The 115,343-nt window shown below is 63.4% G+C and carries 94 protein-coding genes, 1 tRNA gene and 3 pseudogenes; 29 read left to right on the forward strand and 69 right to left on the reverse strand.

Translation table 11 applies throughout. The features are described from left to right. The coding region (locus Q7U29_RS24195) for a PD-(D/E)XK nuclease family protein (protein ID WP_304745559.1) at nucleotides 1-569 on the forward strand (569 nt) is incomplete at its 5' end. A gap of 20 nt (nucleotides 570-589) precedes the next feature. Here Q7U29_RS24195 and Q7U29_RS24200 read toward each other — a convergent pair. Further along, on the reverse strand, nucleotides 590-1,234 hold the full coding sequence (locus Q7U29_RS24200; protein ID WP_304745561.1) for a hypothetical protein: 645 nt from the start codon (nucleotides 1,232-1,234) through the stop codon (nucleotides 590-592). Between the two features lie 1,025 nt (nucleotides 1,235-2,259). Between Q7U29_RS24200 and Q7U29_RS24205 the strand changes: the two genes are divergently transcribed. The 3 genes from Q7U29_RS24205 to Q7U29_RS24215 are packed head-to-tail and all read left to right on the forward strand — an operon-like array spanning nucleotide 2,260 to nucleotide 8,362. Beyond that, complete coding sequence (locus Q7U29_RS24205; protein ID WP_304745563.1) at nucleotides 2,260-4,818, forward strand: TerB N-terminal domain-containing protein; 2,559 nt, start codon at nucleotides 2,260-2,262, stop codon at nucleotides 4,816-4,818. Continuing rightward, complete coding sequence (locus Q7U29_RS24210) at nucleotides 4,815-6,137, forward strand: ATP-binding protein (protein ID WP_304745565.1); 1,323 nt, start codon at nucleotides 4,815-4,817, stop codon at nucleotides 6,135-6,137. Before Q7U29_RS24205 ends, Q7U29_RS24210 begins: the two co-directional genes overlap by 4 nt. Then, a complete protein-coding gene (locus tag Q7U29_RS24215; RefSeq protein ID WP_304745567.1) occupies nucleotides 6,134-8,362 on the forward strand; it encodes a DEAD/DEAH box helicase in 2,229 nt (742 codons plus the stop codon). The genes Q7U29_RS24210 and Q7U29_RS24215 overlap by 4 nt, the downstream gene beginning before the upstream one ends. A 79-nt stretch (nucleotides 8,363-8,441) precedes the next feature. Here the strand turns inward: Q7U29_RS24215 and Q7U29_RS24220 are convergent, their stop codons facing one another. Further along, nucleotides 8,442-8,777 (reverse strand): hypothetical protein, encoded by a 336-nt coding sequence (locus Q7U29_RS24220; RefSeq protein WP_304745569.1) that lies wholly within the window; start codon nucleotides 8,775-8,777, stop codon nucleotides 8,442-8,444. 493 nt (nucleotides 8,778-9,270) lie between these two features. Between Q7U29_RS24220 and Q7U29_RS24225 the strand changes: the two genes are divergently transcribed. Further along, nucleotides 9,271-10,407 carry a hypothetical protein gene (locus tag Q7U29_RS24225; RefSeq protein WP_304745570.1) on the forward strand — a complete coding sequence of 379 codons (1,137 nt, stop codon included), beginning with the start codon at nucleotides 9,271-9,273 and terminating at the stop codon, nucleotides 10,405-10,407. Between the two features lie 187 nt (nucleotides 10,408-10,594). On the opposite strand, the gene Q7U29_RS24230 is transcribed toward Q7U29_RS24225, so the two are convergent. After that, complete coding sequence (locus tag Q7U29_RS24230; RefSeq protein WP_304745572.1) at nucleotides 10,595-12,148, reverse strand: hypothetical protein; 1,554 nt, start codon at nucleotides 12,146-12,148, stop codon at nucleotides 10,595-10,597. Nucleotides 12,149-12,366: 218 nt separating this feature from the next. After that, entirely contained in the window at nucleotides 12,367-12,783 is a 417-nt protein-coding gene (locus tag Q7U29_RS24235; RefSeq protein ID WP_304745574.1) for a hypothetical protein, read from the reverse strand. Nucleotides 12,784-12,795: 12 nt separating this feature from the next. Between Q7U29_RS24235 and Q7U29_RS24240 the strand changes: the two genes are divergently transcribed. Continuing rightward, nucleotides 12,796-13,296 (forward strand): NADAR family protein, encoded by a 501-nt coding sequence (locus tag Q7U29_RS24240; RefSeq protein ID WP_304745576.1) that lies wholly within the window; start codon nucleotides 12,796-12,798, stop codon nucleotides 13,294-13,296. A 2-nt stretch (nucleotides 13,297-13,298) separates the two neighbouring features. Here the strand turns inward: Q7U29_RS24240 and Q7U29_RS24245 are convergent, their stop codons facing one another. The 14 genes from Q7U29_RS24245 to Q7U29_RS24310 all read right to left on the reverse strand — a co-directional run bounded on the left by Q7U29_RS24245 (nucleotide 13,299) and on the right by Q7U29_RS24310 (nucleotide 37,667). Then, nucleotides 13,299-14,282: a PfkB family carbohydrate kinase gene (locus tag Q7U29_RS24245; RefSeq protein ID WP_304745578.1), complete on the reverse strand. Its 984-nt coding sequence runs from the start codon at nucleotides 14,280-14,282 to the stop codon at nucleotides 13,299-13,301. A 30-nt stretch (nucleotides 14,283-14,312) separates the two neighbouring features. Further along, a complete protein-coding gene (locus Q7U29_RS24250; RefSeq protein WP_304745580.1) occupies nucleotides 14,313-16,298 on the reverse strand; it encodes a hypothetical protein in 1,986 nt (661 codons plus the stop codon). Between the two features lie 108 nt (nucleotides 16,299-16,406). Next, entirely contained in the window at nucleotides 16,407-17,522 is a 1,116-nt protein-coding gene (locus Q7U29_RS24255) for a hypothetical protein (RefSeq protein WP_304745582.1), read from the reverse strand. 6 nt (nucleotides 17,523-17,528) lie between these two features. Continuing rightward, nucleotides 17,529-19,436 carry a hypothetical protein gene (locus Q7U29_RS24260; protein ID WP_304745584.1) on the reverse strand — a complete coding sequence of 636 codons (1,908 nt, stop codon included), beginning with the start codon at nucleotides 19,434-19,436 and terminating at the stop codon, nucleotides 17,529-17,531. Then, nucleotides 19,433-20,551 (reverse strand): hypothetical protein, encoded by a 1,119-nt coding sequence (locus tag Q7U29_RS24265; RefSeq protein ID WP_304745586.1) that lies wholly within the window; start codon nucleotides 20,549-20,551, stop codon nucleotides 19,433-19,435. The genes Q7U29_RS24260 and Q7U29_RS24265 overlap by 4 nt, the downstream gene beginning before the upstream one ends. A gap of 478 nt (nucleotides 20,552-21,029) precedes the next feature. Next, nucleotides 21,030-21,105, reverse strand: a tRNA-Lys gene (locus Q7U29_RS24270). Nucleotides 21,106-21,279: 174 nt separating this feature from the next. Then, a complete protein-coding gene (locus Q7U29_RS24275; RefSeq protein ID WP_304745587.1) occupies nucleotides 21,280-21,885 on the reverse strand; it encodes a Spy/CpxP family protein refolding chaperone in 606 nt (201 codons plus the stop codon). 131 nt (nucleotides 21,886-22,016) lie between these two features. Further along, entirely contained in the window at nucleotides 22,017-23,342 is a 1,326-nt protein-coding gene (locus Q7U29_RS24280) for a TRAP transporter large permease (RefSeq protein WP_304745589.1), read from the reverse strand. Next, nucleotides 23,339-23,914, reverse strand: coding sequence for a TRAP transporter small permease (locus tag Q7U29_RS24285; protein ID WP_304745591.1), 576 nt, complete (start codon nucleotides 23,912-23,914; stop codon nucleotides 23,339-23,341). The genes Q7U29_RS24280 and Q7U29_RS24285 overlap by 4 nt, the downstream gene beginning before the upstream one ends. Before the next feature lie 136 nt (nucleotides 23,915-24,050). After that, nucleotides 24,051-25,052 carry a TRAP transporter substrate-binding protein gene (locus Q7U29_RS24290; RefSeq protein ID WP_304745593.1) on the reverse strand — a complete coding sequence of 334 codons (1,002 nt, stop codon included), beginning with the start codon at nucleotides 25,050-25,052 and terminating at the stop codon, nucleotides 24,051-24,053. 240 nt (nucleotides 25,053-25,292) lie between these two features. Continuing rightward, nucleotides 25,293-27,926 (reverse strand): choice-of-anchor tandem repeat GloVer-containing protein, encoded by a 2,634-nt coding sequence (locus Q7U29_RS24295; RefSeq protein WP_304745595.1) that lies wholly within the window; start codon nucleotides 27,924-27,926, stop codon nucleotides 25,293-25,295. Nucleotides 27,927-27,966: 40 nt separating this feature from the next. Then, complete coding sequence (locus tag Q7U29_RS24300; RefSeq protein ID WP_304745597.1) at nucleotides 27,967-30,165, reverse strand: hypothetical protein; 2,199 nt, start codon at nucleotides 30,163-30,165, stop codon at nucleotides 27,967-27,969. Nucleotides 30,166-30,363: 198 nt separating this feature from the next. Beyond that, on the reverse strand, nucleotides 30,364-35,724 hold the full coding sequence (locus Q7U29_RS24305) for a hypothetical protein (protein WP_304745599.1): 5,361 nt from the start codon (nucleotides 35,722-35,724) through the stop codon (nucleotides 30,364-30,366). 383 nt (nucleotides 35,725-36,107) lie between these two features. Next, nucleotides 36,108-37,667 (reverse strand): 2-isopropylmalate synthase, encoded by a 1,560-nt coding sequence (locus Q7U29_RS24310; RefSeq protein ID WP_304745600.1) that lies wholly within the window; start codon nucleotides 37,665-37,667, stop codon nucleotides 36,108-36,110. A gap of 1,280 nt (nucleotides 37,668-38,947) precedes the next feature. Between Q7U29_RS24310 and Q7U29_RS24315 the strand changes: the two genes are divergently transcribed. The 4 genes from Q7U29_RS24315 to Q7U29_RS24330 all read left to right on the forward strand — a co-directional run bounded on the left by Q7U29_RS24315 (nucleotide 38,948) and on the right by Q7U29_RS24330 (nucleotide 43,167). Beyond that, nucleotides 38,948-40,129 carry a D-alanyl-D-alanine carboxypeptidase/D-alanyl-D-alanine-endopeptidase gene (locus Q7U29_RS24315; RefSeq protein WP_304745602.1) on the forward strand — a complete coding sequence of 394 codons (1,182 nt, stop codon included), beginning with the start codon at nucleotides 38,948-38,950 and terminating at the stop codon, nucleotides 40,127-40,129. A 168-nt stretch (nucleotides 40,130-40,297) separates the two neighbouring features. After that, the gene (locus Q7U29_RS24320; RefSeq protein ID WP_304745604.1) at nucleotides 40,298-40,651 is read left to right on the forward strand and encodes a hypothetical protein; all 354 of its coding nucleotides are present in this window, start codon (nucleotides 40,298-40,300) and stop codon (nucleotides 40,649-40,651) included. Nucleotides 40,652-40,968: 317 nt separating this feature from the next. After that, the gene (locus tag Q7U29_RS24325) at nucleotides 40,969-41,985 is read left to right on the forward strand and encodes a hypothetical protein (protein WP_304745774.1); all 1,017 of its coding nucleotides are present in this window, start codon (nucleotides 40,969-40,971) and stop codon (nucleotides 41,983-41,985) included. A gap of 180 nt (nucleotides 41,986-42,165) precedes the next feature. Continuing rightward, nucleotides 42,166-43,167, forward strand: a complete 1,002-nt coding sequence (locus tag Q7U29_RS24330) for an N-acetylmuramoyl-L-alanine amidase (RefSeq protein ID WP_370691822.1) — start codon at nucleotides 42,166-42,168, stop codon at nucleotides 43,165-43,167. Between the two features lie 229 nt (nucleotides 43,168-43,396). Here the strand turns inward: Q7U29_RS24330 and Q7U29_RS24335 are convergent. From Q7U29_RS24335 to Q7U29_RS24345, 3 genes and pseudogenes are all read right to left on the reverse strand, one after another. Next, nucleotides 43,397-43,813 (reverse strand): annotated as a pseudogene (locus Q7U29_RS24335) (serine hydrolase); the annotation flags it as partial. Nucleotides 43,814-43,827: 14 nt separating this feature from the next. After that, complete coding sequence (locus tag Q7U29_RS24340; protein WP_304745606.1) at nucleotides 43,828-44,415, reverse strand: HdeD family acid-resistance protein; 588 nt, start codon at nucleotides 44,413-44,415, stop codon at nucleotides 43,828-43,830. A gap of 113 nt (nucleotides 44,416-44,528) precedes the next feature. Next, nucleotides 44,529-46,679: a methyl-accepting chemotaxis protein gene (locus Q7U29_RS24345; RefSeq protein WP_304745608.1), complete on the reverse strand. Its 2,151-nt coding sequence runs from the start codon at nucleotides 46,677-46,679 to the stop codon at nucleotides 44,529-44,531. 323 nt (nucleotides 46,680-47,002) lie between these two features. Here Q7U29_RS24345 and Q7U29_RS24350 point away from each other — a divergent pair, with 323 nt between their 5' ends. Continuing rightward, on the forward strand, nucleotides 47,003-48,442 hold the full coding sequence (locus tag Q7U29_RS24350; RefSeq protein WP_304745610.1) for a DUF1254 domain-containing protein: 1,440 nt from the start codon (nucleotides 47,003-47,005) through the stop codon (nucleotides 48,440-48,442). A gap of 195 nt (nucleotides 48,443-48,637) precedes the next feature. Here Q7U29_RS24350 and Q7U29_RS24355 read toward each other — a convergent pair whose 3' ends face one another. Then, on the reverse strand, nucleotides 48,638-49,549 hold the full coding sequence (locus Q7U29_RS24355; protein WP_304745612.1) for a polyphosphate kinase 2 family protein: 912 nt from the start codon (nucleotides 49,547-49,549) through the stop codon (nucleotides 48,638-48,640). 152 nt (nucleotides 49,550-49,701) lie between these two features. On the opposite strand from Q7U29_RS24355, the gene Q7U29_RS24360 reads away from it, so the two are divergent. Beyond that, complete coding sequence (locus tag Q7U29_RS24360) at nucleotides 49,702-50,790, forward strand: Tat pathway signal protein (RefSeq protein ID WP_304745614.1); 1,089 nt, start codon at nucleotides 49,702-49,704, stop codon at nucleotides 50,788-50,790. A gap of 9 nt (nucleotides 50,791-50,799) precedes the next feature. Here the strand turns inward: Q7U29_RS24360 and Q7U29_RS24365 are convergent, their stop codons facing one another. The 5 genes from Q7U29_RS24365 to Q7U29_RS24385 all read right to left on the reverse strand — a co-directional run bounded on the left by Q7U29_RS24365 (nucleotide 50,800) and on the right by Q7U29_RS24385 (nucleotide 55,477). Continuing rightward, complete coding sequence (locus tag Q7U29_RS24365) at nucleotides 50,800-51,837, reverse strand: low specificity L-threonine aldolase (protein WP_304745616.1); 1,038 nt, start codon at nucleotides 51,835-51,837, stop codon at nucleotides 50,800-50,802. Between the two features lie 24 nt (nucleotides 51,838-51,861). Then, complete coding sequence (locus Q7U29_RS24370) at nucleotides 51,862-52,581, reverse strand: NUDIX hydrolase (protein ID WP_304745617.1); 720 nt, start codon at nucleotides 52,579-52,581, stop codon at nucleotides 51,862-51,864. Nucleotides 52,582-52,590: 9 nt separating this feature from the next. Then, a complete protein-coding gene (locus Q7U29_RS24375; RefSeq protein ID WP_304745619.1) occupies nucleotides 52,591-53,619 on the reverse strand; it encodes an ABC transporter substrate-binding protein in 1,029 nt (342 codons plus the stop codon). Nucleotides 53,620-53,861: 242 nt separating this feature from the next. Next, entirely contained in the window at nucleotides 53,862-54,650 is a 789-nt protein-coding gene (locus tag Q7U29_RS24380) for an ABC transporter permease (protein ID WP_304745621.1), read from the reverse strand. Next, on the reverse strand, nucleotides 54,650-55,477 hold the full coding sequence (locus tag Q7U29_RS24385; RefSeq protein WP_304745623.1) for an ABC transporter ATP-binding protein: 828 nt from the start codon (nucleotides 55,475-55,477) through the stop codon (nucleotides 54,650-54,652). Before Q7U29_RS24385 ends, Q7U29_RS24380 begins: the two co-directional genes overlap by 1 nt. A 116-nt stretch (nucleotides 55,478-55,593) precedes the next feature. Between Q7U29_RS24385 and Q7U29_RS24390 the strand changes: the two genes are divergently transcribed. Then, complete coding sequence (locus Q7U29_RS24390) at nucleotides 55,594-56,391, forward strand: ATP-binding cassette domain-containing protein (RefSeq protein ID WP_304745625.1); 798 nt, start codon at nucleotides 55,594-55,596, stop codon at nucleotides 56,389-56,391. Further along, entirely contained in the window at nucleotides 56,388-57,944 is a 1,557-nt protein-coding gene (locus tag Q7U29_RS24395; protein ID WP_304745627.1) for an ABC transporter permease/substrate-binding protein, read from the forward strand. The genes Q7U29_RS24390 and Q7U29_RS24395 overlap by 4 nt, the downstream gene beginning before the upstream one ends. Nucleotides 57,945-58,079: 135 nt before the next feature. Here Q7U29_RS24395 and Q7U29_RS24400 read toward each other — a convergent pair whose 3' ends face one another. The 8 genes from Q7U29_RS24400 to Q7U29_RS24435 all read right to left on the reverse strand — a co-directional run bounded on the left by Q7U29_RS24400 (nucleotide 58,080) and on the right by Q7U29_RS24435 (nucleotide 65,667). After that, the gene (locus Q7U29_RS24400; RefSeq protein WP_304745629.1) at nucleotides 58,080-58,757 is read right to left on the reverse strand and encodes an OmpA family protein; all 678 of its coding nucleotides are present in this window, start codon (nucleotides 58,755-58,757) and stop codon (nucleotides 58,080-58,082) included. Beyond that, entirely contained in the window at nucleotides 58,757-59,176 is a 420-nt protein-coding gene (locus tag Q7U29_RS24405; RefSeq protein WP_304745631.1) for a hypothetical protein, read from the reverse strand. Before Q7U29_RS24405 ends, Q7U29_RS24400 begins: the two co-directional genes overlap by 1 nt. Nucleotides 59,177-59,428: 252 nt before the next feature. Then, on the reverse strand, nucleotides 59,429-60,361 hold the full coding sequence (locus Q7U29_RS24410; RefSeq protein WP_304745633.1) for an aspartyl/asparaginyl beta-hydroxylase domain-containing protein: 933 nt from the start codon (nucleotides 60,359-60,361) through the stop codon (nucleotides 59,429-59,431). 120 nt (nucleotides 60,362-60,481) lie between these two features. Beyond that, nucleotides 60,482-62,227, reverse strand: a complete 1,746-nt coding sequence (locus tag Q7U29_RS24415; RefSeq protein ID WP_304745635.1) for a sulfatase-like hydrolase/transferase — start codon at nucleotides 62,225-62,227, stop codon at nucleotides 60,482-60,484. 11 nt (nucleotides 62,228-62,238) lie between these two features. Then, nucleotides 62,239-63,948 (reverse strand): sulfatase-like hydrolase/transferase, encoded by a 1,710-nt coding sequence (locus Q7U29_RS24420; protein ID WP_304745637.1) that lies wholly within the window; start codon nucleotides 63,946-63,948, stop codon nucleotides 62,239-62,241. 238 nt (nucleotides 63,949-64,186) lie between these two features. Beyond that, a complete protein-coding gene (locus tag Q7U29_RS24425; RefSeq protein ID WP_304745639.1) occupies nucleotides 64,187-64,429 on the reverse strand; it encodes a hypothetical protein in 243 nt (80 codons plus the stop codon). 123 nt (nucleotides 64,430-64,552) lie between these two features. Next, nucleotides 64,553-64,918 (reverse strand): PRC-barrel domain-containing protein, encoded by a 366-nt coding sequence (locus Q7U29_RS24430; protein WP_304745641.1) that lies wholly within the window; start codon nucleotides 64,916-64,918, stop codon nucleotides 64,553-64,555. An 86-nt stretch (nucleotides 64,919-65,004) separates the two neighbouring features. Continuing rightward, a complete protein-coding gene (locus Q7U29_RS24435; RefSeq protein WP_304745643.1) occupies nucleotides 65,005-65,667 on the reverse strand; it encodes a TetR/AcrR family transcriptional regulator in 663 nt (220 codons plus the stop codon). A 184-nt stretch (nucleotides 65,668-65,851) separates the two neighbouring features. Here Q7U29_RS24435 and Q7U29_RS24440 point away from each other — a divergent pair, with 184 nt between their 5' ends. Then, nucleotides 65,852-66,475: a hypothetical protein gene (locus tag Q7U29_RS24440; protein ID WP_304745778.1), complete on the forward strand. Its 624-nt coding sequence runs from the start codon at nucleotides 65,852-65,854 to the stop codon at nucleotides 66,473-66,475. Nucleotides 66,476-66,491: 16 nt separating this feature from the next. On the opposite strand, the gene Q7U29_RS24445 is transcribed toward Q7U29_RS24440, so the two are convergent. Beyond that, the gene (locus Q7U29_RS24445) at nucleotides 66,492-67,343 is read right to left on the reverse strand and encodes an SDR family oxidoreductase (RefSeq protein ID WP_304745645.1); all 852 of its coding nucleotides are present in this window, start codon (nucleotides 67,341-67,343) and stop codon (nucleotides 66,492-66,494) included. A gap of 592 nt (nucleotides 67,344-67,935) precedes the next feature. On the opposite strand from Q7U29_RS24445, the gene Q7U29_RS24450 reads away from it, so the two are divergent. After that, nucleotides 67,936-68,469 (forward strand): hypothetical protein, encoded by a 534-nt coding sequence (locus Q7U29_RS24450; RefSeq protein ID WP_304745647.1) that lies wholly within the window; start codon nucleotides 67,936-67,938, stop codon nucleotides 68,467-68,469. A 157-nt stretch (nucleotides 68,470-68,626) separates the two neighbouring features. After that, nucleotides 68,627-69,025 carry a DUF3775 domain-containing protein gene (locus Q7U29_RS24455; protein WP_304745648.1) on the forward strand — a complete coding sequence of 133 codons (399 nt, stop codon included), beginning with the start codon at nucleotides 68,627-68,629 and terminating at the stop codon, nucleotides 69,023-69,025. Nucleotides 69,026-69,038: 13 nt separating this feature from the next. On the opposite strand, the gene Q7U29_RS24460 is transcribed toward Q7U29_RS24455, so the two are convergent. From Q7U29_RS24460 to Q7U29_RS24470, 3 genes are read right to left on the reverse strand one after another with little or no spacing between them, the layout of a single operon-like run. Then, the gene (locus Q7U29_RS24460; protein WP_304745650.1) at nucleotides 69,039-69,425 is read right to left on the reverse strand and encodes a response regulator; all 387 of its coding nucleotides are present in this window, start codon (nucleotides 69,423-69,425) and stop codon (nucleotides 69,039-69,041) included. Beyond that, nucleotides 69,418-70,644: an HWE histidine kinase domain-containing protein gene (locus tag Q7U29_RS24465; RefSeq protein WP_304745652.1), complete on the reverse strand. Its 1,227-nt coding sequence runs from the start codon at nucleotides 70,642-70,644 to the stop codon at nucleotides 69,418-69,420. Before Q7U29_RS24465 ends, Q7U29_RS24460 begins: the two co-directional genes overlap by 8 nt. Further along, nucleotides 70,610-71,017, reverse strand: a complete 408-nt coding sequence (locus tag Q7U29_RS24470; protein WP_304745654.1) for a BA14K family protein — start codon at nucleotides 71,015-71,017, stop codon at nucleotides 70,610-70,612. The genes Q7U29_RS24465 and Q7U29_RS24470 overlap by 35 nt, the downstream gene beginning before the upstream one ends. Nucleotides 71,018-71,217: 200 nt before the next feature. On the opposite strand from Q7U29_RS24470, the gene Q7U29_RS24475 reads away from it, so the two are divergent. Next, nucleotides 71,218-72,003 (forward strand): sensor histidine kinase, encoded by a 786-nt coding sequence (locus tag Q7U29_RS24475; protein ID WP_304745657.1) that lies wholly within the window; start codon nucleotides 71,218-71,220, stop codon nucleotides 72,001-72,003. A gap of 16 nt (nucleotides 72,004-72,019) precedes the next feature. On the opposite strand, the gene Q7U29_RS24480 is transcribed toward Q7U29_RS24475, so the two are convergent. After that, nucleotides 72,020-73,453 (reverse strand): PLP-dependent aminotransferase family protein, encoded by a 1,434-nt coding sequence (locus tag Q7U29_RS24480; RefSeq protein ID WP_304745659.1) that lies wholly within the window; start codon nucleotides 73,451-73,453, stop codon nucleotides 72,020-72,022. An 82-nt stretch (nucleotides 73,454-73,535) separates the two neighbouring features. Here Q7U29_RS24480 and Q7U29_RS24485 point away from each other — a divergent pair, with 82 nt between their 5' ends. Continuing rightward, entirely contained in the window at nucleotides 73,536-74,417 is an 882-nt protein-coding gene (locus tag Q7U29_RS24485; protein WP_304745661.1) for a DMT family transporter, read from the forward strand. Between the two features lie 125 nt (nucleotides 74,418-74,542). Next, the gene (locus Q7U29_RS24490) at nucleotides 74,543-75,637 is read left to right on the forward strand and encodes a DUF2336 domain-containing protein (RefSeq protein WP_304745663.1); all 1,095 of its coding nucleotides are present in this window, start codon (nucleotides 74,543-74,545) and stop codon (nucleotides 75,635-75,637) included. A gap of 90 nt (nucleotides 75,638-75,727) precedes the next feature. Here Q7U29_RS24490 and adh read toward each other — a convergent pair whose 3' ends face one another. From adh to Q7U29_RS24505, 3 genes and pseudogenes are all read right to left on the reverse strand, one after another. Further along, entirely contained in the window at nucleotides 75,728-77,245 is a 1,518-nt protein-coding gene (adh, locus tag Q7U29_RS24495; protein WP_304745664.1) for an aldehyde dehydrogenase, read from the reverse strand. Between the two features lie 138 nt (nucleotides 77,246-77,383). Then, nucleotides 77,384-78,352 (reverse strand): GAF domain-containing protein, encoded by a 969-nt coding sequence (locus Q7U29_RS24500; RefSeq protein WP_304745666.1) that lies wholly within the window; start codon nucleotides 78,350-78,352, stop codon nucleotides 77,384-77,386. Nucleotides 78,353-78,558: 206 nt separating this feature from the next. Continuing rightward, nucleotides 78,559-78,837, reverse strand: a pseudogene (locus Q7U29_RS24505) (methyl-accepting chemotaxis protein); the annotation flags it as partial. On the opposite strand from Q7U29_RS24505, the gene Q7U29_RS24510 reads away from it, so the two are divergent. Continuing rightward, nucleotides 78,824-78,946: a hypothetical protein gene (locus Q7U29_RS24510; RefSeq protein WP_304745668.1), complete on the forward strand. Its 123-nt coding sequence runs from the start codon at nucleotides 78,824-78,826 to the stop codon at nucleotides 78,944-78,946. The pseudogene Q7U29_RS24505 and the gene Q7U29_RS24510 sit on opposite strands and share 14 nt — an antisense overlap. Nucleotides 78,947-79,156: 210 nt before the next feature. On the opposite strand, the gene ilvC is transcribed toward Q7U29_RS24510, so the two are convergent. From ilvC to miaA, 7 genes are all read right to left on the reverse strand, one after another. Further along, on the reverse strand, nucleotides 79,157-80,176 hold the full coding sequence (gene ilvC, locus Q7U29_RS24515) for a ketol-acid reductoisomerase (protein ID WP_304745670.1): 1,020 nt from the start codon (nucleotides 80,174-80,176) through the stop codon (nucleotides 79,157-79,159). Between the two features lie 144 nt (nucleotides 80,177-80,320). Next, complete coding sequence (locus Q7U29_RS24520; protein WP_304745671.1) at nucleotides 80,321-80,923, reverse strand: LysE family translocator; 603 nt, start codon at nucleotides 80,921-80,923, stop codon at nucleotides 80,321-80,323. Nucleotide 80,924: 1 nt separating this feature from the next. After that, entirely contained in the window at nucleotides 80,925-81,620 is a 696-nt protein-coding gene (locus Q7U29_RS24525) for a class I SAM-dependent methyltransferase (RefSeq protein ID WP_304745673.1), read from the reverse strand. A gap of 4 nt (nucleotides 81,621-81,624) precedes the next feature. Further along, on the reverse strand, nucleotides 81,625-82,167 hold the full coding sequence (ilvN, locus tag Q7U29_RS24530; protein ID WP_304745675.1) for an acetolactate synthase small subunit: 543 nt from the start codon (nucleotides 82,165-82,167) through the stop codon (nucleotides 81,625-81,627). A 123-nt stretch (nucleotides 82,168-82,290) separates the two neighbouring features. Continuing rightward, nucleotides 82,291-83,274, reverse strand: a complete 984-nt coding sequence (locus tag Q7U29_RS24535) for a threonine dehydratase (protein ID WP_304745677.1) — start codon at nucleotides 83,272-83,274, stop codon at nucleotides 82,291-82,293. 13 nt (nucleotides 83,275-83,287) lie between these two features. Then, entirely contained in the window at nucleotides 83,288-85,063 is a 1,776-nt protein-coding gene (locus Q7U29_RS24540) for an acetolactate synthase 3 large subunit (protein ID WP_304745679.1), read from the reverse strand. A 408-nt stretch (nucleotides 85,064-85,471) separates the two neighbouring features. Continuing rightward, a complete protein-coding gene (gene miaA / locus Q7U29_RS24545) occupies nucleotides 85,472-86,428 on the reverse strand; it encodes a tRNA (adenosine(37)-N6)-dimethylallyltransferase MiaA (RefSeq protein ID WP_304745681.1) in 957 nt (318 codons plus the stop codon). Here miaA and serB point away from each other — a divergent pair. Next, complete coding sequence (gene serB / locus Q7U29_RS24550) at nucleotides 86,406-87,299, forward strand: phosphoserine phosphatase SerB (protein WP_304745683.1); 894 nt, start codon at nucleotides 86,406-86,408, stop codon at nucleotides 87,297-87,299. The genes miaA and serB overlap by 23 nt on opposite strands. A gap of 198 nt (nucleotides 87,300-87,497) precedes the next feature. On the opposite strand, the gene Q7U29_RS24555 is transcribed toward serB, so the two are convergent. The 11 genes from Q7U29_RS24555 to Q7U29_RS24605 all read right to left on the reverse strand — a co-directional run bounded on the left by Q7U29_RS24555 (nucleotide 87,498) and on the right by Q7U29_RS24605 (nucleotide 97,629). Continuing rightward, nucleotides 87,498-89,018, reverse strand: coding sequence for a Do family serine endopeptidase (locus Q7U29_RS24555; protein WP_304745685.1), 1,521 nt, complete (start codon nucleotides 89,016-89,018; stop codon nucleotides 87,498-87,500). A gap of 162 nt (nucleotides 89,019-89,180) precedes the next feature. Then, on the reverse strand, nucleotides 89,181-89,381 hold the full coding sequence (locus Q7U29_RS24560) for a DUF2065 domain-containing protein (RefSeq protein WP_304745687.1): 201 nt from the start codon (nucleotides 89,379-89,381) through the stop codon (nucleotides 89,181-89,183). 103 nt (nucleotides 89,382-89,484) lie between these two features. Continuing rightward, a complete protein-coding gene (gene hflC, locus Q7U29_RS24565; RefSeq protein ID WP_304745689.1) occupies nucleotides 89,485-90,393 on the reverse strand; it encodes a protease modulator HflC in 909 nt (302 codons plus the stop codon). Then, nucleotides 90,390-91,550 (reverse strand): FtsH protease activity modulator HflK, encoded by a 1,161-nt coding sequence (hflK, locus tag Q7U29_RS24570; protein WP_304745691.1) that lies wholly within the window; start codon nucleotides 91,548-91,550, stop codon nucleotides 90,390-90,392. Before hflK ends, hflC begins: the two co-directional genes overlap by 4 nt. 156 nt (nucleotides 91,551-91,706) lie before the next feature. Continuing rightward, nucleotides 91,707-92,237 (reverse strand): dihydrofolate reductase, encoded by a 531-nt coding sequence (locus Q7U29_RS24575; protein ID WP_304745694.1) that lies wholly within the window; start codon nucleotides 92,235-92,237, stop codon nucleotides 91,707-91,709. After that, nucleotides 92,234-93,028: a thymidylate synthase gene (locus Q7U29_RS24580; RefSeq protein WP_304745696.1), complete on the reverse strand. Its 795-nt coding sequence runs from the start codon at nucleotides 93,026-93,028 to the stop codon at nucleotides 92,234-92,236. Before Q7U29_RS24580 ends, Q7U29_RS24575 begins: the two co-directional genes overlap by 4 nt. Before the next feature lie 173 nt (nucleotides 93,029-93,201). Continuing rightward, nucleotides 93,202-93,726 carry a Spy/CpxP family protein refolding chaperone gene (locus Q7U29_RS24585; RefSeq protein ID WP_304745698.1) on the reverse strand — a complete coding sequence of 175 codons (525 nt, stop codon included), beginning with the start codon at nucleotides 93,724-93,726 and terminating at the stop codon, nucleotides 93,202-93,204. Between the two features lie 100 nt (nucleotides 93,727-93,826). Further along, the gene (locus Q7U29_RS24590) at nucleotides 93,827-94,810 is read right to left on the reverse strand and encodes a tripartite tricarboxylate transporter substrate-binding protein (protein WP_304745700.1); all 984 of its coding nucleotides are present in this window, start codon (nucleotides 94,808-94,810) and stop codon (nucleotides 93,827-93,829) included. Nucleotides 94,811-94,934: 124 nt separating this feature from the next. Continuing rightward, the gene (locus tag Q7U29_RS24595) at nucleotides 94,935-96,500 is read right to left on the reverse strand and encodes a tripartite tricarboxylate transporter permease (RefSeq protein WP_304745702.1); all 1,566 of its coding nucleotides are present in this window, start codon (nucleotides 96,498-96,500) and stop codon (nucleotides 94,935-94,937) included. Between the two features lie 7 nt (nucleotides 96,501-96,507). After that, the gene (locus tag Q7U29_RS24600) at nucleotides 96,508-97,008 is read right to left on the reverse strand and encodes a tripartite tricarboxylate transporter TctB family protein (protein WP_304745704.1); all 501 of its coding nucleotides are present in this window, start codon (nucleotides 97,006-97,008) and stop codon (nucleotides 96,508-96,510) included. 87 nt (nucleotides 97,009-97,095) lie between these two features. Next, nucleotides 97,096-97,629: a chromate transporter gene (locus Q7U29_RS24605; protein ID WP_304745706.1), complete on the reverse strand. Its 534-nt coding sequence runs from the start codon at nucleotides 97,627-97,629 to the stop codon at nucleotides 97,096-97,098. Nucleotides 97,630-98,087: 458 nt separating this feature from the next. Between Q7U29_RS24605 and Q7U29_RS24610 the strand changes: the two genes are divergently transcribed. The 4 genes from Q7U29_RS24610 to Q7U29_RS24625 all read left to right on the forward strand — a co-directional run bounded on the left by Q7U29_RS24610 (nucleotide 98,088) and on the right by Q7U29_RS24625 (nucleotide 100,823). Next, the gene (locus tag Q7U29_RS24610) at nucleotides 98,088-98,597 is read left to right on the forward strand and encodes an SspB family protein (protein WP_304745708.1); all 510 of its coding nucleotides are present in this window, start codon (nucleotides 98,088-98,090) and stop codon (nucleotides 98,595-98,597) included. A gap of 32 nt (nucleotides 98,598-98,629) precedes the next feature. Then, complete coding sequence (gene fumC / locus Q7U29_RS24615; protein ID WP_304745709.1) at nucleotides 98,630-100,048, forward strand: class II fumarate hydratase; 1,419 nt, start codon at nucleotides 98,630-98,632, stop codon at nucleotides 100,046-100,048. Between the two features lie 338 nt (nucleotides 100,049-100,386). Then, entirely contained in the window at nucleotides 100,387-100,575 is a 189-nt protein-coding gene (locus Q7U29_RS24620; RefSeq protein ID WP_304745780.1) for a DUF4169 family protein, read from the forward strand. Beyond that, nucleotides 100,572-100,823, forward strand: coding sequence for a ribbon-helix-helix domain-containing protein (locus Q7U29_RS24625; RefSeq protein ID WP_304745711.1), 252 nt, complete (start codon nucleotides 100,572-100,574; stop codon nucleotides 100,821-100,823). The genes Q7U29_RS24620 and Q7U29_RS24625 overlap by 4 nt, the downstream gene beginning before the upstream one ends. 65 nt (nucleotides 100,824-100,888) lie before the next feature. On the opposite strand, the pseudogene Q7U29_RS24630 reads toward Q7U29_RS24625, so the two are convergent. Then, a pseudogene (locus Q7U29_RS24630) lies at nucleotides 100,889-101,086 on the reverse strand (hypothetical protein); the annotation flags it as partial. Nucleotides 101,087-101,398: 312 nt separating this feature from the next. Between Q7U29_RS24630 and Q7U29_RS24635 the strand changes: the two are divergent. After that, nucleotides 101,399-101,674 (forward strand): FeoA family protein, encoded by a 276-nt coding sequence (locus Q7U29_RS24635; RefSeq protein WP_304745713.1) that lies wholly within the window; start codon nucleotides 101,399-101,401, stop codon nucleotides 101,672-101,674. Nucleotides 101,675-101,693: 19 nt separating this feature from the next. Beyond that, nucleotides 101,694-103,568, forward strand: a complete 1,875-nt coding sequence (locus tag Q7U29_RS24640) for a ferrous iron transporter B (protein WP_304745715.1) — start codon at nucleotides 101,694-101,696, stop codon at nucleotides 103,566-103,568. A 30-nt stretch (nucleotides 103,569-103,598) separates the two neighbouring features. Here Q7U29_RS24640 and Q7U29_RS24645 read toward each other — a convergent pair whose 3' ends face one another. From Q7U29_RS24645 to Q7U29_RS24665, 5 genes are all read right to left on the reverse strand, one after another. Further along, nucleotides 103,599-104,714, reverse strand: a complete 1,116-nt coding sequence (locus Q7U29_RS24645) for a Zn-dependent alcohol dehydrogenase (RefSeq protein ID WP_304745717.1) — start codon at nucleotides 104,712-104,714, stop codon at nucleotides 103,599-103,601. 76 nt (nucleotides 104,715-104,790) lie between these two features. Continuing rightward, complete coding sequence (locus Q7U29_RS24650) at nucleotides 104,791-105,021, reverse strand: hypothetical protein (protein WP_304745718.1); 231 nt, start codon at nucleotides 105,019-105,021, stop codon at nucleotides 104,791-104,793. A 34-nt stretch (nucleotides 105,022-105,055) separates the two neighbouring features. Further along, complete coding sequence (locus Q7U29_RS24655) at nucleotides 105,056-106,180, reverse strand: DUF2336 domain-containing protein (RefSeq protein ID WP_304745720.1); 1,125 nt, start codon at nucleotides 106,178-106,180, stop codon at nucleotides 105,056-105,058. A 259-nt stretch (nucleotides 106,181-106,439) separates the two neighbouring features. Continuing rightward, complete coding sequence (locus tag Q7U29_RS24660; RefSeq protein WP_304745721.1) at nucleotides 106,440-110,180, reverse strand: AsmA-like C-terminal region-containing protein; 3,741 nt, start codon at nucleotides 110,178-110,180, stop codon at nucleotides 106,440-106,442. 161 nt (nucleotides 110,181-110,341) lie between these two features. Continuing rightward, nucleotides 110,342-111,574, reverse strand: a complete 1,233-nt coding sequence (locus Q7U29_RS24665) for a cytochrome P450 (protein WP_304745723.1) — start codon at nucleotides 111,572-111,574, stop codon at nucleotides 110,342-110,344. Nucleotides 111,575-111,714: 140 nt separating this feature from the next. On the opposite strand from Q7U29_RS24665, the gene Q7U29_RS24670 reads away from it, so the two are divergent. Next, nucleotides 111,715-112,326, forward strand: coding sequence for a TetR/AcrR family transcriptional regulator (locus Q7U29_RS24670; RefSeq protein ID WP_304745725.1), 612 nt, complete (start codon nucleotides 111,715-111,717; stop codon nucleotides 112,324-112,326). 16 nt (nucleotides 112,327-112,342) lie between these two features. On the opposite strand, the gene Q7U29_RS24675 is transcribed toward Q7U29_RS24670, so the two are convergent. Together Q7U29_RS24675 and Q7U29_RS24680 are read right to left on the reverse strand one after the other, a co-directional pair. Then, nucleotides 112,343-113,629, reverse strand: coding sequence for an MFS transporter (locus Q7U29_RS24675; protein WP_304745727.1), 1,287 nt, complete (start codon nucleotides 113,627-113,629; stop codon nucleotides 112,343-112,345). 209 nt (nucleotides 113,630-113,838) lie between these two features. Further along, nucleotides 113,839-115,257 (reverse strand): FAD-binding oxidoreductase, encoded by a 1,419-nt coding sequence (locus Q7U29_RS24680; RefSeq protein WP_304745729.1) that lies wholly within the window; start codon nucleotides 115,255-115,257, stop codon nucleotides 113,839-113,841. Nucleotides 115,258-115,343 lie beyond the last annotated feature (86 nt).

The raw sequence follows: 115,343 nt of genomic DNA on the forward strand, positions 1-115,343 counted from the left end.
CCCCCCACGACGATGACCGCGCGGAGGTTCTTGAGCCGACCGCCCGCAGTATCGACGACGCCTTCGAATTCGTCCAAGCGCCCGGTGGCGGGCGGCTGCGCGGTATCGTGCTGCACAAGCTGATGGAGGAGTTTCTCACCGGAGAATTGGACGACGGCGATCCAGCCCAGGTCGAAGAACGCGCCGATACGCTGTTGCGCGAATTGACCGGCCTGGGCGGAGAGGCCCCTTCATCTCATCCCGACCCTGCCGAAATGGCCCGCACCGCGGCGCGCACGCTCAAGTTCAAGGAAATCGCCGCGCTGAGACCGCATCTCGTTTCCGAGGTGCCAATCTGGTCGAATTCGCGAGACCGGATATTGACCGCCGGCCGCGCCGACGCGGTGGCCGTACAAGAGAACGTCCTACTCGCCGTGCTGGACTGGAAGAGCGACGTGTCGCCCAGCCGGGAAGACCGATCCGGCCATATCGCGCAATTGACCGACTACGTTACGTTGATCGGAGCCCCGAAGGGCGCCATCGTCTATATGAGCCTCGGCGAGGTCGTCTGGATCGAGGGTCGGCGGTAGGGAAGCCGACTGCGTCGCGATCAATCCTTCAGCGCAACGGACATCGTCGAGGAGTAGAGAACCCTCGGCGACGGCCCCCGCCAAACGAACTCTCCTTCCTCGAGAAAAAACTGGGTGGTCCCTTCGAAGATTTCCTCATGCAATGGAACCGCCGCGTCGGGATTGTGGTAAATCTCGATCTCGTCCGCCCACCGTTCAGCGTAATCCGAATCTTCGATGTTCATTTCGAACGGGATCTCGTCAAAGGCACCGGGCGCCGGATCGTTGAAGCCGCCTTTACGCCGAAGCTTGACGTCCGGGTCGCCGAATCCGGCCAAAACGCCCATCCTGTTGAATTTCGCCATCGTCCCGGCGTTCGAGAACAGAATCGCCGACACGTGCCGGGTGTCGGCCTGCCCGAAAAAGTTGGTGGGTACGACCTTTCCGCCGACCACGTGCTCCCTGGCCTTCCGTTCGACCCCGTGCTTGCTTCCGTCCTTTCCGTACCAGATGTCGACCCCGATGCCGTACAGATAGAGCGGAAGCGCCGTATGCGACCAGATCATCGAGCCCGGTGAATGGAAGTCGGCAATCGCGATTACGAAGGGATGACCGGAAACATCGCTGCGCTCCCAGTACCGTTTCTTCAGCTTGGAGCGAAGCGGCGAGCCGAATTTCTGCGGCATTTCGTTTTCGATATACCGCCAGAAATCCTCTGGCGGACCGGGCGGCGCCGATCATGATGCCTTGGATGTCAGCGCCGAGGTCGCGGCTGGCGCCTTCATCGTCAGCGAACGCGACGACTGTCCCTTCTCCGTTGGAGACCAGGTCCGCCTAATCGCTGGCCAGCAGCGTCCCGAAATAAGGTCCGGTGATCTCGGCACGGTATGCGAGATTGAAGACTATCCAATCATGATGGGGCCCGCACCGCGCATCCGAGTCCAGTTTGGAACCATAAGACGGCTTGGGAGGTCCCGACCCAATTCGAGTTGGCAAGCTGACGGGATCCGCCTTGTCACGATGGTACTCGCACCGAATTCTCGGCGACTGCCCTGCGGTTGCTAACGAAACGAGCCGCCAAGCCGGCGAAACTTTGAACGCAGAAGCCAGGATGCTCTACGTAAACCTGGAACAACCGCGGATTGAGGTTTGGCCGGTTGCCGGAACAATCGGCACGGGGCGTCACATCGATCCACCGATATTTCGGGGACCAGTCTCGCAGTCCCAAGGCCGAAAACGACCAAACCGCATACTGCGGGAATGCTTCATCCTACTGCGAAAGCACAGAGTTTGCTTGGGAATCTGCTCCCGGCGAGCCGTAAAACGCCCTAGCGGAAGGTCACACGATAACGTAGGCTTTTGCAACTTCTGGGGTAGGAGGCTGCAGCAGCCGATAGAGTATCGGAGCGCGGCCTCCGGGGGAGCGCCCATGCGCGTCCGAATGTATAGCGTAGGGCAGATTGTCGGCCTGCTTGTCGTGCCCTTTTCGGCCGCCGCTGCAGCGGCCCAAACACCTGTCTCCCCTCCGGTTCACGCCGGCCCAACCCCCCAAGCGATTGTTCGCGCCGCCAGGCCGGACGCCGTGGCCGCGCCGTCGGATCAAATTGTGCCCATCCGTACGGCTCGTCCCGCCAAATCCCCGGTCCCACGAACTCGGCCCCCCGCTCAGACTTCCCCGATAACCCCGGAGTGGACAAACTACCAATCAAGGTTGGCGAAACTTCCGGCCGAACAAAGCAACGGCTCTGCGCCGCAGGCTCCGTGGTGGGCTTCGCAAGGCCGCCAAGAACAAACGGTCGGCGGCGATCGGCCCAAATCGAAGCTCGTTCCGGTGGATCCCCCTTCGACCGCGCCCCCTTTAGCGCGTCAACCAAACCACTCAGCGCCACCCGCCGAATTGACACAGGCCGACGGTCATTCCCCTGCCGTCAAATCGATGGGACCGGCAGAAGCAACGAGGCCCGAGCCAAGCAATCTGCTCGGGTTTGCAATCTTATCGATCATCACTTTCACAGTGCTCGCGTTGAAGGGCTTGTCCCTTCGACGACGTAAGGTCCGGATCAACAATGATTATCGTCAGGAGCCGTTCCCGGGAAAATCATCCGCTCCACCAGCGGCGCCTCCTGCCGACATCATCGCGATTCAACCCGTGGCGGACTTGTCCTGCGTTCGTGCCGATGGTGATGCTGCGTGGATCCCGTTTGGAATGGCCGCAGCCGTCGGCCGAAGAAAGATTGCAGGCCCGGCGTATGTAGGCTCCCGGCTTCCGACGTCGAACTCATCCTCCGACCACGACAATTGTCTCATCGATCCTTCGCTGCCGGTGGGCGGCAGTGCGGACACTGTCGGCCAGCAGATGAACTATTGGCCCAGTTATGGATCGATGAACCCGGGCTCGCGGCTCGCGTTTCTCAATTGGATGGCATCTCTGCGAAACGCACCGGATACGTACATCGGATATGTCTTCGTATATTTCTATGCGCTGGAACGCCGGGCAATCCTGGAGAGATCCGAGGAAGATTGGGCTGTTATCGAACGCGAACTGGTCCGGCTCCTTGAAATCTATGGCGGAAACCGGTCCTTTCACCGTTACGGAACGGAGCTGCTGTCGGCAATCCAACTGCTCGAACTGGGAAGCGACCGCGACGCGGTTCCCGTCTACGAGGCCGCCGGCGGCGACATTCCGGCAAGCGTGAAGATCGCGATCGGCCGGCGCCTGCGGGATAATCTGCCGATCGAGCCACAATGGCTGCTGTCCTGGACCATGTCCCATCCCGAAACCAGGGTGAAGACGCCGGCGCGCCGCGCCTTCACCCAACTGAAATCCATGTTCGAAGAAGAGTGCCAACGGCGCTTCCCGCGCGGGCTAGTTCTCGACAGTCGCAACCTGCCCCGTGCCGAAATATTGTACCGGTCGGCAAGCGGCACGTTCGTCTCGGATCTGACGGACGCCTTCGGTTCGCTGCCCGATGCGTCCGGCTGCAGCGACGCGCTCGCGCTCGGCCGAAACATCCTCGACGACTGCACCGAGCAGCTCGACCGTTACAGCAGACGTGTAGCAAAGGCACCCGAGCATGGGGGTTCACTACATGCGATCGCGTTGTTGCCACCCGCGCAGAGGACACTTGCCATCAAGGATCTGCCGAATAATCCTTTGACTTGGTTGTACGAACACGTGCTGGCGGAGGAAATCGTTCCTGCCGCGCAACTTTTTGACCGAGTAAATGCGGCCCAGCCTGGAAACATAACATCGGCAAAGCTGCGGGAGCTTGCCGAAACTCTGGGAAAGTTCGGGCTGGGCGTCGTTCCCGGTCCTGGATTCTCGTTCGGCGCCGATCACGAGTCTATCCTTCTCTTCGAACTTGATGCGCCAACGGAAACCTTGGAGGCCGCCTCGGCTCATTATCGTAGCGCGCTTCTCACCGTCGCTCTCGGCATTCTCGTCGGCAAGGCCGACGGCGGCCTGCAACCGGCCGAGCGGCTGTCGCTCGAAGGAATGGTTGCCAATGCAAACGGCGTAACCGAAAACGAGCGCCGCCGGCTGAGCGCCGACCTCCGATGGCTGGAATTACGCCCAGTTGCGCTGGCAAGCCTTCGACGCAAGCTCGCGGCAGTCCCGCACGAAGAGCGCGCCCAGATCGCCGATCTGCTGGTCGGGCTCGCTTCGGCCGGCGGCTCGCATGAACGAACCGAAGTCGCGCTGCTCGAGCGAATTTACCGTCAACTGAACCTAGATCCTGAGCGGCTCTACGCGGGCCTTCACAAGGCGACGGCCGCCAACCAGGACGACGAACCGGTGCGATTGCCCGGTGAAGTCCAACCGACAGGCTATGCCATCCCGCGCGCCCCGACGGCGCCACCGGCAGCAAGTAACGATCAACCTCGGGCGCGGGCTGTTCCCGCGGCGCCCAAGCCGGTCGATCGAAGGGCCGCAATCCGCGCGGAAACGGAGGCGGCGGCGGCAATCCTTGCGGACGTGTTCGGCGCACACGAAACCGACGATGTTCCGACGGTTACTCCCGGAAACCAGTTAGACGCTCTGGAGCCGCGCCTCGCAAACCTTCTGCAGGCTTTGCTGGAACGAGAAAGTTGGCCGCGGGCGGATTTCGATCGGCTGGCGCGCGAGCTGTCGTTGACACCAGGCGCGGCGCTTGAGAATTTGAACTCCTGGGGGTTCGACCGGTACGACGACCTCCTCCTCGAGGATGGCGATCCGATCATCGTCAATCGCGATATTGTTGCAGGGCAGTTCTCCGAGGCGGCTGAATGACAAAGCAACCCGTCATCAAATCGAAGGACCGGGAAACCATCCTCAACGCGCTGCGCTCCGGCGTCGTTCCTCGAATCGGACTTCAGCATATCCAGGTCGGCCGCAAGCGCGAGATCGAGGCTCTTCTTTCCGACGTTGATCGTGTCGCGGCCGCCGGCGGCGCGCTGCGCTTCGTCATAGGTGAATACGGTGCCGGCAAGACCTTCTTCCTGTTCCTGGTAAGGCAGCTCGCCCTGGCCAAGAATCTCGTCGTCATGCAGGCGGACCTATCGCCGGACAAGCGCCTGCACTCGACCACCGGTCATGCACGCGCCCTCTATGCGGAACTTGCGCAAAACACCGCGACGCGAACCTCGCCGGATGGCGGCGCGTTACGCAATATACTGGAAAGGTTCATCGGCAAGGCCGCCGACGAAGCAAAGGCCAAAGGCGTTGCTACGGCGGACGAGATAAGGACGAAGCTCGAGGACGTCAGGCAGATGGCGGGCGGATACGAATTCGCGTCGGTCGTCACCGCCTACGCGCGCGGCTATGAGGAAGGATCGGACGAGATGCAGTCCGCCGCGCTCCGATGGCTGCGGGGCGAGTACGTCAACAAGACTGCCGCGCGGCAGGAGCTCGATGTCCGGACGATCATCGACGACGGAAACGTCTACGATAATCTGAAGCTCATGGGGCGGTTCGTCCGTCACGCCGGCTATTCGGGACTTTTTGTCTGCCTCGACGAACTTGTCACCTTGTACAAATTGCAGAGCGCGCAATCCCGAAAGATGAATTTCGATCAGATCCTTCGGATCATAAACGACGTGCTCCAGGGCTCGGCCGAAGGCATCGGCTTCGCTCTCGGAGGAACACCGGACTTCCTGCTCGATACCCGACGCGGGCTCTACGCCGACGGAGCTATTCAATCGAGGCTGGCCGAGAATACCTTCGCGAAGGGAGGCTTCGCCGACTACTCTGGGCCCGTCATCCGGCTCCAGAACCTCACCCCAGATGAACTTCTCGTCCTGTTCGAGCGGCTAAGAGCCTTGTTTGCCGGGGGCGACCCGGCGAAATTCCTCGTGCCCGACGAGGCGCTGGACGCTTTCGCCACCCATTGCCGCGAACGCATCGGAGACAGCTACTTCCGGACCCCCCGAAACAGCGTGAAGGCGTTCGTCGACCTTCTCTCGATCCTCGAGCAGAATCCGAAGGCCGATTGGCGCTCGTTGATCGGCGAGGCCGAGATCGTCGAGGATCGCGGTGCCTCCGCGGATGCGATCGATCCCGGCATGCCGCTGGACGTTTCGGACAACGAGTTGAGCCGGCTCCAGTTGTGACCGCCACGACCTCGTCGCAATTCGACCGCCTCGCCGAACCCGTCAAACGTTGGGTGTGGGCGCAAGGCTGGACCGAATTGCGCGACGTTCAGGAGCGCGCGATCCCGGCGGTGATGGACGGAGGCGACGTGATCCTCGCCGCAAGGACCGCGGCGGGAAAGACCGAAGCAGTGTTCCTTCCGTTAATTTCGAGAATTCTGTCGCGGCCCACGGATGCACCGCAAGGATTCTCCATCGTCTATGTCAGTCCGTTGAAGGCCCTGATCAACGACCAGTTCCGGCGTCTCGAATCGCTTCTCGATACATGCCAAATACCGCTTCACCGCTGGCACGGCGACGTTTCGTCGGATGCACGCAGGCGGGCCATCGAACGTCCCGCCGGCATCGTGCTGATCACGCCGGAATCGCTGGAGGCGACGCTGGTCCGGCGCGGCCGACAGGTCGACCACCTTTTCGGACGCCTGGACGCCTTCGTCATCGACGAACTCCATGCTTTCATCGGGACCGAGCGTGGCAGGCAACTCCAGTCGATCCTGAACCGCGTGGAAGTTGCTACCCGCCGCGACCGCATAGACCGGATAGGTCTTTCGGCGACGCTAGGGGTCATGGCGTTGGCGGCCGAAGAGCTCCGGCCGGGTGCCGGCGGCGATGTCAACATCATCGAAAGCCAGGAGGGGTCGCAGGACATCCTTCTCCAGGTACGCGGCTATCGCCGACGCAGGCCGCCGATCGAAGAAGGCAAGAAGGTTCCTCCACCATCGAGCGCTGACGCCGAGATGGCTCTGCACATGTTCGGCGTGCTGCGCGGAAAGCGGAATCTGCTGTTCGGAGGCTCGCGGCGGAACGTGGAAATCTTCACGGACCGCCTGCGGGAGATAGCGGAGACGCAGCGCCTCCCGAACGAATTTTTCGCCCACCACGGAAACCTCGCCAAGTCCGAACGCGAACTGGTCGAAGCCAGGCTTCGTGACGACCCGAGGCCCACGACCGCGGTCGCGACATCGACGCTGGAGCTCGGCATCGATATCGGCGACGTCGAAAGCGTAGCCCAGGTCGGACCGGGGTGGTCCGTCGCGTCGCTCCGGCAGCGGCTCGGAAGATCGGGCCGCCGCGCCGGCAAGCCGGCGGTGTTGCGGATGTACATCCCCGAGGAGGAGTTCGGCGGCGGACTGCACCCGTCCGACAAGCTGCGCCTGGATCTCGTGCAGGCCGTCGCCATGGTCGATCTGCTCATGCAGAAATGGTGCGAGCCTCCGCGCCCGTCGGGCCTGCACTTGTCGACCCTCCTGCAGCAGACGCTTGCGATAATCTGCGAGTTCGGAGCCTTGCAACCGGCCTCCGCGTGGAAGGTACTTTGCGAACGCGGGCCGTTCCGTTCCGTCGACCAGGCGTTCTACGCAGAACTGCTCAAGGCGATGGCCCGCCCCGAGACCGCGCTGCTCGAGATGGGCTCGGACCGGACGTTGATGCTCGGCAAGACCGGCGAACGGGTTACGACCGGTCACGATTTCTACGCCGTGTTTACGACGACGGAGGAGTTCCGCGTCGTCGCCGAAGGCAAGACCATCGGTACCATTCCCATCGACCAGACGTTGGCGCCGGGGCAGACTATCATTTTCAGCGGACGCAGATGGAAAATCTTGTCGATCGACACCAAGGCCCGGCTGCTCGAAGTTAAGGCGACTAATGCCGCCCTTCCCCCGCGTTTTGGAGGGGATTTCTCCGGCGTGCACGATTGTGTCGCCGAAGCCATGCGATCGACGCTCGCCTCGAACGAGGTGCCCGTCTTTCTGGATGCAGTCGCGCGCGAGCTGTTGGGCGAGGGTCGATCGGCGTTCATCGATCTCGGCCTTGACCGGATTGCAACGCTGCAAAGTGGAAGGGACTGCGCTCTTTTTCCTTGGGTCGGCTCGACCAAACTCGACACCTTCGCCTTGGCGCTCATGAGTCGCGGCTTCGAAGCGAGCGCGAGCGGCCATATCATCGAGGTCGCCAACTGCGACTCGTCGGACATCTCGACGACACTGAGGGAAATCGCAGCGTCTCCACCTCCTGACGGAAGCGATCTCGCCGAACATGCTGCGAAACTCCATCGGGAGAAATACGATCATTTCCTTCCGGATGAGCTCTTGAAGGCGGCCTTGGCAAAGGAGAGGCTGGATCCTGAATCTGTCCCGAGCGTCGCGCGACGAATTCTCAATCCCGCAGACTGGGCTGATGAGTGACACCATGAGGACCGCGAAGCGCATGGGTTTCCCGCGCTCAGATCATCATGCCGACCCTCCCGCGTCTTCGCCCGACTTATCAGCTTTGTCTGGCGTGTTCGAAGCGACGAATGCGGAAATCTGCAACCTTGTTCGATTCTACGAAGACTCCGATTTCCCGGCGCAACGCTCCTTTGGCCGGATCCGCCGAAAGCCAATTCTGGCTCGTCACGGCCAGACTGTCATCGTCCCAGGCCAGCACCTTGGCGTGGAGGCGAGGCTGATAGGTCGGCTTGATGCCGACTCCTTGGCGAGCAAATTCGATTGCAAGATCTGCCGCATCGACGCCGGACAGTACCCCGGTCGGCCGGCCATAGTAGAGTTCCGCTCTGACCTGCGTCGACTTCGCCGCCGAAAGTGCCGGGATGATGACCATCGGACGACCCGCGAGACCTATGCGATGACTTGTCACAAAAATGCGGCACTGCGCCTGGTCGCGCGCCTCGAGGACGAGTGCGCCATTCGGACTTCAAGCCCGGCCCTCCGTGGGGGAGACGCACTGAATGCGGAAGTCTTCTGAATCGCCTGCCCCACCGGGCTCAGGCTGAAAAACCCGATCTGCTCAACCGCGCCTTGGTCCGCAGCGGATCACCACCGCACGCCGCTATTGCCTGGTCCGTTGCCTCTTCAAGCTGGCCCGCGTCGGCCTGTGGATTTGGCGCGGCGCTCTGCGACAATGACCGATTCCGAGTTGCCGGGCCTTGTAATGTTCTCATTATGTTCTTATAAGGTCAAGGCACTAAAACCACCCGTTTTCGTCGCGTTGGCGTGTCGTCCAAGCCCGCACCGACGCGACTGTGGTACCTTGCGACGTTGCACTGAGTCTGCGTACGGAGTCTGCCTTTTCAATGTTTGATACGGGAGATTTGATGCCTGAATCGAAGGCGAAGACCGTCACCACGCGCGGCCATTGGGCCTATGTTAGTGACGATCGGCTGATCGACCTTGATCTTGAGATCGACAATCCGGAAACGCTCGAAGGCCTAGTGAGGCAGGTGCCGGCCAACTACGCAGACGCGCATGTTGAATTCAAATATGACCTTCGCGGCATGGAAATCCCCGAATTCACCTGTGTGCATGGCAGCCATCAGCACAAGGCCGGCTTCGTAATGAATGTCGACGGCGCCCGGTTCATGGTGGGGTGGATCTGCGCCAAGACAATCTACAATGAGGACTTTGACCAATACACCGCAGACTTCGAGGCTGCCATCGGTCGTCGCGATGCGCTGCGACGTGTGCGAGAGATTCGAAGTGCGATTACACAGTTCTCCACTTGGCTCGACCGCATTTCTTCATCGAACGTGTTGCAAGAATTTTCCACTGTTAGCGAGCGCTTGCGGAGTCACATGTCTTGGGTGTTCGAAATGGTGCAATCGGCCAACGGCAGGGCGATTGAGGGCGTCGCAATGCCCAGGCACCTGTGCCTGGCGCCCACGGATATCCTCGCCGAATTTGATCGGCTGATGAACGCGACTGCGGTAGTCACGATGTCGCTGACCGGCGACGCTCAACGGGTTGCTGCGTCCATAGGTTCGATCAGAACAGAAATCGACGGCCTGATACGCCGAGCGGAATTGATTTTGGCAAAACTATCTGATCTGGAACTTTTCTTTCAGCCAGCTACGCTGCATGCAATTTGCCAGCACGCAGAGAAAGCGGTCCCAAGACGGAAGCGTCATTTCGCCGGCCTGATGAAGTTGTCAACGCGCGACGTATTTGTCGAAATGCCAAAGGATTTTGTCATGCCGAGTGTTCGGCCGGTTGAAGCCCTGCGAGCTGCGATTGCCGGAGCTGTCCCCGTACCCGCCGCGCGAGAGCCAACCATCGTCACCGTTTCAGGCGAGACTTACGTCGTCAACACGCGTCAAAAGTCAGAATCGGTTTGGGTTGCCTCGGGAAACTTTAGAGGTGTGCAGCACCGTACTGAAGACCGGACTGAAGGCGCCGCCGTCAAACAATGGGAGGATTGGGCCGCATACAAGAGCGGCTCGCGAGGAAGATACTGATGATTTTCTCCCGCGCGTGGCTGCGATTTTGCGGCCATTGGCGCACCAAGACACGCAGGCCGCAATTCACAGACTGATAGACGGTGACGCCGAGTTCAAGACCTTCGCCGAATCTTGCGTCTTTCCGGATCACCCGTTCCGCGGCCCAACAAACCCACCTAAGGACGGGAGACGCGATGGTACCGATTCAGCGGATCCGAGCCTCTCGATCCAGCGTCAGGCTCCGCGGATCGAGAAGCAGCGCTATTCCATGAGCTTCCCCTTGGTCGTACCCGTATTCCTGAAGGTCCACGACCTTTGGACGAACGTCGAGCGCCTCGAAACGTGCCGATCGGTATCGCCAAACGGGGTCGTCCGTGTGCTCGAAGATTATTCTTACGCTGTAAGTCAAGCTCGTTCCCCCGAGCGAGCATGTGCGAAAAAGTAGCGCCTCGAGCGACTGTGCTTGATTCCCGTCCGCAAGGCTTTGGAATTCCAAACGCGCCACCGGCTTGGGACTAAGAAGCATTTCGACTGCAATCTGCGCTTCATCAGCCGTCCAGATTTCGTCGAAATTGAAGCCATCTCCCGCACCCACGCCGGCCTTCAACAAGAGCATCTGCCAGCCGTCCAGGAATTTCGAGATTGCGGGCAGTTGATCAACGTACGGGCCGCTGAGAAGATCGCCGAACGGGAGTGAGACTGCCGGAAAGCGTGCGGTTCCCGATATTGTAAGCTCGGCCCGACCACCTGCCATCGATGACAGCGCTCGCGCGAGCTCCGCGTGCTGTTCGAGTGAACGCCGAACGTCGTCCAGCCTATGTAGCGTCTCAAACTTCGCCTCGCTGCGCCTCAGACGGATGAGAAAATCAGGATGCCGGATCAAGAGCTCCGGCCCATCCACGGCGCCGATCGGCGGTCCTACGAACATCTCGGCGTCGAAGCGAGCGGCCTGTCCGAATCCCATCGCCTTAATCGATATGACACAGGGGCCAAGAGTCGGGGGTGTAAGTACCAAGTCGTCCAGATCGTCGAACAAGGCCCCCTGATATGGCAGCCTTATGCCAAATCGCGAGTCGAATACGCGAAACTGCACCGGTTTGAGCGGAGTAAGGCCGAGCAGTACGTTGTTCAGGTGCTGCGGGCCTTCGATGAGCGCGATAGCTTCGGCTTCGAATCGTCCCAGCTCATAGCCGAGTTCCGCGAGCTGTCTTTGCTTTTCAATTGTGTATGCCGCCGAGTCTTCCTTGCAGATGAACTTTAGAGCTTCCAGCAACCCCTCGGAGGTCGGCTCGAAGCGGGTTCCAAGCTTCTCGTAATCGTAGCTGATGTTCGTCTTGTTTATGTCGTGCGCCTCGTTGGCTTCAGCCAGGCGCAGTCTCTTCAGAACCCGGGCAAGCTCGTCACCTATGAGGTGCACCAGATAGCCAGACTGCAACTTCCCTTCGTGGTTCATTCTGAAGGCAACAATAACTGAAGGGTGCGGATCCTTCGCGAGCCGGTCTACCGAAGATAAGCTCAGCCGAACTCTGCTATGCGTTCGTCGAAGAGTCGATTTCAATTGAACACGAACAGCTTTGGCTTGACGCTGATCCAGCGAGATTGCGCTCCCGAAGTGGTCTGCCGGGAATTCGACAATAAAATCCCAGCCCATTACGTCGACCGTGCTCTTGTTGCACACTAAGCCCGCCTGCGCACATAGTAGCTGGAACTGCTGCTCGCCGATAAGACCGATTTGCTCGGATTCCAGGTCACGCTCCATTCAAGACTCCACGTTCCGATCAGGACCTGGTCGAGGTCAGACCGCTATCGATCCGGCTTCCACCGGTTCTGACGATGCGCTTTTCGCCAGTCAATGCAACTCCAGACGGCAGTGGCTCTCGCGGGCTTTAGGCTAAAGACATCGCATCGGCGATTTCCTTGGCGGCGCAACGACCGGCCTCTGCCGGGACCTCGCACGGCGACCACCTGATTCTACGTTCAGTCGCGAGAAACTAGATCACCGAGGTCGTGCAGCAACGTCAGCAGCTTATTGAGTCGTTCGGGTGAACCGTCCCATACGCCTGAAACCGCCTTGGCGAGCTGATCGTTCCCGCTATTTACCTGCTCCGCACCGTCGATCTTCAGACGCTTTTTTGCATAATTGCATATTATTTGCAAAGTAGGAGTTAGCCTCGGTGGCCTGCGGCTCATCGCGCGATGGACGCTAGATTGGTTCACGTTGACAAGCTTTGCTAACGCCGAATTACTTATTTTTAGCTTATTCTTAAGTTTTTCGACGCAAGCGACTGCCTCGACCGCTCCCTCCTCGGGGCTGACGGGCCGTCCAACAATACTTTTAATTTCAGCTTTTCTGCGCGTCACGTTTATGCAATAATGCAAAAAGTAAGTCTTCACAAGGGGTCTGTCATGAAGGAAATCCGCTTTTATCGTGCAAGCGAGAAGCCATATGGCGTGTTCAGCAATCTCTACAGGCGGCCGATCACGTTCGAGGGGCGCATCTACCCGACCTCCGAACACGCCTACCAAGCCGGGAAAGCGCGCAAGGATGACGTGCGCGAGTGGCTTATGGCCGCCCCCTCACCGGCGTTGCTCGCGATGGCAGCGCATGGCCTCTACCAGTGGGACATCGCTCCGGACTGGTCGAGAATCAAGTTCGACCGCATGAGAGGCGTCCTCATGGCAAAATTTACCGAACACCCCGATTTGGCGGCCATACTTCTCGACACGAAGGATGCCGTACTGATCGAGACGGCAACCGTCGACAACGCAGTAAATAGGCTTTGGGGAGAAGTGCCCGGCAAGGGCGGCAAGAATATGCTCGGGATTCTCTTGATGGAAGTTCGCGAGCATCTTTCTCTAAGCAACAACAAGCGGCGACGCAAGATCGCCATGCAGGCCGCTGAATAGGTTCAATAGCGGTTACAGCTTCCGAGCGTGGTCACGTACGAGGTGGATGCCTCGTCGAGGCCTCGGTCGAGCATCTCGCGGACGTGGCTCCCACCCGCCGCCAGGAAAAGTCCGCGGGCGCCGGTAAAACCGCAATTCAGTGCTGCCAGGCGCTGTCCGACTTCGACTCCGTCGAAGACATCGTCAACCTTCCAGCTTCCCTCCCGATACCAGCGCTTCAAAATGAGATCCAGCAGACCGGTCGTCACCATGTCTCCCGATCCGCATGTGTCGACGACCCGCGGTGCGAAGCTGGAAGGAAAGTGACGTCGGACGCTTCTGTTGGAAACCGTCAGTCCGAGCGCACCGTGGGTTCTGATAACTATGGATTCCGGATTGAGGTTGCAGTCCGCGATGCTTTTCCCTGAAGTCTCGTCGGACAGCTTGATCACGGTGGCGCAGCGCACGGCTCTATCGAACATCTCATCGTCAGCGGATGCCGGCTCGAAGAAGACCAACGCACCCGCTCGCTTGGCCTCTTCCATCGCAAGCACGATCGATTCCGAAACACGGTCGGCGTAAAAAACCGACACGGATTTCAACGTGTCCGCGGCCTGGCAAACGTGGTCGCGATCGATCGAGCGCCATTTTGGAAAACGGACGAACGTCTGGGGACACGTCGAAGTGAACCGGTGAGTCGCATTCGCTGTATCGACTATTTCGACGATGACCGGAGAACTTCCCGTATGCGCTCTTGAGACGAAGCGCGTCTCGCACCCGGCCTTCTCGAACTCGTCGAACAGGAAACGACCGTGGTCGTCGTCGCCGAGATTGACGACCGGGAAGACCGGATGACCCAGCATTGCCAGCGATAGAAGGACATTCCCGCACGATCCGCCAAGGGCTTCCGTCGGAGCGGCATAGTCGTCCCAATAGATCCGGTCGACGGCTGTCAGACCGGTGCCTGCGACGGCAGGGCGTGCCGACCGCGGTGTGGGTTCTTTCAATCTCAATTGGACCATAACATGAACATTCTATCAGAGCCGCCGCAGCACGGATACGTCCAATCGCGCGCGGCCCGCCCCCGTAAGGCGCATGCCGCCGAGTATCCTTAACAGACCGTCAGGACCCGAAACGTCGCCTGGCAGAAGATTCCAACAGGAAATCTCGCGTTCGCACACCCGGTCCACGCTCAATCCGAAGTCTCCACCAAGCAGATCGTAGTCATTGCCATGACGATCACCGCTGTCGCCGATCGCGAGCATCTGAAGATGGCCTTCGGCCATCTTGGTTCGGACTGCATCCAGGACACGCGGCTTGGCCGCCCACGCCGGGCATATGTCGATCGAGTGACCGGAGCGGACCATTTTCAGCTCCGAACGTGATCCCACTATCGCGCGCAGCCTGCGTAACCCGTCAGCCGACGACGCAAGCTTGTCTATGGCTATCGTGATCTGAAAGGGATTCTCCTTAGGAAGCCATCCATCCAGGAACATCCCGCTTTCGGCCCGGATGCTATCGAAAGCGTCCAATATCGCGGCATCAGGCTTCAGGGAAGTTTTCCGGATGTCGACGGATAGCGGAGCGATGTGCGCTCCGTTGTAATAACCAACCAGCACCCGCTCGCAATGCTCCGCCGAAAGGCAATCCCGCAATTCCTCGCCGACCGACCCCCCTCGGCCTGTCGCAAGCGCGATCGCGACGCCACCATCCAGAAGTGTGCGAACGCCGTCTAGGACGGGACCAGTGGGCGGCTTGCCTCTTTTGTCCGTCGCAACCATCGTACCGTCGTAGTCGAGGATGAGGGCGCCGAACTCCGCAACTCGCAGACGTTCGATAAACTCGTCCCGGCGCGCGCTCCACGGCGCGGCCGTTCTGTTCGGCTCGTCAGATCTTTGCTCCGAACGACGCTTGCGGCGCGTGGCCGCATCCTCGTCCTTGATCGCGAGAATCAAATCCTGGCTTTCGAAAATCCTGCGTCCGAAATCGGCGACGCCGGGTTTTCCGGGATCGATGCCCATCGCCGCTCCCAAACCTTCGACGACGCCGAACGAGCTCAGAACCGCATCAAAAAGCGTATGGCGGCCGGCTGCGCCGAAGCCAAGATTCATCCGTGGTATCAACGATGGAATACACGATTCGATCGACTCCCAGAAGGGCCGGCTGCGATCACAGGTCAACGAAAGCACGACGGTGTGCTCCCCATGCCGATCAAGCCAGACATGCCGACCGTGCGCAAAGTTGCGGAAGTCTGTCCGCTGTACCCTGCAGAGGCCCGCTTCCCAACAACTGGTTTCGATCATGACGGCCGCGGCGGTCAGAGCGGGATCATGCAGGATAAGGAGCGTATCGCGCCCGGTATCCCAAGCGCGGGCGATCGTCTCGATGGTGCGAGTTCGTGCCGAAGACGATAGGAGGTCTTCGGATCTCATCTGCACTCGGTCGCTTCTTTCCGCGATGCCGTGTCCAGCGACCTGATCGCTCGCTAGAAGAAGCGAAGTCACGGTCGAAGTCAGCGAGTGCGTCGCCAGAAATCCGTCCTTCGGCTCGGTGACGGGGACGATGTGAAGTCTGGCGCCATCCGCGCCCATTTCGGCGACCAGGCTTTTGCTACGTGCGGTGACGACATCGATGCGCCGGGCGTGTTCCTTGACCGCAGTCTGGAAGGCGGCGCGGATGTCCGCGTTCTCGCCGCTCGCGGTGAAGAGCCAGACCCCCCACTTCGGCAACACCGGGTCGAGCGCGAACGCCATCGGCGTCGTCACTGCCGTCGCGGAATGGAGCAGCCACGTCCTGCAAGAAGACAGGAACTCGGCGGCAACGGCAGAGCCTCCGCTTCCGACGGCGGCTACGGGATACTCAGCGGCGCGCTCGAGGGCCTCGGCCAAGAGGCCTGTATCATTGCCACAAGCCGCCGAGACGGTATTCCGCAGCCCGTCCAACTTCGAAGCAAAAACTGAGGTCATTAGTTTGCCGATGCTTTTTGGTCGATGGCGCTCTTGAGAATGAGTTGCCTCGGCCATCGACGGCGTCCTGTTGACGGCGCGCAAGTTACTGAAGGTATCGACATTTGCTGAGTTGTCTCCGGCCCGCCACGGCGGACAGGTCGAAAATCGGTGACGTCCACTGCTCTAGTTTGCCACTTTTTCGGATCCGACATCGTAGCTCCCATAAACAGGTCCGTGAAGCCATACATGAACGGCCAGATCCGGCAGGGGCGAGGATTCCTTCATGCCGATAAGGTCAAATTCATACCGCAACGTCTCGACGTACTGAACTGACAGGTCATGTTCTATGGCGGCCATCATTGCCCCGACCGCGGTGACCTTGCTGCCGAAAGGAGAAAGAATGATCTGGGGGAAGAAGACGTCCTCCACGGTTCGATCGTATCTCTCCTTGAGGGTTGAAATCGTCCGATAGCAATCGAGCGGATTTCGTTCCGACACGTAGATCAGATCTCGCGCGTCGACCTCCCATTCATTCAGGAGCTGCGATTGATATTCGGCTAGGAGTTCGTCCGCCCGCCTGGGATTCCGCGCAGGAAAGGGTACGACGGGGCATACTTTATACACGCTATCGAGCGTATTTCTTATCTTACGCAGTGTTTCGACCCGCCCTCGCCCGAGCTGAGGCAGCCAGATCCGCGCAACCGGAAGCGCGTCGTAGCTTCCGGAAGGACCAGAGTATCCTCGAACAAACTGCACTTGCGCCGACGGCTCTCCGACGATGCGGTCATCAAGTTCCGGATTCGAGACGACCATCAGGTGAAGGCTTACGGTGGGTCGTGCCTCGGCGTATTCGAGCAGTAGCCTGGCCAACGGAAAGCCAACCCCCGTCGACAGAGCGCTCATGTCGAGCACAATGTCGGTGACGCCTTCGGGCCAACCGTAGCCATCTATCGCTGATCGAACCCCGTGACCGCCAATGGGAGCGCGGTCATCTGCGGAAAAAATCTGAACATGCGCAACCGTCGCGTCGGCAATGATGCTTTTGAGCTGTGCCTCGTTGTCGTCGGCGAGCTTTTGAAGGGCGATGGCGGGATCGCCGCGGTCCTCACGAATGAAGAGACCGTGCACACGCTTTCCCATCGCGGCGGACAGTTGATGTGCAATTCTTCTGGCTCTCGGATCGAACCCGGCGCCTGCTACGAGAACACAGCAGCGGGACGATTGAGAAAAATAATCATCGATGAACTGATCCACGCCATCGTCAAAATGGGTAACGCAATTCTCCCAGTGTCGGCGCATGACCGTCTAGACCTTTTCCTCGACCTGACTGAGATCTGAAACTCGACGCTCCAGGAATCCTCCGCGATTGAGCGTGAGACCGCTCGCGAGGCAAACGGGACCTGACAACTCTAGAAGGCACCAGATCTTGCCTCCTTGACCGTAGTCGCGGATGGCGACAATCGCCCCGTAAGCGATCGCGAACTTGAGGATGAGCGCGAGTTCGCTTTCGCTTGCGAGCAGATCCTTCATCTCCGTTTCGAGAACAGCGACGGCGTTCGCGCCAGCTCCCAACGGAGCATTCGGCTCAGCGGACACTGCGCGACAATCGGTTACGATCCGCTCGATGAGGGCGCGCACTTTGCGCGCAAAAGGAAATCCCCAAGAATCTATCATTTGTACCGACTTGTCGCGAAGTGCGCCCTGCTGCTGCGCAGGTGTCAGCGCGGGATCCTGATTTCTAATCGCCTTGGTCTCCATCCGCTCGACGAGCGCTCCGGCCAACTGAAGAAAGACTTCGGCATTCTCATTGCTGGCATCGCAGAGATCATCCAGTCCGAAGTGAAATGGTCGATTGAACAGTTGGTTGAGGAAGAGGCGAGCGGCATCGGCGATGGTGCTCTTGACCCTCAACGGCTGGCGCGGCTCGGGATCGTCGGCGAAGAGATTCCCTGTCTGTCCGGACGTCCGGATCGCGTATCGATGCAGGAGCACGCGGGTCATTACGAGTTGGACTTCTTCGCCAAGATCGAGCGATTTCGCTCCCTTGACATAGCGCTCGACAGCTTGCTGGATTTTCCTTCGTCTATCGGGCGAAATCTGCAATTTTCGTTGTTCGCGATCGATAAGCGCGTGCAATTCGCTCAACTGGCTCGCCGAAAGCCTGGGCGGCTCCTCGCCCAGCAGATCCTTGAACCGATTGTAGTTCCGGTCGCGAAGCGGTTGAACGTGACGGAGATACCTATCGGCCATGTCGGCAGCCATCTTGCGGAACTGACGACGCTCATCGAGTCGGACACTGTCGGACTGCATGAAGATGTCGAGATAGTCGCGCTCGACCTTCAAGCCGGGCAACGCATCCGCGTCGGCTGATCTGAAGGCAGCATTCGGTGAGAGCGCGTCCATTCGCATCATCATCCAGCGCGCGAAACGGATCTCGCGGCGTGCAAGGGCGCGAAAAAGTGCCTCGAACTGGTCTGGATGCAGGGTGTGGACGTCATCCAGTATCGTCAGAGGCCGCAGCCGACAGGGGCTGCCGTCCCAATCGATCTCGATTTCCTTAATTGCCTCGAAAGGCTGATAAGGCTCGCGCGCCTCTTCCGCGATATGATCCAGAGAGGGTGGAAGAAGACTTGCTCCGATGGAATAAATAGCGCGCTCCACGCTGCGGGCGCGGGCCACGACGTTCTCTGCGTCTGATCCGCCGATCTGTTCGAGCTGCGCCCCTGCCCCCTCGCGCGGGATGAACTTGATTTCGTTAAGACGCCGCCGGCGGTTTGACGTCAGGTTTCGAACCAGCGCAAGGATAGTCCGGGCCTGGATCAGGCCCGAGACAAGCTTGGTCTTGACCGCGGGCTCGTAGGGAAGCTCCCAAAAGTCCCGGTATTCCGACTCCATCGGAATTCTGACGGCTGCAATTTTGGGGCGCTCGTTCTCCGTGAAGCCACAGCTCGCCAGAACGGAGGCAAGTGATCGGTTGTTCTCGCTGCTTTGGTCGCGAAGGATCGCCTCGACGAGGCGAAACTCGACGAGGCTCGCCATCATGGTCTTGCCGCTTCCCGGCGTTCCGATCACCCGAACCGGATGATCGAACAAGAGCGAGCGCTTCTTGTGCTTGGCCACGAAGGTCGTCAACGGCTCCGGACTGACGATCGCAAGAAATGCGGAATCGTCTCGTATGTACTCCGTCGCGCGCCTCAGAAAGGGATTGGTCATTGCAGAGACCCATGTCTGTCGCGTCGATAGAACAGAGACCGCATCTTTCCTGTCGTTTCGGCCCACAATAACGGGACGCTGTTGTTCGGTGTGTTGTGCTCGAGCACTATGGGGAGAGCGCAATTGGCATATCCGAGCTTCATGTCACTCTGTCCCGCTTCGCGGCAGTGCTTCTCAGCTCGTGTGAATATCTCGTGATCGTAGTACTTGTCACCGAGATCGAGCATTGCCCCATCAATGGGCCGCGCAAGAGGCAAGGAGTCCGGCAGCAGAAGGCTCTCTGTAACCTTGTAGTCGGAGCAGGTCCATTCGCTCCATTCCGCTTTGGCGAGTTCCAGCCGCTCCACCAGGGCCAGCCGGGCCTGAGCGCTTGAAATGTAGTGGTGGATATGCAGCTCGTAGTTTTCCGCGATTGGAAACTCGTCGTCCAATTCGTCGCGCGCAGAACGAATCAGATCGTTGAACTTCTTCAGTTTTCCCTTCCACGCGCCGTCGATGTTGCGAATGAACGTTGTGCCGGAAGCGGTGAAATCGTCGATCAGGTATACACAATCGAATTTCTCGCAAGGCGTCATGCCTTGGACTTGCCTGAGGTTCTTGCTGAGATCGAGCCATTTCTCTTTGTCGACGTTCATCATCGGAACGACCTGCTCGGTCGAAATTCGGCCGGCATTCGCGCGGCGAAGCATATCGATGCGACTCCCGTCGCTCATTCCGACGAATAAGGTCTTGCGCAGGCACCGCTTGAACGCGTCCGCACCGCTTTTGTCAGCCCATACTTCATAGGGTTTGATTCCGAGTTGAAGGGCGACCATTCGCCGGACATGTGGCGTGACGACCTCGGGCAAGAAGGTTTCGACCAGGCATTGCATTTCGGGCAGCGAGATATAGACAAGGCGTCGCTTGATGAAATCGTATGCGGCGGATCGGTCTTCCGGAGCGAATTGCTTGAGCCAAAAGGCCAGACTTTCAAGAAAGCGCACGCCTGCCCGGAAATACGAGTATCCGTCGTACTTCACCGCGGACATCATTCGTAGCCAGGCATATTCGTGAGTTGCTACCGCCTGATCGTCCTCTGGCCAGCCCATCACTTCAGCTAGGAGACTCAGAGCCATCCTGTCGTTCAAATGAGCCTCTTCTGTAAGAGCTTCGTCTCTGAAACCGCCGAATCAGCGCTGGCACGGTGCCAGTTCGCAACTCGTTATACTGGTGGCGGAGAACCGAGCAACCGATGGTGGATAGCCGAATGGCTTAGTAAGGGATCGGTCCGGTCCGGGCCGCTCAGTCTGCCCTCATGGCTTATAAGCGAGACCAGTCTTGAACGGTGTTGGCCTTCCGCTTGGCCCGTCACGCCCCCGGTATGTCCCTTTGAAAGGCACGATCCCGGTCAGAGTTGGCGATCGCACATTGGGTGTGCGTTGCCGTTAGATCGGCGCGCCTTGCGCAGCGGATACCGTGTCACATTGAAAGCTGCCGCTGACAACCAACTTCGTGACCCCAGTGTGACCCGAGCGGTCGGGCGATCTTTCGCTCCTAGACAGCCACCGGCCCGAGGTCAGAAAGGGCTGATTTTACTGGGTTTCTTGAAGGGCATGGTGGGCGCACCAGGGCTCGAACCTGGGACCCGATGATTAAGAGTCATCTGCTCTACCAACTGAGCTATGCGCCCGGAACTGGCCCGGAAAAGCCTTCACAAGAGGGCGTCGTTTAGCAAAGCGATTCCCCGATGTCCAGCAACGTGGCGGGGTATTCCCCGGCTCATCTCGACGCAATGGAAAGGCAGAAAAGCCGCCGGAATCCGGCGGCTTTTGAGGTATTTCGGTCGATTGAGGCCGGGCCGCCGCTAGAGCCGCTCGGGGCCGCCCCGGTCGCCGCGATCCCTGCCCGGACCGCCGTCCCGATCGTAGCGATCCCGCTCAAAACCGCGGTCACGGGCGCCGTCGTCGCGGTCCATGCCGCGGTGGTATCCGTGATGGCGCCAGCCGCCGCGGCCGGACCGGCCTTCCATATGGGTCAGGACGGAGAGGCGGCGCTTCTGGCCGTCGTCGAGGGTCTTGTAGAGCGGATCCGCCGCGTCAGCGATGCGCTTCATCGCCGCCGCGGTGGTCGCCATGTTCTCGGCGCGGTCGCGCAGGCGCGTCACCGGATCCGGTCTCTGGGCATCCCCGGAATCGTCGCGCCGCGCGTTCATCCGCGCATTGGCGCGGTCGATCCGCAACTTCGCAAAGTCCCGCACCGCGGCCTCGACCGGCGGCCACAGCTTTTCCTGCTCGGCGTTGAGCTTCAGGCCGGCCTTGACCGCAGCGATACGCGCGTCGGCGAAGGCTGCCCGGTCCTCCGGGTTGATCCGCTCGTGGTGGTGGGACCATGAGCGGTGATGCTGGGCATAGACCGCGGTGGAACCGGCGATGGCGAGCACCGCGACCGCGGCGATGGCGAACTTCTTCATGCGAACCTCCTTGGAACGGTTGGCCTGAAGATGAGCGCGCCCGGCCTGCCAATCAACTTACAGTTTGGACAGAGTGACCACTCTTACCAAGATGTAATCTGCAGTTGCCAAGCGCTTGCAGGTGGTCTCCATCACAGCATGCCGAGCGTGCGCGGCAGCCACAGCGAGATTTCCGGTATGTAGGTGACGGCGACGAGGAACATCAGCATGGTCAGGAGCCACGGCCACACCGCGATGGTCAGTTCGGTAATGCCCATCTTGGCGATGCCGGAGGCGACGTAGAGATTGAGCCCGACCGGCGGATGGCACATGCCGACTTCCATGTTGACCACCATCAGGATGCCGAGATGCACCGGATGAATCCCGAGCTTGACCGCCACCGGAAACAGGATCGGCGCCATGATCAGAACGATCGAGGAGGCCTCCATCACATTCCCGGCGATCAGCAGCAACACGTTGACGATCAGCAGGAACATGATCCAGTCGACGCCGACCGAGGTGATCCAGTTGGCGATCTGCTGCGGAATGTTCTCGTTCGCCATCAGGAACGAGAACAGCACCGCATTGGTGATGATGTAGAGGATCATCGCGCTCATATTGGCCGAGCCGAGCAGCACCCTGGGCACGTCCCTCAGCCCCATGTCCTTGTAGACGAACACGGCGATGATGAAGGCGTAGACCGCGCTGATCGCCGCGGCTTCGGTCGGCGTGAACAGCCCGGCATAGATGCCGCCGAGCACGATCAGGATCAGCAGCAACCCCCACATGCACTTCTGGAACGCCACCAGGCGTTCGGTCCAGCTCGCGCGCGGCAGTCGTGGATAGTCGTATTTCCAGGCTCGATAGAAGGTAGTGACGCCCAACAGCATCGCCAGCATCAGTCCGGGAATGACGCCGGCCATGAACATCTGCCCGACCGAGGCCGACGACACGCGGGCGCCCGATGGATCCAGCGCGACGCTGCCGCCGGTCGCCACGCAATAGATCACCATCACGATCGACGGCGGGATCAGGATGCCGAGCGCGCCCGAGGTGGTGATGACCCCGGCGCCGAAACGCTTGGGGAAACCCTGCTTCACCATCGCCGGCATCATGATCGAGCCGATCGCGATCACGGTGGCGGGCGAGGATCCCGACACCGCGGCGAACAGCGCGCAGGCCATCACGCCCGCGAGCCCGAGCCCGCCGTACCAGTGCCCGACCATCGAGGTGGCAAAATTGATCATGCGGCGCGCGACGCCGCCATGGGTCAGGAAGTTGCCGGCGAGGATGAAGAACGGGATCGCCATGATCTCGAAATTGTCGATGCCGGTGAACAGCTTCAGGGCCACCGACTCGGTCGGCACATTGGTCATCGTGTAGATGAAGGTCAGCACCGTCATGCCGAGGGCGATGGAGATCGGCATGCCCGTCAGCATCAGCGCGACCAGCAGCCCGAAAATAATTAGGCTGCTCATCGGGTGACCTCCGCGACGCCGATGCCGGGCGCTTCGACGTCGATACCCTCGACATAGGCGTGGTCGTGATGCGGCAGGTCGCCGGTGCGCCAGAAATTGAACGCGACCTGGAGGAAGCGGAAGCACATCAGATAGGAGCCGAGCGGGATACAGAGATAGATCATCCAGCTCGGAATCTCGAGATCGGGCGAGACCTGGTCGGTAAACATCAGCCCGAACACGAACTTGGCGCCCATGGTGCCGATCACCGCGGTGAAGAAGGCGCCGCAGAACAGCCCGAACAGAACGACCGTCTTCCGCCACGGCGGATTCAGCAGGTTGACCACGACGTCGACGCCGACATGGATACCGGTGCGCACGCCGTAGGCCGCGCCGAACTTCGCCACCCACACGAACATATAGATGCACAGTTCCTGCGCCCAGGACATGTGGATGGGAAACAGCAACGGATAAAGCAGGGGAACGCCGATGAGATAGCGGTGCATCACGGCGAGAAAGATGATGAAGGTCGCGAGCCCCATCAGCGTCGTGATCAATATCTCCTCAAGACGATCGAGGATGCGAAGAAACATGAACTCCCCCCGTGCGGACCATCCCCGGAACCAAGGCGGATGATTCTCGTGCAATCGCTCCTGCGGCCAGCGGCTGCATTATCCCCCGGACATGAAGAGGCTTCCGTGCCGAGGCACGGAAGCCCCTGATGTCGCCTTAGTTGGTCGCGCCCCTCGTCTCCTTGAGGAATTCGTCGATCACCGTCTGGCCGACGCGCTTTGCCACATCCTGGTAGACCGGCTCCAGCGCCTTGCGCATCGCCGCATCCTGCTCCGGCGTCAGCGTGATGATTTCGCTCTTGCCGGTCTTCTTGATCTCCGCCAGCGCGTCATCGTTTTCCTTCTGCGACTGGCCGTTGCCGTAGGCGGTGGCTTCCTTCATCGCCTTGTCGAGCTGAGGCTTGATGTCGGCGGGAATGCCGTCCCAGAACTTCTTGTTCACCACCACGATGTAGCCGATGTAGCCGTGGTTGGTGACCGTGATGTGCTTCTGCACTTCATGCATTTTCTGGGTGTAGATATTCGACCAGGTGTTTTCCTGACCATCCACCACGCCGGTCTGCAGCGCCTGATAGACTTCCGAGAACGCCATCACCTGCGGAATCGCGCCGAGCGTGCGGAACTGGGCCTCGAGCACCTTCGATGACTGGATGCGGAATTTCAGGCCCTTGTAGTCGGCGGGCGTGAGCAGCTTCTTGTTGGCGCTCATCATCTTGAAACCATTGTCCCAATAGGCGAGACCGGTCATGCCCTTGGCGTCGAGCAGCTTGAGCAGCTTGGTGCCGAGCGGACCGTCGGTGACTTTGCGCAGCGTCTTGATGTCCGGCAGGATATAGGGAAGATCGAACACCTCGAATTCCTTGACCCCGATCGGGCCGAACTTGGCGTTCGACGGCGCCAGCATCTGCACCGCGCCGAGCTGCAGCGCTTCCAGCTCTTCCTTGTCCTTGTAGAGCTGCGAGTTCGGGTAGACCTCGACTTTGACCTTGCCGCCGGTGTATTTCTCGGCCAGTTCCTTGAATTTCTCGGAAGCCAGCCCCTTCGGCGTGTTCGGCGCGACGACGTGGCTGAACTTGATGACGATCGGCGCTTGCGCCGATGCCGGACCGATCAGGGCTAATGCTGCGACTGACGCAGCCGTCAAAATCAGTTTATGCATGTTTCCTCCCGCATGATTTTTACGAAGCGCGCGCTGGCGCGGCTCCTCAGCTCGTATGCCAGTCGCACCAATACAGAGAAGCCGGCCGAAATGCCATTGCCCGTTAGCAGTGGTCGCCGAAATCCGTTGCTGCAATGCAATAACGCGGCGCCGAGGGCGCCGCGTTCAGATATATTCTCGTTTCCCCCGGCTCAACCCGACTAGCGGGCTCCTCCCTTGTCGTCATCGCAGGGATCGACCTCACGCATAAAGCGAAGGCGCGAGCACGTTCTGGGCCTGAACCGGAGTTCCCGGGTCACTGACCAGCGTGCCGCCGTGTCCGTCGGACGACAGGGCGAAATCCCCCGCGGTGTACTGGCCGAGCAGGGTCAGCGAAGCGACATGCGTGCCGCCCGACACCGTCAGCGTGCCGCCGGTGTTGCCGGCATTGGCGACGTAGGCCAGCGTGGTGCTTTCACCGAAGATGATGTCGCCGAGACCCAGGCGGTCGCCATCCTCCCATCCGGAGATCTCGCCGCTGAACGCATCGGCTTCGTCGAGCATCAGCGTGCCCTCTGCGCCGGCGAATAGGACGTCGTGCAGGGTGCCGCCGGTATGGACATAGCTGAGCCCACCGCTGTCGATGGTGGTGTCGCTGGCGCTGCCGCCGGCGCCGACATGCTGCACGCCCGACTGGATCGTCGTGCCGGTCGCCGTGCCCCAGACGTATTGGTTACCACCATTGATCGTGGTGTCGACCGCGCTGCCCCATGTGATCTGGACGCCGCCGGCGTTCACCGCCGTGTCAGTGGCGGTGCCGTTGACATAGATATTCTGCTCGCCGCCGCCATTGACGATCGTGCTGGTGGCGCTGCCGTAGACGGACTGCAGGCCGCCGTCGCCGATGGTGGTCTGCTCGGCCGAACCGTAGACGGCCTGATCGCCACCCGCGATCAACGCCGCGTTCGACACGCCGCCGAGATGGACGATCTGCTCACCGTCGTTGCTGATCCTGGTTTCGAAGCAGGTGCCACCGAAACCGACGTGCTGCGTACCCGACGATATCGTTGCGCGGGTCGCGGTGCCCCACACATATTGGGTGCCGCCGTTTATTGTGGTGTCGATGGCCCTGCCCCAGTCTACCTGAATGCCGCCACCTTCCAGCGTCGTTCCGGTGACCAGGCCCGTCGCGTAGACGTTTTGGCGGCCAACACCGCTGACGGTCATCTTGTCAGCGTTGCCGTGAACCTGCTGGATCACGTTTGTATCGACGCGCAGATCGACTACCGATGGGATTTTGAAGACGGTCCCGCCGCCGGATGGAGTCTGATTTGCGTAAAACAAATCGATAGAGCCGCTGCGGAGCGCCGTGCCGAACAAGTTGCCAGCGGCATCGACGATCAGGCCCTTGGGGTGTTCGCCATAGGGAAAGTTTTTATAGAAATAGGAGAATTGATTGGTTTCGAGGTCTGCCAGCGGGATCGGCGCAGAGTAGCCGCCGTTGCTGTTTTTGAGAATCTTGAACACCGAACCGGCAAAAGTGCCGAAGTGCCCCGGCGTACTATACGGGGGCGGGGTATAGGGCCTGCCATAGGCCGTTGTACCGAACAAGTTCCCGTCTGCATCGATAATCAAGCGGCCGTCGGGCGCGGTCCCGGTGGAGAGGCTGTTGAAACTCGTGATGGTGGTGGGCATGCTGGCATAAACGCCGGCGTTCTTCACGATGGTGAACACGGTGCCGCCACCGAACTCCCCGCCTCCCGATGTGGTGCCGAACAGATGGCCGGCGGTGTCGAGGGTCAGACCTGCCATCGGCGCCCGTCCGTTGTAGCCGGCAAAATTTACCAGCGTGGTCGGCGCGCCGGCGTAGCCGGTTGCGGTATTTGCGATCTCGAACACCGTGCCGAAACCGTACGTCCCACCTCCCGATGTCGTGCCGAACAGGTTTCCCGCGCCGTCGACGGTCAGATCGGCGTAGGGTTTCGCACCATTGCTGCCGTCGAAATGGACCAGTGTAGTGGGAGTGCTCGCGTATCCATTTACTGTCTTTGCAATCTCAAACACCGTCCCTAGGCCGTATGTGCCACCTGTCGTCGTCGTGCCGAACAGGTTGCCGGCGACGTCGGCGATCAGAGTGCCGCGAGGTGCTGAACCATTGATGCCGTCGAACGTCACGAGTGTGGACGGCATGCTGGCGTATCCGTTGGCGGTTTTCGCAATCTCGAACACCGTGCCGACGCCGTGCGCGCCCCCGGCAGCCGTGGTACCGAACAGATTGCCCTCGGCGTCCAGTATGAGACCGCCAATCGGGTTTGCGCCGTTGCCGCCATTGAAGCTGACCAGCGTCGTCGGAGACGTGGCGTAACCGCTGGCGGTCTTCTCGATCTTGAACACCGCTCCGAAGCCGTAGGCCCCGCCTTCGGATGTCGTGCCGAACAGGTTCCCGTCGGAATCGGCCGCCAGAATTCCTTCAGGCAGCTTTCCGGCAGGCGAGCCGCCTGGGAGGTCGACAAGCGTCTCCAAATCATTGTCCAGAATGACAATGTTTGCGCTACCCCCCTCGCTGGACGGCGCGACCACGGCCTGATCCACGCTGTTCACGACATCACTAATTCTCAGATGGATCGAATCGGGCGCTTCGGATCGGATGTCGTCTACCATGACTATAGAAACGCTCACCGAACTTTGCCCGGCCGGGATCGTTCCAAACGAACTCCATTGCGTTCCAACGAAGGGTCCCCAAAAGTCCTCGAGATGCCTGGCGGTGCCATCGGTGAAAACGCGAAAGGACAAATCTCCCAACACGCCGCCGATCCGCTCGACCGTCAACGTGATTCCGCCTCTTTCGACCACCTGAGCCGACCGCGAATCTATCTCAAATCTCACCGTCTGCATGGGTCGGCTCTCCCGGAATTAAACGCTGACAGCGTCGGGTTCACGCAGCAAGCGCGGGAGCGAGCATGTTCTGCACCGCAACACCGGGATCGCTGACCAGCGTGCCGCCGTTACCATCGGACGACAGCGCAAAATCCGCCGCGGTGTACTGGCCGAGCAGTTCGAGTGTCGACACATGGACACCATCGGACACGGTCAGCGTGCCGCCGGTGTTGCGGGGGTTGGCCGCATAGGCCACCGTGGTAGAACCTTCGCTGAAGGCGATGTCGCCGAGGCCGAGGTGGTCGCCGTCCTGCCAACCAGAAATCGTTCCGCTGAAGGCGTCTGCCTCGTCGAGCCTCAGTGTCGCGTTCGGGCCGGCGAACGTCACGCCATGGGCCGCACCGCCCGCGATGACATACTCCACCCCGCCGCTGTCGATCGTGGTACCGATGGCGGTGCCGCCGGCGCCGACATATTGTGCACCCCACACGATGGTCGTGCCGGTGGCGGTGCCCCAGACATACTGGCTGCCGCCGCTGATGGTGGTGCCGATCGCCATGCCCCAGTCGATCTGGACAGCGCCAAAACTCAGCGTCGCGCCGGTAGACGTGCCGCCCGCATGGATGCTTTGCTCGCCGCCGTTGTTGACGATGGTGCCGGTCGCGCTGCCATACACCGACTGCAGGCCGCCATTGCCGACCGTCGCCTGTTCCGCGGAGCCGTAGACGACCTGCTCACCGCCCACAATGAGCGCGCCAATCGCGATACCGCCGTCATAGACGACCTGCTCGCCAGCGCCGTTGATGATCGTGCCGTTGGCGGTCGCGCCTGCTCCGACATATTGCGCGCCCGTGTTGATCGTCGTCGTGGTCGCCGTGCCCCAGACATACTGGCTGCCGCCGGCGATCAGGGTGTCGACCGCCGTTCCCCAGTCGATCTGGGTCGCGCCGGCGTACAAGGTGGTGCCGGTGGCGGTCGCGTTGGCGTAGACGGTCTGCCGGCCAGCACCGGAAATGGTGGTGTGGGCGGCCGTGCCGTAAAGATACTGGGCGCCGGCACCGTAGATATAGACATCGCTCGCCGCACCGTAGACGGTCTGGCTGCCACTGATGATCGACGTGCCGCTGGCGAACCCGCCGGCATAGACAATCTGTTCGCCAAATCTGATCGTCGTGCTGAAGGCGTATCCTCCGGCGCCGACATATTGAATGGGCGTCACATTGGACCAAAGCTGTCTTTCGACGGATGTATCGATCGCCGTGCCCCACACGAATTGCGTGCCGCCCAACGTCGTATTGCTGGCGCTGCCCCAGATAATCTGGGTACCGGTTTCAGAAACATCCGTGTCGAGCGCCTGGCCGCCGACGTACACGCGCTGTTCTCCGTACACCCGCACGTCGGAGGCTGTTCCGAAAACGTATTGGTCATAGGTGAAACCGCCGGATGCGGCCTTGAATACGTATTGTGCGGAGCCGGAATTTCCGGCTGCGTCAGTGGCGGCGACCGTGAAGCTATCGATGATCGCCGAGCGCAACAGGCCGATGAAGCTCCAGGTCCCGTCCGGACCCGCCGTGGTCGCGAATGAAGTGCCATTTTCGAGCCTAAGCTGAATCTGGGTACCTGCGGCAACCCCATCGACCGTGCCGAAAACGCTTACCGTCGCGGCCGTTTCCGTTACGATGTCGGTGACCGTCAGAACCGGCGGCTTGGTGTCGAGCGTCACGGCGAAAACGTTCGAAGTGCTCGGACGGTCAGCCAACCGCACGGTGAGGTTATTGACGCCCTCAATCAACATCGTGTCGTACGAGGTCCAGGTCTGGCTGTTTGGATACACCACGGCCGTTCCGACCTGGGTATCCCCGCTATAAACCAACAATAGCAGCGCACTATCTGGCTGCCCGGGAGAGATTGTCCCCGACAGGAACACGTTCGCATCATTGGTCAGGCCGTCATGCTTGCTCACGCCGGTGTCCACGTCAAAGCTGGTGATCGACAAAGTCGGCGCCGCCTGCACCGCGGCCACTGGCCCGGCGCCGTCGGATCCCTGCATTGTCGTCGTGCCCTGAACGATCAGCGTCCCGCTCAAGGGCGGGACCGCGGGGAAATTCCCGGCGGGCACCTCACGAATACTTGCCCCGGCAGGATATCGCGGCCCGGTGCCGATGAAACCGCCACCGATCGTGGGGGCCAAGGGCTCCGCGTCCAGAATCGCGCCGCTTGCACCTGTGAGGGTAGCCGGTGGCGTCAAAATCGACATTTGCGCTGCCCCTTGCTGTGCTCCGCCAAACGTGCACGGCAACGAACCGCGCAGCTGGCGCAACGACAATGTACTGTTATCAATTATGTTAATAGTGATCGAACCTAACATATCGATGACGGAACGCAACCTGGAGCGCGGGGCGGCCTCCTTCAGCCGTCCCGCGGATCGTCCCCGCCGTGCTCGCGGCGATGTGCCTCACGCGGCAAGCGCCGGCGCGAGCACGTTCTGTTGGGCCACGCCGGGATCGCTGATCATGGTGCCGCCGTAACCATTGGACGACAGCGCAAAATCCGCCGCGGTGTACTGGCCAAGCAGTTCCAGCGTTGCCACATGTGTACCGTCCGACACCGTCAGCAAGCCGCCGGTGTTGCCGGCATTGGCGACGTAAGCCAGCGTCGTGCTTTCGCCGAAGGCGATATCGCCGAGAGCGATGCGGTCGCCGTCGTCCCATCCGGAGATTTCTCCGCTGAACGCATCCGTCTCGTCGAGCACCAGTGCGCCGCCCGCACTGCCGAACGTCACGTCGTGCAGGGCACCGCCGGCGTGGACATAGCCGATGCCCCCGCTGTCGATGGTGGTGTCGCTGACGCTGCCGCCGGCGCCGACGTGCTGCGCGCCCGACTGGATCGTCGTGCCGCTCGCCGTGCCCCAGACATACTGGTTGCCGCTGAGGATCATGGTATCGACCGCGTTGCCCCAGGTGATCTGAACGCCGCCATTCAACGTCGTGCCGGTGGCGACGCCGTTGACGTGGACGCTTTGCTCGCCGCCGGCTTCCACCATCGTGCCGGTGGCGCTGCCATAGACGGACTGCAGGCCGCCATCGCCGATCGTCGTCTGGTCGGCCGACCCGTAGACGGTCTGGTCGCCCGCGACGATCGCCCCGTTCGAGACGCCGCCGCCATGGACGATCTGCTCGCCGCCACCGTTGACGATCGCGGCGTCAGCGGTGCCGCCGTTTCCGACCTGCTGCAGGCCCGAGACGACCGTCGTGCCGGTCGCCGTGCCCCAGACATATTGAGTGCCGCCATTGACGATGGTGCCGGAGACGACGCCCCAATCGATCTGGGTGCCGCCTGCGTTTACCGTCGTGCCGCTGGCCGTACCGCCGGCGTAGACGGCTTGCGTGCCGCCATCGCCGATCGTCGTCTGGTCGGCCGAACCGTAGATGGCCTGGTCGCCCGCCACGATCGCCCCGTTCGACACGCCGCCGGTATGGACGATCTGCAGGCCGCCGGATGCGATCGCGGTTTCGCTGGCCGCAGCACCCGGCCCGACGATCTGCTGTCCGGAAACCGCCGAGCCGGTCGCCGTGCCCCAGACATAGTGGGTGCCGCCCTGGGCGACCGTGGTGTCGGTGCCGTTTCCGTAGGCGATCAGCGTCGCGCCGCTTTCCACCATGGCTTCGGAGAAGTTCGACGCGTCGAGGACGGTCCAGACGCCGCCTTGAACCACGAGCTTCTCGACATTGGTCGCGCCGCCGAGCCCACCGCTCCCGGTACCCGAGAGCTCGAGCGTATCGTCGCCGTCACCGCCGTCGATCGATGCCGGAACGCCGCTCCAGGTCGAGACCTCGATCACATCGTCATCGGCTCCGCCTTCGACGGTGTCGCCGGCACCGGCCTCGATGCGGTCGTTGCCTTCGCCGCCACGCAGCGTGTCGACGCCGCTGCCGCCCATGATGTGGTCATCGCCGGCTCCGCCATCGACCACGTCGTCGCCGCCTTCGCCGCTCAGCGTGTCGTTGTCGGCGCCGCCGTCGATCTGGTCGCTGCCGAGGCCGGCGTAGATCACGTCATTGCCAACGCCACCGCCAAGGATATCGTTGCCGCCGGTATAGCCCGAGATATACATCTGGTCGTCGCCGTCGCCGGCATCGATCGCGAAGCCGCTGTCGGCGGTCGAGAGCACGAGGTCATCGCCGGTGCCGAGCAGGATCGTGCCCTGCACCGTCGTGCCGGTGTACAGGTACATCGTGTCGTTGCCGGCGCCCATGTCGATGGCCGAACCACCGGTCGCGGTGAACGAACCCATGCTTTGCAGATGGTCGTTTCCGCCGCCCATCGACACGCCGCCGACAATCCGGCCGGTGCTGCCGTTGATGATCTCATCGGCGTAATCGCCGACGAGCTTGATCGCCTCGTTGCCACGCAGGTCGAACTTGGCGACCTCCTCGGGCGTCAGGGTCACGCCTTCGGGACCATGGCCGTCACCCTTGATCAGGCCGTCATTGTTGATGAAGGTCGTGCCCAGCGCGTTGCTGTTGCTGGAATTGTCGACCTGGATGGCGCGACCGTAGCCATAGATCTCGGCGTTCGCACCATAGTTCAGGATGGTGCCACCGCCGATCGCGATGCCCTCCGACACGTTCGGCTCGCCATCATGCCTGCCGTTGGCGCCGAGGCCGGCAATGCGGCCATAGTTCAGCACCTGCACCAGGCCGTCGACGTCGATGGCATCGCCGTCCGAATCGGACAGTGCGGCCGAGCGGCCTTCCATGGTGCCATGGTTGGTCACAAACACCTTTTCCGCTTCCGAGTCGCCATTGTCGATGTTCACCGCCGAGCCGTTGCGGCCGATCATCGTCCCCGCATTGTAGACGGTGACGGCGTTGTCGCCGGTCACAGCGTGACGCGCACCTTCCATCCAGCCGGTGGCGTAGTTGTTGACCTTGCCGCCGGTGCTGCTCTGGTAGTCGATCAAATCGCCGCCGCCGGCGAAGCCGGGCGCGGTGGTGATGGTGCCGTGGTTGTCGACGACCGTGTCCTGGCCGGGCCGGATCACGTCGGTATTGGAGCCGGTCTGGCGGATCGTGCCGCCCTCGAGATTATTGATCACGATATCGGCGCCGCCGGCCGCGAGGCTCTGGAAGTCGATCACTCGGCCGCTGGATTCCATCATGCCGGCATTGTTGATCGTGACGGTCGCATCCGCGGCCGCCCCGAATTGCGGACTGAGGGGGCCGCGCACCACGCCACCGGCCTGGTTGTTCAAGGTGAAGGATCCGGCCGCATTGGCGGTAGTGTTGAAGACGCGGCTCGATGCCTGGATCAGGCCCGCATTGTCTACCACCGCGTCACCGCCGCCGGTCCAGATCATGGTGGTGGCGTTGATGAGCGCGCCGCCGGCTTCGATGGTCAGTTCGTCATCATTGTTGAGCGTGACCGTGCTCGTGACGGTGGCGCCGTCCTCGATCGTCACCGAGCTATAGTCGCTGGCAGCGACGGACCAGGTTCCTTCCTGCGCCACGAGATTCTCGAAACCGGTCGTGGCGAGGAGTGCAGCCGCGCCAGCACCCGACAAATTGACCGTATCGTTGTCCGCGCCGCCGTCGAGCGGGCCCGTGACGGTCGCGCCGGTAACGAGATTGAGACTGTCGTCGCCGGCGCCCATCAGGATTGCGCCGGTGACGGTGCCGCTGTTGGTCAACGTATCGCTGCCATCGCCCATCGCGACGCTGCCGGTGACGATGCCGCTGTTGGTGACGGTGTCGGCAAACGTACCGGCGATCGAGATCGCCTCACCATTGCCGCCCTGGATCGTGCCCTCGTTGGTGATGGTGGTGGCGCCGAACGCGCTGCCGCCGTTGCTGTCGTCGATGGTGATGGCGCGCTGATCGCTGACGATGAGGCCGAAGTTGCTGATTGCGCCGCCACCGACCGCAAGCGCCTCGTTAAGGCCATTCGCGACGCCGGTGAGTCCGACGGCTTTGATGATCCCATTTTCATGATTATAGATATGGACCAAGCCATCGACATCAATGCCGTCGCCATCGCTGCCGTTCACGGCAGTGCCCGTGATCGTGCCGAAATTCATGACATCCGTCGTGGTCGAGCTAGCGGTATCCATATTGATGCCCGCGCCGGCTCTGCCTGTGATCGTTGCGTTCCCGCTACCCTCGCCTGCGACCATTTGCCCATTGCGAACAAAGATCGGCTGGTCGCCGGTGACGCCATGGCGAGCGCCGTTGATGACGCCGCCGGCAAGATTGTTGACGACGCCGCCGGTGTGCGCCGACTGGAAGTCGATGGCATCGTTGCCGGTCGAAGACGCCGAGCCGTTATGGCTGACGATCTGGCCGGAATTGTTGATGGTGGCGTTGGTGCCCGCACGGATCGCGTCGGCGTCGGCGGCCTGGATCACGCCGCTCGCCGCATTGGTGATCACGGTCTGGACGTTGACGGACGCGATGTCGTCCAGATCAAGCGTCTGCCCCGCATCGCCGGCAATGCCGGTGGACGAGATCGTCCCCTCATTGTCGAGCGTGAAAGTGCCATTGGCGCCCGAGCCGAGATTGGAGATCTTGATGGCGTCCTTGACCGCGGTGATGGTCGCGCCCGCTCCGTTGTGTACGGCGAAGCTGCCGCTGGCCGACCCGCTGGTATAGACGGCGCGGCTGGTGCCGGTGATGGTGCCGAGATTGTCGAGAGCCGAGCCCGGCGTCGTGCTGCCACCGACCCAGGTGACCGGCGTCGAGCCGGACAGCGTCACGCCGCTCAGGATGGTGGCCTGATCGTTGTTGGCGAGCGTGATGGCGGCCGAGGAATTGCTCGACACCACGGTGCCGTCGTCATTGGTGATGGTGCCGGTCGCATTCGCCGTGCCGATGGTGACCGGGGCGCTGGCATTGGTCGCGGTGGTGAGCGCCAGGGTGAAGCTTTCATTGGCCTCGCCGGCGGTATCGCCGGAGATGGTGATGGTGACGGTCGCCGAGCTGGCGCCGGCGGCGATAGAGCCGCTGAAGGTCGACGCCGGCAGCGTGCCGCCGTAGTCGGCCGCGCTGGTGGCGCCGGCGGCAAACGTGCCGGAGAAGCTCACCGCGCCGGTGGTGCCCCCGCTGCGCAGGACGGTGAAGGTCAGGGTGCGAGTGCCGCTGTCGCCCTCGGCGACGGACACGCTTGCCGGGGAGAACGAGATCTCCTGCCCCGCCGGCGCCGTCACGCTGAAGGCGGTGGTCGGGAACGGCGCGTTCGGCGCCGGGCCGTCGGTGCTCTGGTTGCCGCTGCCGTTCTGGGTCTGCCAGTTGGCGGGGTTGTTGAGCGCCGCAAGATAGGCCGCGAAGCTGCCCTGGCCGGACCGCGCGCCGTTGTAGCCCATGATGTCGAGGCTGCCGGTGAAGCTCACCGCGGTCTGGCCGGCAACCAGGCCGGTTCCCGACAGGGTGCCATCGGACGACGAATAGCCGACGGTGGAGATCGCGGCGAGGAAGGTCGGCGAGGCGGCCGGGCCGACATAGGCGTAGACGACCTCGCCGTCGTTGGACAACCCGGTATTGTTGGAATTCGTAAAGCTCACCGTGCCGGCGCTGGCGCCGAACGTGCCGCTACCAATGTTATTGATGTTAATTACGGTGCCCGCCGATATCGCCGAGGTCGCGGTCCAGGCCATGGTGCTCTCGGCTTTGCCGCCGGAGGCAAAGCTGGAACCGTTCCAGTTGCTGTCGGTGAAATTGATGACGGTGCCCTGCGCGATGTCGGCCAGAGCGACAAACGACAGATTGTCGTCGCCATCGCCATTGAAGCCGGTGAAAGCGATCGATCCAGCGGTAAGTGCCATGTCAATTTCTCCAATAACGGGCATGATTCCAGCGCGCACGGAGAGCGATGACGCTCAACCATGTCGACGCCGAAATTGGGAAGTGCGAGGGTTTCGGACGCAACGAGTGGTTAACGATGCGTATGCGCACAATGTTACAGGATGTTATCTAATATGTGATACCTGATAGCCGGATCGTTCGGCGCAGTTCCGCTGGCGGCATGGTGAAGTTGTGAAGCGCGGGCGTCACCACAACAGCGAGCTTCGCTGCGCTCGTCCCTCGGGTGCGTTCGTCCCATCGACGCTGTCGCTGCACCGCATCTCAATCTTGATCGCAAGACGAAAACGCGGCGCCGAGACGCCGCGTTATCGTATGGGTCGGTCCTTGCGTCCCTTCGAGGCGCTCAGCTCGCCGCCGCCGCCGGCCGGTCGCGCTGGTGCTTCATGACGATCTTGTTCAGCGCCCCGAGATAGGCTTTGGCCGAGGCCACCAGGGTATCCGGATCGGACGCCTTCGAGGTCATCGAGCGGCCCTCATGGGCGAGCCGCACCGAGACCTCGGCCTGCGCGTCGGTTCCTTCGGTGACGGCGTGGACCTGATAGAGTTCCAGCTTGGCCTCGTGCGGCACCAGCAGCTTGATGCAGTTGAACACCGCATCGACCGGACCGTTGCCCTCGGCCTCCTCGATCTTGATCACGCCGTCGATGCTGAGCTTCATGGTGGCGCGCTGCGGACCATGGGTGCCCGCGATCACCGTCAGCGAGGTCAGCTTGATGTGGTCATGCGCGTTGGCGATTTCCTGGTCGACCAGCGCCTCGATGTCCTCGTCGTAGATGTCCTTCTTGCGGTCGGCCAGCGCCTTCATGCGCACGAACGCGTCTTCCAGCTGGTTGGCGCCGAGCTTGTAGCCCATCTCCTCCAGCCTGTGGACGAAGGCGTGGCGGCCGGAATGCTTGCCCAGCACCAGCGAGGATTTTTTCAGGCCGATCATTTCCGGCTTCATGATCTCGTAGGTCGAAGCGTCCTTCAAGACGCCGTCCTGATGGATACCGCTCTCATGCGAAAACGCGTTACGGCCGACGATGGCCTTGTTGTACTGCACCGGGAACGAGGTCGCGGCCGACACCAGTTTCGAGGCCCGGGTCAGCATGGTGGTGTCGATCTTGTTCCACCACGGAAACACGTCGTTGCGGACGTTGATCGCCATCACGACTTCTTCCAGCGCGGCGTTGCCGGCGCGCTCGCCGATGCCGTTGACGGTGCACTCGATCTGTCGCGCGCCGCCGGCGATACCGGCCAGCGAATTCGCCACCGCCATGCCGAGATCGTTATGGCAATGCACCGAAAATACCGCCTTGTCGGAGTTCGGCACCCGCTCGATCAGCGTCCGCATGAAGTGACCATACTCTTCCGGCGTGGTGTAACCGACGGTGTCGGGAATATTGACCGTGGTGGCGCCGGCCTTGATCACGGCCTCGACGATCCGGCAGAGATAGTCCATCTCGCTGCGGGTGGCGTCTTCGGCCGACCATTCGACGTCGTCGATCTGGTTGCGCGCGCGGGTGACGTTGGCGATCGAGAGTTCCATCACCTGCTCCGGCGTCATGTTCAGCTTGACGCGCATGTGCAGCGGCGAGGTCGCGATCACGGTGTGGACGCGGCCGCGTCGGGCGAATTTCACGGCTTCGGCGCATCGGTCGATGTCCTTCGGGTTGGCGCGCGACAGGCCGGCGATCACGGAGTTCTTGGACCGGCGGGCGATCTCGCTGACCGCCTGGAAATCGCCTTCCGAGGTGATGGGGAAGCCGGCCTCGATGACGTCGACGCCCATATCGTCGAGCATCTCGGCGATCTCGATCTTCTCCTCGAAGGTCATGGTGGCGCCGGGGCACTGTTCGCCGTCGCGCAGGGTGGTGTCGAATATGATGACGCGGTCCTTGTCGGACTTGGGAGCGGTGGTCATTCGGAAATTCCTTTAGCTGGTGCGCTGCTGGTCGAGCGCGGAAGGGATCTGGTGATCTCGCGCGAACCCCTGAGTGCCCAGGCGCAAACCGCCCAGACGGCCCTCAGGGGCCGATAAGAAGCAGAAGCCCGCCAAGAAGCAGGGTGGGCAGTGACGCAGCCGGAATCGCCTGGGGACGGACGGCATGCGCCGCTCCCCCCTGAACTCCGTACAAACAGCTGCGAATCAGCATTGCCAGACCCTTGAGAAGCGCAATCCTCGGCCAAAACCCTTGACGGTTCGTTGCCGGGACGGCGTTCCGAGGCTGTTTCTAGACGAGAAATACCGGCCGCCGCAATGCCAAAAGTTAGTCAGGTGAGCTGACCTAGTTTGGGTCCTCCCCTCTTTGCGTCCTCCCCCTGGAGGCCCTCCAAGGGGATGGGTAAGCGGAAGGCGCTCCGACCTCTCAGCGTCATTGCGAGCGCAGCGAAGCAATCCATTGCCTCAGCGAGAAAGAAAGATGGATTGCTTCGCTGCGCTCGCAATGACGGTGATGCATACGGGTCCACAAACACGTTCGCGCCCGCGGCGCGATGCGCCCGAGGCTTTGCTGTCGTTGGGCCCCCGGGAATTCCGAGGGCGCAGGGAAGACCGGGTGCGCGCTGCACCCGCGGTCTCATGTGCAAACTCGTGCAACAAAAAACGCACATGAGCATACAGGTTCAGCGGGGAACACCCGGCCTTCCCTGCGCAATGGCTTTACGGCTTATCTCGCGCTCACCCCGGAGTAGTGCGCTGTCTAGTCTCCGTCGCCCGGCGGAAACCGGCGCCTTTGGCCCGGTCGGGCCATCAGCGCCTCCGCCAGACTTGACGCCAGCATCGGGCGTCGGGTCCACACGATTTTGCCGTACGCTGCAATGCCGTCCGTCTGCCCGCCGTATGGTCGCTCACGGAGTTGATCCCGCCCTGCAACCACCTGCGCGCCCGACGCTGCCGCGTCCACCGCATCCCGCCCCGCGTCTCTGACGATCCGGATACGCCCCTCGAGTGGGACGAGACAGCCGTGTATATGCACTGATTTGCGATTTCTGAAAAGCAGAATATTTTTGCAACAGGGGCTTGACATGTTTTCCGATAACCAGAAGTCGCTTGCCCGTCGGGTGGTCACACGAAGTCACACTCCCCGGCGCAAGTCCGAAAAGTGCCATAAGCAGAAATTCCGCGCTCGGACCGACTTAACGCTTGAGTATCGCCAGCATAGGTCCGAAGTTTGCCGGCGCTGCGCCCACGCAGGAGTCGCCATGTGGTCTCGCTCGCTCGCCCTCGCTTTGCTCCTGCTACCCGCCCCGGCCCTGGCCGGCGTCAAGGAGAACGTCGCGGCCCTCGCTCCGCAAGGGCTTGTGCTCGTGATGGACGCCAGGGACAACGAGTTGGTGGCCCAGAACACCGATGAGCCTTTCGTCCCGGCCTCCGTCACCAAAATCGTGACGGCCTGGCTGGCGATGGAGGTCCTTGGCGGCGACTACCGCTTCAAGACCCGCTTCTACCTCGACGACAAGCGGGTGCTCTACGTGCGCGGAGGCGGCGATCCTTTCCTGATATCGGAGGAACTGGCGCCGCTCGCGACAAAGCTGGTCGCGGCGGTCGGCAAGAAGCCGATCACCGGCATCGTGCTGGACGCGAGCTACTACCCTTCGAACCTCCGCATCCCCGGCATCGAAGACACCGACGAAGCCTACAATGCGCTGAACTCCGCGCTGGCTGTGAATTTCAACACCGTCTACGCGGTGCGCCGTGGCGACAAGGTGCGCTCCGCCGAGAAGCAGACTCCGATCACCCCGCTCGCTATCAGCCAGTTCCGGCTGCGGCGCCCTGACGGAAGCAGCCGCATCAGCCTGAGCCAGGACCCCATGGTGAGCCTGCAATATGCCGGCGAGCTGATCGCGGCGTTCATCGGGCGGGCCGGCGGCAGGGTGAAGGGCAAGATCTCTACCGGACCCGTACCCGAGGGACTGGAGCCGGTCTACGTTCACCGACAATCGCGCACCCTTTCGGATATCCTCGTCGAGCTGCTCCGCGTATCGAACAACTACATCGCCAACCAGGTGTTCCTGGAGATCGGCGGACACCGCCTGGGCGGGCCAGTCAGCCTCGAGAAGTCGCTCCAGGTCGCGAACGAGATGCTCGCCGCGCACGGTCTCGCCGCGGCCATCCATCTCGAGGAGGGCTCGGGCATCAGCCGCAACAACCACCTTACCGCCCGCGGCCTCGCTAAAGTGCTCGAGCTCTTCGCGCCCCACGCTGACCTGCTCCGCGGCCGTGACGGCGGCACGAACAAGACCGGCACCATGGAGGGGGTCCGCACGCTCGCGGGCTATGCCGACACCTCAGGCCACGGACGGGTGCGTTTCGTGATCTCGCTCACGAGTAATGACGACGAGATGCGCTTCCGGCTGCTCCGGACTATCCAGTCCGGGCTGTAGCGGCTGTTTCGCCAAAGGCGCCGATGTTTCGCGGCAGTCACTTGATCAACGCCGGCTCGCAATGCGAACAGCGATCCCGAGCGTCGGATTCCCACGTTGCCCGCGAGGACATAATCGGTAATCCTGCGTCGAGCGCCCAATGACTGAAGGGGCGCGACGGAGCATGACATGATCCTGGAATTTGTGACGTTCAAGACGCCCGCCGACTGGGACCGCGCGCGGGTGCTCGAAGATTCCAAGCATACGATTTCGAAGTGGGTGGCGAACCGCGACCTTCTGCGCAAGCACTTCGCGTTGGGAGTTGGCACGGACGAGGGCACCAGCGCCGGAATCTACATTTGGCCGTCGGTGGAGGCCGCCAGGAAGGCGCACAACGACGAATGGCGCGAGGCGGTCAAGACGCGTTCCGGCGGCTATCCCACGATCCAGTACTTCGACTTGTTTCTGCTGATCGACAACGAGCACCGTCAGGTCACCGAATGGGCGGCCGACGGCAAGGCGCGGGAACTCGACGCCGCCTGATCGGCGAGACGATCGCCCGCGCTTCGATACCTGAGCCGAACCGAGGCCGCCTCGATCGCCGAGCGTCGGATTTGGGGTCATGCGTCTCGCCAAGCGGTGCGTTTTCCGTTTACGGTCCAGCGAGTCGCATCCGGTGAAGCTCGGAGCGTTCGGGGACTGACATGGGAATGAAACGACATGGCGCCGCGCGAGCGACCACCCTTGCGGTCGGACTCTTGTTCACACCACCGGCCGCCATCGCCGTCGATGGGATCGTCACGACGATCGCGGCGCTGGTCTCGGCCGAGGTCGGCTATACCGGCTTCATCTCCCCCGCCATGGCTCAGCCGGGCGCACTCACGAAGGCGCAATCGGATGCGCTCGCGGCATATGATCATGCACTGAACGGCTTCAAAGCGATCCTGCGCCAGCGGCGCGCGCAGATCGATTCGAAACAGCCGCTGCCCAATCTGCCGGGACAAGCGCTCTACCTTGCGCGCAACAGCACGATGAGCGCCTACAAGGACCTCACCGACGTTCTTCCATCCCGAATCGGAAGGCCCAATAAACTGGGAATCCCGCCGGCGTATTTCGATGCCGCCCTCGAACCGCTGCTCGATGAGTACGTCAGGCTTTTCGAGGTGATGCAGGCGCCGCCCGCCAACGCGCAAAAATCGGATACGCCGTTCAAGGACGTCGTCGATCTCGGAAGGGTCATTGCGCGCGCCAAGGGTCTCGGAGATGCGGATGCCGAAGCAGCAGGCCGCATCAGCCTGGGACTGTTCTTTGCCGAGACCAACGGCAACCAGACCATCGGGAATGCGCGCTCGAACAAATACAAGGGGAGCCTGCAGACAGGCCCGCCTGAAGCTGAAAACGGCCGAAGGAAGTGGGCCGCGCTGAAACCATCGATCGCATCGCTCGATCCCGGCCTGAACCTTCGCGACGACAGGGAGGAGGCACGGCTCGGCAATCTGGACCGTCGCTACAACCACTGGACCTCGGTACGGGACGCGCTGATGAACGCCCACGCCGATATTTTCCCGCAGGTCCCGGCGATCGTGAAGAGGCTGCCCGATCCGATCGATCAAATGAAGCTCTTCGAGCTGATCCAGATCATTCCCAGTCCGACCAAATCCGCGCTCCGGTCCGGCAACCCCATGAGCTACAGAGTTTCCGACCCTGTCATCATGGGATATCTGCGCAACAACAGCATGTTCGCCTATGGACGAGCCGACAGGGCAAGGACATCCGCGACCTTCCGCGAAATTCTCGATGCAATGTGGCTGTTCAACGCCAAATTCGAAAAGGCGCTTTCGATATTCGACGAGATCAAGGCACGGTCAAAGGGTTGAAATGGCAGGCCTCCATCGGACATAATGACCCTTGAACGTCTTGCGTCGCCATGCCGTCACGGGGCTCGAAGCGGACCACGCCGGGGGAAGCAGGAATTGCCGTCACCAGGGAGAAAATCCGCCGGCTCAGGCCTTGCCGTCCGGCCCCGTCGCCGCACCATCATCGCGGCGATAGCCGCAATGGTCCTGCTGCCGATCGAGGCCAGCGACGCGGGCTGGCTGTCGGATGTCTTCAAGGGGTCGTCAAAGGCCGACAAGAACCCCAGGCAAGCCGCCTCGCCAAACAACGCCACCGTGGCGAAGCGCGCGGCCCCGGCGAAACGGGTTACCCCGGCAGGGCGCGCTACCCCGACGGGGCGTGCCACCCTGGCGGGGCCTGCTACCCTGGCGGGGCCTGCCGTCTCACCAAAGCCCCGCAATGTCAGACTTGCCGCGCTGGGGCCGGTCTCGTTGAGCCCTTCCGCTTTCAAACCGGCAGGACCCACCTGCGATCCCGCGAAATTCCGGATCGTCGTGGATGTCGGACATACCGCCGAATCGGGAGGCGCGAACAGCGCGCGCAACGTCGCCGAGTTTCTCTACAATCATCGGCTGGCGCGGCGGATCGAGCAGACATTGAAGGCGGACGGCTTTACCGAGACCCGGTTGCTGCTGACCGAGGGCAAGGCCAGGCACAGCCTGGTCAAGCGCGTTGCCGCGGCCAACGCTCTGCAAGCCAATCTCTTCCTGTCGATCCACCACGATTCCGTACCCGACAAATTCCTCGAGGATTGGGAATTCGAGGGCAAGAAGAGGTATTACAGCGACCGCTTCAGGGGCTATTCCGTGTTCGTCTCGCGCAAAAATCCGGACTTCAAGACGAGCCTCGCCTTCGCCGAACTGGTAGCCAAGGAAATCAAGGCCTTCGGCCTGCCCTATGCCGAGCAATACAGCCAGCCGATCATGGGCCGGCACCGGCACCCGCTGCTGAACAAGGAAACCGGCGTCTACAGCTACGACGAACTCGTCGTGCTGCGAAAAACCCGGATGCCCGCCGTCCTGCTGGAGGCGGGCTCCATCATCAACCGGGACGAGGAACTCGCGATGGACTCGCGGGAACGCCAGGATATCATCAGCACGGGTGTCACGGCAGCGGTGAAGCAATTCTGCGACCGGCGATGGGCCATCCTCGGTCCGCTCTGACGCCGGGGCGAGTGCTCCAGCGAGCCGGACCTCATCCTGAGGAGCATCGCGGAGCGATGCGTCTCGAAGGATGGCAGCAGGTAATGTGCCAGATGGTTCGAGACGCGCGCCGGGCGGCGCAAGGGCGCCGCCAACGCGCTCCTCACCATGAGGGACGGGGGTGCGCCGGGCCACGCATCGGTCCGCTCTGACGCCGGGACGCGGCGTCAGTCATCCTCGCCGATGCGCCTCATTTCACCATCGCGCCATAGACGATGTCCTGGACCTGCTCGCGGTAGTATTTCCGCAATTCGCCGGGCGCCGCGGTTCCGACCACCACGACAAGGCGCTCCTTCGGATCGCAGAAGAACTGCGTGCCGTAGGCGCCGTTCCAGGAAAACTCGCCGGGGTTGCCGGGAACCGCCGACAGACCCTCGCTGGTACGGACGGCCACGCCGAGGCCGAAAGTAAAGCCGCCGCGATGCGGCTCCACATTGGCCACGTTATTCTTGATCTCCGGCCCGAGGTGGTTGGAGATCATGTGATGCACTGTCTTCGGACCAAGCACGCGCTGGCCGTCGAGCTCGCCGCCGTTGAGCAGCATTTGGCCGAAGCGCAGATAGTCACCGACGGTGGCAAAGGCGCAGGCGCCGCCGACATCATCCTGCTCACTCGCTCACATCAGGGATGGCTGTGCTTCTTCAGCCGAAACGCCAGCGCGACGAACGTCACTCCCAGGACCACCGAATAGATGCCGATGACCCAGACCAGCGCGAGCGCGCCGGCGCCGGGGGCCAGCATCATGGCGACACCGAACAGCACCGAGATGACGCCACCGAGGATCAGCAGCCACTCGTTGTCGATCTCCTTGCGCAGCTGGATCGCGCCGATGATCTGCAGCACCCCGGTCGCGATCGCCCATCCGGCGATGAAGAACAGCAGCACGAGCGCGCTGACACCCGGCATCAGGAAGGTCAGGAGCCCGGCGGCGATCCCGAGCAGACCGACCAAAGCCAGCCACCAGCGCGGCGCCGGTGCGCCGCCGGTAACGGCGGCCATGATCGCAAGCACGCCGTCCACCAGCGCGAAGGCGCCGTAGAACAGGATCAACGTCAACAGCGTCAGGCCGGGCCAGACAAAGGCGAGCACGCCGAAAATGATCGCGGCGATGCCGCGCAACAACAGCAGCCACCAGTTTTTCGCCAGGGCATGCACCATGGCCGACCCGAGGCCGGTTCCGGATTGTCGATCAGTTTGTACCGTGGTCATCGGACACTCCTCTCGAATGATTGGAAGGGCGCTTGTCCAACGTATTCCACAATCGCTCAAATGCAACCCGTGGCCTCGTTGCGCTGCCTCATGCCGGTGCCGATGCGTTTGCGTCAGGCCGCCCTCACCGTGTCGAGGAACTTGCCGACTTCGAGCTTGAGGCGGTTGCTGTCGCCGGCAAGCGACTGTGCCGCCGACAATACCTGCGACGAGGCCGACCCGGTTTCGCCGGCGCCGCGCTGCACGTCGGTAATGTTGGAACTGACTTGCTGGGTGCCCTGGGCGGCCTGCTGGACGTTGCGGGAAATCTCCTGCGTCGCCGCGCCCTGTTCTTCGACCGCGGCTGCAATGGTCGACGATATTTCCGACAGCCGTTCGATCGTGCCGCTTATTTCCTTGATGGCGTTGACGGATTCCTGCGTGGCGGCCTGGATGCCGGCGATCTGCTGGCCGATCTCGCCGGTGGCCTTTGCGGTCTGCTCGGCCAGGGCTTTCACCTCGGACGCAACGACCGCGAAGCCGCGGCCGGCGTCGCCGGCACGGGCTGCCTCGATCGTGGCATTCAGGGCCAGCAGATTGGTTTGTCCGGCAATGGTATTGATGAGTTCGACCACATCGCCAATCCGGCTTGCAGCCCTCGACAACTCGCTGACGCGATCGTTGGTGGTGCGGGCCTGGTCGACCGCCTCGCCCGCCATCCGCGCCGATTCCTGCACCTGACGGCTGATCTCGTTGACGGACGACGACAGTTCCTCGGTCGCGGAAGCCACCGACTGAACGTTGGTGGAGGCTTCCTCGGATGCCGCGGCGACGGCGGTGGCGACCTGCATGGAGCGATCCGCGGTCGTCGTCAGCGTGCCGGCCGAGGCTTCCAGTTCCGTTGCCGCCGACGATACGGTTTCGATGATCTCGCCGACCGCACCCTCGAAGCCGTCAGCGAGACTGACCATGTCGGAACGGCGCTGGACTGCCGCGCGTTTCTCCGTGGCTTTCAGTTCCTCGCGGTCGAAGCGAACGATGGCCTGCACCGTCTGCAGATTGCGCAGCGCCACGCCGATCTCGTCGTCACGCTCGACCGGAATCTGGCTATCGAGTTTTCCCTGTGTGATGTTCAGCATCGCGCCGTTGAGGCGTCCGATCGGCCGGACGATGGCCCGGATCGTTTGCCTGCCGAGCAGCCCGCCCAGCAGCAGGCCCGTGATCAGGAGAGCGGCAGAGATTGCGATCACAATGGAGTATTGGCGCTCGGCGGCGTCGTATTCCGCCCTGGCTTCCTTGACCTGGATCGCCACCAGTTTATCCAGATCCTGCTTGGCCAGTGCGAACAACTCGCTGGCTTTACCTGCCAGAAGCGCGCTCGCTTCGTCATACTTGCGATCCGCGAGCAGCGCGAGCGCGGGCCTGATGGCGTTCTCGACATAACTCTTCCGCTTCGACGTGAAGCTGTCGGCGGCGACCCTCTCTTCGGGAGTAAGATTGGTGGCCATATATGCGTTCCAGGTCCTGGAGATGGCCTCGATGTTTCCGGTGATCCTGCCGGCGATGTCGCCCACCGGCTTGCCGGCGCGGCCATTGGTGACGGCGTCGTACTGCGCCACGGTATTGTCCTTCATGCGGTCATTGATGTCGAACATCTGCGTCAGCGGCACCGCGCGGTCCTGGTAGATCGACTTCATCCGTGCATTGCTGTCCCGCGTCGCGAGAATGCCGGCAAGCCCGATGGTCAGCATGAAGAGCGCGAGGGTCCCCACCAGCGTCATCAATCTCGCATTCAGGGAGCCGGTGAAGAATGCGAGAAAGTCCAGCGGCGAGCGCCGGCGAATGATACCGGCGTCGACCCGGTAGCCTTGCGCCTTGTTCGCACGCAGCAGCGCGTACACATGTTCGGCTTCCTGCCGCTGCTCGGCGGGCAATTTGGTCCGGATCGAGGTGTAGCCGGTGACCTGCCCATTCTCCCGGATTGGAGAAGCGGTCGCCAGCACCCAATAGAAATCGCCGTTCTTGCGGCGGTTCTTTACCGCGCCGACCCACGGCTTGCCGGCCTGCAAGGTATCCCACAAATTCTGGAAAGCTTCCGGCGGCATGTCCGGGTGACGGATGATGTTGTGCGGCTGACCCATCAGCTCCGCTTCGGCAAAGCCCGAAGCCAGAACAAACTCTTCGTTGAAATAGGTCAGTCTTCCCTTGGTGTCCGTCCGCGAAACGATCAGCGTGGCGTCGGTGATGGGATATTCGACGCTGGTGACTGGGAGATTGCTGCGCATCGCCGTGCTCCGTGAGTCATAAAAAAAATCTATGAGATCAATAAGGCGGTACCGGTCCGCGCCGCCCGGCCACCAAAATTCCAGTTTGAGGTAAAAAACATCTTTATTGATGGTCGTAGTACTACTTATGAAGCTCAGAACATCTATTTGCGAGTGCGAACGAATCTCAGTTGCGGGCACCCCTTGAGGTTGAACAGTAAGGCACCGACTATTCGCATCGACACCCGGCGGTTCCGGGGGCAAGATGCAACCGTCAGTTACCTGCTTCGAAAGACCCTGCATCTCACGCGTGAAATAGTGTTTGAACTCGAAAGGAAATTATTATGCAATTGACCAGGAGATCGCTGGTATCCGCCGCGCTGGCCTGCGGTTTTGCGGCCTGCGCCGCAGCGCCGCTGACAGCAAATGCGCAGTCAACGACGTCCGCCGAGGCCCAGCAGATTGCGACGGACGCTTACATCTATGGATATTCGCTCATCACCACGGAGGTCACGCGCGTTCAAATGAGCAACGTGCCCAAGGTTGAGGGATTCACCAGCCCGACCGGGCAATTCGTCAACGTTCCACGCTATCCGCCGGTCGACTATCGCGGCGTTTCCGCGCCGAATGCGGACACGCTGTATTCGGTCACTTGGCTCGATCTGCACGAACCGCAGGTCTTCAGCCATCCAGACATGGGCAGCCGCTTCTATCTGTTCGAGATTACCGACCTGTGGATGTCGGATTCCGAGTCATCGCCGAGCAAGCGGACGGCCGATGGAAAGGCTGCCAACTATCTGTTTACCGGCCCCGGCTGGAAGGGCGAGGTGCCGTCGGGCATGAAGCACTTCCCGGTCGCGACGCGCTATATGGTCATTCTCGGCCGCACCTACGCCGATGGAACGGACGAGGATTACAAGACCGTCAATGCGCTGCAGGCGCAGTACAAGATCACGCCGCTCTCCGCTTGGGGAAAGCCCTACAATCCCGTGGCGCCGCCTGTGAACCCGAATCCGGGATTCAGCATGACCGACAAGCCACAGGCCGTCATTCTCGCAATGGGGACGGAGGGCTACTTCAACCTGATGGCTAAGCTGATGGGCGGAGCCGCCCCACCCGCAGCGGGCGACGCGCCGATGGTCGCAGCCATGGCGAGGATTGGCGTAGTTCCCGGCAAACCATTTGAGATGGCCAAACTCGATCCGGCTGTACAGGCTGCATTGAAGGACATACCGCAAGCCGCTCTGAAGAAGATCGAGGCCAACAAGGATCGCATGGGCGAGGTCGTGAATGGCTGGGTGGTTTCCAAGGGGCTTGGCACCTACGGCCCCGCGGATTACCTCAAACGCGCCACGGTAGCGGCCTTCGGTTGGCCCGCAAACCAGGAGCGTGATGCCGTCTACCCATATACCGAAATTGATTCTGCGGGCCAAAAACTGACCGGTGCCAACAAGTACACGTTGACGTTTGCCAAGGACGCGACGCCGCCGGTCAACGGTTTCTGGTCGATCACCATGTACATGATCGACGGGGGCTGGTGGTTTGTTCCCAATGCGCTCAACAAATTCACGGTCAGCCCGCGCGACAATCCGAAGCCCAACGCCGACGGGTCGCTTACGCTCTACTTCCAGAACGAGTCGCCGGGCAAGGACAAGGAAGCCAATTGGCTGCCGGCCCCGAAAGGGGACTTTCTGCCGATGATGCGGATGTACTGGCCCAAGGATACATCACCCTCGATCATCAACGGTTCGTGGAAGCCTCCGTCAGTCGTCAAGGTGAACTGACCATCTGACAAGCGCGGGCACGAGTCCCGGATTCGTGCCGGCATGAATTCCATCCGCAGTGTCGCGGAGCTGGAATCATGCCGGACGGATTTGCCTCCCATGCATGTCTCGCAGTGATCTGGCGGGACACCATCGGCAGCGCCGGCGGGCTAACCGCCCTTTCCCCTCGCTTCGCAACCTTCGAAACCTCCTTCCTCAATCCTTTCCCTCTTCCAGCAGCGCCTTGCGCACCTCCTTGAACTCCTGCAGCGAGGCCTTGTCGGCGCGCGGGAATTTCAGGTCGAGCTTTTCAAGTGCGGTAAGGATGGCCGAGCCGATTACCACCCGCGCGAACCATTTGTGGTCCGCCGGCACCACGTGCCACGGCGCCAGCGGCGTCGAGGTATGCCGCACGATGTCCTGATATACCGCCATGTATCTCGGCCACAGCGCGCGCTCGGTGATGTCGCCCATCGAGAATTTCCAGTTCTTGGCGGGCTGGTCCAGCCGCTCCAGAAAACGCTCGCGCTGTTCTTCCTTCGAGAGGTTGAGGAAGAATTTCAGCACCACCGTGCCGTTGCGCGCCAGATAACGCTCGAACGCGGTGATGTCCTCGAACCGCTCGTGGAAGATATTCTTGGTGACCAGCCTGGGCGGAAGCTTCTGCTTGTCCAGCAGCTCCGGATGCACCCGCGTCACCAGGCATTCCTCGTAATAGGAGCGATTGAAGATGCCGATGCGGCCCCGCTCCGGCAGCGCAATCGTGCTGCGCCACATGAAATCATGATCGAGTTCGTGAGAGGTCGGCTGCTTGAACGAATGGACGTCGCAGCCCTGCGGGTTGATGCCCTCGAATATGCTCTTGATCGCGCTGTCCTTGCCCGAGGCGTCCATGCCCTGGAAGATCAGCAGCAGCGACCAGCGGTCCTGGGCGTACAGCTTTTCCTGAAAATCGTTCAGCCGCTGCCGGTTGGCCTCGAGAATCTTGCCGGCCTTGTCCTTGTCGAGACCGCCCTTCTCATTGGTCTTGTGCGACTTCAGATGGAACTTGCCGGACCCGTCGTAACGAAACGGCGCCACGAACGGTTTCAGCTCATCGCTGAGGGACTGCGAGGACTTGTTGTTCATGGCTTCGGAAACTCCGGTTGGCTGGTCGGTGCGAACGGTACATGGCGCGCCTGTGCGACGCCAGACCCCGGCTCCGAACCGCCGTTGATGTGCGTCAAGGCACGCTTGGCGAACCGCGCTAACCCTCTGGCCTGGATATGCGAGGCGCAGCCGTGCTGAACAGACGAGAGCTGATGGGATTCGCGCTCGGCCTCGGCGCCGGAGCAGCGTTCTGGCCGACGCCCTCGGATGCTGCTTCCATGACGTACGACCAAGCCGTGCGATCGACATGGAGGCCGCTGCAGGCGACCCCGCGGGACCGCGAGCTGGTGCGCTATGCGAGCCTTGCCGCCAATAGTCACAACACGCAGCCCTGGATTTTTTCTGCCGCCGGCAACGAAGTAACTATCGCGCCGGATTTCGGCCGGAGATGTCCGGCGGTCGATCCCGACGATCATCATATCTTCGCCAGCCTGGGCTGCGCGGCCGAAAACCTCTCGCACGCCGCGGCGGCCCTGGGACTGCACGCGACGCCGGCGCTGGTCGACGACAAGGTCATCATCGGTCTCGAGCCGGCAGCTCCCGGCCGCTCGCCGCTGTTCGAAGCCATCGGCGCCCGGCAAAGCACCCGCGCCAAATATGACGGCCGATCCGTTTCGAGCGAAGCTCTCCGGCTGCTCGAAGCCGCCGGCCGCGAGCCCGGCACCTCGATGATCATCATCACCGACCGGTCCAGGATATCGACCGTGACCGACTATGTGTTGCAGGGAAACTCGGTGCAGATGCGCGACCGGGCATTCATGGATGAGCTCAAGAGCTGGCTGCGTTTCAGCGAGGCGGATGCCGTTGCCACCATGGACGGCCTGTTCTCACGTTCGTCCGGCAACCCCGCGGTGCCGGCGTGGCTGGCAAGGCCGCTCCTGAGAATGCTTTTTGCCGAAGCCGGCGAGAACAAGAAGTATCACGAGCATATTGAAAGCTCGGCGGGTGTCGCCGTGTTCGTCTCGGAAGCCAATGACAGGGCGCATTGGGTGGCCGCAGGCCGCGCCTGCCAACGCTTCGGCCTTCAGGCCACCGCGCTCGGACTGAAATACGCCTTCATCAATCAGCCGGTCGAAGTACCCGCGTTACGCAGCCAGTTCGCATCCTTCCTGGGCATCGGCGGTCGACGAGCCGATATCGTCGTGCGGTTCGGAACGGGACCCGAACTGCCAAAATCCCTGCGGCGGCCTCCGGAGCAGATCATGCGCGAGGCCGGATGAGGATTGCCGCTAGGCCGACGCGATCCGGCGCAGATCGGCGGCAAGATCATCGACGCGCTGGGGTTCGGCGTCCCAGGCGAACATGAAGCGGGCACCGCCGCCGATGAAGGTATAGAACCGCCAGCCGCGGTCGCGCAGCGCCGTCATCCGTTCGTCCACCATCCGAACGAACACCGCATTGGCCTGCACCGGAAACATGATCTCGAGCCCGGGCAACCCGGCGATCTGCTCCTGCAGGCGCCTGGCGCAGGCATTGCCATACTCGGCGTTGCGCAGCCAGGCCCCGGTCTCCAGCATGCCGACCCAGGGCGCCGACAGAAACCGCATCTTCGAGGCCAGCTGGCCGGCCTGCTTGCATCGGTAGTCGAAGTCTTCCGCCAGCTTGCGGTTGAAGAACAGGATGGCCTCGCCGGCAGCCATGCCGTTCTTGGTGCCGCCGAAGCAGAGCACGTCGACGCCGGCGCGCCAGGTCAAGTCGGCGGGGCTGCAGCCGAGACTGGCGCAGGCATTTGCGAAACGCGCGCCGCCCATGTGCAGACTGAGACCCAATTCGCGGCACACCGCCGAGATCGCCCGCAGCTCGTCCAGGCTATAGACCTGCCCGGTCTCGGTCGGCTGCGTCACCGTCACCACGCGGGGTTTCGGAAAATGGATATCGCTGCGGGCGGTTGCGATGGCGCGGATCGCCTCCGGCACCAGCTTGCCGCCGGCCGACGGCGCCACCAGCAGCTTCGAGCCGTTGGAAAAGAATTCCGGCGCGCCGCACTCATCGGTTTCGACATGCGCCGCGTCGGAGCAGATCACGCTGTGGTAGGACTGGCACAGCGATGCCAGCGCCAGTGAATTGGCTGCCGTGCCGTTGAAGACAAAGAACACCTCGCAATCGGTCTCGAACAGCGCGCGAAAGGCATCCGATGCCTTGGCGGTCCAGAGGTCGTCGCCATAGGCGGGCGCGTGGCCATGATTGGCATCGGCCATCGCCGCCCAGGCCTCCGGGCAGATTCCGGAATAATTGTCGCTGGCGAATTGCTGGGGTTCGCTGCTCATGCCGCATTGCCTCTTTCAATGAAGTCAGTCGCCGTAGATGGGGTATGGCGAGAATTGCGCTTCAATAAAGGCGGTGACGAAGCGCGGCATCGCCGCGGTGAGGTCGCCGACATCGCGCACCAGATGGATGGCGCAGAGTTCGGGCTCCTGCTGCCGGGCGAGGTTGGCCTCGATCCGCGCGCGCAGCGCTTCGCCCGGGGTATCGACGTTGAGGATCCGGATCATCGCGACTGACCTGCCGGAGACCACGCAATCCCAATGCGGATCGGCGCAGTAGTCGGCCGCGGACAGCCCGGTTTCCTCGGCGACTTCCCGCGCCACGCTGCCGGCCATGTCGACCGCGCCTTCGCTGATGTCGTCGAGATCGGGCGTTCCCGACGGAAAATAGATGCGCCCGGCATTGGCGGTGTGCTGGCCCATCTCGCCGAGCACGAAGGCGCCGTCGTTGCAGCGCAATGCGCCCATCCCGAAACCATTGAAGATATCACGGTCCGGAAAACCCCAGTCGCGCCAGGCCAGGAAAGAGGCAAAATCGGTCTCGAAATAACCGGCGCGAAAGCCTGCCGCGGTGAAGACGGGATGGCGCGCCAGCAGGATCCGGCCGTTCCAGATCTGCGGCTTCTCGCGTTGCTTGCCGGCGAAATGCGCCGATATCTCGGCGCCCCGCTCGGTCGCGAACGGCCACGACCAGGGCTGCACATCCAGTTCGAGCGTGGTGACCCGGTGAATAGCGATGGGCGTCATCGATGACGCCTACTTCGCACCGGTCCCCGTCGTCTTCTTCGCCTGTTCGACGAACCTGTTGGTGAAAGTCTTACTGAGGTCGATATTGGCCTTGGCAACCTCGGGCGAACTCTCGCTGAACACCGCGAGCACCGCGTCGGCGCCCTTGGGATCCATCAAGCCGGTTTTCGAATACATCGGAATCGTGTTCTTCAGCGCGGCGAGATAGAGTTCCTTGTTCTTGCCGACGATTTCCGGCGGCATCTTCGCCATGATTTCCTCCGGCGAATGCGAATGAATCCAGTCCAGCGTGTTGACGATCGCATTGGTGAGGCCCTGCGCCTCCTTCTCGTGCGATTTGACCCAGGCCGTCGTCGAGTAGAGCGAGCCGCCCGGATATTCGCCGCCGAACACGTCGAGCGTATCCTTCTGGGTGCGGGTATCGGAAAGGATGCGCAGATCCGGATAGCTGCCCTGCAGCACCGTGACCGAAGGATCGAGCATCACGGCCGCATCGATCTGGCCCTGCTGCATCGCCGCCACCGCGGTGGCGCCGAGGCCGACGCCGATCACGGCGACATCAGAGGCGGCGACGCCGTTTTTCTTCAAGAGGTACTTCAGGAAGAAGTCGGTCGAGGAACCCGGCGCACTGACGCCGACCTTCTTGCCGGCGAGATCCTTGATCGATTTGACCTTGTCGTTATGCGAGGGGGCTACCACCAGCACCAGCCCCGGATAACGATCGTAGACGACGAAGGACTGCAGTTCCTGCTTCTTGGCGGCGAGGTTGACGCAGTGGTCGAAATAGCCGGAAACCACGTCGGCGCTGCCACCGAGCACCGCCTTCAGCGCATCCGAACCGCCCTTGAGGTCGACCAGTTCGACGGCCAGGCCGGCCTTTTCGTACTCGCCAAGCTGTTTTGCCAGCACGGTCGGCAAATAGCACAGGCAGGCGCCGCCGCCGATCGCAACGGTGACCTTGGTTTGCGCCACCGCAAGGCCGGATGTCAGCACCAGCGCGACAACGGCTCCGGCCAGCCTGCCCAACATCTTCCGCATGATATCCTCCGTGCATTCATCGGTTGCGCGCACGATAGAGCAGTGCGCATCGCTTGAGAAGCTTGTTATGCCGCCTCCACGTCATTGCGAGCGCGGCGAAGCAATCCATTTCTCAGCAAAAAGAAAGAATGGATTGCTTCGTCGAATGGATTGCTTCGTCGCATCCGCCTTCGCCCGAAGGCGGGCTTCGGCGGACAAGAGTGCTCCTCGCAATGACGCTGAGAAAGCCCTGCACACGTCCTTCAGCCGTGGCCTGCGGCGCCGTCCGGCCGCCAGACCAGCAACCGCCGCTCGACGAAGGTCACCAGCAGATCAATCAGAATGACGAAAGCGGACAGCACGAACATGCCCGCGAAAACCGCGGCGACGTCGAAGATCCCTTCGGCCTGCTGGATCAGGTAGCCGAGCCCCGCCGCCGAGCCCAGATATTCGCCGACCACGGCGCCGACCACGGCAAAGCCGACCGAGGTGTGGAGGGAGGAGAACATCCACGACAGCGCCGACGGCCAGTAGACATGCCGGGTCAATTGCCGTTCGCTCATGCCGAGCATGCGGCCATTGGCGAGCACGGTCGGGCTGACCTCCTTGACGCCCTGGTAGACGTTGAAGAACACGATGAAGAACACCAGGGTGACCCCGAGTGCGACCTTGGACCAGATGCCGAGCCCGAGCCACAGCGCAAAGATCGGCGCCAGCACCACGCGCGGCAGCGCGTTGGCCATCTTGATATAGGGATCGAAAACCGCCGCCACCCGCGGCTGGCGCGCGAACCAGAAGCCGACCACGATGCCGGCCACCGAGCCGATCGTAAAGGCGAGCACCGACTCCAGCAGCGTGATCAGGAGATGCTTCCAGATCACGCCCCGCACGAACCAGTCGACGATCTGGCTGGCGACATCCACCGGGTTGGAGAAGAAGAACGGCGGCAGCAGGACGCGGCCGAAGATCGGCACGGTGGTGAGGAACTGCCACAGCGCGAGGGCGACCACGGCAACCATCAACTGGCACAGCAGCAGAACGGGCCGGCTCATCATGCGACCTCCGCCGGCGCCTGCGACGACTGCGCATAGCCCTTCATCACCTCGTCCTTCAGCACGCTCCAGATCTCCTTGTGCAGCGCGTGAAACTCCTTTTCCATGCGGACCTCTGAAATGTCGCGCGGGCGGGCGAGCGGCACCCGCCAGTCGCCGATGATGCGCGCGCCCGGCCCCGCCGACATGATCACGACGCGGTCAGCCAGCGCGATCGCCTCCTCCAGATCGTGGGTCACGAACAGCACCGCCTTGCGGTCGGCGTTCCATAGTTCCAGCAACAGATTGCCCATGATCTGCCGGGTCTGGGCGTCGAGCGGCCCGAACGGCTCGTCCATCAGCAGGATCTTGGGATCACGGATCAGCACCTGGGCGAGGCCGACGCGCTTGCGCTGGCCGCCCGACAGCATGTGCGGATAGCGGCCCGCGAAGGCGCCGAGGCCGACCGAGGTCAGCCAGCCCTGTGCGCGCTCCAGCGCCTGGGCGCGCGGCGCGCCCTTGATCTCGAGCCCGATGGCGACGTTGTCGATCGCGGTCTTCCAGGGGAACAGGGCATCGGCCTGAAACAGGTAGCCGGCGTCCTTGTTGAGCCCGGTCAGCGGCTGGTCGAAGATGCGGATTGCGCCCGAGGCTGGCTTGAGCAGCCCGGCAGCGACGTTGAGCAGGGTCGACTTTCCGCAGCCGGTGGGCCCGACAATGGCGACGAACTCGCCATGCTCGACCGAAAGACTGGCCTGCTCGACCGCGGTATAGACCCTGTTATCGGCCAGCCGGAACGCCACTGTCGCGTCATCCAGCGCGACCGCCGTCGGCTTTGTGGTATCCACCGTGTCCCCTCCAGGTTTGCATGATGCCTTAGCGTCTGCGAAGGATAAGTTCAACGCGGCACGGCGGCGTGGTAGGCCTTCACCTCGTAAGGAACCTCGCCTTGGGTCGCAGCTGAATGCAGACACCCCTGATCGCCTTCGCACATGTCGGCAAGAGCTTTGCCGGCGGCCGCGGCGCGCAACCGGTTCGGGCGGTGGACGATGTCTCGCTCGCGGTCGCCGAGGGTGAATTTCTCGCCATTGTCGGCGGCTCCGGCTCCGGCAAGACCACGCTGCTGCGGCTGGCGAACCGGCTGATCGAGGCCGACCACGGCACGATCACGGTCGAGGGCGAGGACGTCCGCAGCGTCGATCCGATCCAGCTGCGCCGCCGCATCGGCTATGTGTTCCAGAGCGGTGGACTGTTCCCGCATTTCAGCGTGGCCGGCAATATCGGGGTCACGCCGAAACTGATCGGCACGCCGCCGCACGACATTGCGGCGCGGGTGGACGAATTGCTCGATCTGGTGCGGCTCGACCGCACGCTGTACCGCGACCGCTTTCCGCATGAATTGTCGGGCGGGCAGCGCCAGCGCGTCGGCGTCGCCCGCGCGCTGGCGGCAAAGCCGCGCATCGTGCTGATGGACGAGCCGTTCGGCGCGCTCGATCCCCTCACCCGCGACGCGCTCGGCGACGATTATCGCGACCTGCACCGCAAGCTCAAGCTGACCACGGTCATGATCACCCATGACATGACCGAAGCGATCCTGCTGGCCGACCGCATCGCGGTGATGCGCGGCGGAAAATTGCTGGCGCAGGGCACGCCGGCGCAGCTTTCGCGCAGCGGTGACGCTTACGTCGGCGAATTGCTGCGCACGCCGCGAAGGCAGGCCGAGCGGCTCAACGAATTGCTGCCGCGGGATGATTCGGCATGAGCTTGTTCTCCGATCCACGCTGGGGCGAGGCGCTTGCCCATCTGCCGGATTATCTCGGCAATCATGTCCGCGTCTCCGTCACCGCGCTGGCACTCGGGCTCGCTGTCAGCCTGCCCCTCGCGATTGCGGTACGCCATCGTCCGGTGCCGCGCGGCGCGCTGCTCGGTCTCGCCAGCATCGTGCAAACCGTGCCGGGGCTGGCGCTGTTGGCGCTGTTCTATCCGCTGCTGCTGGCGCTCGCGGCACTGTCGCTGTCGTGGTTCGGCGTTGGCTTTTCCGCCTTCGGATTCTTGCCGGCCGTGCTGGCGCTGGCGCTGTATTCGATGCTGCCGGTGCTGCGCAACACCATCACCGGCCTTGGCGGCGTCGATCCCGCGATAACAGAGGCCGCCCAGGGCGTCGGCATGACGCCGCGGCAGTCGCTGTTCCAGGTCGAGCTGCCGCTGGCGCTGCCGGTGATGATGGCGGGCATCCGCACCGCGGCGGTCTGGGTGATCGGCACCGCGACGCTGTCGACCCCGATCGGGCAGACCAGCCTCGGCAACTACATCTTCGCGGGGCTGCAGACCCAGAACTGGGTGTTCGTGCTGTTCGGCTGCCTTGCCGCCGCGGTGCTGGCGCTTGCGGTCGATCAACTGCTGGCGCTGATCGAGGCGGGTATCCGCCACCGCAGCCGGCTGCGCGCGCTGGCGGGCGGCATCGGCATCGCGGCGCTGGTGGCGGCTACGCTGGTGCCGTCGGTGGCGCGTTCGCCGACGAGCGTTGTCGTCGGCGCCAAAACCTTTGCCGAGCAGTATGTGCTGTCGGCGTTGATGGCGCAGCGGCTGCGCGCGGCGGGGTTTTCCGCCAGTTCGCGCGAGGGCCTCGGCTCCAACGTGATCTTCGAGGCGCTGGCGGCAGGCGATATCGACGTCTATGTCGACTATTCCGGCACGTTGTGGGCCAACCAGTTTCACCGTACCGACATCAAGCCGCGCGGGGAACTGCTGGCCGAGTTGAAAGCCACGCTGGCGCGGCAGAACGTCACGCTGCTGGGCGAACTCGGTTTTGAGAACGCCTATGCGCTGGTGATGCCGCGCAAGCGCGCCGAGGAAAAGGGCATTCGCTCGATCTCCGATCTCGCCGCGCATGCCGCAACGATGTCGATGGCAGCGGATTACGAATTCTTCTCGCGGCCGGAATGGGCGGGCCTGCAGAAGGCCTATGGGCTGAAATTTCGCACGCAGCGCCAGATGCAGCCGGATTTCATGTATGCCGCGGCCGCCTCCGGCGAGGTCGACATCATCGCCGGCTATACCAGCGACGGGCTGATCGCCAAATACGACCTGGTGGTGCTGGGCGATAGCAAACACGCGATCCCGCCCTACGACGCCATCATCCTGCTGGCGCCGAAGCGCGCCAAGGACGAGGCGCTGCGCGCGGCGCTGGCGCCGTTGCTGGGCCGGATCGACATCGCCACCATGCGAGAGGCCAATCTGCGCGCCGCCGGCGGCGACGGCGCATCGTCGCCCGATGCGGTGGCGCGCTGGCTGTGGGACAAGGTCGGGAAGTAGGTAGGGATCGTGGGGTGGGCAAAGGCAACGGGTGCGCGAATGCGCGCGCGATGGCGTGGCCACCATTTTCGCAGCCGACAAGAGATGGTGGGCACGGCGCAAGCGCGCCTTTGTCCACCCTACGCAGTCACGCAGCTAACGCTTGGGCTTATGGGTCCCTGCTTTCGCGGGAGCGGCGGCGGCAGGCGCGACGGCGGGAGCGTTGGGATCAATCGTGGTTCCAACAGTCATGAGGTGGACCCGCTGGTTGGCAGGCGACGCAGGGCGGGCGCTGTCCAGCAACTGCTCCTCGCCGAGACCGAGCGACTGCAGCCGCTTCGGGTTGATCTTGAAGGTGTTGATCAGCACTTCACGGATCACGTCGGCCCGCCGCTGGCTCAGCGACAGGTTGATGTCGCGCCGGCCGGTCGAGACGGTGTGCCCGACGATCAGGAATTTATATCCGAGCAGCGAGGGATGGGTGAGCGTATCGGCGATCCGTCCCAGCACCCGGTAAGACTCCGGCCGAACCACGGCAGCGTCGGCATCGAACTGAATGTCGGCCACCAGCTGCGGCAGCTTGAGCAAATGCGGGGCGACCAGCGGCCGCTTGAGCGACTGCGTATCGGCCCTTGATTTGACGCGCTCGGTGGCCTGATGCCGCAGGGCGACGACGTCCAGATCCGGCGCGGTTTCGAGGCCGGCCAGCCGCTTGACCCAGTCTTCCGAGCTGCTGGCCGCCGGTGCCTGGGCCTGCGCTGGCCACACCGCACAGCCGAGCAGCGCGACCACCAGCAACCCGATACGGCCCAGGCATTGGCTTGTCCGTCGCATCAGCGATACCCCGCTTCGGTGACGGACTTGTTGCAATTGATGCCGATGCCGCGTGGCCCGGCGATCAGGCACTCCAGGGCCCTGGTGCGATCGGCCTTGTCAGTGACCCCGCACAATTTGACGATGTCGCGCTCGCAGAGCTTGAAGACGGCGGCGCGCGCGGCGACCCGCTTCTGGATCGCTGCGAACGCCATGCCGTAGTCGCTCTTGCACTGCGGCGACAGCACATCCTGGTTGCGCGACAGGCAGTCCTTCATGCGCGTGGGGTCGAGATTGACGCCGCGGCAATTGGCCTCGATATCCTTGGCGCAGCTGGCCCCCAGCAGGGCCGCCGAGTCCTCGAATTTCATGGTCTCCGCCAGCGCCGGGGAGCAGGCGGCGACGGCGAGCAACAGCAATATCGGTCGAATCCAGTTCATGGGCTCATCTCATAGGATGGTGGCGCCCACGGTCAAGCCTCGCCGCGGGAAAATGACAGGGATGGAGGCGTCACCACGACGCAGGCGCCGGAGGGCCGAATGCTCCCAATTCGTCATGCCCGGGCTTGTCCCGGGCATCCACGTCTTCGCTCCGGTTTAGCAAGAAAGGCGTGGATGGCCGGGCGTAGGCGAGCGCAAGCGACACCGTCCTTCGGACGGCTATGCCCGGCCATGACGAAAAAGGGAGTCGCCTCAAGCGAAGGCCGTCGCCAGGAAGGCGGCGAGGATGCCGCCGATCAGGAGAAATTTCACCGCGTAATAGACGCGCTTGTTCCAGGCCTTCATCCGCTTGCCCACCAGCCGCACCTGATAGACGGAGCCGAAGACCCGGTTCAGCCAGCCGATGTGCTCGCCATCCTCGTTCTGGGTGGCACTCTCGTTGATGATGTGCTTGGAGACCCAGCGATTGACCGCGGTCATGGCGCGGGTGCGCAGCGGTCGTTCGACATCGCAGAACAGGATGATGCGGTCGTCGCTGGTGGTGTTCTCGGCGTAGTGCAGATAGGTCTCGTCGAACAGCAGACCCTTGCCCTCGTGCCAGTAGTGCGGTTCGCCGTCGATCACGATCCGGCATTCGCCGGGCGATTTCGGCACGACCAGTCCCATGTGATAACGCAGCGAGCCGGCATAGGGGTCGCGGTGCTGCACCAGTTTGCCGCCGGGCGGCAGGGTGGCGAACATCGCGCCCTTGATGTTGGGAATGGAGTTCAGGAGTTCGACGGTCTTCGGGCAATTGGCCAGCGCCGACGGCAGCGCCGCGCCGTACCATTTCAGGTAAAACCGCTTCCATCCGGTGCGGAAGAACGAATTGAAACCCCAGTCGTTGTACTTGTCCGCGGCCTTGATCTGGCCCTGTGCGAACAGCACCATCGCCTCGTCGCGGATCGGCTCCCAGTTGTCGCGCAGAACTTTGAGTTCCGGGATCGAATCCTCGTCCAGGATGGGCCGGTTCGGCACCGCCGAGAACAGGTACATCAGCACATTGTAGGGCGCCATGATGGTGGAATGGTCGGTGAGCTGCCGCCAGAACCCAAGCCGTACCTTGCCGCGAAAGTGCACGGCCAGCGCCGAGCCAATGAAAGCCCAGAGCACGAGAAACTGCGGCGCGAACAGACGCATCACCATGGCGAAAAACCCGGAAAAAGAAGCCTTCCAATGCTCCAACGGTAGCAGGTTTGCCCCGCCACGCTCAAGGCCGCCGGCCACCCTGTCCGCTGGAACTCCGCCGGCAAATTGGGCCTCGCCCTACAGTCCCCGCACCAGGCCGGCGTCGATCAGCAGCCGGTTGAAGCGGCGGGCTTCCGCGCCGCCCCTGCAGGCATAGAACTGGCCTTTGCAGCGCAACATGATCTTTTTCTGTTCCGCGAAGGACGGATCGAGCGGGACGCCGGCGGCGTCCTGGACCACGATCGGGATATAGGCCGCATCGAGCGTTTCGAGCGCCGACGACAGATCGGGGGGTGAGAAGTTGATGCCGTCGAGCGCATAGTAGGTCGAGAAGTAGCGCGGATCCGCCGCCATCAGGCGCTGCGCCAGCACCTTTCGGTCGATGCCGGGCTCAAGCAGTTTCTGCGAGATGGCCGGCTGGTGGTCGCCGAAACGCAGCACCATGAACGACTGGTCCGGATAGTCGCGCGCCAGCCGGGCAGTGAAATCGGCGTAGTCCTTCGCCGTCATAACCTGGCGGCGAATGTATTCATCGGTCTCCGCGGTGTTGCCCGGCGGCGTCCAGTCCGGCGTCAGATCGGGCCGGTAGACGCTGGTCCACGGGAAATGATTGGCGGTTAGGTACACGAACATGAAGACCGGCGACTGCGACGGCTGCTGGGCAGCAAACACTTTCAGGGCCTGGTCGAAGTAGAATTTGTCGGTCTGCATGTCCTCGTTGACGCCCATATCCGCCATGTCGATGAAATGGCCGACGCCGGCGCCCTTCTGGAAGGCGCGCGCGCCGAGGAAATTCCCATAGGTCGGATAGAGCGAGAAGGTCTTGTAACCGCAGCGCTTCAGCGCCTGCGGCAGTCCGCGCGCGACCCGGCCGGCGGCGATTCGGGTGACGTAGAATTTCAGATCGCCGAACGATCGCGCCGACATCCCGCTCAGCACGTTGAACTCGGTGTACCAGGTCGGACCGCCGGTCGCCTCGGCGATCATGGTGCGCCTGTTACCGTCGATCGACTTGAAGAAGTCGGTGTATCCCTCGGGCACCTTGACGCCGGGGGCGGCGGTGACATCGAAGCTCGACTCGTCGAGCAGCATGATGATGTGCGGCCGCTTCACCGTGGTGTCGCAATCCTCGCCCGGCGGCAGCGCCGGACGGCCGGCGGCGTGGGCTCGCGGGGTCAGGCCGCGCGCAGCCGGATCGGCCTCGATCCATCCCGTCGAGGTCAGCCGCGACACCGCCACCACGCCGGAGCGCGCGAGGTTGGAGATATGATTGACGCCCTGGAACGGCTCCCATGGCTGCTCGGGCGCCGACACCGACATCACCGACATCAACAGGGTTGTTGCGGCAAGCACCGCCAGCGAAAGACGACGGCCCACGCGAAAAGGATCGCAGCGCCAGACCAGCCACAATACCGGGACGGCGAGAACCGCCGCCACAATCAATTGCGTCCGCAACGGCGGAAACACCGAAAGCAGGAACGAGAAGGTGTCGCGATCGACGATCAGGAAATCGAGGAAGGTCAGCGACAGCTGCAGAATGTCGAACTTGAAGCGCGACATCACGATCAGCAGCACCACCAAAGCCAGCGCCAGCGCCGCCGAAACGCCCGGTCGCGGCAGCACCAGCAGGAACAGGCAATTGAAGAAGATCCACGCCAGCACCGACAGCGTGATCGCAAAGGGTCCGTATTCCCAGGCCAGCAGGACAGCCAACGCCGCAAGATGAAGTGCTGCAAGCACGCCAACGCCGACATGGAACCGGACGCCGCGCACGGCAGCGCCGGTCGGGCCCGCTCCGGTTTCGGTTTCGGCGGAGGCCGGCATGTCCACCTCCCCTAGAGGTTCTTCACGAAACCGGCGTCGATCAGGAGCCGGTTGAAGCGGCGGGCTTCCGCGCCGCTCTTGCAGGCATAGAATACACCCTTGCAGCGCATCATGATGTTCTTCTGTTCCTCGAACGAGGGATCGAGCGGAATTCCCGCGGCTTCCTGGATCACCAGCGGCAGATAGGGCGCGTCGATGGTTTCCATCACCGCCGGGCTCTTCACCGGTTCGAAATTGAGGGTGTCGATCGCATAATAGGTGGCGAAATAACGCGGGTCGTAACTCTCGAATTTCTTGCCGACGCCGGCCTCGTCGAGGCCGGGATCGAGGATATTCGAGGAGAATTCCGGCTGATGATCGCCATAGCGCACGATCAGGAACGGCTGCGCCGGAAATTTCTTTTTCAACCCCGCCACGAATGCCGAATAGTCGTCGGCGCTCATGGTCTGCCGGCGCAGATACTCATCGACTTTCGGCTCATTGCCGGGCCGCGACCAGGACGGCGTCAGTTCGGGGCGAAACCGCTTCTCCCAGGGGAAGTGATTGGCGGCGAGGTAGACGAAGATGAACTGCGGCTTCGCCGGCGCTTCCTGCGACAACAGGTTCAGCGCCTTGTCGTAAAAGAAGCGGTCGGGCTCGACGCCCCTGGCGCCGAGATCGCGCGCGTCGAGGAAGTTCTGGATCCCGGTGGTGGTGTGGAATTGCCGCGCGCTCATGAACGCGCCATGGGCCGGATAGAGCGACGTCGTGCTGTAGCCGCAGCGGCGCAGCGCCAGCGGCAGTCCGCGCTCGACGCGGCCCGCGGCGATGCGGGTCACGAAATAGGAAAACCGGCCGAACGAGCGCGACGATAGCCCGGCCAGCACATTGTATTCGGTGAACCAGCTCGCCCCGCCGCTGCTCTCGGCCATGAAGGTGCGCGACTTGCCGTCGGACGATTTGAAGTGACTGCCATAGCCCGCGGGAACCTTGATGCCCCTGGCCTGCCGAATGTCGAAACTCGACTCGTCATGGATCATGATGATGTGGGGCCGCCGCCCCGTCGGCGCGCAGGATTCCTCCAGCGGCACCTTGAGGCGCCCGGCGGCAACGGCGTCGGATTCCATGAAGCCGTAATTGAAGAAATCCGACACCGCGGTGACGCCGGAGCGGGAGAATTTCGACAAATAGCCGTCGTCGTAATAGCCGCGCCAGGGCTGCTCGGGCCACGCATAGGAATATCCCACCAGCGCGGCCAGGCAGGCCAGCTTGCAGGCCAGCGCCGGCAGCCGGCGAATCCGGAACGGGTCCAGCCACCACAGCGCGTACATCAACGGGAGGATGACGGCAGCCGCGCCGACCACGGACCAGCGCAGATTGGGGAAGATCGTAAACAGGAACGCCGCGCTGTCGCGGTCGATCACCATGACGTCGATGAAATTCGCGGTCATCTGCACGATGCCGTGCTTGAGCTGCGACAGCAGGATCAGCACCACCACCAGGGTCAGCGACAGCGCGCCCGACAGCGCCGGACGCCGCAGCAACGCGATCCAGAAGCAGTTCAGCAGACCCCAGGACAGCAGGAAACCGAGCCGCGCCCCGAAGTCGTTTTCGGTCTGCAGCATCAGGCCGATCGCCGCCAGATGGGGGGCCGCCACGGCAAGCAGCCGCCAGAACCCTACCGAGGCAAGGCCTGCGGCGGCGACGGTGGCGACGGGACCTGGATTTGGCGCGGGCGCCATGGACGGGACGCAACTATACCCGGCACTGCCTTTGAGCCTTGGCTGGCGATGACCAGGAGACGGACGTCGCATCCGGAGCCTGCGACGTGTCATAAAAATGTAGGGGAAACGTCATGAACGCGCAATGAATTTACCGGCGGCGTGAATGAGCAATCTTTGCACATGGACCGCCGGGGTCAGGACGCGGGTGTCAGCGACGTGGCTACCCTCCCGCGGAGGGGAGAAGCCCCGCCCCGCCCTATTGCTTGCAGGGGGCCGGCGTCTTCGCGGCGGCTTCGGCTTCCGTCCGGGTCTTGTAGACCGCGTCGCTGGCGACGGTGATGTTCAGGGTATCGGTATGCGGCAATTTGTCGACCACCGTGCAATTCCGGGTCAGCGCGTTGAGCACGACATAAAATGCCGGGTTGGTCCTGTCCATCTGGGCAAAGCCTGGGCGGCTCAGCGTCAGCAGCAGGACGACGCACATCAGGCTTCGGGTCATCGTTACCTCCGTTTCATGTTCCCCGGGCGGGCGGCTCGGCCGGTTCCGACCGGATACGACGTCACGCACATCGAAAAAGGCCCCGGCGGTTGCCGGGGCCCTTGGCTGATGGCCGCTGACGGTTCAGGCGACGAACGGAACGCCGTAATAGTCGTTCACCGCGCGGGTGCGGGATGTGTCCGACCAGTTCCAGCTGTTGTCGTTGCCGTATCGGGGCGCGCCTTCGAGCTGCTTCTGCGTGATGCCCGTGACGTAGCCTCCCAGATTGGTGTCGTATTTCAACGACTGCCAGGGCAGCGGATAGTGATCATCGCCGATGCCCAGGAAACCGCCGAAGCTCAACACCGCGTAGGAAACCTTGCCGCTGATCTTGTCGATCATGACACGCTCGATGGTTCCGATTTTCTCGCTGTCGGCGCCGTAAACGGCGGTTCCTTCGACCTTGTCGCTGCCGATCAGATTTCCTGTCTCTCTGGATTCAATTGCCATCTCTCGTCCTCCTCTATGGTGTCGACGAAAAACGGCTGCGCCAAAAATTTGTTCCGGGAACATTCAAAGCGGAGATGACGGGAACATCAATGCTTCGCGATGCCCTCGATGAACAGATCGAGGATCGCCTCGGCGGTCAGAGCGGCCTCTTCCTCTGCGATGCCCCAGCGCGGAAAGTGCCCATCGATGTTCATGCGGGCAAAGCCGTAGACCAGAGCGCGGCCGGCAATCTGGACCCGTTTCAGGTCGCCGCTGCGCAGTTGGCCCAACGCATACGCATCGGCCAGTGTGCGCTCAGTGAAATCGATCACTTCGGCATTGTCCCGCGACAGGTCGCTCGCCTTGTCATGGACAAAATAGCGGCCGCTCGAGATGATCTCGAAATGCGCCGGGTTGCGCATCGCCCAGCGCAGATAGGCCAGACCCAGCGCGCGAAACCGCGCCAGCGGGTCAGCCTCCGGCACTTCAGCCAGCGCGGCTGATATCTCGGCCCGGAAGCGCTGCTGCGCTTCGCCGGCCACCGCCGTCATCAGGGCGTCGCGGCTCGGGAAATGCCGGAACGGCGCTCCCGGCGACACCCCGGCGCGGCGCGCCGCCTCGCGCACGCTGACCGCTGCCGCGCCACCCTCGCCGGCCAGCTGCAGCGCGGCCTCGATCAGCACGCGCCTGAGGTCGCCGTGGTGATAAGGCTTCGGCGGCGCTGCCGGATCTTTGGCTGCCCGGCGTTTTGGCGCGGCGGTGGCGGGCATGGCTATGGCCTAACCAAAAATCTTGAAAACAACCCCATGAACAGAATGCCTAGTCGTACCCCAGCCTGATTCCATCAACATCTAGCATCACCCGATCGTGAATGTAAGCACTGCATACACGGATTGACGGCTGACCCGAGCCAAATGTAACCAGTGATTACATTATCCTCGGGAGCAAGCCATGATGCCATCTCATCGCCAAAACTGGTTCGAAGGCTGGCGGCTGTTCGCCGTGCTCACCCTGGTGCTCGTGGCCTTGAGTGCCGGGGTCGCGGGCATGCGGGGCTTCGAGGTCGACGGCGTCCGCATGGTGATCCGCTTCACTGCGCGCACCTCGCTGCTGTTCTTCTGCCTCGCCTTCAGCGCCGCGGCGCTGGCGAAGCTGTGGCCCAATGCCTGGACGCGGTGGCAGCGCCGCAACCGGCGTTATCTCGGCGTGACCTTCGCGGCGTCGCACGGCATCCACGCCGCCGCCATCGCCTGCTTTGCCCTGATGGATCCGGTCGGCTACGCCGCCGCCACCAACGCCGCGTCCTATATCTTCGGCGGCATCGGCTATGCCTTCATCATCGCGATGGCCGCGACCTCGTTCGACCGCACCGCGGCGGCGATCGGCCCGCGCGCCTTTCGCATCCTGCATCTCACCGGCGGCTATTATCTGCTGTTTCAGTTCACGGTGTCGTTCGGCAAGCGGATTCCCGACATGCCGCCGTACGCGATGTTCCTGATTCCGCTGCTGGCGGTGTTCGCGCTGCGGATGATCGCGATGACATCGGCGCGGACGCCGCGCACGGTGCGGGCGAGCTAGCGGCCAATGCCTTGCCTCACGCCTTCGGCATCAACCCGAGACGCTTGGCGATGATCCGGTCGATCATGCGCTTCGGCAGCACGGAGCCGATCAGCTGCTGCACCGGATCCGGCGTGATCTGGTAGCGCACTTTCGGGCTCGCCGACGTCAGGGCGTCGGCGATTACTTCCGCGATCTTCTCCGCCGGCAATCCGGTCTCGCCGAGTTGCAGCATGAATTTGCGGATTCGCTGCAGCGCCGGGAAGTACGGCGAGTTCTGGTAGACGGAAATGTCAGTCTCCTCGGCCTTGCTCCAGATCGGGGTCTTTACCGGACCGGGGGCGACGATGATGACGTCGATGCCGAACAGCATCAGTTCGCGGCGCAGGCTTTCCGACAGCCCCTCGACCGCGTGCTTCGACGCCACATAGGGCGCGGTCAGCGGTGCGCCGACCTTGCCGGAGACCGAGCTGATCATCACGATCCGCCCCTTCGGTCCCGTCAGCGACGGATCGGATCCGAGCAGCGGACCGAACGCCTGCGTGGCGATGACAGGCCCGATGACGTTGACTTCCATCTGGCGGCGGAATTCGTCGGCCGCGAGTTCCAGCAGCGGCCCCGCGACCGCGATGCCGGCATTGTTGACGAGGCCACTGAGCGTTTTGCCATTCAGCGCGGCGCGAACCTCGCGCGCCGATGCCAGCACCCCGGCCTCGTCGGTGACGTCGAACAGCAGCGGCGTGAAATTGGCGCCGAACTCACTTTTGAGACGCTCGGCGTCGGCCTGCTTGCGCACGCTGCCGAACACGCGAAAGCCGCGGTCGAGCAGCAGTTTTGACGTAGCCCAGCCGATGCCGGTGGAGGCCCCGGTGATGACGACGGATTGCATGGTTCCCTCCTGGTCGAGGGAACCTTGTAGTACGCATCTGGCGCAACGCAACCGGCTGACGATGCTGGCTTTTCGCCTTTTCAGCACAATCGGGTGACGGGCCCGGGACGCGCCAACTCAAAAATCGGGCGGAATGGACGGAATTGATGTGGATCATGGTTCCGGGTTCCGAACATGACAAACTTGGTTTTATCACCGCCCGGACCTTGGCAATCGCCGGTGACTGAGAGCCCGCGCTCCCGCCCGATCATGGGGGGCATCATGTCGCAAATTCAGCCCATCGGGGCGTGTCCCGCCCCGTTCCGCTGCCGTTTCGGAATGACGACGAACGAGCCTAACGGCCGCGAGTTCTGCGTGTTTGAGTTTCCAGGGTGCGAGGGGTGCCCGAATGCCCCGCATACCATGAAGACGGTCGGGGATTCAGAAGACCCGTTGAAAGCCGCGGCGTGGCGGGCATGGCTGGCGCTTGGCTTGCGTGCACGGTTCTAGTCTTCCTCACAACCGGGCGTGGCGCCGGTTCGATTTTGATCCGAAGCGCGCAACCAACTGACGGCCAGTTCGTTACCGGTCACCCCAACGGAGGAAATCCCCCATGCGCGTGTTCGTTCTCGCCGCGATGTTGCTCGCTTCGTCGACCCTCTGTTCATTCGCCCAGGAGCCGGGAAAAGCGCCGGCCGCAGCGCCACAAGCCGGAGCCCCGGCCCAGACCGATCAGAACGCCCCGCCAACGCCGGATCAAAAAGCCGGCCGCGAGCAACAGAAGTCCGATAACCGCGAGATGGGTCCGGACTGGAAGATGCGCCGCAGCGACGGCGACCGCATGGGTCGCGATGATCGCGAGACCGGCCACGGCGGCATGATGCATCGTGGCGACGGCGACCGCATGGGCCGCGATGACCGCGAGACCGGCCACGGCGGCATGATGCGTCGTGGCGACGGCGACCGCATGGGCTACGATCGCGACAAGGATCGTGGACGATATCACGAGCGCGGCGAGCGCTACTGGGACGATGCCGACCGGGAAAGGACCTACCGGGGATATGCCGACGCAGACCGGCCGCGGCGCCGCGTAAAAATCTGCGTCGAGTACGACAATGGCGAAGAATATTGCCGCTACAGGCAGTAGTGGCGCCGGCAAGCGACCCTTGCAGCGGGCGCGGACGGATCAGCGGGCGACTGAAACCACCCGCGCCCGCGACCTCACTGATTTGATTTCGCGCAAGGCGCTCGTTGCAGGAAGCCGTTAGCTCAAACATCACGCCTGCCATCTGGAGCCACCTGCGATGCGAAAAATTCCGAGCCTGTCGATCTCGCCGGAGAAAGTGTTCTTCATCATCGCCAAGTCACGCCAGTCCGACGGCAAAGCTGATCAGCCGGATCTGACCGCCGATACGGGCGACGACATGCCTGAGGATCACGGCAACAGCACCGATCGTTCCGAGCTTTCCGGCTTCATTCGCGGCTTGAACGTCGACGAGCAGATTGAACTCGTCGCCCTGATGTGGCTCGGCCGCGGTGACGGCGATCTCGACAGCTGGCGCGATCTGCACGCCGAGGCCTCACGTGCCCACAACAACCGTACGGCATCCTACCTGATCGGGACGCCCATGCTGGCGGACTATCTGGAGGAGGCGCTGACGCAGTTCGGCAAGTCATTTGAGGACTTCGAAGAACACCTTTGATCGTCACGTCCAGCTACCCTCTTGGCGACGACGACTGCTGGTCCTGGAGACGCACGAGTACCGCGATCAGGTCCTCTTGCCTGAAGGGCTTTTTCAGCATCGGCCGGTCGGCATAGCCATCGCGCAACCCGTGACCGGTGTTTCCGGTCACGTAGAAAAAAGGTACGCCGCGCGCGGCAAGCGCCTCCGCCACCGGATGGCTGTCTCTGCCATTCAAATTCATATCCAGCATGGCGACGTCGAAGGCTTGCGCGGCAATCAGGGCGAGGGCCTCGTCGACCGTCGCCGCAGAGCTGAGCGACTTGCACCCAAGGTCGGTCAGTATGTCTTCGATCATCATGACAAGCAGCATTTCATCCTCGACGACGAGAACCTGCCGACAGGAAAGCAGTCTATCCATCACGGGCAGTTCCGGGCAGCGGGATGCTCATGGTGCAGACGAGGCCGTCCGGCCGGTAGTCGAGATGCGCGTTTCCTGCGAGCTCATGGGCCAGACCACGCTCGATCACCCGCGATCCGAACCCCTTATGTGCGGGCGGCGTGACCATGGGACCGTCTTTCTCCTGCCATTTCAGGAGCAGCCGGCTGCCAGCCGGCGTCGTCTCGATGGTCCACTCGATCAGGATTGATCCCGCCGCGTTGGCCAATGCACCGTATTTCACGGCGTTCGTTGCGAGCTCGTTGAACGCAATGCCGAGGGCCAGGGCGGCCTTTGGCGGGAAACGGATGTTCTCGCCCGTGATCGCAATCCGGTCCGTCCGACCGCCCGCGGCCACGAATGGTTCCACGGCATCGTGAACGATGTCGTACAGCCCGGCACTTTCCCACTTTTCGCGGGTCAGCAGGTCGTGCGACCGCGAGAACGCAAACAGACGGGATTCGATGGAGTCCCGGATGGTCGCGGGATCGGAGGAGGTTCGCAACGTCTGGCGGACAATCGATTGCACCGTCGAAAGGGTATTCTTGACGCGATGGTTCAGTTCGTCGATCAGCATCCTCAGCTGGACTTCATTCTCCTTTTGTCTGGTGAGATCGACCATCGAGGCAAAATACTGAACGATGTCGCCGTCCTCGTCGCGAACCGGGCTGATGAAGACCACGGACCAGAATTCGCTTCCATCCTTGCGGCGATAAAGAAGTTCTGCCCCGCCATTCGACGCCCCCTCGAATTCGGTCTTGATCCGCGCCAGCGCCTCGGCGTCGGCGCTGTGGGCCAGCAGAAAATTGAAACTCTTGCCGAGAACCTCTTCGCGCCGGTAGCCGGTTAGAGAGAGAAAGCTGTCATTGGCAAAGATGATCGGGTTGTCGGGTTCCGTCGCATCCGTAAACACCATCGCCATTCGGGTTGTCTCGGCGGCAACGACAAACGGACCGAGGTCCTTCCGAAAGCCTTCGACTTCGGCCTCGGCGCCTTTCTGATGGTCAGACCTGGTTGTTATTTCCGACATGCCACCGGTCGATCTGCTGACAGACGCTGTCATGACCACGTCGTCCCGAACCAAACGCAACAGCTCACGGCGGTCGGCGGACTTGGCCCCTGCGACACGCCGGGGCGACACTTGCTCAATCAACCATTGCCCGCCATCAAGGGCAAGGATGCCGATAACCGTCGTAGCCAAGATAGGTCCCGGAATACGGGTCATAGGACCTGTAGCGCTGCGCACAATAAGCCACGGCGCCGCCACCGACATAGGGCGGCGGTGCGACGACGTAGGCCGGACCGTAATAGCCGGGGTATCCATAGTAGCCGGGGTGCCCGTAATAGCCGTAGGGCTGCGCTGCGCCAATCATCGCCCCGCCGATCAGCGCGCCAGCGATGCCAAGCCCAATGGCAGGGCCATAGCCGCGACGATATCGCACCGTCTCCACCAAAGGTTCCACCGTGCTTTGCAGCATCCGCGGCGATCCGATCGGCGCCGCTGCCGCAGGTGCGACGGTCCAAAGTGTCGCAACTGCCAGCGCGGCAAGAACAACGCCAGACGATTTCGTCATTTCAACAACTCCCGGAAATTGGCCAGGGGCAAGCCCTGCTCAGAGCATTGTCAGACGGCGGCAGCCCGGTGGTATTGACCTAGCTCAACAACCCCTGACAGTGACGATAATGCGACATAAGCGCCCGGAATCGCCGCATTGCCAATGAAACGGCCGCAATTGATCTGAGCGGTAGACGACATAGGGTGCTATAGTCGCGGATGCTCGAAACCGATCTTCACGAAGACCAGCACCGTTTTCACGGCGGCGCAGCACCCCCGCAGGACTTTCTCGCGGCGGAGAATGTCAGCCTTCGGCTGCTGCTGGCGCAGGCGGAAATCAACGCCCAGGAATTGCTCGACCAGGCCGGCATCGACGCCCGCGAGCGCGCAGCGTCCGACAAGCTGCAGAAGCTGATCCTGGAAGAACTGCACCACCGCATCAAGAACACGCTGGCGACGGTCAGCGCCATTGCCTCGCAGAGCCTGCGCAACGTGGCCGGCGCCGAGCACGCGCAGCACGCCATCGAAGGCCGGCTGCTGGCGCTGGGACGGGCGCACGATTTGCTGCTGCAGGCGCGATGGAGCAGCGCCGATCTCGAAAAAATCGTGCGTGGCGCCACCGAAGCCTTCGACGATCCGGATGCGGTGAAATTCTCGATTGCGGGACCGCCTATCCGGATCGCCTCGGGCGCCGTGATTGCCATTGCGATGACGCTGAACGAACTCTGCACCAACACCACCAAGTTCGGCGCCCTGTCGATCCCGAACGGCCGCGTCGACATTGCATGGACCGTCGACGAAACCGCGCAGCGGCTGCGCCTGACCTGGACCGAAAGAAACGGGCCCGCGGTGCAGCCGCCTGCCCGGCAGAGCTTCGGCACCCGCCTGATCGAGACCCTCGGCAGGCAACTCAGGGGCGATGTCAAATTGACCTATGAACCCACCGGCTTCGTCTACGCGTTCGACGTGCCGCTGGCATCGGTGACGCCGGCAGCCGCCGGATAGAACAGCGGAATTCCCGTCAGGCAACAGCCGATTTTGGCCGTCGCGCGATCGCCTTTCGCAGCGCCTCGAATATTCTGATATCCCCGGACTGCGCGACATTGAACCGCAGGAAGCTGGTTGCCGATTGCGACAGGCTGAACGCGTTGCCGGGGGCGAGAACGATGTTCTCGGCCAGTGCCTCCCTGGCCACATCCGCCGCATCGATACCGTCAGGCAGCCGGCTCCATAGAAACATGCCGGCCTGAGGCTCGAGCCACGGTTCGATGCCGAGAGATTTCAGCCTTGTGTTCACCTCGCCCATGGCACGGGACAGGCGGAGGCGCAGCCCTTCCATGTGTTTGCGGTAGCTGCCATCCCGCAAGACATTGAGAACCAGTTCTGCGGCGAGGCGACCGCCACCGAAGGAGGTGGCGATCTTCAGGTCGATCAGTCCCTCAATCCAGTCGGGGCGTGCGGCAATGAATCCGCAGCGCGCCGACGCGGACAATGTCTTGGAGAAGCTGCCGATATGGACCACCCGATCGAGGCCGTCGAAGGCCGCCAGCCGGGGCGCCAGCGTGTGCTCGAAATCGGCGAAGATATCGTCCTCGATAATGGTCAGGCCGAACTGTTCGGCCAGCTTCAAGACCCGGTGCGCCGTCACTGGCGATAGCGTGGCCCCGGTCGGGTTGTGGATGGCCGAGTTGGTGATGTAGAGCCGCGGCCTGTGCTCATGCAGCGCCTGGGCGAAGCGCGCCATATCCGGCCCCGCCGGCGTATAGGGCACGCTGACGATGCGGGCGCGATGGGCGCGCAGCAGCGCATGGAAATTGAAATAGCAGGGATCGTCCACCAGTACGGTGTCATCCGGCTCGAGCAGGAACCGGCATAACAGATCGATCGCCTGCGTCCCCGACTCCGTGAGGATGATCTGGTCCGGCGAAGCTTCGATGCCGCGGTCGCCCATTCGCCGGGCGATCAGCTGGCGCAAGGGCGGCAGTCCGAGCGGGGCGCCGTAGTCGGCCAAAACAGGACCATTGGCCCGCGACAGCGTTCGAAGGGCGCGGCGCATGCCGTCTTCCGGCAACCAGGACGGCGGCAGCCAGCCGCAACCCGGTTTCAGATCGCTATCTCCTGATGCCAGCGATTGGCGCGAGACCCAGAACGGATCGATCGCCCGATCCAGTTTCGGCCCGATCTCCGACAGCGCCAGAGGCGCCGCCTGGCTGGCCACGTAGAACCCGGATCCGGGGCGCGACTGGATCACCCCTTCGGCGACCAGCCGCTCATAGGCCTCGACCACCGTGGACATCGACACCTGCATGGTGCCGGCAAAGGACCGGATCGACGGCAGTTTATCGCCTGACGTCAGGCTGCGGCCGGCAATGCGCTGCCGTATCGCGGCCATGACGGCTGACAGGCGCGTCCCGCTTTTTGCTGCTTCGCTCATCCGTATTGAACCTGATACCATAACAGTTTCCCCAAACCGTATCGGACTGTCTCTGGGATTTCCAGCCGCCACCCTTGATAAGGTCGATCACTGGGGTTTTCAGATGGACCGGATGGCGAGCGGATGGATCAATGGATTCATCGGGATGGTGATCTTCAGCGGATCGCTCCCGGCCACGCGCGTTGCGGTGATCCAGTTCGACCCGGTCTTTCTGACGGTCGCGCGCGCCGCGATCGCCGGCGTGCTGGCGCTCGGCCTGCTGTTACTGTTCAGGGAAAAGCGCCCCTCGCGCGGCGATCTCGTCTCGCTCGTGATCGTCGCCCTCGGCGTCGTGGTCGGCTTTCCCTTGCTGACGGCACTGGCGCTGCAGCACATCAGCTCGGCGCACTCCATCGTCTTCATCGGACTGCTGCCTCTATCGACGGCGATCTTCGGCGTGCTGCGCGGCGGCGAGCGGCCGAAGCCCGCATTCTGGATATTCTCCGCGCTCGGCAGCGCATTGGTGGCCGGCTTCGCACTGATGCAGGGGCTGACGGCGTCCGCTACCGGCGATGCCTTGATGCTGGCCGCCATCATCGTCTGCGGGCTCGGCTATGCCGAGGGCGCGAAGCTTTCCCGCACGCTCGGCGGCTGGCAGGTGATCTCCTGGGCGCTCGTGCTGTCGCTGCCAGCGATGATCGCGCTGCTGATTTACTGCATGCCGCCGAGCTTTTCCGGCATCGCGTGGCCGGCCTGGCTTGGCCTCGCCTATGTCTCGCTGTTCAGTATGTTGATCGGTTTCGTCTTCTGGTATCGCGGCCTTGCCCAGGGCGGCATCGCCGCCGTCGGCCAATTGCAATTGCTGCAACCCTTCTTCGGTCTGGCGCTGGCGGCCACGCTGCTGCATGAACCCGTGACCTGGATGATGCTGGTCGTCACCCTCGCCGTCATCCTGTGCGTGGTGGGCGCGCGAAAATTCGCCAGCCAGGATCGAGCGGCAGGCTGATGGTACGTCCCGCCGGCGGCCGCGCCCTGTATTTCTACGGAGTTCCAACTTAACGCTGATGTAGGGCCGCGGCGGCCATTGTGCGGTTTCCATTCCTGCAACACCAACAGATCGCTCCGGAAACGATGGCGCTACAGGCGGATCAATCCATCATCGCCGAACTCGAGGACGCCGTCAGAACCGGCTCGCCCGCGGAGCGGGTCGAAACGCTTCGACAGGTGACCAACCTGTTCCTGAATGATGGCGCGCGCCTCAACGAGGATCAGGTCAAGGTCTTTGACGACGTCATGTGCCTGCTGATCGCCCGTGTCGAAAGCCGCGCCAGGGCCGATTTCGGCAAGCGCCTGGCGCCGGTTGCGTTCGCGCCGCCGGGAGTGATTCAGCACCTGGCATGGGATGACGAAATCGCCGTGGCTGGCGACGTGCTGGCGCAGTCCACCCGCCTCAAGACCAGCACGCTGGTGGAGATCGCGCGCAAGAAGGGGCAGGACCACCTGCTGGCGATCTCGGGCCGCAGCAATCTGCCCGAAGCCGTCACCGACGTGATCATCGATCGCGGCGAGCACAAGGTCATCAAGAAGCTCGCCACCAATGCGAGCGCGCGCATTTCCGAGGCCGGCTACACCGGCATCGTGGCGCGGGCCGGCGGCGATGACGAACTCACCGAGATCCTCGGGCTGCGCATCGACCTTCCGATCAAGTTCCTGCGCGACCTGTTGCGGCGCGCCAGTGGCGCAGTGCGCGCCAAGCTGGCGGCGATCGCGTCGCCGGAACTGCGGGAGGAGATCAAGCGGGTGCTGCAATCGATCCTCGGCGAAGACGACGAGGATAATTCGTCGACGCGGGATTTCGGTCCCACCGAGAAGTTCATCAAGCTGAAGAAGGAACTGAACGAGCTCGACGACGCCGCCGTCTTCCTGTTCGCCGAAGCCGGAAAATTCGATGAGGTGATCGTCTCTCTCGCCGTTCTCAACGACGCGCCGACCGAAATGATGGCGCGGCTGCTGGAGGGGCCCCGCGCCGACCTGATCCTGATTCCCTGCCGGTCAGCCCGCCTGAACTGGCCGAGCGTCGAGAGCATCCTTCGCAACCGGCCGATGCCGGCGCCGATCAACGCCCAGACGCTGGCGCTGGCGCAGCGCGACTACCGCAAACTGTCGATGGAAACCGCGCAGCGCACGGTGCGCTTCTGGCAGCTGCACAACAAGATCGAGAAGTAGCGTGGCCGAAGCCCTGCCTTCCAGAACCCTCCACAAGGAAAATGACCGACGCGGACACAAGCGACCGCGTCGGCCAGTCCGGGGAGACGATCAGAAGAAGCCGAGCTTCCTGGCGCTGTAGCTGACGAGCAAATTCTTCGTCTGCTGGTAATGGTCGAGCATCATCTTGTGGTTTTCGCGTCCGATGCCGGACTGCTTGTAACCGCCGAACGCCGCATGCGCGGGATAGGCGTGGTAGCAGTTTGTCCACACCCGGCCGGCCTGGATGGCGCGGCCGAAGCGGTAGGCGCGATTGGCGTCGCGCGTCCATACGCCTGCGCCAAGGCCGTAATGGGTATCGTTGGCGATTGCGAGCGCCTCCTCGTCATCCTTGAAAGTGGTGACGGAGACAACCGGCCCGAAGATCTCCTCCTGGAATATCCGCATCTTGTTGTGACCGCGGAAAACCGTCGGCTTGACGTAATAGCCGCCGGCGAGATCGCCCGGCAGTTCGTTGCGCGAGCCACCCGTCAGCACCTCGGCGCCCTCCCGCCGGCCTATATCGAAATACGACAGGATCTTCTCGAGCTGCTCCGAGGAGGCCTGCGCGCCGAGCATGGTAGCCGGATCGAGCGGGTCGCCCTGGACGATCGCCTGCACGCGCTTGAGCGCCCGCTCCATGAAGCGGTCGTAGATCGACTCGTGGATCAGCGCTCTGCTCGGGCAGGTGCAGACTTCGCCCTGGTTGAACGCGAACATCACGAAACCTTCGATCGCCTTGTCCAGAAAATCGTCGTCCTCCGCCGTCACGTCGCTGAAGAAGATGTTGGGCGATTTGCCGCCGAGTTCGAGCGTCACCGGAATCAGGTTCTGGCTGGCATACTGCATGATCAGCCGGCCCGTGCTGGTTTCGCCCGTGAAGGCAATCTTGGCGATCCGCTGGCTCGAGGCGAGCGGCTTGCCGGCCTCAAGACCGAAACCGCTCACGATGTTGAGGACGCCGGCCGGCAGCAGATCGCCGATCAGGTCCGCCCAGACCAGGATCGAAGCCGGAGTCTGCTCGGCCGGTTTCAGCACCACGCAGTTGCCCGCGGCAATCGCGGGAGCCAGCTTCCAGCATGCCATCAGCAGCGGAAAGTTCCAGGGAATGATCTGGCCGACCACGCCGAGCGGTTCGTGGAAGTGATAGGCGACCGTATCGTGGTCGATCTCGGAGAGGCTGCCCTCCTGTCCTCGAATGGCGCCGGCGAAGTAGCGGATATGATCGATCGCGAGCGGCACGTCGGCCGCGGTGGTCTCGCGAATGGGCTTGCCGTTGTCCCAGGTTTCCGCCAGCGCGAGCAGGTCGAGATTTTCCTCCATGCGATCGGCGATCTTGTTGAGAATGATCGCGCGTTCCGCGACGCTGGTGCGACCCCATGCCTCCCGGGCCGCATGGGCGGCGTCGAGCGCCGCCTCGACATCGCCGGCGTCCGAGCGGGCCACTTCGCAAAGCAGGCGGCCATTCACGGGAGAGAAGTTTTCGAAGTACCTGCCGGCACGCGGCTCGACCCACTTGCCGCCGATGAAGTTGCCGTAGCGCTTTTCGAAAGGAATCTTGGTGGTGCGCGAAAATTCTACCTTGTTCACGGTCATCCTCCTGCAAAGAGCGGCGCTTGATGCGGCGCTTTGACTGAGGCATGTCGGACCAGGGCCTTGTTGTCAGCCCCTCGAAACCGGATCGCCGGCGCAACTGTCTCAGTCCTGAGACGGTCGAAGGGATAAATCTCAGTGGGCGCGCTGAAGGTCGAGGCGCTGCAGCTTCCGGTACAGCGTAGCGCGGCTCATGCCCAGCGCTCCCGCCGCGGCTGTGACATTGCCGTCCGTGCGCGCAAGCGCCCGCTGCAACACCCCGCGCTCGGCGGCGGCAAGGTTCTCCGATCCCCGGCTAGAGGGGCCGAGAAGATCGGCTGCGGGCGGCGATTTCCGCAGGCATGCCTGCGAAATCCCGAGTGCCTGACGGGCCGCGCGGGTGGCTCCGATGACGAGATCATCCGCGTCGACTGCAATCAGGGCTCTTGCCGCCTTGTCGGCGACGGGAACATCGAGAATGCGCGCCTGCGGGTAGGCCAGACGAAAATATTCGGCCTCGATCCGCGATGCCGCATCGCTCACCGCCACCGCAATGAGATTGACGAATCCCTCGGTCAGATCGGCCCGGCAGGACGACACGTCGAGCGCGGCGATGAGATGTCCTTCATGGTCGAAAATCGGGGCGGTGGTGCAACTCAGCAGGGTGTTGCGCGTGTGAAAATGCTGGTCGCGGTGGATGGTCATGGTGCGTTGCTCGGCCAGGCACGTACCGATGCCGTTGGTGCCTTCGCGCTCCTCGCTCCAGATTGCGCCCGGCCACAGCCCCCAGGAACAGAACGTCGCATCGTCGCCAGGCGCACCGCGCCGTTCGACAGGGACACCTTGCCGGTCGGCCAGCAGCACGCAACAGCCGACGCCCCCGACCGCAAGGTAGAGCCTGTCGAGACTCGGCTGGGCGGCCTGGACGAGGGGCTCGATCTGTTGCCGAGCCCTCCGAAGTTCGGAATCGGTCAGCCGGTCAGGCGCTTTCCTTTCGGCCGGATCGAGCCCGTGCAGGCTGGAGGACCTACGCCAGGAGGCGATCAGCGCGGATTTGGCTGCGCCGTTCGAAGCAATGGCAGCCTGGATGCGATCGGCGTGACAGGCAGTTGAATTTGCCGGCATTTGCTCCTCCCGAATTCGGATTCACGCTTGTCGGTCTTGTCGATCTTGCGATCCGCCAACTTCACGGCCGGCAAGGTATTCCGGGACGCCGCCGCCTTGTCAATTCGTCGGAAGACCAAGACCCGGCGGCGCCGTCGATGACGGCGCGACCTGAACACCGGGTTGGCAAGGCAAATTGCGACGGCGAAGCCGGCGTAATCGATCGCTCAGGCCGCGCGCACCGTATCCAGGAACCTGCCGACCTCCTGCTTGAGGCGGTTGCTTTCGAACGAAAGCGACTGCGCCGACGTCAGAACCTGCGACGATGCCGACCCGGTCTCGCTGGCGCCGCGTTGCACGTCGGTGATGTTCGACGAAACCTGCTGGGTGCCTTGAGCCGCCTGCTGGACGTTACGGGCGACTTCCTGGGTGGCGGCGCCCTGCTCCTCGACCGCGGATGCGATGGTCGACGAGATCTCCGAAATCTGGCCGATGCCGGCGCCGATCAATGAACAATCGCTGGCGCTGGCGCAGCGCGACTACCGCAAGCTGTCGATGGAAACCGCGCAGCGGACGATGCGCTTCTGGCAGCTGCACAACAAGATAGAGAAGTAGGGGCTGCGGGACCTGCGTGTACGCTCCCTCAACGTCGTCCCGGCGAACGCCGGGACCCATACCGCGTGATCTCTCGATGAAGAGATGCTGTTGGACGACCTTGTCGCAACCACGAACGACCGGGATTATGGGTCCCGGCGTTCGCCGGGACGACGATAGATCCGGGATCTGCAGCGCACCGCAAGTGCGCTGCAGATCCTGATAGCCACCTCAGTTCTTGGTCTTGTCGACCAGCGCGCCCTTCTTGATCCACGGCATCATGTCGCGGAGCTTGGCGCCGACTTCCTCGATCGGGTGCTGCGCCAGCTTGGCGCGGGTGGCCTTGAACGAGGTCTGGTTGACCTTGTTCTCCAGCATCCAGTCGCGGGCGAACTTGCCGCCCTGGATGTCCGCCAGCACGCGCTTCATCTCGGCCTTTGTCTCGGCGGTGACGATACGCGGGCCGGTGACGTATTCGCCGTATTCGGCGGTGTTGGAGATCGAGTAGTTCATGTTGGCGATGCCGCCTTCATAGATCAGGTCGACGATCAGCTTCACTTCGTGCAGGCACTCGAAATACGCCATCTCGGGCGCATAGCCGGCTTCCACCAGGGTCTCGTAGCCGCCCTTGATCAGCTCGACCAGGCCGCCGCACAGCACCACCTGCTCGCCGAACAGATCGGTTTCGCATTCTTCCCTGAACGAGGTCTCGATGATGCCGGCACGGCCACCGCCGATTGCCGAGGCGTAGCTGAGGCCGAGGTCGTGGGCGTTGCCCGAAACGTCCTTGGCGATCGCGATCAGGCAGGGCACGCCGCCGCCGCGCTGGTATTCCGAGCGCACGGTATGGCCCGGGCCCTTCGGCGCGATCATCAGCACGTCGAGATCGGCGCGCGGATCGAGCAGGTTGAAGTGGACGTTGAGGCCGTGCGCGAACACCAGGGCGGCGCCCTTCTTCATGTTGTCGTGCATGTGCTCGCGATAGATGTCACCCTGCAATTCGTCGGGGGTCAGCATCATCATCAGGTCGGCCCATTTGGCGGCTTCGGCGACTTCCATCACCTTGAAGCCGGCGGCTTCCGCCTTCTGGGCGGAGGCCGATCCCTTGCGCAGCGCGATCGCGACGTCCTTGACGCCGGAATCCTTCAGGTTCAGCGCATGGGCGTGGCCCTGGCTGCCATAGCCGACGATGCAGACCTTCTTGCCCTTGATCAGGTTCAGGTCGGCGTCGCGATCGTAATAAACACGCATGGTCGTTCCCTCATAGGTGGCCAGATCGGCCGGTTAATCAGGCTTTTAGGTGGTCAGGACCGCCGGTCGCCCGCGAATTTCCGGGGTTGTCTAGAGCATTTTCCCCCTCAGGGGAAATCCGTTTCTGCATGGCCCGGTGCGGCATCATGCGTCCATGAACACCGGGTAGAGCGAGGCCAGCAGCAATAGCGCCATGACGATGTTGAAGGCCCGCACCGCCCGGGGCGAGGTCAGGATCGGCCGCAGCCCGCTGCCGAACAGCGCCCAGGCCGAACAGGACAATGTTCCCAGGAGCAGGCTGAGCAGGACCTGGATGACGATATTCCAGGGAAAGCCGGCAATGCCGGCATAGGCGGTGATGGTGCCGATCACCATCACCCAGCCCTTGACGTTGATCCACTGGAACATGGCCGCGCCCCAGAACGTCATCGGCCCGCGCGCATTGTCCTGGTCCGGTGTGGTCGGTCCGGACATCGCGATATGGACGGCGAGATAAATCAGATAGGCGACCCCGGCATATTTGAGGATCGCCTGCAGCACCGGATAGGTGATGAAGATGGTGCCGAGGCCAAGGCCCACGGCCCCGATCATGAAGGCAAAGCCGATGGTGATGCCCGCGACATGCGGCAGCGTGCGGCGGAAGCCATAGGTCAGCCCCGACGACAGCAGCATGATGTTGTTCGGCCCCGGCGTGAAGAACATCACGGTGGCGAAAATCACGAAGGCGATCAGCAGCGACTGCGACACGCTAGCCCTGCTCGCCGGGTTTCGGCTTGCGCAGCAGATAGGTGCCGTGCAGCGGCGCGTGGTAATCGGCCGACACCAGCGTGAAGCCGACGTCGGTCAGCATGCGCTCGATCACCCAGCCGAAGGTGGAATATTCGTCGCGCATGTGGGTGACGACGCTGTCGCGATCGAACTCGTGGTTCTTGATGCTGAAATCGGCCCATGCCTCGACGTCGCGGTCGACGCCGTCGGGCATGCTGACGAACACGATGTCGCGCAGGTAGAAATTCGCGCCCGGTTTCAGCGCGGCATAGATTCGCGCCAGCGCCACCGCTTTCCAGAAATCGGGCAGGTGATGCAGCGCGAATTCGCTGACGATCAGATCATATGAATTGGGCTGGTAGGCAAAACTCAGCAGGCCCGCGGGCTGGGTCCGGAGCGCGACCTTGCGGTCGCTGGCCTGGATTTTGGCCAGCGCCAGCATCGCCGGCGAAATGTCGATGGCATCGACGTCGGCGCCCATCAGCGCCGCCTCGACCGCCAGCACGCCGTTGCCGCAGCCGATATCGGCCACCCGCCAGCCGCGCTGCACGCCGAGCATGGACAGCGCCGCGCGGGTGCGAACGTCGCTGTTGTCGTGGCGGTCGTAGATCGAGGCGACCGCGGAATCCAGTCCGAGGCGACGCCGTTGCGTGTAGTACCAGTCGCGCGCCAGCATGGCCTCACATCCCCTCGGGCCCGCGAACGATGGCGGCGACGCCGGTGCGCGAAACCTCGACGAGGCCGAGCGGGCGCATCAGGTCGATGAACTGGTTGATCTTGGCGGAGTTGCCGGTGATCTCGAACACGAAACTCTCGATGGTAGCGTCGATGACGCGGGCGCGAAATGCCTCGGCGAGGCGCAGCGCCTCGACCCGGTGCTCGCCGGTGCCGCGCAGCTTCACCATCGCCAGCTCGCGCTCGATCGAGCGGCCCGTCAGCGTCATGTCGACGACGCGGTAGACCGGAATCATGCGATCGAGTTGATGCTTGATCTGTTCGATCACCATCGGCGTGCCCGTGGTGACGATGGTGATGCGGGAGACGTGTTTCTGGTTCTCGGTTTCCGAGACGGTGAGGCTTTCGATATTGTAGCCGCGGCCGGAGAACAGCCCGATGACGCGCGCCAGCACGCCCGGCTCGTTCTGCACCAGCACCGAGAGCGTGTGCGTCTCGATTGGATCGTGGCGCTCTTCCATGAAATAGGCGGATGCGGGCTGGTTCATTTCAAGTCCTCGTAGGTCCCTCGTCATGCCCGGGCTTGTCCCGGGCATCCACGTCTTGCTTCCTGTTGCGCAGATCAGACGTGGATGGCCGGGACAAGCCCGGCCATGACGGCTCTCTGCTTCTCACACCGCCATCCGTTGAGCCGAAACCGTTTCCGGCATGACCCAACTACGAAACAACTCAAAATCGATATTGCCGCCGCTCAGGATCAGGCCGACCCGCTTGCCGCGGAGTTTTGCCCGTTCCTGCAGCGCGGCGGCGAGCGCCGCGGCGCCGGCGCCTTCGGCGAGATTGTGCGTATCGGTCCAGTAGGCGCGGATCGCGCTCGCGACCTCGTCGTCGCTGACCTGCACGATGCGCGAGCAGCCCTTGCGGATGATCGCGAGTGCATCCGGATCGGGCACGCGCGTCGCCATGCCATCCGCCAGCGTATTGCTGCTCTCGGTGGTCACGACCGTGCCGGCCGCAAAGGACAGCGCGTAGGACGGCGCTTCGGTCGATTGCACGCCGACGATTTCGGTTCTGAGGCCGAGGAGGTCGCGCGCCAGGATGCAGCCGCAGACGCCGGAGCCCTGCCCGATCGGCACGTAGAGCACGTCGATATCCCCGGCCTTCCGGAACAGTTCGAGCGCGTAGGTCGCGACGCCCAGCACCAGATTGCGGTGAAACGCCGGCACGATATGAAATCCCGTGGCAGCGGCGCGGCGAATCGCTTCCTCGCGCGCGGCCTGGAAATCCTCGCCATGCTCGACGAGATCGGCGCCGAGCGCCCGCATCGAGTTATTTTTCTCGACGGAATTGCCCTGGGGCACGTAGATCGTCACCGGCATGCGGTAACGGCCCGCGGCATAGGCCAGGCTCTGGCCGTGATTGCCGCGCGTGGCCGAGATGATGCCGATGGTGTCGGGCGCCTCATGCTTCAGGCGATCGAGATAGACCAGCCCGCCGCGCACCTTGAATGCGCCAATCGGCGTGTGGTTCTCGTGCTTGACGATGACATCGGCGCCGAGCCGCTCCGACAGCAACGGCCACGCCAGCGCCGGCGTCGGCGCCATCGCCGCGCCGACGACGCCGTGGGCGTGTTCCAGTTGCTGCAGGTCAAACATCGGCGGCCTGCCTTTACACCAGCGCCTTGCCGCCGGCGAAGGCGGCGGCGGTGGCTTCGTCGTTGGCTTCCGCCGGCAGCAGCATTTCGTTATGCGCCTTGCCGGAGGGGATCATCGGGAAGCAGTTTTCCAGCGCCGCCACCCGGCAGTCGAACAGCACCGGGCGCCTGACGTCGATCATCTCCTGGATGGCGCCGTCGAGGTCGCCGGGTTTGGTCGCGCGGATGCCGACGCAGCCGAAGGCGTCCGCCAGCTTGACGAAATCCGGCAGCGCTTCGGAATAGGTGTGCGACAGCCGGTTGCCGTGCAGCAACTGCTGCCACTGCCGCACCATGCCCATATACTGGTTGTTCAGGATGAAGATCTTGATCGGCAGTTCATACTGGATGGCCGTCGACATCTCCTGCATCGTCATCTGCACCGAGGCATCGCCGGCGATGTCGATCACGAGGCTGTTCGGGTGCGCGACCTGAACGCCGACCGCCGCCGGCAGGCCGTAGCCCATGGTGCCCAATCCGCCCGAGGTCATCCAGCGGTGCGGTTCCTCGAAGCCGAAGAACTGCGCCGCCCACATCTGGTGCTGGCCGACCTCTGTCGTGATGTAGGTATCGCGCCCGCGCGTCATTTCGAACAGCCGCTCGATGGCGTATTGCGGCAGGATGATATCGCTGTTCTTCTTGTACGACAGCGAGTTGCGCGCCCGCCATTTCGCGACTTCCTGCCACCACGGCTTGATATCCGGCCGCTTCGCCTCCGCCTTGAACACCTGCAACAGGTCGCCCAGCACGTTGGCGCAATCGCCGATGATCGGAACGTCGACGCGGATGTTCTTGTTGATCGAGGACGGATCGATATCGATGTGGATCTTCTTGGAGTTCGGCGAGAACGCATCGGTGCGGCCGGTGATGCGGTCGTCGAAGCGCGCGCCGACGCACAGCATGACGTCGCAATCATGCATCGCCATGTTGGCTTCGTAGGTGCCGTGCATGCCGAGCATGCCGAGCCAGTTCTTGCCGGAGGCCGGATAGGCGCCGAGGCCCATCAGCGTCGAGGTGATGGGGAAGCCGGTGACTTCGACCAGCTCGCGCAGCAGCCTGGAGGCTTCGGGGCCGGAATTGACCACGCCGCCGCCGCTGTAGATCACCGGGCGCCTGGCGGAGGCCAGCAGCGCCACCGCCTTGCGGATCTGCCCGGCGTCGCCCTTCAGCCGCGGCGTATAGGACAGATGAACGTCGGACTTGCGCGGCGGGTGATAGGTGCCGGTGGCGAACTGCACGTCCTTCGGCACGTCGACCACGACCGGGCCGGGCCGGCCGGAGCTCGCGACGTAAAACGCCTCGTGCAGCACTTTGGCCAGATCGTTGACGTCGCGCACCAGCCAGTTGTGCTTGGTGCAGGGCCGGGTGATGCCGACGGTGTCGCATTCCTGGAACGCGTCATTGCCGATCAGATGGGTCGGCACCTGACCGGTGATGCACACCAGCGGGATCGAATCCATCAGCGCGTCGGCCAGAGGCGTCACCATGTTGGTGGCGCCCGGCCCCGAGGTCACCAGCACCACGCCCGGCTTGCCGGTGGAGCGCGCATAGCCCTCGGCGGCGTGGCCGGCGCCCTGCTCGTGCCGCACCAGGATGTGCTCGACGTCGCTCTGCTGGAACAGCTCGTCATAGATCGGAAGCACCGCGCCGCCGGGATAGCCGAAGATGTGCTGGACGCCATGATCGATCAGCGCGCGGACGATCATCGCTGCGCCGGTCATCTGGTTCGGATCGTGGCTGGTGTCGCTCATGGCTTGCTCCGGATGCGCTGTGGTCAGCGGCTTTCTTCAGTTGGCTGTTGGGAAAATAAAAAGGGGCCCAAGAGGCCCCATGCACACCGCCCGAATGTGGATGGCCTCAGCCACCCCCGGCGGTGCGCCTGGGTACGACGACGACAAGAAGTTTGGTAATAATATTACGCATTTGGCCGCCCGGACTTCCCAAAGGTTGCGCGGAACATACTGCCCAAGCCTGAAAAGTCAAGCCACGGGGGCAATCGGCGCAGAAATACAGCTTAGCGGGGTTTTTTGCCCCGGGCGAGCGCAATTTGCTGGTTCCAGCCATGCGCTCTCCGTCCCTCATGGTGAGGAGGCGCCCTTGCGCCGTCTCGAACCATGAGAGCCCGTGGCCCATCCTTCGAGACGCCGCTTCGCGGCTCCTCAGGATGAGGTCGGAGTGCTTAGCCACTCCCCTGCCGCCTCCGGCTTCACCCATTCGAATTCCGGCAATTGATGCCGGAACCAGGTGAACTGCCGCTTGGCGTAATGCCTGGTATCGGCGCGGCCGATCTCGGCTGCCTCGTCCAGGCCGATCTCGCCGTGGAGATGCCGGATCAGGGCCGGCACGCCATGCGCCTTCATCGCCGGCAGCTGGGAATCGAGTTTCCGCGATGCCAGCGCCGCGACCTCGTCAAGCGCGCCGGCCGCAAGCATCGCATCGAAACGCGCGTCGATCCGCGCATAAAGCTGGTCGCGGTCGGGCGCGAGAAACAGCGCGCGGAATGTGTCCGGCGGCAATAGCGGCGGCAGGCCGTCGCGGTGCCAGTCGGTCAACGAGCGCGAGGTCGCCTCGATCACCTCGAGCGCGCGAGCGATGCGGCTGCGATCGCGCGGCTTCAGGCGCTCGGCGGTAACAGGATCGCGCCGCGCCAGTTCGGCATGCAGTGCCTCGACGCCGTCGCGTTCCAGCCGCGCGCGCACGCTTTCGCGGATCTCCGTGGGGATCGGCGGCACCGCCGACAGCCCACGCGTCAGCGCCTTGAAATACAGGCCGGAGCCGCCGGCAAAAATCGGCAGCCGATTTCGCGCGCGCACTTCCGCCAGCACCTTGGCCGCATCGGCCACCCAGCTTCCGGCCGAGAAATTCACCGCGGCATCGACATGGCCATAGAGCCGGTGCGGCACCCGCGCCTCCTCCTCCAGCGCCGGCCGCGCCGTGAGCACGCGCAGGTCGCGATAGACCTGCATGGAATCGGCATTGATGACGACGCCGCCGGTCCTCTGCGCCAGTTCGAGCGCGAGCGCCGACTTGCCGCTGGCGGTCGGCCCTGCGATAAGCACCGCCTTGTCATTTTCCACGTGTGAAGCCACCCGGATGTCTCTCGTCGCCACGCTCATTTGCAACCCCGCCGACCCTGCGCTCGATAGCACGGTGGTGGATGGCGCGCGCGCCGTTCTTGGCCAGCCCGAACAGGCGCAATGGCTGTTCGACGAAGTGGCGGTCGACATCCCCTTCGAAGGCAGCCACGACGATATCGGCGCCGCCGTCACCCGCCTGCGCGAGGCGCGCGGCGATTTGCCTGTCGACATTGTCGTGCAGCCTCGGGCCTTCCGGCGCAAGAAGCTTTTTCTGGCGGACATGGATTCCACCATGATCGGGCAGGAATGCATCGACGAACTGGCGGATTTCGCCGGCCTCAAGGCCCATGTCGCCGGGATCACCGAGCGCGCGATGCGCGGCGAAATCGAGTTCGAGCCGGCGCTGCGTGAGCGCGTCGCGCTGTTGAAGGGCCTGCCCGTCGGCGTGGTCGACGAGGTGCTGAAGACGCGCATCACGGCGACGCCGGGCGGACGCGAACTGGTCATGACCATGCGCGCCCATGGCGCCTGGACCTGCCTGATCTCGGGCGGCTTTACCCTGTTCACCGGCGCGGTTTCCGAGCGGATCGGATTTCAGGAGAACCGCGCCAACGAGCTCAAGGTCGAGGACGGCAAACTGACCGGCGAAGTCCGCGAGCCGATCCTGGGCCGCGCCGCCAAACTGGCAACCCTGATCGAGCTGCGCGAATCCTTCGATCTCGACGAGATCGACACCCTGGTGACCGGCGACGGCGCCAACGATCTCGGCATGATCCAGTCCGCCGGGCTCGGCGTCGCCTACCACGCCAAGCCCACGGTGGCGGCGGCTGCCGCGGCCAGGATCGATCACGGCGATCTCACGGCGCTGCTGTATGCGCAGGGCTATCGCCGGGATGAGTTTGTGGGCTGATATCCAATCCCTCAACGTCGTCCCCGCCTAGTGCGCAATTGCGCACGGGGCGCGGGGACCCATACGCCGTGCAGGCGTTGTTGCAGGGGACTATCAGCGGGTTTGTTGGACGATCACGCTTAGCGATAACTTACCGGGGATATGGTTCCCCGCGTTCGCGGGGACGACATCTTTGTTGTTGCCCCGCCATCGCGCCCCCTACTGTACGCCCAGCGCCACGAAGCGCAGTTCGCCTTCGGCGTTCGAGACCAGCAGCAGGACGGATTTCTTGCCGTCCTTCTTCAGCTGATCGACCCGCTTCTTGATGTCGGCGGCGCTGGCCACCGACTCCTGCGCCACCTCGACGATCACGTCGCCGGCGCTGAGCCGCTTCCCGGCGGCGTCGGAGCCGCTGTCGACCCCGGTGACGATGACGCCCTTGACGCTGTCCTTGATCTTGTAACGGGTGCGCAGGTCCTTGCTGAGGATGGCGAGGTCGAGACCGAGCGCCTTTTGCGTCACCGGCTTCTCGACGGGCTCGTCCTTGGTTTTGGCCGCGGTCTGCACCGCCTTGTCATCCACAAGGCGGCCGAGCGTGACCTTGCGGGTCTCTTCCTTGCCCTTGCGGATGATGACGACGTCGACCTCCTTGCCGACCGCGGTGTCGGCCACCACGCGCGACAGGTCCTTCGGTTCCTTGATGTCCTTGCCGTCGAATTTGATCACGACGTCGCCGGGCTCGATGCCGGCCGGTTTGGCCGGACCCTTGTCCTCGACGCCGGCGATCAGGGCGCCGCGCGCCGGCTTGATGCTGAGACTCTCGGCGATTTCCTCGGTGACCTGCTGGATGCGGACGCCGAGCCAGCCGCGGCGCAATTCGCCGAACTGCCGCAGCGAATCCACCACGCCGACCACGGTCTTCGACGGCACCGCGAACCCGATGCCGATCGAGCCGCCGGTCGGCGAGATGATCAGCGTGTTGACGCCGACCACTTCGCCGTCGAGGTTGAACAGCGGGCCGCCGGAATTGCCGCGGTTGATGGAGGCGTCGGTCTGGATGTAGCTGTCATAGGGACCGGTGTTGATGTCGCGGTTGCGCGCCGAAACGATACCGGCGGTGACGGTGCCGCCGAGGCTGAAGGGATTGCCGATCGCGATTACCCATTCGCCGAGCCGCAGCTTCTCGGAATCGCCGAACTTCACCGCGACCAGCGGTTTGGCCGGCGGCTTGAACTTCAGCACCGCGAGATCGGTCTTCTTGTCGACGCCGACCAGCTCGGCCTTGATCTTGGTGCCGTCGTTCATGATGATGTTGATCTCGTCGGCATCCGCGATGACGTGATTGTTGGTCACGGCAATGCCTGCGGTGTCGACGATGAAGCCGGAGCCGAGCGAGTTGGTCTTGCGCGGCTGCGCCTCGCCGCCCTTGGAGCCGCCTCCCGGACCGCCGCGGCGGTTCTTGAAAAAATCGTCGAAGAATTCCTCGAACGGCGAGCCCGGCGGCAGTTGCGGCGTCGCGCCCCGCTCGCCGCCGGAGGAGCCTCCCTTGGCTTCGACGGTCTGCGAGGTCGAGATGTTGACGACGGCGTCGATCACCTTCTCGGCGACGTCGGCGATGCCGTCGGGACCGCGCGCCAAAGCCGGCCCGGAAAGAACCGGCGCAGCAAGCAGGCTCGCGGCGCAGATCGCGGCCATCAGGGGGCGCAGGCGATAGCTCGGGTATGGAGTAGCACCGGTCATATCGGCTTCTCTCTTTGCGACGGGTCGGAATCTGGAGGGCACAGTGCGCCCGAACTGGTCTGCGGCGCAAGCATTTGAGCCGGACATTCCGGCGAAAAACCGGCGCCGGCGGCTCACGATCGCGTTGATCCCGCAACCTTTTTAGCGTGCTGAGCCGAAACGTTAGCGCCGGACAAACCAGATCAGGACCAGGCCCACGACCGCCGATCCGATGCCGACGATGCGCAGGATGTTGTCCGGCGTCGCCATGGCGCTCTGCATCGCCCGGCGCATCCAGGCCGGGCTTGCCGCGAACAGCAGGCCTTCAAGCACAAACAGGATGCCGAGGCCGATGAGGAAGTCGGCAAACGCTATGGACCTCATCGGACTGAAACCTCACCCTTGACGTTCTTTTTTGATGGCAGCGGCTGGTTGCCGCCGCAGGCGAAGCGGCACCCCGCTTCGCCTGGTTCTTGTTCAGACAACCTTACGGCTTCGGCGCAACCGGCGCCGCCGCAACCGGCGGCTTGCCCGACGCGTTGCTGAAGAACTTGAAGAAGTCGGAGTCCGGCCGCAGCAAGAAGCGGGTATCGTTGCTGCGCAGCCCGTTCTCATACGCCGTCATCGAACGGTAGAACGCGAAGAAATCCGCATCCTGGCCGTAGGCTTCGGCGAACAGCCGGTTGCGTTCGCCGTCGCCCGCGCCGCGTATCTGCTCGGCGGTGGAGTTGGCGTCGGCGATGATGACGACGGCTTCACGGTCGGCCTTCGACCTGATCTCCTGCGCCTTCTGGCCGCCTTGCGCGCGGAACTCGGCCGCTTCGCGTTGACGTTCGGTCTGCATTCGCTGGTAGACCGCCTGGCTGTTCTGCTCCGGCAGATCGGCACGCCGGATTCTGACATCGACGACCTCGATGCCATAGCCCTCGGCTTCCTTGTCGAGCTGCTCGCGGATCCGCCCCATCAGGACTTCGCGCTCGTCGCGCACCACCTTGATGAAGGTGACCTCGCCGAGCACGCGGCGCAACGACGCGTTGAGCAACGTGGTCAGCTGGATGTTGGCGGCCTGGATCGAGCCGATGCTCTGGTAGAACCGCAGCGCATCCTTGATGCGATAGCGGGCGAAGGCATCGACCACCAGCCGCTTCTGGTCCGACGCGATCACTTCCTGCGCCGGGTTTTCCAGATCGAGGATCCGCTTGTCGATATTGATCACGGTATCGATGAACGGAGCCTTGAAGTGCAGGCCCGGCTCGGGGACGACGTCGACCGGCTTGCCGAACCGCACCACCAGCGCCTGCTGGGTCTGCGTCACCTGGAACACCGAACTGTAGCCGACGATCAGCACGACCAGCAGCAGGAGTAGCGCGACAATACCTGTGGTTCCGGACTTCATCGGGTGGCTCCGCTCTGCTGTTGCTGACCGGCGGCCGGCGCGGCCTGACGCCGCGGCGACAGTTCGCTCAGCGGCAGAAACGGCACGACACCTTGTCCGGATTGTCCGGACGACGAACCGCCGCCGTCATAGATCAGCTTCTCGGCGTTGCCGAGGATGCGCTCCATCGTCTCCAGATAGATGCGCTGGCGCGTGACATCGGGCGCCTTCTTGTATTCGTCATAGACCTTCAGGAAGCGCGCGCTCTGGCCCTTGGCCTCGGCGATCGCCTGCTGCTGGTAGCCTTCGGCGACCTGCAGGATCTGCGCGGCACGGCCGCGCGCGTCGGGGACGACGCGGTTGGAATAGGTCTGCGCCTCGTTCTGCAACCGTTCGAGATCGGCGCGCGCCGCCTGCACGTCACGGAACGCGTCGATCACCTGCGCCGGCGGATCGACCTTCTGCATCTGCACCTGGGCGACCTGGATGCCCGAACCATAGCTGTCGAGCGTCTTCTGCATCAGGTCCTGCACGTTGGCTTCCGTCGTGGTGCGGGCGCCGGTCAGGATCGGCTGGATGTTGGCGCGACCAACCACCTCGCGCATCGCGCTCTCGGCCACCGCCTTCACGGTGCCTTCGGGATTCTGGATGTTGAACAGGTAATTGCCGACGCCGTCGGGCTTGATCCGCCACAGCACGGTGAAGTCGACGTCGACGATGTTCTCGTCGCCGGTCAGCATCAGGCTCTCTTCGGGCACGTCGCGCATGGTGCGACCGCGCCGCGCCGGATCCTCGATCAGGGACATGCCGATGCTGATGGTGGAAACACGCAGCGCCTTGGGCAACAGCACGGTCTCGATCGGATAGGGCCAGTGATAGTTCAGGCCCGGCTGTACCGTGCGCACATGCTTGCCGAAGCGCAGCACCACGCCGAGTTCTTCGGACTGGACGCGGAAAACGCCGGAGAACAGCCAGACGATCACCGCGATGAGCAGGATGATCGCGACGCCCATGCCGCTGAAATACCCGCCCGGCAAAATCTGCTGCAGCCGATCCTGGCCGCGGCGCAGAAGGTCTTCGAGATCGGGCGGCCTCGGCCCCGCCGATTGCGGGCCTGAGCCCCAAGGCCCTTTCGGACCGGAGCCCCACGGGCCTCCGCCTTGATTCTTCCACGGCATCGACAGTCTCCTCCGCGGGCCGAGGCAAAGGCGCCCGGCCTCACTACATCTGCACGGCCTTATAGGGGACCGCCCCGGCCCTTACAACGCGGCTTGTTGGCTCGCAGGAGCTATGCTCGGGCCGGAATTTGTCAATGCAAACATTGCCTAAAGGAGTTAATGCGGCCTCCGTCGGCGATATGTCACATAGGAATAGTCGGCGCTGTGGTCCGGACCGGCCGGATTCCGCACCCGCGCAACCTCTTCCCAGGCCGAAGAATCGATGGCGGAGAAAAAGGTATCGCCCTCCGGCCGGGCATGCACCTCGGTAATTTCCAGCCGGTCCGCCCGATCCATCCATTGCGCGTAGATTTCGGCGCCACCGATCACGGCGATCTCAGTGGCGAAACGCCGCAGCGCATCGCCGGTTGCGACCGCATGGGCGGCGTCGAACGAGGTCGTCACCACGGCGCCTTCGGCGCGAAAGCCGGCGTCGCGCGTCATCACGATGTTGGTCCGTCCGGGCAGCGGTCTGGGCAGCGATATGAAGGTCTTGCGGCCCATCACCACCGGCTTGCCCAGCGTCATCGCCTTCAAGCGCAGCATATCGGACTTCAGCCGCCACGGAATGGCGCCGCCGGCACCGATCACGCCGTTCTCGGCCACCGCGACGATGAGGACGATTTCAGGACGAGAAGTCGCACTCACACCGCGACCTCGGCCTTGATGTGCGGGTGCGGGTCGTAGCCTTCGAGCACGAAGTCTTCATAGCGGAAGGCGAAGATGTCCTTCACGTCGGGATTGATCTTCATGGTGGGCAGCGGCCGCGTCGGGCGCGTCAGTTGCAGCCGGGCCTGATCGAGGTGATTGACGTAAAGATGGGTGTCGCCGAACGAGTGAACGAAATCGCCGGGCTTCAGGCCGGTGACCTGCGCCACCATCATCGTCAGCAGCGCATAGGAGGCGATGTTGAAGGGCACGCCGAGAAACACGTCGGCGGAACGCTGATAGAGCTGGCACGACAATTTGCCGTTGGCGACCCAGAACTGAAACAGGCAATGGCACGGCGGCAGCGCCATCTTGTCGATTTCGGCGGGATTCCACGCCGTCACGATCAGGCGGCGCGAATCCGGATTGCGCTTGATCATGTCGATGACATTGGCGATCTGGTCGATGTGGCGGCCGTCCGGCGCCGGCCACGAGCGCCACTGCGATCCATAGACCGGGCCGAGGTCGCCATTGGCATCGGCCCACTCATCCCAGATCGAAACGCCGTTGTCCTTGAGATATTTGATGTTGGTGTCGCCTTTGAGGAACCAGAGCAATTCGTGCACGATCGATTTCATCGGCAGCTTCTTGGTGGTCAGCATCGGAAAGCCGGCGGCCAGGTTGAAGCGCATCTGGTGGCCGAAGATCGACAGCGTACCGGTGCCGGTGCGGTCCTGCTTCTCCGCGCCGTCCGAGAGAATCCGTTCGAGCAGATCGTGATACTGATTCATGGCGACAGGCTGTTCATCCGGGGAAAAGCCACTCTTAGCGGGCGGACCGGCCGATCGACACGGCGATTCGGCTCACAACCGCGATTATACCCGGAAAAATGAGGTTCCGGGTCGCCTTCGGCAAGGGTCGGGAAGCCGCCTTCTCGGCCAGCTAGCGATCCTGGAAGCGGGCCTCAATGGTGATGATGCATTCGCTTGCCGCCGCCATATCCGCGCAGATCGGCATAGCGCCTCATCTGGACAGGCGTCAGTAAAGCCGCGGTAGAGAGATGGTATTTGAGATGGGCTTCGCGCAAGGCGCCCTGCGTCGTGGCCAGCGCTGCCGTGGAGGCTTTCAGGCTTTCCGGGGTCACGATGCGGTCGGCAAACTGCCGGTCCAGTTCGGCTTCCTGCTCGATCAGCTTCGAGCCGAGCGGCACCGCCTCCATCTTCATGGAATCGAACAGACGCTGCACGCTGGCGCGCTGATCCGCCGTCAGGTCGAGCTTGTCCGCCAGTTCCAGCACATGGGAAGGACCGGGATAGCCGTTTAGCTCGGCCGCCAGCGCCAGCCCCATGCCGCGACCGGCGCCGAGGTCCGCCACCTGCTGTTCCGACAGCGCCTTGATCGGACGCGTCTGCATCCCGGCATAGGGGGGTTGGGCAACGGCTGCGCCTGCAGACAGGAACAAGCCGGCTATCAGGGAAAATCGGATCATGCTGCCTCGCTCGGCCGGCCGTCAGCCTCAATCAAGATCGGCCGCCGCCAACATTAAACCAATGCAGGGCGGCGGCCGGTACCGATTTCGTGAGCGCGGATCAATTGGCCGGCTTGACCACCGCCGTCCACTTGGCGATTTCGCTCTTCACCAAAGCCGCCAGCGAGGCGGGCGTGCGTTCCGCCGTCGACGGGATGACGCTGCCGAGATCGAGCAGGCGCTTGCGGACGGTTTCATCGTCGAGCGCCTTGACCACCGCCGCGTTGAGCTTGGCGACGATCTCGGGCGACGTTCCCTTCGGCGCGAAAATCGCGTTCCAGGCCTGGGCCTGGAAGTCGGGCAGACCGCCTTCCTTGGTGGTCGGAACGTCCGGCAACGACGGATTGCGCTCGGGGGTCGCGATCGCATAGGCCTTGATGGTGCCGCCCTTGACCTGCGGCACCGCATTGACGATCTGGTCGCACATGTAGTCGACCTGACCGCCGACCAGCGCATTCATGGCGGGACCCGTGCCATTGAAGGGGATGCCGACCGGCTTGATGCCGAGGACGGAATTCAGCAACTCGCACGACACGTTGGAGACCGAGCCCACGCCGGCATGCGCGGCATTGACCTTGTCGGCATTGGCCTTCACGTAGGTGACGAATTCCTTGAGATTCTTCGGCGCAAAATCCTTCTTCGCCAGGATCAGGATCGGGGTTCCCGCCAACAGCGCGACCGGCTCGAAATCCTTTTCGGGATGATAGGCCAGCTTGGGATACAGCGGCACCGACGCCGCGTGAGTGCCCATATGCCCGGTAATCAGCGTATAGCCGTCATTGGCGGCGCGCGCGGCGCGCGTGGTGGCGGTGGTGCCGCCGGCGCCGACCACGTTCTCGATGACGATGGTCTGGCCGAGCGTCTGCTGCATATGCCCGGTGACGATGCGCGCGATGACATCGGTCGGACCGCCGGCCGCGAACGGCACGATCATGGTGATGGAGCGGCTCGGATAGGCCGGCGCCTGGGCCTGCGCGGGAACCGCGCCGAGACCGGCGATTACGGCCAGACCACCGGCCGCCAGCATACGACTGTAAATATTCATCAGATTTCCCTCGCAAAAGAAGCCAGTCGAATAGGCCGGACTGAGCCGGCCCGCACTTGGTCACACGGCGCAGCATCCGAAACCAGACTTCCGGATGCGGCGCCGCGACGCATGTCAGTTCCCGTCAGTTCTCGGACTCCACGAACACCTCGTCACGCTTCTTGCGCAGCGATGGCAATATCGTCAGCACCAGCAGGGCCGCCGAGATCAACATCAGCACAGCCGACAGCGGACGGGTAGCGAACACCGTCCAGTCGCCGCGCGAGATCAGCAAGGCGCGACGCAGGTTCTCTTCCATCAGCGGTCCGAGCACCATCCCGAGCAGCAATGGCGCCGGCTCGAAGTCATGCTTGATCAGCCAGTAGCCGAGCAACCCGAATGCACCGGCGAGCATCACGTCGGTCGGCGCGTTGTTCACCGAATAGATGCCGATCGAACAAAAGACCACGATCGACGGGAACATCAGGCGATACGGCACACGCAACAGCCGCACCCAGATCCCGACCAGCGGCAGGTTGATGATCAGCAGCATCAAATTGCCGACCCACATCGAGGCGATCATGCCCCAGACCAGTTCGGGCTGCTTCTGCATCACCTGCGGTCCCGGCACGATGCCGTGAATGGTCATCGCTCCGACCATCAGCGCCATCACCGCATTGGGCGGAATGCCCAGCGTGAGCAGCGGGATGAACGAGGTCTGCGCCGCGGCGTTGTTGGCGCTTTCCGGCGCCGCCACCCCCTCGATCACGCCACGACCGAACTTCTGCGGATGCTTCGACAGCTTCTTTTCCATCGTATAGGCCGCGAACGATGCGATGACCGCGCCACCGCCCGGCAGAATGCCGAGGATCGATCCCAGTACCGTTCCCCGCAGAATCGCCGGCGCGGAATCCCTCAGATCCTTCTTGGTCGGCATCAGGCCGGTGACCTTCTGCTGCACCAGCTGGCGGTCGGTTTCACCGCCCGCATCGAGGTTGCGGATGATCTCGGCGAAGCCGAACAGACCCATCGCGAGAGTAGCAAAGCCGAGACCGTCGGCGAGTTCGGGGATGTTGAACGCCATGCGCGAGGCACCGGTCTCGATGTCGGACCCGACCATCGACAGCAGCAGGCCGAATACGATCATCGCGATCGCCTTCAGCACCGAACCCTTGGCCAGCACGACGGCGAAGATCAGGCCGAGCACCATCAGCGAGAAATACTCGGCGGGGCCGAAGGCCAGCGCGAGCTTGGTCAGCGGTGCGCCCAGCACCGCGATCAGCACGGTCGCGACGCAGCCGGCGAAGAACGAGCCGATCGCCGCGATCGCCAGCGCCGGACCCGCCCGGCCCTGCTTCGCCATCTGGAAGCCGTCGAGCGCGGTCACCACGGAGCCCGCCTCGCCCGGAATATTGACCAGGATCGAGGTGGTCGAGCCGCCATACTGGGCGCCGTAATAGATGCCGGCGAGCATGATCAGCGCGCCGACCGGCGGCAGGCCGAAGGTGATCGGCAGCAGCATGGCCACCGTGGCGATGGTGCCGATGCCCGGCAGCACGCCGACCAAGGTGCCGACCAGCGCGCCGATCAGGCACAGTAGAATGTTGACGGGTATCGGAATCGACATGCCGCCGAGAAAGGCGGGCGTCCACTGCACGAACTGAAATACGACACCGAAGCCGAGGCTGAGATTTGAAAGAACGTCACCCATCACACCCTCACCGGATCAAGAATTTCGGCAGCATCTGCAAAGGCAGACCCAGCGCATAGGGGAATAACAGGCTGCAGAAGGTCGTCAGACAAACAGCGACGATGATGGTTTGCTTCCATCGCGTTTCCGGCGTGCCCAGCGCCGCGATCAGGAAGCTGGTGAATGCCGCGAATATCAGGCCCATCGGGCGGATCGTCGCCGCAAAGGACAGGATGGCCAGCGATACGAACAGCGGGCCTCGCCACGCATAGGTGGTGATATGCTCGCCATCCTTAACAAGACCGACGATCGCTATCGCGGCGCCGAGCCCAAGCAACAGGTAGGCGAACATCCGGGGCGCGGTTCCGGCCCCGAACGAAAATCCGCGCATGCCCTGCAGGTCGCTCGATGCCCACAACGCGAATACCGCGATGGCAACCATCGCCAGTCCGCCGACGAAATCCTGCGGACCGCGTATCCATTTCGGCATGATGTATTTGACCGGTCCATGACTCGGCGTATCACTCATCGTCTCACTCCCCCGCACAGGCTTGACGCCCATTCTGTCTTTGGATGGCCCTGATGCCGGTCCGGCGAACCTGCCTACCGATTTTCATCAGATAACGCCAGCGAAACCCAAACACCCCCCGGCCAGCAGCATCCAGAACGGATTGAGCCGGGTGGCGAGGGCCAGTGCCGCGGTGGCGACGATTACCAGGGCGGCGGCCCAGGTCCGGTTCGAAGTCACCGCCAAAATCAGGCCGCTGGCGCCCATCAGCCCGATCGACAGCGGTACCAAAGCCGTCTGGATAATGGCAGGCCAGCGCGACTGAGTCGACCGCGCCAGCAAGCGGCTCACGTAATAGGCAACGACGGCGGTCGATCCGCACATCGCCAGCGTTGCAAGCAGCGCGCCTGCAACTCCGGCGACGGAATATCCGACCAGTGTCACGATCAGCACATTCGGTCCCGGCGACATCTGCGATATCGCGAACACGTCGGCGAATTGCTTGTCGGTCATCCAGTGGTGAACTTCGACCGCCACCCGGTGCATTTCCGGAATGGCGGCGTTGGCGCCCCCGACCGCGAACAACGACATCAGCCCGAAGGTCCAGGCCAAGGTTAGAATCGGATTGAGGTCCGAATCCATGCCGCAACCCGCCGCCGCATGACAAGCGTGACGGCGATGCTGAGCGGGATGGCCACCAGCAACACCGCCGGCAGCGGCAGCCGAACGGCGGCTCGGTCAAGGCCACCGTATTTCAGGCAGCCCCTCTTCTTGGGGGCTATTCCAGTTCCAAATGCGCCGTTCCAGCCCTGTTTTCCGGGCAGTTGCCTCCTATATCGAAGCTGCCGGTTCATCGGCCATCGAAATATGAACTGCCGTCGCTCCTCTGGGCGGGGTTTGGAGGCAGCTGGCAACCGAAGCCTCCGCTTCATTTGATTTGCCTGCTGTTCGAATGACCTGCTGGAATTTCCAGCCATCGGCGGCAACGGCTGCTGACCTCGGCCCGCCGCCGGGGTAGCATGGACGGAACAGGCGAGTCGGGGCACTAGAGGCTGCGCTGCCGATCCGCAAAATACCTTTGAACGTGACAGGACCTGATAATGGCGACCGATCATATCCGATACGACGTGCTGGCGCGTGACGCGCTGCGCGGGGTGCTGCGCCGCGTCTTGACCGACGCCGCCGAGCACGGCCTGCCCGGAGAGCATCATTTCTTCATCACCTTCCTGTCCACCGCCGACGGCGTGAAGCTGTCGCCGCGGCTGCTGGCGCAGTATCCGGAAGAAATGACCGTCATCCTGCAGCACCAGTTCTGGGACCTGGTGGTGACCGAAGACCGCTTCGAAGTCGGCCTGTCGTTCGGCGGCATTCCGGAGCGGCTGGTGGTCCCCTTCAACTCGATCAAGAGCTTCTTCGACCCCTCGGTTCAGTTCGGCCTGCAGTTCGAGCCCGCCGACGCGGCAGCCGAGGCGCCGGCGGCCAACGTTCCGGCGGTCCCCGCCCCCTCCGCCCTGCCCGTTCCGGCGCCGGCCGCCGAGACCAGGGACGAGCCGGCCAGGCCGAGCGAAGGCGCCGAGGTGGTGCGGCTGGATCGCTTCCGCAAGAAGTAATCCACAACGCCCTCGCGCAATGGATATCCCGGATGGCTCGGTCGAAAGCACCATCGCGTTCCAAATCGACCCGCAGCGAGACCGACAGCTTCGGTCCGATCGAGGTTTCCTCAGACCGTTACTGGGGCGCGCAGACCGAACGTTCCCGACACAATTTCCGCATCGGCCGCGACCGGATGCCGATGGACATCATCCGCGCGCTCGGCATCGTCAAGCTGGCGTCCGCGGAAACCAATCGCGAACTGGGACTGCTCGACGCCCGCCGCGCCCGCGCCATCGTCCGCGCCGCGCGCGAGGTGATCGAGGGCAAGTTGGACGATCATTTTCCGCTGGTGGTCTGGCAGACCGGCTCCGGCACCCAGACCAACATGAACCTCAACGAGGTGATCGCCAATCGCGCCAGCGAACTCCTGGGCGGCGAACTCGGTAGCAAGAAGCCGGTTCATCCCAACGATCACGTCAATATGAGCCAGTCGTCGAACGACTCGTTCCCGACCGCGATGCACATCGCCGCCGCGACACGCATCATCGCCGATCTCATTCCTGCCCTGAGCGATCTGCACCGCGCGCTGCGCAAGAAGGAAAAGGCGTTCGCGCGTATCGTCAAGATCGGCCGCACCCATACCCAGGACGCGACGCCGCTGACGCTCGGCCAGGAATTCTCGGGCTACGCCGCGCAGGTCGAGAGCGGCCTCGCACGGCTGCGGACAGCGGTGAAGGATCTCTACCCGCTGGCGCAGGGCGGCACCGCGGTCGGCACAGGCCTCAACTCGAAGCCGAAATTCGCAAAACTGTTTGCGAAGCACGCCGCCAGGATCACAAAACTGCCGTTCACCAGCGCGCCCAACAAGTTCGAGGCGCTGGCTGCCAACGACGCCTACGTGTTCGTGCACGGCGCCATCAATTCCGTGGCGACCGCGCTGTTCAAGATCGCCAACGACATCCGCCTGCTCGGATCCGGTCCGCGCTCCGGCCTCGGCGAATTGATCCTGCCGGAAAACGAACCGGGATCGTCGATCATGCCGGGCAAGGTCAACCCGACTCAGTGCGAAGCGATGACCATGGTGTGCTGCCAGGTGTTCGGGAACCAGACCGCCATCACCGTCGCCGGCAGCCAGGGCCATTTCGAATTGAACGTCTACAAGCCGGTGATGGCGCACTGCATGATGAATTCCATCGAATTGCTGGCCGACGTCACCCGCTCGTTCACGGAAAATTGTGTCGACGGAATTCGCGCGGATGAAAAACGTATCCATGATCTGATGGAACGCTCGCTGATGCTGGTGACGGCGCTGGCGCCGAAGATCGGCTACGACAATGCCGCCAAGGTCGCGAAGGAGGCCCATGCAAGCGGCACCACCTTGCGCGAAGAGGCGGTGCGGCTGGGATTTGTTTCGGCTGAGGAATTCGACCGGCTGGTGCAGCCGGACAAAATGACACACCCGGGCTGATCGCGCAGCGACCCCGGGAAACTACGGGGTCCCCGTTTGTTTACGGGGGCAGCATTATCGTTATAGATCATAATAGCTAAAGACTTAGGCTGGTCCGCTACCATTATTGATCCAGCTCATGGTAGAGCCCAAGAATATTTGGTTTTCGCAGAGCGAAACGCATTTTTTGATGCTATCAAAAGGCACTGACGGGGATTTCCTGGGATGACGACCGAGCCAGCCAGGGCGCATCGCGCCGAGCCAGCCAAGGCGCACAACGACCACTCATGCCTTCGCAAGTACTCTTGCCTTCGCAAGTACTTTTCTTGTCCTTCGATATTTGGATGACGGAGGCAGGCATGGGGGACGTGGTCAACCTGAAGCGGTTCAAGAAGCGCACCGAGCGCGTCGCGTCGGCCAAGCAGGCCGACGCCAACCGCACGCGATTCGGCCGAACCAAATCCGAACGCGCGCTGGACCAACAACGCGAGACCCGTGCGAACAATTTGCTGGATCAGCACCGCATCGACGGCGAGGACGCATCATGAAGTCGCCGGTCGTCAAACGCTCGATCGTGGTCGCCGGCCACAAGACCAGCGTCAGCCTCGAAGAGGCATTCTGGAACGGCATGAAGGAAATCTCGGGCCTGCGCGACATGACGCTGTCCGAATTGGTGGGCGAGATCGACTCCAACCGCCAGCAGGGCAATCTGTCGTCGGCCATTCGCCTGTTCGTGCTGGATTACTTTCGCACCCGCGCCATGGCCGCCGGGCTGGATTCGAAGCCGCAGGGTTAGTCCGGTCTGGCTAGAGCGCAGCGACGCCGGCCTGAAGGCGCGCCCGCAAGACATCACCGCTGAATTCAATATACGAGGCCGGCGCTCGGAGCCTTTTCCAGTGCAGCGGCCAGTGAGCGGTACTCCGCGCAAGCTGTGCCGCAGATCGCGGCGATCCGGCTCAGATGATACTGCGCGGAGTCGCGGTTGCCCTGTTCGATCTGCCACAGGCCGTAATACTGCCAGGTCAGCAGATGGTTCGGGTCGGCTTTCAGCGCGCGCTCCCGTTTGGCGATCCCTCCAACTGTCGTTGTAAACCCCGCCTTGCCCGAGGAATTCCTGGGGCATTGCCCCGGAAATTTCGGGGCCGGAGAATAATTGCGCTGGATCAATACGGGCTCGCTTTTGCGGCGTTTAAGGGTTGCAGGGGACCGCATCGATCCGAAGGCGTGTCAGTTGTTTACAATCGCTCTAAGGTGCAACCGCATTTCGAGCGCCAGCCTTGACCGGCCCGCCGCCGGTTGGAAATACAAACCATGACCGAACCGAACGGCGCTCATCCGCAATTGCCCTCCGCGATGCCCTTGGACGCTCCCTTGGACGCTTCTTTGGGAATTCCCATCGGGATTCCCCTGGGTCTGGCCAAGCGCGGCTATTCGGGCGTGATCCAGCACCTCGCCGCCGGCAATGCCGGCTCTGCGCTGTCGGCCGATGAACTCGAAAGCCGGTTGATCGAACTCGGCTTCGTCGAAGGCGCGCGAGTCGAGGTGCTGCATGAGGGCATCGTCGGCCGCGATCCGATCGCGGTCCGCGTCGAGAACGTCACGATCGCGGTGCGCCGGCGCGAGGCCATGGCCATTATCGTCGCCTGACGCGACCGGAATTTGATTGATGGAAGCTCCGCTGCTGCATCTCGCCCTGGTCGGCACGCCGAACAGCGGCAAGACCTCGCTGTTCAATGCCCTCACCGGCAGCCGCCAGAAGGTCGCGAACTATCCGGGCGTCACGGTGGAACGCAAGGAAGGCTCGTTCGTCACGCCACTGGGGCGCCAGGTATCGCTGGTCGATCTGCCCGGCACCTATTCGCTGCGCGGCCGCAGCCCCGATGAAGAAATTACCCGCGATATCGTGCTCGGCCGCACACCCGGCGAGGCGCTGCCCGATCTCGTGCTCTGCGTCGCCGATTCCACCAATCTGCGGCTGACGATCCGCCTCCTGCTCGAGCTCAAGAGCACCGGCCGGCCGCTGATGCTGGTGCTCAACATGTTCGACATCGCCACGCGCCGAGGCGTCACCGTGGACGTGCCGCGTCTCAGCCAGGCGCTCGGCGTGCCCGTCGTCACCTCGATCGCGGTGCGCAAGGGCGGCACCGCCGAGCTGTTGCGCCGGACCGACGAACTGATCGCGGCGCAAGTCCCGCACCCCGTGCAGCCGAACCTGTGGCAGCCGCTCACCGTCGCGCAATTGCGCGCCACCCAGCGCGAAGCCGACCGCATCATCGCGGCGACCATCAGCCTGCCGACCCGGCCCGACACCTGGACCGCGCGGATCGACGCCGTGGTGCTGCACCCGGTGGCGGGGCTCGCGATCCTGGCGCTGATCCTGTTCGTGATGTTCCAGGCGGTGTTCGCCTGGGCCCAGCCGCTGATGGAGCTGCTGGCCTCGGCCTTCGGCGCCCTCGGGCAACTGGTTCACGACACAATGCCCGCGGGCCTCGTGCAGAGCTTCCTGCAGAACGGGGTGATTTCCGGCGTCGGCAGCGTCATCGTGTTCCTGCCGCAGATCATCATCATCTTTCTGTTCATCCTGCTGCTGGAGGATTTCGGCTACATGGCGCGCGCGGCGTTCCTGATGGACCCCATCATGGGCGGCGCCGGCCTGCACGGCCGCGCCTTCATTCCGCTGCTGTCGAGTTTCGCCTGCGCGATCCCCGGCATCATGGCGACCCGGGTGATCGACAACCGCCGCGACCGCCTGACCACCATCCTGATCGCGCCGCTGATGACCTGTTCGGCGCGGATCCCGGTCTACACCCTGATCATTTCCGCCTTCATCCCCGCCAGACAGGTTTGGGGTTTTGTCAGTCTGCAGGGCCTGGTCATGTTCGGCCTCTACGCCACGGGCATTGCCAGCGCGCTCGGCGTCTCGTTCCTGGTCAAATTCTTCATGTGGCGCGACTATGCCCCGGCGCCGTTCATGCTGGAACTGCCCGACTACAAGATGCCGCGCCCGCGCAGCATCGCGATCGGCGTCTACACCCGGGCCATGATGTTCCTGCAGCGGGCGGGAACCACGATCTTCTCGATGATGGTCCTGATCTGGTTTCTGGCGTCGTTCCCGCGGCCACCGGCCGGCGCGACGGATCCCGCCATCAACTACAGCCTCGCTGCGATGATCGGCAAGGCATTGGAGCCGCTGCTGGCCCCGGTCGGCTTCAACTGGCAGATCGCCGTCGCCCTGATCCCGGGCATGGCGGCGCGGGAAGTCGCGGTGGCAGCGCTCGGCACCGTCTACGCCATCGAGGGCGGCAAGGAAGCGGCCGAGCAGATCGGACAGCTGCTGGCGACGAAATGGAGTCTGGCGACCGCGCTGTCGCTGTTGGCCTGGTACATCTTCGCGCCGCAATGCGCCTCGACGCTGGCGGTGATCCGGCGCGAGACCGGAAGCTGGACCTGGATGTGGGTCACCTTCGGCTACATGTTCGCGCTGGCCTATGCCGCGAGTTTTGCGACGTACAATATCGCCATGGCGCTGGGGGCCGGCTAGCGGCCAGCCGGCGTGCCTTGCCCGCACTGGCTAATCATCGAACACCACGACGCCGCGCAGATTTCTGCCCGCTTCGAGATCGGCATAGCCGCGGTTGATGTCGTCGAGACGGTAGGTGCGCGTGATCAGTTCGCGCAGCTTCAGGTCACCCTTGCGGTATAGCGCCAGCAGCTCGGGAATCTGCAGGCGCGGACTGGCAAAGCCATACACCGCGCCCATGATGGCCTTCTGGGTGACGAACAGCTCCAGTGGCGGAATTTTGATCTCGGTCACGGTGTCGGGCGTCAGCGCCGTGACCACGACGTTGCCGCCCCTGGCGGTGGCGCGGAATGCCGGAAGCAATGTCGAGGGCGGATCGATGCAGACGAAGGCATGATCGACGCCGATTCCGTCCGTCAGCTCGTGCACCGCGCGAATCAGCGCATCGCCTTCCGCGTTGACGCCATGCGTCGCGCCGAACCCGCGCGCCCAGTCGAGCTTGGCCGGCACGATATCGGCGGCGATGATTTTTGCGGCGCCGCACAGCCGCGCGCCCTGGACCACGTTCATGCCGTCGCCGCCGCAGCCCACCACCAGCACGCTTTCGCCGGGTTGCACCCGCGCCCGCTGCCGCGCGGCGCCGACGCCGGCCGGCACGCCGCAGGCGACGAGGCTGGCAAGATCGAACGGGATGTCCTTGCCGATCACGACGACGGACGCCTGATCGACGACGGCGCGTTCGGCAAAGGCGCCGATCATGCAGAAGGCGCCAACCGCGACGCCGTCGCGGTCACGCCGGCGGTAACTGCCGTCGAGTTGCGGTCCCTGCGTGATGCGCGCGCCCTCGGCGCACAGATGATGCAGACCGCGCCGGCACCAGTGGCACTTTCCGCAGCCGGGGATGAAGGTCAGAACGACGTGATCGCCGGGCTGGATGCCGCCGACCGCGTCGCCGGTTTTTTCGACGACGCCCGCGGCCTCGTGGCCAAGCACCATCGGCCGCATCGCGACCCGGCGCTCGCCGCGCATGACATGATAATCGGTGCGGCACAGGCCCACGGCGGCAACGCGCACCAGCACCTCGCTGGGTCCCGGAGGATCCAGCATGATGCGCTCGATCGAGAGGGGAGCGCCGACCTCACGAAATACGGCCGCGAGTGAGTCCATGATTGATGATGCATCATCGCCGGGGATTCGCAAACCCGCGGCACCGGCACGGCATACGGGCCAGGCCGACCTCACATCACCTGAAATAATCGACGATGAGGTGAACGTCGGATGGCGGGGCAAGCCTGCCGTTCAGGCTCGCATCGATCACCCGGCGGCAAGCCTCGACGGTCTCGTGGTCGCCGAGATCGTTGGCGGCTTCGAGAACGAGCCAGGCCATATCCACCGAGGACGCGTCGGGCTTCGGTTCACCGGAAGCAACGCCGAGGCGTTCCCGTGAAGCTGTGCCGAATGAGAGTGCGCTCATCGCCGATTTCCCCGGACTGTTTCGGATCACCAGCTCATCGCACGGCAACCGCCGGCTGCCGCTTCGGGCCGGCATCGCCATCCCCGGCGTTCTTGCGGGACTGATAGAATTCCAGAACGCTGCGCGATGTCTTGAGGTTGAGGCGGCCAAATTCGCCTTCCAGCTCCCTCAATTCGTTGGCGGTGATGCGGTGATCCTTGGCGCCGAGAAACAGCAGCGCCATCGTGGTCGCCCACGAGAAGTCGAGGGCCTTGGCCAGGATCAGCAGGGTTTCCCGGTTCTTGTCCAGCATGGCGCGCTCGATCACGTCGCCCGGCAATGAACACAGCAAGGACAGTCCGATCGTGACCTCTTCCAGCTTGTGCGACCTGGCGTACAGCGAGATGCTGTTCTCGTTCAGATTGCCCTGGCGATGCTGCGCCGTCACCAAACGCTTGGCGACGAAATAGCTTCGCGATACCGGGCCGAACTTCGATTGCAGCTCGCCCGCGACGTCGGACATCGTGGACTTGATCTGGTCGACCATGGCCGGCCGCTCCTGCTCCAGCCGCTTTCTGACGTCGTCGGACGCCTTGGCGATCAGCTGCTGGAAGATATGCCGGGGGATGTCCTCGCGCAGACCGAGCTGCTCGGCGAGAATGGAATCGCCTTCGGCCCGCTGGATCATGTGCAGGAAGCCGAAATCCGAGAAGCGCGCGCCGCTGTTGGTGGCGACGGAGTTCACGACCTCCTGGTCGCCGCGGGTCACCAGCACGTCGGTGACGGTCTCTTCGAGTGATCCCCGTTTCGAGATCGCGAGCAGATGGGTCTGGCCCTTGGTGCAGACGTTGGCGACCAGCGCGTAAGGCTCGAGCTTGTCGGACTCCCGCAGGATCGGGCCGGCGACCTCGATCGAATCGTCGAAGGCGAGTTTGTGGATGATATTGACCGGGGCCTTGTCGAAGCGGGCCAGCCGCCGCGCCAGCTGGGCGCGGGCCGCCACTTCGATCTCGTCCGCGAGCCGTCCGATGACCTCGCCGAAGGTCCAGATTTCGTCCTCGCTGTAGCGGCCGGTGATCATCAGGTCGGTGGTATGCCACAGCGCCCGGGTGCGGCTCTCGGCGGTCCCCCGCGACACCGCTTGGTCGAGATCCGTAAGAAACGATTTTGCCGCACTCATTTTCTTCAAACCCTGGACCGCAACCAACCTGCGCAAATCTGCGCACGGTGGAACTCTAGCGGGCAAACCCGAGTTTTCCGTAAAGTTGGCAAAGAAGTATTATCTCTAAAAATTCGCTCAAATTGCCGGGAAGTCGTTGATCTCCGGCACCTAAACGCGGCTGCGGCTAGCGCCCGGGGATCGGCGCCATCTGGCATATTTCGGGCAAATGCCCCGCGCGAAGCGTCCTGGCGCGCCCGGGCGGCACGTTAACATCAGGTCATTGAGGAGCGGCTACCGGCGGCGTCAGCACCAGCGGCGGCCGCAGCTTCGGCGGCCGCGCAACAGCGGAACCGGGTGCCGGCCTGACCTCGATCGGCGGCGGCAGCGGTGCCGCCTGCTGGCTCGCGACCGGCGCAGGGGGCGCCGCCGCGCCGGGCCTTGCTGCTGCAGGAGCTGCCACGCTGGGCGTTGCGGCGCCCGGAGCCGGCGGTACAGCCGGGGGACGCGGAATGACGGCCTTGGCCTTCGGCGGAGGCCGGCGCGGATCGCGGCCGGGAATCGGCACCTCGGAAGTTGGCAGGCCGGGCAGCACCGCGTCAGGCGTCCCCGACGGCGCCGTGGTCGCCGGCGGCAGCGAGGCTGAAAACGGCGGCGGCGGCTCGCCGCGCTCGATCGCATCGAGCCGTCTTGTTTCGCGGTCGATCGCCCGCACCGCCAGCCATGACGACAGCGCCGCCACATCGACGGTGCGATCGAGCGCGTCGGGCGGGCCCGCGGCGAACAGCTGAATCTCCGGGCGACTGCTGGCCGATCCGACCGCCGTCGAAACGAGGCTGGCGCGGATGTCGGCCTGGTCGGCGGGAATATCGTATCCGCCCGATACGATGGCGCGCGCGCCCTCGGCATCCAGCGTGCTGGACCCGATGCGGATCCGGCCGTCCCCGATGCTGAACGGAATCTGCGCCGACTTGACCGACAGGGAGCCTGCCGACAGCCCCCGCTCGACGATCTGCCGCAGTTTGACGTCGTCGGTCGCCTGTCCGCCGTCGCTGGCGCGGATCGCGGCGTCGAAAGCGCGCGGATCGAGCCCGGCGATGGCAGCGGATTCAAGCGTCACCGTTCCGCTGCCGGACAGCGCCCCCGTCAGCGCCGACGCGCTGCGGCCCTGGCTTGCCAGCGTCATCTGCATCGAGGCGCGGCCCGCCGGCATCCTCAGCCCACGAAAGCGCAGCGCCGCGCCATCGACGCCGCTGAGCTGAACCCGCGCATTCAAGGCAATGCCATTGCCGGTCTGCCTGGCGTCGATACTGGCGCTCACCTCGCCACCGCCGATGCCGCCGGTGATGGCTTCGAAGCTCAGCGACTGGCCGTCACCCCTGAGGACACCGCTGACCGGGCGCAATTCACCGCCACCGGGAAGCGCGCCGCGCAGCGCCTGAAACGAGACACGGCCGCGCCAGCCTTTCGAGAACCCGGACCCGAGCGGCTCGGCAGCGTCGTGCCCAGCGGCGCCGATGGCGAGCGCAAATGCCGGCGCGAGATCCAGCGTATCGAGGCCGATCTCGCCCTCGACATTCTTTTCGTCGCCGAGGACCAGCGCCAGGCGGCCGCGCAGCCGCGAGCCCGCTATCGCGCTGTCGAGATCGTCGAAGGCCAGCCGGTTGCCGGCGAGCGAAACGCGCGCCGACAGGCCGATATTCTGCGCCAGCGTATCCGACGCCTTGAGATCCAGCAGCGGCCCGAGATCGGCGCTGCGAACCTTCAGATTGACGCTGGCCTTCGGCTCGGCCGCCCACGGCTCGGCCGTGCCTTCCGCCTCGGCATCGAGGCCGCTACCCGACATCTTCACTTTCAGCCGCAGCGGCGCGCGCCACACGCCGGTCACCGAGCCTTCGAATTGCGCCGGGCCGTCGCCCGCCGCGACCGCGCGATCGAGCCCGAGCGCCACCAGCAAGGGGCGGCCCTGCCCCGATGACATCCTGGATTCAAGACTGAACTCGCTGCGCCCGAGCGCCGCCAGATCGATGCCGTGGAGCGCCGTGATGACGGGCTTTGCCGCGATCGTGATCACGCCTTTGAGCTGGGGCGCATCGAGGTCGAACACGGCGCGCGCATCGGCGCGATCGGCCTGCTGCGCGGTCTTGTCCAGATCGAGCGACAGCCTGAGCCGCGCCGGGCCGGGACTTGCTCCCATCGCATTGATCCGCGCCGCCAGCGCCGGCGCCAGCGGCGCGATCAGGGCGGTGATCTGGCCGAGCGACGCCGCGCTCGAATTCAGCGTCAGTTTCCCCGACGTATTGACGCGATCGAAACTCCCCGCGCCTTCCAGCATCACCTGGCTGGCCTGACCGATCTTCAACTGCTCCAGCGCGAACGATGTCGGTCCGTAGCCGACCTTCGCCAACAGCGGGCGCAGTTCCTGACCGGCCGATGTGGCGCGGCCGATATCGAGCGTGAGCCGCGCCTCGTCAGGCCATTCGGCCTGCGGCCCCGCCAGCGACCGCGCCAGCGCGGTTGCGGCGTCGAGATCGAGACGTTCCGCCTTCAACTCGGCATCGATCCGCGAACCACCCCTGGCCGTTGACACCTCAACCCGCCCTTCGACGGCGCCGCCGTCGATCTCGGCCTTCATGGCTTCGATCGCCACGCGATCCGGGGCCACGGCGAGGTCGCCGCGCAGCCGCAGCGGCTTCTGGCTGCGATAGACCACCTCGGTACGGCCCTGCAGCCAGGTCACCAGCGCATCCGGATCGGAGGAATCGACGCTGAGCGCGCCGGCGAAACTGCCGGCTTGCGCGTTCGAACCGCTCAAGGTCACGCGGGTCGCGCCCGGCGCCCGAAATTCCAGCCGGTCGATCGTCCAAGCCTTTGCATTCAAGTCCTTTGCACTCAAGTCCTTGGTGCCGGCCTGCAATCCGGCGGTGATACCCTGCAACGGGCGGCCGCCCAACATGATCTGCTCGGCGCTGAACTCGATCCGGGCCGGGATCGGCGTGGCCTGCGGGATCGCCGCCATCAGCGAACGCAACCCCGGCAACAACCGGACCGGCTCGGCGGCGGGGTTGCCCCTGGCGGCGAATTTGTCGGCATCGAGCTGCTTCGCCGACAGCGTGGCACGCAGCAGCGGCGAGGCGCCGAAGCGGATGTCGCCGGCGCCCGTTAGTCTAAGCGCGCTGTCTTCCGGGCCGTAAACGGCCTCGATTTGCTCCAGCCGCGCCGCGGACGGATCGGCCTTGCCCTTGGCGGAGATCCGCCAGGGCGTGATGGCAACATCGCCATTGGCCTTGAGGCCGGCGGGCGCCGCCAGAACCAGCGCGCCCTCGAAGCGCGGCGCGCGTCCCTCGAACGACAGCACGCCGTCGAGATCGGCCGACAAGGCCCGCGCCCCGGGATCGATGTTGAGATGAACGCGGGTGCCGTTGCCGTCGGCGGTCTGACCGGACGACACCCGAAACGGATAGCGCGTTCCGGACAGCACGAAATTGCCGTCGCCGCGCACCGAGCCGGCCAAAGAGCGCACATCGCCGCTGAAGGCGATGTCGTTCAGCTCCAGCGTGCCGCGGCTTGCCGCATCATGCAGCGCGATGCGGCCGGTCAGGTTCAACCGGTCGATCGCCAGCGATCCCAGATTGAATTTTCCCGTCGAGGCCGGCCAGTCGATGCGCCCTTGCGAATCCAGGCCGAGATCGAGCGCCATGCCATTGACGGTCAGTTCGGTGGCGCGCAATTCGCCGCGCATCAGCGAGCCCAGGCTGAACTCGACGTCGAGCTTGTCGGCCCGCACCTTGCCGAGATCGTTGGCGCCGCCGACCACCACCGAGCGCAAATGCAGCGACGGCGCCGGCAGCAGGCGCGCATCCAGTTTGCCGGCGAAACGGACCTGTGCGCCGATCACCCGGGTGGCCTCGGCCTCGAATTGCGGCCGGAACTGGTTCCAGTCAATGAAGTACGGGCCGATCAGTGCGGCCACCAGCGCAATGATAAAGGCAATCGCCAGTCCGAGCAGCGTCGTCTGCACGGCGTCTCCCTTTGGGCACGCCCCGGCGCGATGGCGGCCCGGAACGGCCCACCCGCCGCACGCTGAAATCAACGCCGGAGCAGGTCCATATATAGAGGCAACTATGGCGAAGTCACAGCATTGCCTGCGACGGCTCCGCGCAGGAAGCCGTCACGACGCCCTTACCAGCTGGCGGGCAGCTGCTTGAGGCCGCGCAGCACGAAAGAAGGCCGCCATTCCGGATTCTCGGCGTCATCCAGCTTCAGTTCGGGCAGCCGCCGCAGCAGGGTCGCGATCGCCACCTCCGCCTCGAGCCGCGCCAGCTGGGCGCCGAGGCAATGGTGGATGCCGCCGCCGAACGACAGCGGACGGACATTGGGCCTGGTGATATCGAGGCTATCCGGCCGGTCCGGATAGACCGCCGGGTCGTGGTTGGCCGAACCCAGCAGGCACAGCACGCTTTCGCCCTTCGGGATTTTCTTGCCGCCGAGGTCGTCGATGTCCTCCAGCGCCACCCGGCCGGTCATTTGCACGGAGGAATCGTAGCGCAGGAATTCCTCGATGGCGTTGGTGATCAGGGCCGGATTGGCCTTGAGCAGGGCCAGCTGGTCGGGATGGCGATGCAGCGCCAGGAGACCGTTGCCGATCAGGTTGACGGTGGTCTCATGCCCGGCGCCGAACAAAAGCACGATGTTGGCGGTCAGCTCCTCGTTGGAAAGCTTGCTGCCGTCTTCCTCTGCCTGCACCAGTTGCGTGGTCAGGTCGTCGCCGGGATTCTTTCGCCGCAGTTCGAACAGCTGCTGGAAATACATCTCGGTCATCGCGTTGGTGGCGTTGCCCTGCTTGATCTCTTCCGGCGACAGCGGCACCGGCTCGAGGATACGTCCACTGTTGCGCGAACCGGTATAGAACAGCTCGCGATGCTCCTCGGGGATTCCGAGCATGTCGCAAATGATGGTGACCGGCAGACGGAATGCGAAATCCTCGATCAGTTCCATCTTGCCCTGGGGAATGAGCCGGTCGAGCGTCTCGTCGACGATCTGCTGGACGCGCGGGCGCATGTCCTCGACCCGGCGCGCGGTAAACGCCTTCGCCACCAGGCCGCGCAGGCGGGTGTGATCCGGCGGGTCCTGCTGCAGCATGGTGAGGCTGAAGCTGCGGAACATCGGCTCCTGCATGATGTCGGGGCCATACCGGCGCTTGGTGCGTTCGGGATAATCCTTGCCGAAGCGCTTGTCGCGCATCACCAGGCTGGCCTCGGCGTGACGGCTGGCGACATACATGCCGAGTGGCGTCAGGTGCATCGGATCGGTAGTGCGCAACCGCGCGTAATGCGGATAGGGATCGCGAATGAACTCCGGCGCCAGCGGATTGAACAGCGGCGCGCTGGTCGCAGTCTGAACATGCTCGTTCATGGTGACCTCAATTCGTTATCGCGCTGAATTGTCCGCACATTCGGGCGGAGTGGCGTCCTCGGGCAGGTCCGGTTGCGTCCGGACCATTCGAAATTGGATACACTGTTGTATCGAGTTGCATTTTGACGTAAAATTGACCGATGTCAAGAGTCCGAACACGACCGACCCGGGACGATACCTGCGAGAAGCTGTTCGAGGCGGCGGCGCGGGTGTTCGAGGAACAGGGCATCGGCGGCGCCAGCATCGAAACCATCGCCACCGCGGCCGGTTTTACCCGCGGGGCGTTTTACTCGAATTTCAAGAGCAAGGACGAGCTGATCATCGCCATGCTCGAGAATCACGTCGAGCAGTCGATTCAGCGCATGCACAATCTGCTGGCCAGGCACAAGAACCTCGCCGATTTCCTCGATGCGCTGAAGACCATGGACCGCACTCAGCAGGATCCGCTCGGTCGTTCTCCGCTGCTGCACATGGAGATGATCCTGTTCGTGGCGCGCGCAGAAAAGCGCCGGCCCGAACTCGCCAAGCGCCTGCGCGCCCGGCGCAAACTGATCGCCGACATCGTCGAGACCACGTCGAAGAACAGCGGCCGGAATCCGGCCCTGAATCCGGCGTGGACCGGTGCGGTCGTTCTCGCCATGGAGGACGGCTTTCGCCTGCACCGCCTGATCGATCCGGAGACTACGCCGGCCGACAGTTTCCTGCGCGCCATCGGCGATCTGCAGCGCGCGATGGGAATTACGTCGGCCTGACGAAGGCTCGCGCGGCTCAGCCGTGCGCCTTGTGCATCTGGCCGGCAACGGCGCGCACCTTGCGCGGCGACGCCTGCCAGATCGCGACCGCCGACAGCACACTCACCGCAATCCCGATCGCGAAGGCGATGGTGTAATTGCCGGTAAGGTCGTGCAGCAGGCCGGTGAGCCAGGGCCCCGCGGCACCGCCCGCCAGTGCCGCCAGCATGATGGTGCCGAAGATGCTGCCATACTGCTTGCCCTGAAAGATCTCCAGCACCACGGCGCCCATGATCGAGGTCATGCCGTAGCCGAGCGCGCCCTGCGCCAAAATCATCAGATAGACCAGCAGCAGGGTCGGATAGAATTTCAGCGCGATCAACGCCGCGAAGCAGATCGCAAAGCCCAGGCAGCTCACGGCCCAGATCCATTCGCGTCCTACCCGGTCTGACAAATGCCCGAGCCAGATCTGGCCGGGAATGCCGAGCAGGCTGACCACGCCCAGGGCCCAGACCCCGACGGTCGGACTGAAACCGATGTCGAGCAGATATCTGGTCTGGTGCACCTGCACCGCGTACCAGACGTACAATCCGCAGAAATAGCCCGATGATATCCACCAGAAGCGCGCGGTGCGCAGCGCGCGCCGCAGCGTCCAGTCGGTGGCGGCCCAGACCGGATCGACGATGTTGGAAACCGGTCTTGCGGACGTCGCCGTCGGCGCCGCATCGCCGTCCGGCAACAGGCCGACATCCTCCGGCCGCTTGCGCAGCAACAGGTTGATCGGCGCCAGCACGATCAGGACCATGATGCCCATCGCGGTGCAGGCGGTGCGCCAGCCGGTCTGCTCGATCATCAACTGCACCCACGGCAACAGCGTGACGGAGCCGATGCCGACGCCGGCGAAGGCCAGTCCCATGGCGAGGCCGCGGCGGCGAATGAACCAGTTCGGCAGAAACAGCGACTGGCCGGAATAGCCGAGACAGACGCTGCCGGCGCCGACCATGACGCCGATGGTCAGATACAAATGCCAGGGCTGCGTCGTCAGCGGCGCCAGCAGCAGGCCCGCCGCCATCAGCGCGACGCCGAGTTCCATCACCCCGCGCGGGCCGTACTTGTCCATCAGCCGCCCGATCAGCGGGCTGACCGCGGCGGAGACGACAAAACCGAACGAGAAGGCGCCCGCGGTGACGCCGCGTTCCCAACCGAACTCGTCGACGATCGGCGGGAAGAACAGCGAGAACGCGGTGCGCGCATTGACGCCGATCGCCATGGTGACGAACGTCACGACGACGATGACCCAGCCGTAGAAGAAGGGAAGCCGCATTCGCTATCTCGTCATTCCGGGGCGATGCGAAGCATCGAACTACGATGTGCAATTGCACATCGGAGAATCTCGGGGTTCCCCGGTGCGCAATTGCGCACCTGAGGTCTGGTCCTTCGGACCATCCCGGAACGACGGCGTCAAGAGCTCCAGCCGCCGTTCGGACCGACTGCGCTACGCTACCGCGCGTAGCGCAGTCGCGGTGCGAAGGCCTACACCGCCGGCAAGATCTTTCCCGGATTGAAAATGTTCTGCGGATCGAGCGCCGCCTTGACGGCGCGCATGGCGGCGATCGCCTCGGCGCCGAGCTCGGCTTCGAGATATTTCTGCTTGCCCTGCCCGATGCCGTGCTCGCCGGTGCAGGTGCCGCCCATCGCCTGGGCGCGCTCGACCAGCCGGTGCATGAAGTCCTCGCCGCGCGCCATCTCTTCCGCGTTGTCGACGTCGCACACCAGCGAGCAGTGGAAATTGCCGTCGCCGACATGGCCGACGATCGGCGACAACAGGTTGAGACGCTTCAGATCCTCTTCGGTTTCGGTGACGCAATCGGCCAGCCGCGAGATCGGCACGCACACATCGGTCGCCACCACGCCGGCGCCGGGCCGCAGCGCCTTGACCGACCAGTAGGCGTCGTGCCGCGCCTGCCACAGTTTTGTCCTGTCCTCGGGCCGCGTGGTCCAGGTGAAGTCGCCGCCGCCGCATTCCTTGGCAATTTCGCTGAAATTCCTCGATTGCTCGGCGACTTCGTTCTCGCTGCCGTGAAACTCCAGCAGCAATAGCGGCGTTTCCGGCAGCGTCAGCTTCGAATAGGAATTGCAGGCCCGCACCTGTTCGGCGTTGAGCAGCTCGATGCGCGCGACCGGAATACCGGTCTGGATCGCCAGAATGGTGGCCTGGCAGGCGCCGCGCACTGTTTCGAACGAACATGCCGCCGCGGCGATGGTTTCGGGAATGCCGCGCAGTTTGATCGTGAGCTCAGAGATGATGCCGAGCGTGCCTTCCGCTCCGACAAACAGATGGGTGAGGTCGTAACCGGCCGAGGATTTCTTCGCCCGCGTGCCCGTGGTGATGATCTCACCGTCGCCGCGCACCACCTTGAGCGCCAGCACGTTGTCGCGCATGGTGCCGTAGCGCACCGCATTGGTGCCGGAGGCGCGCGTGGACGCCATGCCGCCCAGCGAGGCGTCGGCGCCGGGGTCGATCGGGAAGAACACGCCCTGGTCGCGCAGGTGCTCGTTGAGCGCCTTGCGGGTGACGCCGGGCTCGATCACGCAGTCCAGATCCTCGGCGTGGACGGCAAGCACCTTGTTCATGTCGCGCAGATCGATGCAGATCCCGCCGGCCGGCGCGTTGACCTGGCCCTCCAGCGAGGTGCCGGTACCGAATGCGATCACCGGGACGCCGTGTTTGGCACAAATCCGCACCACGTCCTGGATGTCAGGGGTTTCCTGCGCCATCACCACCGCGTCCGGCGGCTGCGAGGCCAGCCAGGTCGTGGTATGGGCGTGCTGGTCGCGCACCGCCTGCGAGGTGATCAGCCGGTTGCCGAACCGCGCGGCCAGCGCGTCAATAGCGCCCTTCAGCGCCTGCGGCTCCGGCCGCTTCGGATGGTTGGTTATCGTTGTCGCCACGCAAAATTCCTCCCCGGCTTTGAGACGACCGTGGCAAAGGATATATGAGGGGTCAAGAGAGCATGGATCGAACCGACGGGAATGAA

It is taken from the genome of Bradyrhizobium sp. (genome assembly GCF_030654605.1).
Lineage (GTDB): Bacteria > Pseudomonadota > Alphaproteobacteria > Rhizobiales > Xanthobacteraceae > Bradyrhizobium.

Bases quoted from the DNA above. Each gene is read 5' to 3' on its own strand.
- Q7U29_RS24200 (WP_304745561.1), bottom strand. From the start codon at position 1,234: ATGCCGCAGAAATTCGGCTCGCCGCTTCGCTCCAAGCTGAAGAAACGG.
- Q7U29_RS24210 (WP_304745565.1), top strand. From the start codon at position 4,815: ATGACAAAGCAACCCGTCATCAAATCGAAGGACCGGGAAACCATCCTC.
- Q7U29_RS24220 (WP_304745569.1), bottom strand. From the start codon at position 8,777: ATGGTCATCATCCCGGCACTTTCGGCGGCGAAGTCGACGCAGGTCAGA.
- Q7U29_RS24225 (WP_304745570.1), top strand. From the start codon at position 9,271: ATGCCTGAATCGAAGGCGAAGACCGTCACCACGCGCGGCCATTGGGCC.
- Q7U29_RS24230 (WP_304745572.1), bottom strand. From the start codon at position 12,148: ATGGAGCGTGACCTGGAATCCGAGCAAATCGGTCTTATCGGCGAGCAG.
- Q7U29_RS24240 (WP_304745576.1), top strand. From the start codon at position 12,796: ATGAAGGAAATCCGCTTTTATCGTGCAAGCGAGAAGCCATATGGCGTG.
- Q7U29_RS24250 (WP_304745580.1), bottom strand. From the start codon at position 16,298: ATGGCCGAGGCAACTCATTCTCAAGAGCGCCATCGACCAAAAAGCATC.
- Q7U29_RS24255 (WP_304745582.1), bottom strand. From the start codon at position 17,522: ATGCGCCGACACTGGGAGAATTGCGTTACCCATTTTGACGATGGCGTG.
- Q7U29_RS24260 (WP_304745584.1), bottom strand. From the start codon at position 19,436: ATGACCAATCCCTTTCTGAGGCGCGCGACGGAGTACATACGAGACGAT.
- Q7U29_RS24265 (WP_304745586.1), bottom strand. From the start codon at position 20,551: ATGGCTCTGAGTCTCCTAGCTGAAGTGATGGGCTGGCCAGAGGACGAT.
- Q7U29_RS24275 (WP_304745587.1), bottom strand. From the start codon at position 21,885: ATGAAGAAGTTCGCCATCGCCGCGGTCGCGGTGCTCGCCATCGCCGGT.
- Q7U29_RS24280 (WP_304745589.1), bottom strand. From the start codon at position 23,342: ATGAGCAGCCTAATTATTTTCGGGCTGCTGGTCGCGCTGATGCTGACG.
- Q7U29_RS24285 (WP_304745591.1), bottom strand. From the start codon at position 23,914: ATGTTTCTTCGCATCCTCGATCGTCTTGAGGAGATATTGATCACGACG.
- Q7U29_RS24290 (WP_304745593.1), bottom strand. From the start codon at position 25,052: ATGCATAAACTGATTTTGACGGCTGCGTCAGTCGCAGCATTAGCCCTG.
- Q7U29_RS24295 (WP_304745595.1), bottom strand. From the start codon at position 27,926: ATGCAGACGGTGAGATTTGAGATAGATTCGCGGTCGGCTCAGGTGGTC.
- Q7U29_RS24300 (WP_304745597.1), bottom strand. From the start codon at position 30,165: ATGTCGATTTTGACGCCACCGGCTACCCTCACAGGTGCAAGCGGCGCG.
- Q7U29_RS24305 (WP_304745599.1), bottom strand. From the start codon at position 35,724: ATGGCACTTACCGCTGGATCGATCGCTTTCACCGGCTTCAATGGCGAT.
- Q7U29_RS24310 (WP_304745600.1), bottom strand. From the start codon at position 37,667: ATGACCACCGCTCCCAAGTCCGACAAGGACCGCGTCATCATATTCGAC.
- Q7U29_RS24315 (WP_304745602.1), top strand. From the start codon at position 38,948: ATGTGGTCTCGCTCGCTCGCCCTCGCTTTGCTCCTGCTACCCGCCCCG.
- Q7U29_RS24320 (WP_304745604.1), top strand. From the start codon at position 40,298: ATGATCCTGGAATTTGTGACGTTCAAGACGCCCGCCGACTGGGACCGC.
- Q7U29_RS24325 (WP_304745774.1), top strand. From the start codon at position 40,969: ATGGCTCAGCCGGGCGCACTCACGAAGGCGCAATCGGATGCGCTCGCG.
- Q7U29_RS24330 (WP_370691822.1), top strand. From the start codon at position 42,166: ATGGTCCTGCTGCCGATCGAGGCCAGCGACGCGGGCTGGCTGTCGGAT.
- Q7U29_RS24340 (WP_304745606.1), bottom strand. From the start codon at position 44,415: ATGACCACGGTACAAACTGATCGACAATCCGGAACCGGCCTCGGGTCG.
- Q7U29_RS24345 (WP_304745608.1), bottom strand. From the start codon at position 46,679: ATGCGCAGCAATCTCCCAGTCACCAGCGTCGAATATCCCATCACCGAC.
- Q7U29_RS24350 (WP_304745610.1), top strand. From the start codon at position 47,003: ATGCAATTGACCAGGAGATCGCTGGTATCCGCCGCGCTGGCCTGCGGT.
- Q7U29_RS24355 (WP_304745612.1), bottom strand. From the start codon at position 49,549: ATGAACAACAAGTCCTCGCAGTCCCTCAGCGATGAGCTGAAACCGTTC.
- Q7U29_RS24365 (WP_304745616.1), bottom strand. From the start codon at position 51,837: ATGAGCAGCGAACCCCAGCAATTCGCCAGCGACAATTATTCCGGAATC.
- Q7U29_RS24370 (WP_304745617.1), bottom strand. From the start codon at position 52,581: ATGACGCCCATCGCTATTCACCGGGTCACCACGCTCGAACTGGATGTG.
- Q7U29_RS24375 (WP_304745619.1), bottom strand. From the start codon at position 53,619: ATGCGGAAGATGTTGGGCAGGCTGGCCGGAGCCGTTGTCGCGCTGGTG.
- Q7U29_RS24380 (WP_304745621.1), bottom strand. From the start codon at position 54,650: ATGAGCCGGCCCGTTCTGCTGCTGTGCCAGTTGATGGTTGCCGTGGTC.
- Q7U29_RS24390 (WP_304745625.1), top strand. From the start codon at position 55,594: ATGCAGACACCCCTGATCGCCTTCGCACATGTCGGCAAGAGCTTTGCC.
- Q7U29_RS24395 (WP_304745627.1), top strand. From the start codon at position 56,388: ATGAGCTTGTTCTCCGATCCACGCTGGGGCGAGGCGCTTGCCCATCTG.
- Q7U29_RS24400 (WP_304745629.1), bottom strand. From the start codon at position 58,757: ATGCGACGGACAAGCCAATGCCTGGGCCGTATCGGGTTGCTGGTGGTC.
- Q7U29_RS24405 (WP_304745631.1), bottom strand. From the start codon at position 59,176: ATGAACTGGATTCGACCGATATTGCTGTTGCTCGCCGTCGCCGCCTGC.
- Q7U29_RS24410 (WP_304745633.1), bottom strand. From the start codon at position 60,361: ATGGTGATGCGTCTGTTCGCGCCGCAGTTTCTCGTGCTCTGGGCTTTC.
- Q7U29_RS24415 (WP_304745635.1), bottom strand. From the start codon at position 62,227: ATGCCGGCCTCCGCCGAAACCGAAACCGGAGCGGGCCCGACCGGCGCT.
- Q7U29_RS24420 (WP_304745637.1), bottom strand. From the start codon at position 63,948: ATGGCGCCCGCGCCAAATCCAGGTCCCGTCGCCACCGTCGCCGCCGCA.
- Q7U29_RS24425 (WP_304745639.1), bottom strand. From the start codon at position 64,429: ATGACCCGAAGCCTGATGTGCGTCGTCCTGCTGCTGACGCTGAGCCGC.
- Q7U29_RS24430 (WP_304745641.1), bottom strand. From the start codon at position 64,918: ATGGCAATTGAATCCAGAGAGACAGGAAATCTGATCGGCAGCGACAAG.
- Q7U29_RS24435 (WP_304745643.1), bottom strand. From the start codon at position 65,667: ATGCCCGCCACCGCCGCGCCAAAACGCCGGGCAGCCAAAGATCCGGCA.
- Q7U29_RS24440 (WP_304745778.1), top strand. From the start codon at position 65,852: ATGCCATCTCATCGCCAAAACTGGTTCGAAGGCTGGCGGCTGTTCGCC.
- Q7U29_RS24445 (WP_304745645.1), bottom strand. From the start codon at position 67,343: ATGCAATCCGTCGTCATCACCGGGGCCTCCACCGGCATCGGCTGGGCT.
- Q7U29_RS24450 (WP_304745647.1), top strand. From the start codon at position 67,936: ATGCGCGTGTTCGTTCTCGCCGCGATGTTGCTCGCTTCGTCGACCCTC.
- Q7U29_RS24455 (WP_304745648.1), top strand. From the start codon at position 68,627: ATGCGAAAAATTCCGAGCCTGTCGATCTCGCCGGAGAAAGTGTTCTTC.
- Q7U29_RS24460 (WP_304745650.1), bottom strand. From the start codon at position 69,425: ATGGATAGACTGCTTTCCTGTCGGCAGGTTCTCGTCGTCGAGGATGAA.
- Q7U29_RS24470 (WP_304745654.1), bottom strand. From the start codon at position 71,017: ATGACGAAATCGTCTGGCGTTGTTCTTGCCGCGCTGGCAGTTGCGACA.
- Q7U29_RS24475 (WP_304745657.1), top strand. From the start codon at position 71,218: ATGCTCGAAACCGATCTTCACGAAGACCAGCACCGTTTTCACGGCGGC.
- Q7U29_RS24480 (WP_304745659.1), bottom strand. From the start codon at position 73,453: ATGGTATCAGGTTCAATACGGATGAGCGAAGCAGCAAAAAGCGGGACG.
- Q7U29_RS24485 (WP_304745661.1), top strand. From the start codon at position 73,536: ATGGACCGGATGGCGAGCGGATGGATCAATGGATTCATCGGGATGGTG.
- Q7U29_RS24490 (WP_304745663.1), top strand. From the start codon at position 74,543: ATGGCGCTACAGGCGGATCAATCCATCATCGCCGAACTCGAGGACGCC.
- Q7U29_RS24500 (WP_304745666.1), bottom strand. From the start codon at position 78,352: ATGCCGGCAAATTCAACTGCCTGTCACGCCGATCGCATCCAGGCTGCC.
- Q7U29_RS24510 (WP_304745668.1), top strand. From the start codon at position 78,824: ATGCCGGCGCCGATCAATGAACAATCGCTGGCGCTGGCGCAGCGCGAC.
- ilvC (WP_304745670.1), bottom strand. From the start codon at position 80,176: ATGCGTGTTTATTACGATCGCGACGCCGACCTGAACCTGATCAAGGGC.
- Q7U29_RS24525 (WP_304745673.1), bottom strand. From the start codon at position 81,620: ATGCTGGCGCGCGACTGGTACTACACGCAACGGCGTCGCCTCGGACTG.
- ilvN (WP_304745675.1), bottom strand. From the start codon at position 82,167: ATGAACCAGCCCGCATCCGCCTATTTCATGGAAGAGCGCCACGATCCA.
- Q7U29_RS24535 (WP_304745677.1), bottom strand. From the start codon at position 83,274: ATGTTTGACCTGCAGCAACTGGAACACGCCCACGGCGTCGTCGGCGCG.
- Q7U29_RS24540 (WP_304745679.1), bottom strand. From the start codon at position 85,063: ATGAGCGACACCAGCCACGATCCGAACCAGATGACCGGCGCAGCGATG.
- serB (WP_304745683.1), top strand. From the start codon at position 86,406: ATGTCTCTCGTCGCCACGCTCATTTGCAACCCCGCCGACCCTGCGCTC.
- miaA (WP_304745681.1), bottom strand. From the start codon at position 86,428: ATGAGCGTGGCGACGAGAGACATCCGGGTGGCTTCACACGTGGAAAAT.
- Q7U29_RS24555 (WP_304745685.1), bottom strand. From the start codon at position 89,018: ATGACCGGTGCTACTCCATACCCGAGCTATCGCCTGCGCCCCCTGATG.
- Q7U29_RS24560 (WP_304745687.1), bottom strand. From the start codon at position 89,381: ATGAGGTCCATAGCGTTTGCCGACTTCCTCATCGGCCTCGGCATCCTG.
- hflC (WP_304745689.1), bottom strand. From the start codon at position 90,393: ATGAAGTCCGGAACCACAGGTATTGTCGCGCTACTCCTGCTGCTGGTC.
- hflK (WP_304745691.1), bottom strand. From the start codon at position 91,550: ATGCCGTGGAAGAATCAAGGCGGAGGCCCGTGGGGCTCCGGTCCGAAA.
- Q7U29_RS24580 (WP_304745696.1), bottom strand. From the start codon at position 93,028: ATGAATCAGTATCACGATCTGCTCGAACGGATTCTCTCGGACGGCGCG.
- Q7U29_RS24585 (WP_304745698.1), bottom strand. From the start codon at position 93,726: ATGATCCGATTTTCCCTGATAGCCGGCTTGTTCCTGTCTGCAGGCGCA.
- Q7U29_RS24590 (WP_304745700.1), bottom strand. From the start codon at position 94,810: ATGAATATTTACAGTCGTATGCTGGCGGCCGGTGGTCTGGCCGTAATC.
- Q7U29_RS24595 (WP_304745702.1), bottom strand. From the start codon at position 96,500: ATGGGTGACGTTCTTTCAAATCTCAGCCTCGGCTTCGGTGTCGTATTT.
- Q7U29_RS24600 (WP_304745704.1), bottom strand. From the start codon at position 97,008: ATGAGTGATACGCCGAGTCATGGACCGGTCAAATACATCATGCCGAAA.
- Q7U29_RS24605 (WP_304745706.1), bottom strand. From the start codon at position 97,629: ATGGATTCGGACCTCAATCCGATTCTAACCTTGGCCTGGACCTTCGGG.
- Q7U29_RS24610 (WP_304745708.1), top strand. From the start codon at position 98,088: ATGGCGACCGATCATATCCGATACGACGTGCTGGCGCGTGACGCGCTG.
- fumC (WP_304745709.1), top strand. From the start codon at position 98,630: ATGGCTCGGTCGAAAGCACCATCGCGTTCCAAATCGACCCGCAGCGAG.
- Q7U29_RS24620 (WP_304745780.1), top strand. From the start codon at position 100,387: ATGGGGGACGTGGTCAACCTGAAGCGGTTCAAGAAGCGCACCGAGCGC.
- Q7U29_RS24625 (WP_304745711.1), top strand. From the start codon at position 100,572: ATGAAGTCGCCGGTCGTCAAACGCTCGATCGTGGTCGCCGGCCACAAG.
- Q7U29_RS24640 (WP_304745715.1), top strand. From the start codon at position 101,694: ATGGAAGCTCCGCTGCTGCATCTCGCCCTGGTCGGCACGCCGAACAGC.
- Q7U29_RS24645 (WP_304745717.1), bottom strand. From the start codon at position 104,714: ATGGACTCACTCGCGGCCGTATTTCGTGAGGTCGGCGCTCCCCTCTCG.
- Q7U29_RS24650 (WP_304745718.1), bottom strand. From the start codon at position 105,021: ATGAGCGCACTCTCATTCGGCACAGCTTCACGGGAACGCCTCGGCGTT.
- Q7U29_RS24655 (WP_304745720.1), bottom strand. From the start codon at position 106,180: ATGAGTGCGGCAAAATCGTTTCTTACGGATCTCGACCAAGCGGTGTCG.
- Q7U29_RS24665 (WP_304745723.1), bottom strand. From the start codon at position 111,574: ATGAACGAGCATGTTCAGACTGCGACCAGCGCGCCGCTGTTCAATCCG.
- Q7U29_RS24670 (WP_304745725.1), top strand. From the start codon at position 111,715: ATGTCAAGAGTCCGAACACGACCGACCCGGGACGATACCTGCGAGAAG.
- Q7U29_RS24675 (WP_304745727.1), bottom strand. From the start codon at position 113,629: ATGCGGCTTCCCTTCTTCTACGGCTGGGTCATCGTCGTCGTGACGTTC.